The organism is Streptomyces sp. cf386 (assembly GCF_900103585.1).
Taxonomy (GTDB): Bacteria; Actinomycetota; Actinomycetes; order Streptomycetales; family Streptomycetaceae; genus Streptomyces.
Window position 1 is genome coordinate 1 of record NZ_FNHV01000018.1, and the last position, 114,898, is coordinate 114,898.

The following is a 114,898-nucleotide window of genomic DNA, read 5'->3' on the forward strand; positions in this document are numbered from 1 at the left end:
TGATGTCCCGGAAGTCGTGCTCCTCGAAGAGCGACGCCTCCCACAGGGCCGACTCGACCAGGGCCTCGGGCGTCGCCTTGCCGTACTTCTGCAGCAGACGCCGGTCCAGCGAACCCGCGTTGACGCCGATCCGGATCGGCGTGCCGTGGTCCTTGGCCGCCCGCGCGATCTCCTTGACCTTGTCGTCGAACTGCTTGATGTTGCCGGGGTTCACACGGACCGCCGCACAGCCCGCCTCGATCGCCGCGAAGACGTACTTCGGCTGGAAGTGGATGTCCGCGATCACCGGGATCTGCGACTTGCGGGCGATCGTCGAGAGCGCGTCCGCGTCGTCCTGCGTCGGACAGGCCACCCGCACGATCTGGCAGCCGGACGCCGTGAGCTCGGCGATCTGCTGGAGAGTGGCACCGATGTCCGACGTACGCGTCGTCGTCATCGACTGGACCGACACCGGGGCCCCGCCCCCGACCGCCACCGGACCGACCTGGATCTGCCGCGACACACGCCGCTCGGCGATCGGCCGGACCGGTACCTCGGGGACGCCCAAGGAGATGGCGGTCATGCTGTCACTCCCGGTTCCCGGAGACCGTCTCGCGCATGGCGCGCAGCGACTCCTTGAGCGAGCCCATGGTGGCGAGGACGGCGGTCGGCTCGTAGCCGCAGTGCGCCATGCAGTTGGCGCAGCGCGGGTCCTTGCCGCGGCCGTACTTGTCCCAGTCGGTCTCCTCGATCAGCTCCCGGTAGGTGGGGACGTACCCGTCGCTCATCAGGTAGCAGGGGCGCTGCCAGCCGAACAGCGAGTAGTTCGGGATCGCCCACGCGGTGCACGGGAAGTCGACCTTGCCCTCCAGGAAGTCCAGGAAGAGCGGGGAGTGGTTGAGCCGCCACTTGCGCCGGTTGCCACCCGCGAAGGCCTTCTTGAACAGTTCGCGGGTCTGCTCGACGCCGAGGAAGTGCTCCTGGTCCGGGGCCTTCTCGTAGGCGTAGGCGGGCGAGATCATCATCTCGTCGACCTTGAGGTCGTCGTTGAGGTAGTTGAGGACCTCGATGATCGTCTGCGGGGTGTCGGTGTTGAAGAAGGTGGAGTTGGTGGTGACCCGGAAGCCGCGGCTCTTGGCCTCCTTGATGGCCTCCACCGCCTCGTCGAACACGCCCTCCTTCGCCACGGACTCGTCGTGGCGCTCGCGCAGGCCGTCGATGTGCACGGCGAACGCGAAGTACGGCGAGGGCGTGAACTTGTCCATCTTCTTGCGCAGCAGCATGGCGTTGGTGCACAGGAAGACGTATTTCCGCTTGGCCACCAACTGCCGCACGATCTCGTCGATCTGAGGGTGCATCAGGGGCTCGCCGCCGGCGATGGACACCATCGGCGCACCGGATTCGAGCACCGCCCCCACGGCCTGCGCGACGGGCATGCGCTGCTTCAGCACTCCGGCCGGGTGCTGGATCTTGCCGCAGCCCTCACACTTGAGGTTGCAGGCGAAGAGCGGTTCCAGCTCTACGATGAGCGGAAACTTGTCCCGCCTGCGGAGCTTCTGTTCGGCCAAGTAAGTAGCGACCTTGATGGACTGACGCAGCGGCATGGCCATCTGGCTCACCTCCTGGGGAGCAGCAAAGAACGGTGCCATTCGAAGAAAGCGGGCAGGACGGAACGAAGGACGCGGAAAGCAGATATTCCACCGCGCAACGTGCCGATCCGGACGAGTTCATGTTCTGGAGCGTCCACGACCACCCGGACGGCCGCAACCGGGCGCTCGCCCGTGCGTACGGCGCTCAGGAGCGTGGCCGCCGACTCCATGTCGACCGCGATTGCGCCGGTCGAGAGCAGGTCGGACCGTTCCTGACCGCGGATGACGTGATCGGAGCCGGTGAGTGGTCCGGTGTGGACGGTGCGGCCGGGGACGGCGCGCACCAGCTCTTTGACGAGTAGGTCGGTCCCCACGCACGGAATGGTTCCCGCCGGATCCCGGGTTTCCTCGGCGACGACCAGATCGCCGGGGTGCATCCCGGGAGCGAGCCCCGCACAGAAGCCCGTGGCGAGCACGGCGGCCCCGCTGAGGGCCGGATCGGCCAGCATTCGGGTGACGGAGCGTTCGGCCGCCCGGGGCCCCATGCCCGTACGGAGCACGGTGACCGGCCCGCCCGCCCCGCCGCGCTCGCCCGTGCGCAGGGCGAACTGCTCGATGCCGAGCGCGCAGGCGATCAGCAGCGGGGCCGGGGCGGACTGCGGGCTCATCAGCTCCCCTTGGCCTCGGCGAGCGGTTTCCCGGCCGCGGTGGGCTTCCCGGGCCGGTCGGCGAAGGGCTCTCCGTGGACGTACCGGCCGAGCGCGGTGAGCGGGAAGACCTGCCGGTAGAGGTGGTAGTTGATCGAGAAGTCCCAGGGGAACCCGGTGCCGGTGAAGTACGGCTCGTCCCAGGAGCCGTCCTCCAGCTGGGTGGCCGCGAGCCACTCGATGCCGCGCTCGACGGCCTTGGCGTCCTGCTCCCCCGCCGCCAGCAGGGCCATCAGCGCCCACGCGGTCTGCGAGGCGGTCGAGGCGCCCTTGCCGCTCCACTCCTTGACGTACTTGTAGGAGCGCAGGTCCTCGCCCCAGCCGCCGTCGTCGTTCTGGACGGACTCCAGCCAGGTCACGGCGCGGCGGATCGCCGGGTGCGAGCCCGGGAAGCCGGCGGCCACCAGGGCCGGTACGACCGATCCGGTGCCGTAGACGTAGTTCACTCCCCAGCGCCCGAACCATGAGCCATCCGGCTCCTGCTCGGCGAGCAGCCACTGGATGCCGCGCCGGGTGCGCGGGTCGTGGGCGAGGCCCTCGACGGCGAGCATCTCTACGACGTGCGCGGTGACGTCCGCCGACGGCGGGTCGATCACCTCACCGAAGTCGCAGAACGGCAGCCGGTTGGGGAACGGGCTGGTGTTGTCGACGTCGAACGCGCCCCACGCCCCGTTTCTCGACTGCATCCCAAGGTTCCAGCGCACCCCGCGGCCGATCGCCCGCTCCGCCCGCTCCGGGTCGTGGTGCCTGACCCGGCGCAGCGCGAGGACCACCTCGGCGGTGTCGTCGATGTCCGGGTAGTTGTCGTTGTGGAACTCGAACGCCCAGCCGCCGGGGGGCAGTTGGGGACGCTTCACGGCCCAGTCCCCGGGGCGGACGATCTCCTCGCCCAGCATCCAGTCCGCGGCCTTGACGAGCTGCGGATGGTCGGCCGGCACGCCCGCGTCGACGAGCGCGATGGTCGCCAGGCAGGTGTCCCAGACCGGCGACTGGCAGGCCTCGATCATCCGCGCCCCGTCCGCGCGCCAGACGGCGAAGCGGTCCAGCGACGCCAACCCCTCACGCATCACGGGGTGTTCGAGGTCGTAGCCGAGCAGGCGCAGGGCGATGATCGAGTACACCGCCGGCGGCTGGATGCCGCCCCAGCAGCCGTCGTTCTCCTGCCGCTCGATGATCCAGCGGGCGGCGCTGTTCATGGCGGCTCTGCGCAGCCTGCGCGGGGCGACCTTGCGCAGCTGGTGCAGCGCCTTGTCGAGCCGCTGGAAGGCTCCGTCCCAACTGGCCGCCGGAGCGAGGGGCTTGGCCGGGTCGGGGTTCGCCGGGTCCGTGTGGAGTTCGTCGAGCGGGAAGGGCGCGGGGCGTACCGGGCGCTTCGCGGAGACGATCGTCAGCGGGACGATGGTCTGCCGGGCCCAGCAGCCGAAGTCGTAGATGTTGAGCGGGAACCACTTGGGGAAGTAGATGAGCTCCGGCGGGAGTTCGGGCAGGTCCTCCCACTTCCACCAGCCGAACAGGGCCAGCCAGATCCGGGTGAAGACCCGGGAGGCGGCGATGCCGCCCTGCTCACGGATCCAGGCGGAGGCCCGGGCCATGTGCGGGGCGTCCGGCGGGTCGCCGGCCAGGCGGAGGGCGACGTACGCCTCGATGGTCGTGGAGAGTTCGCCGGGCGCGCCGTAGAAGGTGCCCCAGGTGCCGTCCTCGCGCTGCTCGCCGCGGATGAAGAGCGCGGCGGCCTGCGTGGTCTTCTCGTCGCGGATGCCCAGGAACTGACGGAGCAGCAGATCCTCGGCGTCCATCGTGACGTTCGTCTCGAGGTCGCCCTTCCACCAGCCCTGGGCGTCCTGCTTCGCCAGCAGGAAGTCGGTGGCGCGCTGGACCGCGTGTACGGCGGCTTCGTGCACCCCGGCCGCCACGGGGTTCTCGGTGTCGGTGTCGCTGGCCGCGGCTGCCCGGGGTGGCAGTGCCCCGGTGCTTCCGTCGGTCGTCGCTGTCATGGCTTCCCCTTCGTGCAGTGCTCCTGGTAGTGCGTCTGCTGCGGGTCCGCCGTCGGCCGGTGCGCTTGTTCCAGCGACACCGGCCGGCGACTACGCGAGGGCTATTCGACCGATACTGATCATCTCTTTTCGCCCGGTGGTGATCATCTCTTTCGTACGACGACGAAGTCGGCGAGTGCCGTGAACCGCGCCCGCACCTGCTCGGGCATGTCGACGGCGTCGAGGGCCCCGACGGCGATGGTGTGCTGACGGCGTGCCTCGTCGGCGGTCCACTCGCGGCCGCCGGCCTCCTCGATGAGGGCGGCGCGGGCGGCGAACTCCTCCTCGGAGAAGTTCTCGAAGTCGCTGCTCTTGGCGTCGGCGGCGAGGATCTCGCCGAGCCGCTCGGAGGCGGGGCCGCCCGCGGCGAGCGCGGCCACGACCGGCAGGGACTTCTTACGCTGGCGCAGGTCGCTCCAGGTCTGCTTGCCGGTGGAGACCGGGTCGCCCCAGATGCCGAGGAGGTCGTCGACGGCCTGGAAGGCGAGGCCCAGGTGGTAGCCGTACTTCTCCAGGGTGTCGGCGGTGCGGTCGTCGGCGCCGCCGAGCACCGCGCCGATGGAGCTGGCGCAGGCGAGCAGGGCGCCGGTCTTGTTGCCCTCCATCTCCAGGCACTCCTCGACGCTGACGCGATCGCGGTGCTCGTAGGAGATGTCCTGCGCCTGACCGTCGATCAGGGCACGGGTGGCGGTGGTCAGGCGGCGGGTGGCGCGGCCGGCCTCGACGGTGCCGAGCTCCAGCAGGACCTCGTTGGCCAGGGCGAACAGGGCGTCACCGACGAGGATGGCCTGGGCGGGGCCGTGCACCTTCCAGACGGTGTCACGGTGGCGGCGCTGTTCGTCGCCGTCCATCAGGTCGTCGTGCAGGAGCGAGAAGTTGTGGACCAGCTCGACGGCGACCGCGCCGGGGATGCCGACCTCGGGCGCGGCGCCGGTGACCTCGGCGGAGAGCACCGCGAGGGCGGGGCGCACGGCCTTGCCGCCGTCGCCGGCCGTGGGGTTGCCGTCGGCGTCGATCCAGCCGAAGTGGTAGGCGGAAACGGTGTCCATGGGAGCGGCCAGGCGGTCGATCGCCGCCCGCAGTACCGGTGTGGCCAGGGTCCGACCGCGCTCCAGGAGCGCGGTCACGTCCACCGCGGTCTCTGAAACGGCCTTCGAGGCCGGGGGCACAGTGGGCACAGTCTCTCCTCTTGTTGCGGTACCGGGGGTGCGGGGGCCTGCCGCCGTGTGCCGGTTGAGCATCACGCCGCCTCCTCGACGTCGAAGAGATGGCTGGGGCGGGGCCGGCCCAGGGCACTCAGCGCGGCGTCGGCCGCACTCACGCCACTGCGGACCGCACTCTCCATGGTCGCGGGCCACCCTGTGGCGGTCCACGCACCGGCCAAGTAGAGGCCGGGGACTTTGGTACGGGCGCCGGGCCGCAGCCGTCCGACGCCGGGGGTGGGAGCGAACGTCGCTGTGCGCTCCCTGGTCACGAAGAAGTCCTTCACTTCCGCGCCGCGCGCCCTGGGCAACAGCCGCTCCAGCTCGGGCAGATACCGTTCGCGCAGCTCGGCGACGGGTTCGTCGATCTCGTCCCGCGCGGCCGACTGGGACAGGGCGAGGTACTGGCCGTCCCGCAGCCCGGAGGCGTCGGTCCGGTCGAAGACCCACTGCACGGGGGTGCCGAGGGCCGCGAAGAACGGCCTGCTGAGCACCTTGCGGTCGTAGACGACATGGACGTTGAGGATCGGCGCGGTACCGATCTCGAGGAGCTGCTCCGGGGCGTCCAGGGCGCCGTCGGGCAGCAGGTCGTACGCCTCGCGCTGGGCGACGGCGAGCACGACCGTGTCCGCCGGGAGCGTCTCGCCGGGAACCTGAACGCGTAGGCGTCCGTTCTCGTCATTAGAGATGGAGGTGACGCGTGTACGGACCTCGATACGAACGCCCGCCGAGTCGAGCGCCTTGCGGGCCAGCCGGTCATGCAGATCGCCCAGCGGGACGTGCGCCCAGCCGATGTCGGCCGCGCCCGGGTCGGACAGCAGACCGGTCTTGAACACCATCGCGGCGAGCCCCAGCGAGGCGTCGCCCGCGACCGCGTTGAGAGTGGCGACCCCGACCAGGTCCCACAGGGCCTCGACGGCACGCGCCGACTGACCGTGCGCGGCCAGCCAACTGCCGAAGTCCTGCGTGTCCAGGGTCGGATCGGCGAGGTCGAGCCCCTTGAGCGCGAGCGCGGCCCGCCCTACGCCCGCGCGTTCGGCGAGGGAAAGGTGCGGATACGTCGCCAGGCTCCGGCCCAGGTGCAGGGGTACGGGCAGGGCGTCGCGCCGCAGCCTGCCGAGCCGCCGCCCCTCGGGCCGCGCGACGTCGAGTACGGGCACGTCGAGACGATCCTGCAGCGGCGCCAGCGCCGTCCCCTCGATGCGGTCGAGGAACCAGCGGTAGGCGGTGCAGCAGCGCAGGTACACGTGCTGTCCGTTGTCGATGGTGAGGTCGCCGCGCTGGAAGGAGAAGGCCAGGCCACCGAGCCTCGGCCTGCCCTCGATCAGGGTGACGCGCACTCCGGCGTCGGCGAGCGCGAGCGCGGCGGTGATGCCGGCGAGCCCGCCGCCGATCACGACGGCGTCCCTCCCGGAGCGTCCGGAGATGTCCGCGAGCGCCCCTTCGGGCCGCATGCCGTCGGTCATCGTGCACCCTCCCCTGCGCGACCACCGTGCTGGTGCTTGAACGGTGCACGGCCGGTCGTCTCAGTCAGGGACGCGACACGGCAGCGGAGGGTTGCCCACCACTTTTCTCCGGCGGCATCACCTTGGACCGGAATGTCCATCAGGCGCGCCTCCTGACGGTACGACGGCTCACATACCGGGTGTCCAGACCGCTCAGGCCACGCACGGCGACGTACGCCTTCTCACGTCCGGGCAGGGAGACCCGGCCGCGCAGCACGGCCTCCGGGTGGCGCTCGATGCGGTCCAGGAGGCGGCGGTAGATGCCGGCCATGGCGGCGACACAGGCGCCGCTGCGCCGGTCGAGCATGGGGAGCAGCCGGTAGCCCTCGGCGAAAAGGGCGCGGGCCCTACGCACTTCGAAGTGCACGAGGCCCGCGAAGTCGGAGCCCTCCGGTGGTGTCGGCCCGCTGAAGCCGGCCGAGCAGCCGAATTTGGCGAGGTCGTCGGAGGGCAGATAGGTGCGCCCGCCCTCGGCGTCCTCACGGACGTCCCGCAGGATGTTGGTGAGTTGCAGCGCGAGCCCGAGCGTGTCGGCATACTCGGGCGCGCGCTCGGCGCCGCGCGCCCCCGGTTCCGTGCCGAACACACCGAGCGAGAGGCGCCCGATGGCACCCGCGACACAACGGCAGTAGACCTTCAGGTCGTCCCAGGTCTCGTAGGTCTCGCCGCGCACGTCCATCAGGACACCGTCGATGAGCTCGTCCAGTCCGCCGAGCGGGATCGGGAAGGTGTCGGCGGCGTGGGCGAGAGCCACGGCCACGGGGTCGATGTCGTCCTCGTCGACCGCCCGGTCGCGGACCCGGGTCAGCAGCTCCCGGGTGTCCTCGAGCCTGGCGGCCTTGACCTCGCCGGTCAGCGCGCCGTCGCCGATGTCGTCGACGCGGCGCGAGAACGCGTACAGCGCCGACATCGCGCGACGCTTGGACGTGGGCAGCAGTCGGATGCCGTAGGCGAAGTTTCGGGCCTGCTGTCCGGTGACGGCCTCGCAGTAGCTGTAGGCGGCGAGTACCGGTGCGGACACGTGTGGTGCAGACTCCACGGTCCGAATCACCCCTCTCCTCGCAGAGTCACGCCCACCTCACGCAGCAACTGGAGCTTGCTGGCCTTGGGCGGGCCGGGAAGTACGTCGTATTCGGCGGCGGCGATCGCGTGGATTGCCGCCCTTCCCCCCGCCACGAAACCCGCGAGCAGCAGCTTGAGCCTGCCGTGGACGCTACCCACCAGAGGGGTGCCTTCATTCAGGAGGTTCTGGGCACGTTCGGCTTCGTATGCAACCAGCGCGCGCACCGATGCGCCCGCGGTTCTCACCGCCAGGTCGGTTTCCTGGACGTGAAAGTGCTTCATGTCCGCGGCGGGCAGATAGATCCGGTCACGGCCGAGGTCCTCGGCGACGTCCTGAAGGTGCTCGACGATCTGGAGCGCCGTGCACACGGCGTCGGAGCGGCGGATCCGCTCGGGCGTCTCCGTGCCCGTGACGGCGAGGACGAGACGGCCGACGGGATTGGCGGACAGTTCGCAGTAGGCAAGGAGGTCGTCGTAGGTCTCGTAGCGCCCCACGAGCTGGTCCTGGCGGTTGGCGGCGATCAGACCGAGGAAGGGCTCGGGGATCAGCGAGCGACGGCGGACGGTCGACTGGAGGCGACAGAGCAGCGGGTGACGCGGGGTGCCGTCGAAGACGCGGCGCAGATCGGCCTCGAAGGCGTCGAGGAGGACCAGGCGGTCCTCGGCGTCCGCGGCCGACACACCGAGCAGCCGGGCGTCGGCGCCGCCGGGGGCGAGATCGCCGTCACCGATGTCGTCGACGAGGCGGGCGAAGCCGTAGACGGCCATGAGGTCGGCGCGCCAGGCCCTGGGCAGGAAGAACGGCGCCACGGGGAAGTTCTCCGTGGCGGCCTTGTCGAGCGTGCCGCGCTCCGGATCACCCGCGCGCCCGCCTGGTCCCGTCACCGTTGACTGCCTGGGGCGGGGACGGCACAGACAGCTGCGTTGACCTGGGGAGTTTCCGTAGCCATTGCCGTCACATCTCCCGTTCTACACCGCTGACCCAATGCATACTATTTCGGACACGCCGCCCGGCTGTCCGCACCGTGGCCCTGCGGGAGGGTGTCGTTCCTTATCGCCCCACTTGCCGCGTTTCGGTACCGGTACAGCTTACGTTGTACAACGGGGCCGGGCCTGTGGGGGTGTCCTGCACATCACAACAACGCACCGATTGGCGCCAAGATTCCTAAGGCCAGCCGGAGTTGACGTTTCCTTTGCAGACGCGGGGCCCCGCCGGGGCAGTTCCGGCGGGGCCCGGTCAAGCGAGCTGGGCCGTACGGCCCATGTCCGGGTGGACTACTTGCCCGTGAACTTCTCGTACTCCTTGAGGACCTCGTCCGTCGGTCCGTCCATCCGCAGCTCGCCGCGTTCCAGCCACAGGACGCGGTTGCAGGTGTCGCGGATCGACTTGTTGTTGTGACTGACGAGAAACACGGTGCCGGCTTCCTTGCGCAGCTCGCGGATGCGTTCCTCGGAGCGCTTCTGGAACTTGCGGTCGCCGGTGGCCAGCGCCTCGTCGATCATCAGGACGTCGTGGTCCTTGGCCGCGGCGATGGAGAAGCGCAGCCTGGCCGCCATACCGGACGAGTAGGTGCGCATCGGCAGCGTGATGAAGTCGCCCTTCTCGTTGATGCCGGAGAAGTCGACGATCTGCTGGTACCGCTCCTTGATCTCCTCGCGGGACATGCCCATGGCGAGCCCGCCCAATATGACGTTGCGCTCGCCGGTCAGGTCGTTCATCAGCGCCGCGTTCACGCCGAGCAGCGAGGGCTGGCCGTCGGTGTAGACCCTGCCCTTCTCCGCCGGGAGCAGGCCGGCGATGGCGCGCAGCAAGGTGGACTTGCCGGAGCCGTTGGAGCCGATCAGGCCGATGGCCTCGCCGCGGTAGGCGACGAAGGAGACGCCGCGGACGGCGTGCACCTTGCGTACGCCCCGCGCCGCATCGTCGGAGCCGCGCTTCAGGATGCGGCTGAGGGCGGCGGTGGCGCTGCCCTTGCCGGCCTTGGCGCCGTTGACGCGGTAGACGATGTGCAGTTCGTCCGCGATGACGGTGGGGATGTGCGCGTCGTTGTTCTGGTCAGCCACGGCCGTACCTCTCCTCCGCCTTCCAGAAGTACACGAAGCCGCCCACGGCGAACAGCACGGCCCAGCCGAGCGCGGCCGCCCAGACGTGGTCGGGCAGGTTCGAGGAGCCGTAGCCGTCGATGAGGGCGAAGCGCATCAGATCCATGTAGATCGCGGCCGGGTTCCACTGCAGGACGGTGGAGATCCACTCCGGCTTGCCCTCCAGCATGATCGGGATGGAGAACATCACGCCGGACGCGTACATCCACGTACGCATCACGAACGGCATCAGCTGCGCCAGGTCCGGGGTCGCGGCGCCGGCGCGGGCCATGATCAGCGCCAGGCCGGTGTTGAACAGGAACTGGAGCGCCAGTACCGGGAGGATCAGCAGCCAGCTCAGCTTCGGGAAGCTGCCGAAGCCGATCGCGACGGCGAACAGCACGATCATCGAGAACAGCAGCTGCTGGAGCTGCTGGAGCGCGAAGGAGATGGGCAGCGAGGCGCGCGGGAAGTGCAGGGCCCGCACCAGGCCGAGGTTGCCGGAGACCGCGCGTACGCCCGCCATCACCGAGCTCTGGGTGAAGGTGAAGACGAAGACGCCCGTGACCAGGAACGGGATGTACACCTCGCGGGCCATGCCGCGGTCGGCCTGGAGGATCAGGCCGAAGATGAAGAAGTACACGGCCGCGTTGAGCAGCGGGGTGGCCACCTGCCAGAGCTGGCCGAGCTTCGCCTGGCTGTACTGGGCGGTCAGCTTCGCCCGCGAGAACGCGAGGATGAAGTGCCGCCGGGCCCGGAGCTGGCGGATGTACTCGAACAGCGAGGGGCGGGCGCCGCTCACGGACAGCCCGTACTTGGCGGCGAGCTGGGCCGCCGTGAGTCCCTCGTCGGGCGACGGAGGTGCGCTCACCGCAACACCGCCGTCGTGCGTTGTCTCACTCACCAGTTGAAACTTTCGTCTTCGAGATGCGCAGCCTGTGCGGGCATGGCATGAACCAGGGGCCGGTGGGCCCGGTCGCTCTCAGGGTCGAGCTTGTCAGATGACGGGAGGTCGGCCCAGTCGAGTCAGCCGCCACACCGTACGCCACTTCATGGGAGTGCGGGGACCGCACGGAGTGGTCCAGCCTTCCCTGAATCCGCCGAACCATGCCCGCAGCGCGGGGCGGGAGGGGCGGCGGAGGAGGGTGAGCAGCAGCCAGACGCCCAGATAGACCGGGACGAGGGGGGCGGGGAGGTTGCGGCGGGCCAGCCAGACGCGGTTGCGGGCGACCATGCGGTGGTAGACCGCGTGCCGCGAGGGCGCGGTCGTCGGGTGGAACAGCACCATGTCGGACCGGTAGTCGATCATCCAGCCCGCGTCGAGGGCCCGCCATGCCAGGTCGGTTTCCTCATGGGCGTAGAAGAACTCGTCCGGCAGAGCGCCGACTTCGGCGAAGACCTGGGTACGGACGGCGTTGGCGCCGCCGAGGAAGGTGGTGACCCGGGAGGAGCGCATCGGGTCGGAGGCCCGCAGCCGCGGGACGTGCCGGCGCTGGGTGACGCCGGTGTCCGGGTCGGCGATGCGGAAGCTGACGATGCCGAGCTTCTGGTCGGCCGCGAAGGCCTCGCGGCACAGCTCGGCGGTGTCCTGGTGGGCGAGGAGGCCGTCGTCGTCGAGGAAGAGCATTATGTCGACCTCGCGGCCACTGGGGCCGAAGGCCTCGATGCCGACGTTGCGGCCACCGGGGATGCCGAGGTTCTCGGGCAGCTCGATGGTGCGGACGCCTTCGGGGACGTCCGGGACCGGGGAGCCGTTGCCGACCACGACGACCTCGACCGGGTCGCCGTCCTGCTTGGCGACCGAGTCGAGGAGGGCGCGCAGCTCGTCGGGGCGGTTGCCCATGGTGATGATGACCGCGCCGACCTTCATGCCGCTCACTTCAGCCTGCTCGAAGCGAGGATGGACACGAGGTGCAGCACGGTCTGGAGCAGCGCGATGCCGGCCAGCACCGCGACGCCGAGCCGGGAGAAGAACAGGTCACCGCGGACCTGGTCGACGATCGCCAGGACCAGGATCAGCAGGGACGCCTCGATGCCGAGGATCAGCCGGTGGAACTTGAGCGCGGCCGCGGCACGACGGGCCAGCGCCATCCCGGAGGAACGCATCTCGGACGCGGCCTCCTTGACCGGCGCCAGGCCCTGCTGATGGCGGGCGACACCGACGAGGTCGGTCTCGGCCTTGATCAGGATCGCGCCGAGCGCGGCCAGGGTACCGAGGAACGCCCACAGCCAGTCGATACGGCCGCTGCCCCACAGGTCGGCGGCGCGCAGGCCGAAGCCGACGAGCACGGCGGCGTCGGTGAGGTAGGCACCGACGCGGTCCAGGTAGACGCCGCCCAGCGAGTACTGCTTCCGCCAGCGTGCGATCTCGCCGTCGACGCAGTCCAGCAGCAGGTACAGCTGGACCATGACCACGCCGAGCACCGCCCCCGGGATCCCCGGCACCAGGAGTGCCGGGGCCGCGAGGACACCACATACGGTCATCAGGTACGTGAGCTGGTTGGGCGTGACCCTGGTGTTCACCAGGTAGCGGTCGACCCGCAGGGACACCTCTCGCATGTAGAGGCGTCCCATCCAGTGCTCACCGCTGCGCCGGTCCTTCACCCCCGCGGGGTGAACGACGGGGCGGAGTTCAGCTACCGATGGCCTTGACATAGTCGGCGTAGATGTCCTTGATCTGGTCGGTTGTCAGGTCGAGGTGTTCGAGGATCGTGTAACGGCCGGGCCGGGTCTGCGGAGCGAACTCGACGACGCGGACGAACTCGTCGTCCGTGAAGCCGATCTCCTCCGGCAGCACCGGCAGCCCGTGCCGGCGCAGCACCTCGGCCATGTAGGCCGACTCCTCGTGGGCTCCGCGCAGGTACATCGCGAAGGCCGCACCCAGTCCGCACTGCTCGCCGTGGGCGGCGGCACGCTTGGGGAACAGCAGGTCGAAGGCGTGGTTGATCTCGTGGCACGCGCCGGAGGAGGGGCGGGAGTCGCCCGACACCGACATGGCGATACCGCTGAGCACCAGCGCCTCGGCCAGCACCTGGAGGAAGTCGGTGTCGCCGATGCCGCCCGGGTGCCGCAGCACCGCCTCGCCGGCCTGCCGGGCGATGGCCGCGGCGAGGCCGTCGATCTTCTCGCCCTTGACGCGGTTGGCCAGCTCCCAGTCGGCGATGGCGGAGATGTTGGAGACGGCGTCGCCGATGCCCGCGCGCACGAACCGCACCGGGGCGTCGCGGATGACGTCCAGGTCGATGACGACCGCGATCGGGTTCGGCACGCCGTACGACCCACGCCCGGCGTCGTTGTCGAGGGTGGCGACCGGCGAGCACAGTCCGTCGTGCGCGAGGTTCGTCGGTACGGCGACCAGGGGGAGGCCGACGCGTGCCGCAGCGAACTTGGCGCAGTCGATGATCTTGCCGCCGCCCAGCCCGACCACGGCGTCGTAGTGGCCGGCCTTTATGTCACTGGCCAGCTGCACCGCGTCGTCGAGGGTGCCGCCGGCGACCTCGTACCAGCTGGCGCCGGGCAGCGCCGGAGCGAGCCGCTCCTTCAGCCGGGCACCGGAACCGCCGCTGACCGCGACGGCCAGCTTGCCGGAGTGCGAGATGCGCTCGTCGGCGAGCACACAGGCCAGGTCGTCGAGGGCACCCGGGCGGATGTCGACGACGACCGGCGAGGGGATCAGCCGGGTCAGTACTGGCATGCGATCTCCCGTCCACGGGCGAGATCGTCGTGGTTGTCGATCTCCACCCACTTGACGTCGCCGATCGGCGCCACGTCGATACGGAAGCCGCGGTTCACGAGCTCCTGGTAGCCGTGCTCGTAGAACTGCTGCGGGTCGGTCTCCCACACGGTCTTGAGCGCGTCCGCCAGCTCGGGTGCCGCGTCCCCCTCGATGAGGGTGACACCGATGTACTCGCCGGTGGCCTCGGCGGGGTCCATCAGCTTGGTGATCTTCGTCATGCCCTTCTCGGGGTCGACGACGACCTTCATCTCCTCGTCGGCCAGGTCCTTGACCGTGTCCAGGGCGAGGATGATCTTCTTGCCGTCGCCGCGGGCGGCGAGCAGCGTCTTCTCGACGGAGACCGGGTGCACGGTGTCGCCGTTGGCGAGGATCACGCCGTCCTTGAGGGCGTCACGGCCGCACCACAGGGAGTAGGCGTTGTTCCACTCCTCGGCCTTGTCGTTGTCGATGAGGGTGAGCTTGAGGCCGTACTTCTGCTCAAGGGCTTCCTTGCGCGCGTACACGGCTTCCTTGCGGTAGCCGACGATGATCGCGACCTCGGTCAGGCCGATCTCGGCGAAGTTGCCGAGGGTCAGGTCGAGAACCGTGGGTTCGCCCTCTATGCCCGCGGGCCCCACCGGCACCAGAGCCTTGGGAAGGCTGTCGGTGTAGGGGCGCAGACGCCGTCCGGCGCCGGCCGCCAGCACGAGGCCGATCATGCGGGTTCTCCTTCATCGTGTACGGCGGGTGCCCCTGCGGACACCCAGAAGCGGATGCTCTCGACGAGCACCACCAGGGCCACGGCCACGGCGAGGACCGTGAGCGCGACCGTGAACTGCGATGCGGTGAGCGCGGCGGCCAGGACGGCGACGAGCAGCGTCCGCCCTTCGTGCCCCCCGATGGCCCGCACCAGCCAGGCCGGGGACGCGCCGGCGTTGCCGCGGATGCGGTACACCGTGTCGTAGTGATGGTAGGCGACCGCGGCCACCAGCCCGAAAGCCGCAGGAAGGGCTCCGTTCACGTCGGCTTTGGCTGCCAGGACCAGGACGGTGCAGTACTCGGCGGCGCGGAAGAACGGGGGGATCAACCAGTCGAGGGCGCCCTTGAGGGGGTGCGAGACGGCTTCGGCGGACAGTAGGACGTAGAGCCCCGCTACCAGGACGACCTGCCAGGCTGGACCCCAGAGCCAGGCCGCCAGCACCACGGCGACCGCGCCGGCGGCGGCGCTGAGGGGTGCCGTCCTGCGGACCGGGCCCGGCAGGAAGCGCACGATCAGTTCGGTCAGCGGCCCGCTGTCCGCCAGGTCCGCCAGCGCCTGCGCGGCCCTGTCCGTCCGCTTGGCCTTGCGGGTCAGCGACCGCAGCACACGGCCCGCCGTGGTGTACGTCGCCGCGAAGGCGCAGCCGATAAGCAGCGCGTAGAAGGTGATCCGAGGAGTCGTGGCCGCCGTGAGGACGGCGATCATCGCCCAGCGCTCGCCGATCGGCAGCACGATCATCCGGCGGATCCACACCGTCCAGCCGACGCTGTCGAGCCTGCCGGAAAGCGCGGCCGTGGGGCTGGTGTTGGCGGTGGCGTCGTGGTTCGCCTCGTTGAAGGAGAAGTCGACGACGTGCCGACAGGTCTGCAGGATCATCGCGCCGAGCGCCAGCGCCCATACGTCGTCACCGCCACGGGCGGCTCCCAGGGCGAGGCCCGCGTAGTAGGCGTACTCCTTGGCCCGGTCGAAGGTGGCGTCGAGCCAGGCGCCGAGCGTGGAGTACTGCAGGGAGTAGCGGGCGATCTGGCCGTCGACGCAGTCCAGGACGAAGGACGCGATCAGCAGGACGCCCGCCGCGACGAAACCGCCGCGGGTGCCGGTGGCAGCGCAGCCCGCCGCGATCAGTGCGGTGAGCAGGGAGGCGGTGGTGACCTGGTTCGGGGTCAGGCCCCGGCGGGCGCACCAGCGGGCGATGTAGCGGGAGTAGGGGCTGATGAAGTGCGTCGTGAAGAAGCCGTCACGGGACTTCACGGCCGACTTCAGGCGTACGGCCTCGTCGTCGACGGCGGCCACGGCCTGCCGTGCCTCGTTGCGGGCCTGCGGGTCGGCCGGGACGGCGGCGACCAGGCTGCCGAGTTCGACGCGGTGGATGTCGGTGCCGTCGTCGGCGAGGGCGGTGACGATACGGTCGGCGAGGCTGTCGACGGCGAGCGCCGTACCGCCGCCCGCGGAGTTCTCGCGGGCCATCGCACGGGTCAGGGCCTGGCGACCGGCCGACTGTGCCGTCACGGCGCCCGGGATGGCGGCGATCGGGAAGCGGGGGTCGGTGAGACCGAGGCGCAGCGCGTGCAGGTGGCCGACGAAGCGGGCGTCGACGAGTGCGACGCGCTGGTCGCTGGGAACCTGGGCGAGGAGCGTCTCGGCGTCGGACGGGTCGGCGGCGACCCGCACGTCGTAGCCGAGGGACCGCAGATCGCCCTCGATCGACGATCCGGGGACCGGCTGACCGGTGAGGATGGCGGTCGACAACCGAACTCACTCCCTGGGTGCCGGCGTGTCCGCGCCGGTCGTGTACATGGGTGGCGGCGCCCGTTGGCGGTGGCGGCCGGGCGGCGTGTCGGCGAAGGCTATCGGATGATTGGAAGCCACCGTTCACCGGCCGTTTGGCGGAGCGATCAACGTGGTTTGCCCAGAGCTTTGCCGCGATCATCATCGGGGATTCCCGGTCCCGCCCACAAACTCGCGCCGACAGACCGGGGCATCGGGGACATTGCAAACGCCGCAGATGCCTCGGCATAGGGTGGGCAACCATGACATGGCTGATCACAGGCGGAGCCGGCTACATCGGGGCACATGTGGCGCGGGCCATGACCGACGCCGGGGAGCGGGTCCTCGTACTGGACGATCTCTCGGCCGGGTTTCCCGCGCGGCTGCCGGCGGACGTCCCGCTCGTCGAGGGCTCGGCGCTCGACGGTGACCTGCTGAAGCGGGTGTTCGCCGAGCACGCGGTGACCGGTGTGGTGCATCTCGCCGCGCGCAAGCAGGTGGGTGAGTCGGTGGCGCAGCCGACGCGCTACTACCGGGAGAACGTGGGCGGGCTCGCCACGCTCCTGGAGGCGGTCGCCGAGGCCGGGATCAAGCGGTTCCTGTTCTCGTCGTCCGCCGCCGTCTACGGCAACCCGGATGTGGATCTCATCACGGAGGACACTCCGTGCGCGCCGGTGAACCCGTACGGCGAGACCAAGCTCACCGGGGAGTGGCTGGTGCGGGCGGCGGGCCGGGCGCACGGCATTTCGACCGTGTGCCTGCGCTACTTCAATGTGGCGGGCGCCGCCGCGCCCGAGCTGGCGGACACGGGCGTCTTCAACATCGTGCCCATGGTCTTCGACCGGCTCACCCGCGACGAGGCCCCGCGGATCTTCGGCGACGACTATCCGACATCGGACGGCACCTGCATCCGCGACTACATCCATGTCGCGGACCTGGCGGAGGCGCACCTGGCGGCGGCGCGGCGACTGAACGCGGAGGACGCGAGCGGCGATCTGACGGTCAACATCGGTCGGGGCGAGGGCGTCTCCGTCCGGGAGCTGATCACGGTCATCGGTGAGATCACCGGCGACCGGCGCCCCGCCGTCGTAGAGGCCCGACGTCCCGGGGACGCCCCGCGCGCGGTCGCCTCGGCCGCGCTGGCCGCCGAGGCGCTCGGCTGGACGGCTCGGCGCGGGGTGCGCGAGATGGTCGAGTCGGCGTGGCAAGGGTGGCTGCTGCACCACGGCGGCCGATCGAGCGGCTGATCACACGACCGGCGTCGACTTCTGTGCAACGCCCTGACCTGCGTATCGTTTCCGCAGGTCAGGGCACATGACAACGGTGTTCAGTGCCGCGTTGCCCGATACCCCCCACCCGTAGTTCACTGTGATCCCGGACGGAAATTCCGATCGTCGGACGGACCGCGGAAGGGTGGCTTTTCTCATGGGGGCTGGGCACGATCACGGGCACACGCACTCGCACGCGCCGACGAGCGGTACGGCGGCTGCCGCGTACCGCGGGAGACTGCGCGTGGCGCTGTCGATCACGCTCGGCGTCATGGTCGTCGAGATCGTCGGCGGTGTGATGGCGGACTCGCTCGCCCTGATCGCGGACGCCGCGCACATGGCGACGGACGCGCTGGGCCTGGGCATGGCGCTGCTCGCCATCCACTTCGCGAACCGCCCGCCGAGCACCAAGCGCACCTTCGGATTCGCCCGCGCGGAGATCCTCGCCGCGCTCGCCAACTGTCTGCTCCTGCTCGGCGTCGGCGGCTATGTCCTGTACGAGGCGATCCAGCGGTTCTTCACGCCGGCGGACACCGAGGGCGGCCTGATGATCGTGTTCGGCGCGATCGGCCTGGTCGCGAACATGATCTCGCTGTCGCTGCTGATGCGCGGCCAGAAGGAGAGCCTGAACGTGCGCGGCGCCTTCCTGGAGGTGGCCGCGGACGCGCTGGGGTCGCTCGCGGTGCTGATCTCGGCGGCGGTGATCCTGGCCACCGGCTGGCAGGCCGCCGACCCGATCGCCTCGCTGGTCATCGGCCTGATGATCGTGCCGCGCACCTTCAAGCTGCTGCGCGAGACCCTCGACGTGCTGCTGGAGTCGGCTCCCAAGGACGTCGACATGGCGGAGGTGCGGTCCCACATCCTCGCCCTGGACGGTGTCGAGGACGTCCACGACCTGCATGCCTGGACGATCACGTCCGGTATGCCGGTGCTGTCGGCCCATGTGGTGGTGCGCTCCGACGTCCTGAACGCGATCGGCCACGAGAAGATGCTGCACGAGCTCCAGGGATGCCTGGGCCACCACTTCGACGTGGAGCACTGCACCTTCCAACTGGAGCCGGTCGGGCACGCCCAGCACGAGGCACGGCTCTGTCACTGAAACAACCGTACGACCCGCGCTGAAACAACCGTACGGTCCGATAAAACGCCAGTACGGGCGGAATGCAGCGATCCGGTGGTCGGTTGCGTCCTCATGCTCACAGCGCCCCCGCCGACGGTTCCGTTCCCGCCGCGCCGGGCACGATCAACTGCCGGGAGTGCCGGATTCGTACGGCACACTTGGGGCGCGAAGACCGAAGCGAAGGATGGGTATGCCGATCACACCTGCGACCGCGACGCACAGTCCGTCGAACGGCGCCGCAGACGCGATTTTGCTGGAACTGGTCGACGAGAACGGTGTGACGATCGGCACCGCGGAGAAGCTCGCCGCCCATCAACCGCCGGGGCAACTGCACCGCGCCTTCTCCGTCTTCCTCTTCGACGAGCACGGTCGGCTGCTGCTCCAGCAGCGGGCGCTGGGCAAGTACCACTCCCCCGGTGTGTGGTCCAACACCTGCTGCGGTCACCCCTACCCCGGCGAGGCACCCTTCGCGGCGGCGGCCCGGCGGACGTACGAGGAGCTCGGCGTCTCCCCGTCGCTGCTCGCCGAGGCGGGCACCGTCCGCTACAACCACCCGGACCCGGAGTCGGGCCTGGTGGAGCAGGAGTACAACCACCTCTTCGTCGGCATGGTGCAGTCCCCGCTGCGGCCGGACCCGGAGGAGGTCGGCGAGACGGCCTTCGTGACGTCGGCCGAGCTGACGGAACGCCACGCGAAGGACACCTTCTCGTCCTGGTTCATGACGGTGCTCGACGCGGCCCGCCCCGCGATCAGGGAACTGACGGGTCCGTCGGCCGGCTGGTGACGCGCGGAGGTCCGTTCCGCCGGACCCGCCCTAGGGCACGTGCACGGGCTTGAGCGGTACGGCGGCCCAGATCACCTTGCCCCCGCTCGCCGTGTGCTCGACGTCGCACACACCGCCCGCCTCCCGTGTGACCTCGCGCACGAGAAGCAGACCACGGCCTCCGGTCTGGCCGTGGTCCGCCTCCAGGGCAGTCGGTCGGTAGGGGTGGTTGTCCTCCACGGACACCCGTAGCCACTCGGCGCCGACGGCGACCTCCACGGCGAGCATCGGCGACAGCAGCGCCGCGTGCCGGACGGCGTTCGTGACCAGTTCCGACACGATCAGTAGCAGCCCCTGGACCAGGTCGTCGGAGACCGGCACGCCCTGCCGGTACAGCAGGTCCCGCACGGCGTGCCGCGCCTGCGGGACCGAGGCCTCGACGGCGGGGGCGGTGAACCGCCAGACGCCTTCGTACGGCAGTGGATTCGGCGGCTGCTGACCGAGGGACTCGTCCGCGCCGCCTGCTGGGCGTGGACAGGACCCGCGCCCGAGGTTCTCCATTGTCCGGTCGCCACCCTCGCGCTCGATTGTCACCACACGTCGAGTGTTGGTAACGCGCAGGTCCGGACCGTAGAACTGAACAGAAGTCAGCAGGTATCGAGCGATTCTGACCGTTGGCGTATGACACGGTCAGTTGTGGGACCGGTCCTGTCGCGGTCGTGCCGACTTGGCGAACTATTCGGGTTGTACGGGTTTGGCGGCGTCCTTCGCCGCGACCATGCCGACGATCCGGCGACCACCGTAGCCGGTGGCGATCAGGCCGAGCCCGTCGAAGAGCAGGGCAAGGGAGAAGAGCGTACCGATGACGTACCTGCTGCTGGGCCAGGAGCTGAGCACCAGGATGCCGAGGAACAGGTCGAACGCGCCCTGCAGCAGGGTCCAGCCGAACTGCGGACCGCGCACCACCCAGACTGCCGACCAGCCGGAACAGCCCGCCGGTGAGGAACAGCAGGGCGGCGAACATGGCCAGCGCCTCGGCCGCCGCCTCCGGTCTGCGGATCACCACCACACCCGCCGCGATGTTCAGTGCGGCGACGACCACACCGAGCCAGAAGAAGTTGGTGCCGCGCGCCTGGACCGCGTGCAGCAGGCCGACGACGCCGCCGATCAGCAGCAGCCAGCCGAACAGCAGCATCGAGGTCAGCGTGGCGAAGGCGGTGTAGAGCAGGCCGATCACTCCCCCGACGACCAGCAGCACACCGAGGGCGGCGAGCCAGCTGAAGCCGCGCTGGAGTTTCGCCGCCTCACCCGTGGGTTTGCCGGACCTGGCCATCAGCGTCTCCTCGACCGATACCCACCTTTACCCTTTACCCTTTATCCCACTTTGCGCCTTCTGCCGTGATCATCGGCCGGGCCCTTCTTGATCGGCCGTTCGGCGCAAGCGGATAGCATCCGCCGCATGGAGCCCCAGCTGCTGCACGGCGTCACCGACTCGGTCGCCACCGTCGTCATCCACCATCCGGCCAAGCGCAACGCCATGACGGCCGCGATGTGGCGGGCACTGCCCCCGCTGCTCAGCACGCTGGCCGCCGATCCGGCCGTACGGACGCTGGTGCTGACCGGTGAGGGCGGGACGTTCTGCGCGGGCGCCGACATCTCCACGCTCCAGGGGTCCGCCAAGGAGGCGCAGGACCTCGCCGTGGCGGCGGAGGAGGCGCTGGCCGCCTTCCCGAAGCCCACGCTGGCGGCGGTCCGGGGTCACTGTGTCGGCGGCGGGTCGCAGCTCGCGGCGGCGTGTGATCTGCGGTTCGCCGAGGCGGGGTCGCTGTTCGGGGTGACGCCGGCGAAGCTCGGGATCGTGTACCCGGCTTCCTCCACCCGGCGGTTGGTGTCGGTGGTGGGACCGGCCACGGCCAAGTACCTGTTGTTCTCGGGCGAGTTGATCGGCGCCGAGCGGGCGTTGCGCACGGGCCTGGTGGACGAGGTCCTGCCCGAGGGCGAACTCGGCAAGCGGGTCGCGGAGTTCACCCGGATCCTGGTGTCACGCTCCCAGCTGACCCAGGCCGCGGCGAAGGAGTTCGCGAACGGGCGCACCGACCGCGACGGGCACTGGGCGGAGCAGGCACGCGGAAGCGGCGACACCGCGGAGGGCGTCGCCGCGTTCCTGGAGCGCAGGCAGCCGCGCTTCACCTGGAACGTTCCTACGTCAGACTGAAGCGGCTGTTCGTGCGGAACTCCTCGACGAGGTGCGCGGGCGCCTTCTGCGGGGAGCCCGCGTCGTAGGGCGGCTGCGGGTCGTATTCGATCAACAGCTGTACGGCCTGGGCGTGTTCGTCTCCGGCGATCTTCCCGACCAGGGTCAGGCCCATGTCGATGCCGGCGGAGACGCCGGCCGCGGTGATGTACTTCCCGTCGGGCACCACTCGCTCGCCCGTGGGCTCGGCGCCGTACTGCGGCAGGAAGTCCAGGGTGAGCCAGTGGGAGGTGGCCCGGCGGCCCTCCAGGAGCCCCGCGGCGGCGAGGAGCAGCGAGCCGCTGCAGACGGAGGTCGTCCAGGTGCTGGTGGCGTCGGCGGTCCTGAGCCACTCGAGGAAGGTCTCGTTCTCGATCTCGGCGGGGGTGCCGGACCCGCCGGGCACCACCACGACGTCCGGGTGCGGCACATCGGCCAGCGCCTTGTCCGCCGTGAGGGCGACGAATCCCGTGTCGGTACGCACGGGGCCTGCCTGCGCGGCGACGAAGTCGACGCGCGCGTCCGGGATACGGCTCAAGGCCTCGTAAGGCCCCACGATGTCGAGGGCTGTGAAGCGGTCGTACAGGACCATCGCGATCTGCATGGACTGTCCCTTTCTGCTGGGGATCTGCTGGGTTCCGCTGGGGTTCCGCCCGGTTTTTGCCGGGCTCACCGGACTGCGCTCGTCGGGCTCACTGGACGGCCACGGGGCGGAACCGGCGGCGGTACTCGACCGGGGCCGTCCCGAGGCTCTTGACGAAGGCGCGGCGCATGGCCTCGGGGGTTCCGTAGCCGCAGGCGCGGGAGATCTCCTCTACGCCGTCGCCCGTGTCCTCCAGGAGGCGGCGGGCGTGTTCGAGGCGGACCCGGTCGACGTACCGGCCGGGGGTCATACCGGTCTCGTTCTGGAAGGCGCGGGCGAAGTGCCGAGGGGAGAGGCTCGCGCGGGCGGCCAGCGCCTGGACCGTCAGGTCGGCGTCGGGGTGCTCGGTGATCCAACGCTGGACGTCCCTCAGGGGCTCTCGCTGGGCGGTCTGGGCGGCGAGCTGGGCGCTGAACTGGGCCTGGTTTCCGGGGCGGCGCAGGAAGACGACCAGGTGGCGGGCGATTCCGAGGGCGACGTCCCGGCCCAGGTCCTCCTCGACCAGGGCGAGGGCGAGGTCGATGCCCGAGGTCACGCCGGCGGAGGTGGCGACATACCCGTCGCGTACGTAGATCGGGTCCGGGTCGACCTCGACGGCCGGGTGGTCGCGGGCGAGCTTGTCGCAGTACGCCCAGTGGGTCGTGGCGCGGCGGCCGTCCAGCAGGCCAGCCGCGGCGAGCAGGATGGCGCCGGTGCAGACGGAGACCAGGCGCTCTGCGCGGGGGCCGTGGTCGCGCAGCCAGTCGGTCAGGTCGGGTTGCGGGCGGCGGGTGCCCTTGCCTCCCGGGACGACCAGGGTGTGCGGGTCGGGGGCGTCGGCGAGGGCATGGTCCGGTTCGACGGTCAGGCCGCCGGACGTGCGGACGGGAGCGCCGTCCAGGGAGGCCGTGCGGATGCGGTACGTGCCCGGCATGTGCGTCTCGGCCCCCGCGAAGACCTCCAACGGCCCGGTGACATCGAGGCTCTGCACGTCGTCGAAGAGTACGAAGAGAACGGTTCGCTGCGCCATGGCACCGATTCTTCGCGGGCCGTTCCAGTGGCCGCAATGACGAGTCCCCCACCTTTTCTGCCACGCTCACGCGCATGTGTCAGGGGCGTGCGCCGGGGCGTGCCGGACGTACCAAGCGGTTGGTAAGGTCCGGGCCATGACTACTGCCGCCCTCGAACCCCGTGCCGGCCGACGCTGCCACAACGTGCTGAACACCCTGCACGCGACGTCCTACTTCGCCCCGGAGCTGGGTACGGAACTCGCCGCTCTCGGTATCACGCACCCCAGGGCCGTCAACTTCGCGGTGCGGGCTGCCGCGCTGGGGCCGGTCGGGGCGGGTGCCGTGACGGCGACGTTCTACAACTACAAGCACGACCTGGTCGCCCGGCACATCCCCGCGGTCTGGGCGATCGCCTCGCCCGAGGACGTGCTGGCGGCACGCGCGCGTGCCGTCGACGCGACGCTGCGGCGGCTGCTCGGCGAGGAGGCGTTGGCCTCCCCGGAGATGGCGGAGGCGGCACGGCTCGCGCTCCGGGCCGCCGAGGCCTGTTCCCGCAGCGCCCGGCCCCTGTACTCGGCACACGCGGATCTGCCGGTCCCCGAGGTGGCGCACCTGGCCTACTTCCACGCCACCACGCTGCTGCGTGAGCACCGGGGTGACGGTCATCTCGCCGTGCTGATGTCGGCGGGGCTCGACGGTCTGGAGGCGGTGGTGACCCATACCGCGACCGGTAAGGGCATGACGCCGAAGTGGGTGTGCGGGACGCGTGGGTGGACGCGGGAGGACTGGGACGCGGCGTGTGGGCGGCTGCGTGAGCGGGGGATTCTGGACGGTGCGGGCGAGTTGACGCCGGAGGGGGTCGCCCTGCGCGAGGAGATCGAGTCCGAGACGGATCGGTTGGACCGGGCGCCGTATGAGCACCTCGGGGTGGAGGGGGTCGGGCGGCTGACGGAGCTCGGTGCGGGGTTCGCGCGGGCGGCGGCGGGGGCGGGGGCGTTTCCGGGGGATCTGATCGGTAAGGGGTGAGGTCGGCGGGGGCGCTCGGCGGTGTGTGCCGGGGGTGGCGCCCTTGCTTTTCTCGCCCCCGCCGCCCCTACCCGTCCCATCCTCCAGGGGCTCTGCCCCTTCGACCCCGGGCGCCCCTGCTGGGGGCTCCGCCCCCAGACCCCCGTTTCGGCCCTGAAGGGGCCTCGTCCTCAAACGCCGGACGGGCTGAGAGGCACGGGCCGGCGCCTAGAAGTGACGGGTGCCCGCGGGTGAGTGGGGGTTGAGGGCGGAACCCCCACGGGTGGGTGGGGGATCGGGACGGTAGGACCTCGTCGTCACACGCCGGACCCACTGAAATGCGCGAGGCGGCACCGAAAAGTGACGGCTGCTCGCGGGTGGGGAACCCCGACCCTGATACCTCGCCCTCACAGCCGGACGCGCTGGCATGCCGGGACCTGCGTTCGAGGGCTTCTGCCCTCCGCGACCTGCCGGGTTGGCGCCCTGATCCACGGTTGTCGGTGTCACCTGCCACAATTGCCGCGCAACCTCAGTGAGAAAGCGGGACGGGATCGTGACGACACCCCTCGTAGGGTCCATCGAAGGCAGGATCGCCGCGGAGCTCGGCGTACGGGAGCGGCAGGTGAAGGCTGCCGTGGAGCTGCTCGACGGCGGTTCGACGGTGCCCTTCATCGCCCGCTACCGCAAGGAAGCGACCGAGATGCTCGACGACGCGCAGCTGCGCACGGTCGAGGAGCGGCTGCGCTATCTGCGGGAGTTGGAGGAACGGCGGACGGCGATCCTCGACTCGGTGCGCGAGCAGGGCAAGCTGACCGAGGAGCTGGAGGCGCAGATCCGCGGAGCCGAGACCAAGGCTCGGCTGGAGGACATCTATCTGCCGTACAAGCCCAAGCGCAGGACCAAGGCGCAGATCGCCCGGGAGGCCGGCCTTGAGCCGCTCGCCGAGGGGCTGCTCGGTGACCCGAACGTCGAGCCCCTGGCGGCTGCCTCCGCGTTCGTCGACGCCGACAAGGGCGTGGCCGACCCGCAGGCCGCCCTCGACGGCGCCCGGGCGATCCTCACCGAGCGGTTCTCGGAGGACGCCGACCTGATCGGCGAGGTGCGCGAGCGGATGTGGGTGCGCGGTCGGCTGGCCGCCAAGGTGCGGGACGGCAAGGAGGAGGCGGGCGCGAAGTTCGCCGACTACTTCGACTTCGCCGAGCCGTTCACCGAGCTGCCCTCGCACCGGATCCTCGCGATGCTCCGCGGCGAGAAGGAAGAGGTTCTGGACCTGGTTCTGGAGCCCGAAGAGGCCACCGAGGGGCCCTCGTCGTACGAGGGGATCGTCGCCCACAAGTTCGGGATCGCCGACCGTGGCCGACCCGCCGACAAGTGGCTGACGGACACCGTCCGCTGGGCCTGGCGCACCCGCATCCTCGTCCACCTCGGCATCGACCTGCGGCTGCGCCTGCGCACGGCTGCCGAGGACGAGGCCGTGGGCGTCTTCGCGGCCAACCTCCGCGACCTGCTGCTCGCCGCCCCGGCCGGCACGCGCTCGACGCTGGGCCTGGACCCCGGTTTCCGTACGGGCGTGAAGGTCGCCGTCGTCGACGCGACCGGCAAGGTGGTCGCCACCGACGTGATCTACCCGCACGTCCCGGCCAACAAGTGGGACGAGGCCATCGCCAAGCTCGCCCGGCTGGCCAAGGAGCACTCGGTCGAGCTGGTCGCCATCGGCAACGGCACGGCGTCCCGCGAGACCGACAAGCTCGCCGGCGAACTGATCGGCAAGCACCCCGAGTTGAAGCTCACCAAGGTGATGGTGTCCGAGGCGGGCGCCTCCGTGTACTCGGCCTCCGCGTTCGCCTCGCAGGAGCTGCCCGACATGGACGTGTCGCTGCGCGGCGCCGTCTCCATCGCGCGTCGGCTCCAGGACCCGCTCGCCGAGCTCGTGAAGATCGACCCGAAGTCGATCGGCGTCGGTCAGTACCAGCACGACCTGTCCGAGGTGAAGCTCTCGCGCTCGCTGGACACGGTGGTCGAGGACTGTGTGAACGGCGTCGGCGTCGACGTCAACACCGCCTCCGCGCCGCTGCTCGCGCGCGTCTCCGGCATCACCTCCGGTCTCGCCGAGAACATCGTGTCCCATCGGGACGCCAACGGGCCGTTCACGTCCCGCTCGCAGCTGAAGAACGTCGCTCGGCTCGGCCCGAAGGCGTACGAGCAGTGCGCGGGCTTCCTGCGCATCCGCGGCGGCGACGACCCGCTGGACGCCTCCAGCGTGCACCCGGAGGCGTACCCGGTCGTCCGGCGGATGGTGAAGACGGCCGGCCAGGAGGTCGCCGCCCTCATCGGCAACACGGGCGTGCTGCGGTCCCTGAAGGCGAACGACTACGTGGACGAGACGTTCGGTCTGCCGACCGTGACGGACATCCTCAAGGAGCTGGAGAAGCCCGGGCGCGACCCGCGTCCCGCCTTCAAGACGGCCACCTTCAAGGAGGGCGTCGAGAAGATCTCCGACCTGGCGTCCGGGATGGTCCTGGAGGGCGTGGTGACGAACGTGGCGGCTTTCGGGGCGTTCATCGACGTCGGCGTCCACCAGGACGGTCTGGCACACGTCTCCGCGCTGTCGAAGACGTTCGTCAAGGACCCGCGGGACGTGGTGAAGCCCGGAGACATCGTCAAGGTGAAGGTCCTCGACGTCGACATTCCGCGCAAGCGGATCTCCCTGACCCTGCGGCTCGACGACGAGGCGGCTCCGCAGGGACAGCAGGGACAGCAGGGACAGCAGGGCGGTGGCGGCGAGCGTCGGCAGCGGGGCGGGCGACCGCCGCAGCAGCGGCAGGGCCGTGGTGGCAGCGGTGGCGGTGGCGGCGGTGGCTCGCGGCAGGCGCCGCCTCCGGCCAACAGCGCGATGGCCGACGCACTGCGCCGCGCCGGTCTGCTCGACCCGAAGAAGGGCAAGCGCTGAGCCGGCCGTTTGCAGGGCAGTCGCTGAATACGCAGGACAGGCGCTGACGCGACACGCGGGCCCGGACTCTCCCGTACGACTCGGAGGGTCCGGGCCCGTTCGCTCGTAGGGTGACTACATGGCGACGTCACGGGTCATCACCTGGGAAGTGTCGGAGAGCAAGGGCATCGAGACCGCGTGGACCGAGCTCGGCGCCGACGCCCTGCGGGCCCGTGGCCGGGCGGTGGGGACGACGCCACAGCCGTACTGGATCTCGTACGAACTCGACACCGGCGACGGCTTCGTGACACGCCGACTGCAGGTGACCGTCGAGTCCGCGGACGGCGTGCGCACGCTCGATCTACGGCACGACGGGGCGGGCCGGTGGACGGCGAACGGTGAGCGTCTGCCCGACGTCGACGGCGCCCTCGACTGCGACCTCGGCCGGTGTCCGCTCACCAACACGATGCCGGTGCTGCGGCACGGGCTTCATCTGGCGCCCGGGGAGCGGGAGTTCCTGATGGCGTGGGTGTCGGTGCCGGACCTGGCGGTCGTCCCCTCGCGTCAGACCTACGTGCACCTGGGGCAGGGGCTGATTCGCTTCGTGTCCGGCGACTTCAGCAGCGACATCGCCTTCGATGGCGACGGCTTCGTCGTGGACTACCCGGGGTTGGCGACGCGGTTCGGCCGGTCCTGAGGACGCGCGGCCCGTTGGGCCAGGTGCAGTAGCGGGAGCGGCTGCCCCGGTCCGGGCGGGAATGGCTGGACGGACCGGACCGCGTGTGTGTCCACCGCCGCCCAGGGAGAGCCGATGCCTACCCCCACGCCGCTTCGCCGCCGTTCCCCACTCGGCTCACGTATCGGGTCGGTGTCGCTCATCACCGTCTGTCTGATCCTGCTGTCCTCGGTCGGTGCGGGAGCCGCCCGGACCGCATCCCTACGACGCACTTGAGCTGCGGACCCTGCAGGCCGACCCCCGGCACCGCTTCGACTCCCGCCGGCTGCTCGGCTACGTCGCCGACCGGCCGCTGCCGTACGGTCACCACGTCGTAGGGGAGCAGATGCGCTGGATCCCCGGGGCGGCGTCCGAGCCCGCCGGACCGGGGCGCAATGACGGGGGCTCGGCATCTTCCGGTACACGACCCGATGCGGTGTGGTGCTGGGGCACACCGGCAACACGCTCGGCTACACGCAGTTGATCGCCGCCACGCCGGATGGGCGCCGGTCGCTGACCTTCTCCGTCACCACCCAGATCAAAGAGGCCTTGAAGCCAGATCTGTGCGCTACTGCGCGACCGGGGCCGACGGACACGCCCTAGCGTTCCGTCACCTTGCCGTCGGCGACCTCCAGGCGGCGGGTGACGTGGACCGCGTCGAGCATGCGGCGGTCGTGGGTGACCAGGAGCAGCGTGCCCTCGTAGGAGTCCAGGGCCGATTCGAGTTGCTCGATGGCCGGCAGGTCCAGGTGGTTGGTGGGCTCGTCCAGGACCAGGAGGTTGACGCCCCTGCCCTGGAGGAGGGCGAGGGCGGCGCGGGTCCGTTCGCCCGGGGAGAGGGTGGCGGCGGAGCGCAGGACGTGGTCCGACTTGAGGCCGAACTTGGCCAGGAGGGTGCGTACTTCACCCGGTTCCGTGTCCGGGACGGCCGCGCAGAAGGCGTCCAGCAGGGACTCCTCGCCGTGGAACAGCTTGCGGGCCTGGTCGACCTCGCCGATCAGGACGCCGGAGCCGAGGGTCGCCTGGCCTGCGGTCAGCGGGACGCGGCCCAGCAGGGCGGCCAGCAGGGTCGACTTGCCCGCGCCGTTGGCGCCGGTGACGGCCACCCGGTCCGCCCAGTCGATCTGGAGGGACACCGGGCCCAGGGTGAAGTCGCCGCGGCGCAGCTCTGCGTCCCGTAGGGTCGCGACCACCGAGCCCGAGCGGGGCGCCGAGGCGATCTCCATGCGCAGTTCCCACTCCTTGCGCGGCTCCTCCACGACCTCCAGGCGTTCGATCATGCGCTGGGTCTGGCGGGCCTTCGCGGCCTGCTTCTCGCTGGCCTCGCTGCGGAACTTGCGGCCGATCTTGTCGTTGTCGTTGCTCGCCTTGCGCCGGGCGTTCTTCACGCCCTTGTCCATCCAGGAGCGCTGGGTATGCGCCCGGTCCTGGAGGGCGGCCTTCTTGTCGGCGTACTCCTCGTAGTCGTCGCGGGCGTGGCGGCGGGCCACGTCGCGCTCCTCCAGGTAGGCCTCGTAGCCGCCGCCGTAGAGATTGATCTGCCCCTGGGCGAGGTCGAGTTCGAGGACCTTCGTGACCGTGCGGGTGAGGAACTCGCGGTCATGGCTGACGACCACCGTGCCGGCGCGCAGGCCGGCGACGAAGCGTTCGAGGCGCTCCAGGCCGTCGAGGTCGAGGTCGTTCGTCGGCTCGTCGAGCAGGAAGACGTCGTAGCGCGACAGGAGCAGCGAGGCGAGTCCGGCGCGCGCCGCCTGGCCGCCCGACAGGGACGTCATCGGCTGGTCCAGGTCCACGGCCAGGCCAAGCGAGTCGGCGATCTCCTCCGCCCGCTCGTCCAGGTCGGCGCCGCCCAGGTCGAGCCAGCGCTCTAGGCTCGTCGCGTACGCGTCATCCGCGCCGGGCGCCCCGTCGACGAGGGCCTGCGTCGCCTCGTCCATGGTGCGCTGGGCCTCGGCGACTCCGGTACGGCGGGCCAGGAACTGCCGTACGGTCTCGCCGGGGCGCCGCTCCGGCTCCTGCGGGAGGTGACCGACGGTCGCCGTGGGCGGGGACAGCCGCAGCTCCCCCTCCTCCGGCGCGGTCAGCCCGGCCAGCAGGCGGAGCAGCGTCGACTTGCCCGCACCGTTGGCCCCGACCAGGCCGATCACGTCTCCGGGCGCGACGACGAGGTCGAGCCCGTTGAACAGGGAGCGGTCGCCGTGCCCGGCGGCGAGGTTCTTGGCGACGAGGGTGGCAGTCACAGAGGGCGATCCTAGTGGCCGCGCCGGGGCGCGAGCACCTTCGTTACGGCGGGCCGCGCACTCAGCGGGCCCGCCGGCTTCGGCGCGACGACGCCTCCCCCGGCACCGCCGTGGTGTTCCCCGCGCCGAAGCCGCCACCGCACCTGCGTTCTGACCGCACCGCGACCGCCACCGACCCGTTCGTTGTCACCGCGCCGAAGCCGCCCCCCCCCTCACCCACATCACGCCACAGCCGCCACCGGCTAGGCCAACGTTCCGCCCGCACCGCGACCACCATCAACCCCACCGTGGTGCCCCCGCCGCAGCCACTCCCTCCGTCCTCACCGCGCCATCGCCTCCACCAGCACACTCCCCGAGGTCCGCGCCACCACGAACGACTCCCCCTTCACCGCCTTCGCGTCCAGCGCGATGCGGTGGCGGCCCGGTTCCAGGATGTCGTCGAAGACCTCGTAGGTGTGGGTGCGGTACAGGCGGTCGAGGCGGTAGGCGGTGAGGCGGACGCGGCAGGGGGAGGTGACCTCCAGGCCCGCTTCGCCGTCGGCTGCCACCAGGCGGGTCAGGCGGCGTTGTTCGACCGGGCTGCGGTCCAGGGCGTGTTCGATCTGGGCGACCAGCAACGGGACGATCGGCGCGAGTCCGTCGACGTAGGCCACGTCGACTCCCGCGTCCGTGAAGGCGCGGCGTACGGCGGTGCGCTGGTCCTGGGCGACCGCGCGGCCGAAGGCGACGGCGCCGTAGGCTCGCAGTTCGTCGGCGGGGACGCCGCCCAGGTCATGGGTGATGTCGGCGCCGATGCCGATGGTGCGCAGGGCGGCGGCGAGCTTGGCGAGGAGGGCGACGCGGGCGCCGATGAGGAGCACTCGGCGGCGTGGGGCGTCGGTGTCGTGGTCGAGCAGGGAGCCGAGTGCCGCGCGGTACTCGGCGCCTTGGAAGCGGAAGGGACCGATGCCGTGGTAGCCGTTGAGCTCCAGGTCGGCGTGTTCGTCGGTCTGCCAGGCGAAGTCCCCCCAGATGTAGTCGTCGCCGTCTTTGTCGATGACCGCGGTGACGGCACCGCAGGCGAGGTCGGCGCACTCGGGGCAGCCGTATATGACGTACCGGCTGCCCGGAAGCGGGGCTTCCGCCTCCAGGAGCAGGCTGCGGACCTGTGCGGTGAAGATGGCGGGTGGGACGTCGGAGGCGAGCGGGGAGACGGCGTCGAGGTCGGAGAGCTGGAACAGCAGCGGGCGTCCGTCGACGATGAAGTCCACGAAGTCCCGGTGCACTTGGTAGTCACCGTTGGCCAGGACGCCACCGGCACGCATCGCCGGTGCCAGGCCGAAGGTCGCGTACTCGGCAGACATGCTGTGAGTATCCCCAGGGCGGGACCGATATGAGCGCGGCATGACATATTCCGCTACGTCCCGCCCTGGGAAGCGAACAGGTGGGCGAGGCCGGCCGTGTGCCGGTCAGGCGTGGTCGTGGCCCAGCGGGTCGCCCTCCGCTCCGGTTCCGGGGCCCGGGCCGACCTTGATCTCGAACTCGCCGTCGTACCGCTTGTGGCCCTCGATCACGGCGAGTTCGACGGCCTCGGTACCCATCTCGGTGCGCACGATGACCGGATCCCGGCGCAGATCGCGCATGAGGGCGACGCACATGCCGACCATCACGAGAACGAAGGGCGCCGCCGCCAGGATCGTGAGGTTCTGCAGACCGGTGAGCGCGTCGCCCTGGCCGCTGCCGACGAGCAGCATGATGGCGGCGACGGCTCCGGTCACCACACCCCAGAACACCACGACGAAGCGGCCGGGTTCCAGGGCGCCCTTCTGGGAGAGCGTGCCCATCACGATGGAGGCGGCGTCGGCTCCGGAGACGAAGAAGATGCCGACCAGGATCATCACGAGCAGGCTGGTGGCGGTCGCGATGGGGAACTCCTGGAGGAGACCGAAGAGTTGGCCCTCGGGGGTCTCCTCACCGCCGAGCCCGCCGCCCTCCTTCACCTTCATCGCCGTACCGCCGAAGATCGCGAACCAGATGAGGCTGACCGTGCTGGGCACGAGGATGACGCCGCCGACGAACTGCCGGATGGTGCGGCCCCGGCTGATGCGGGCGATGAACATGCCGACGAAGGGTGTCCAGGAGATCCACCAGGCCCAGTAGAAGACGGTCCAGCTGCCGAGCCAGTCCGCTACTCCCTCGCCTCCGCTGGCTTCCGTGCGGCCCGCGAGCTGGGGCAGGTCGCCGAGGTAGGCGAAGATCGACGTGGGCAGCAGGTCGAGGACGATGATCGTCGGACCCGCGATGAACACGAAGAGGGCGAGGATCAGGGCGAGCACCATGTTGGTGTTGGACAGCCACTGGATGCCCCGCTCGATGCCGGAGACGGCCGAGGCGACGAAGGCCAGGGTCAGCACGGCGATGATCGCGACGAGCAGCCCGGTGCTCGCCTCGTCCATCCACTCCAGCTCCTCGAACCCGGAGCCGATCTGGAGCGCGCCGAGGCCCAGGGAGGCCGCGGAGCCGAAGACCGTGGCGATGATCGCGAGGATGTCGATCACCCGGCCGGCGGTGCCGTTGGCGTGCTTCTCCCCGATCAGCGGGGTGAAGACCGCGCTGATGGTCTGGCGCCGGCGTTTACGGAAGGTGCTGTAGGCGATGCCGAGTCCGACCACCGCGTAGATCGCCCAGGGGTGCAGCGTCCAGTGGAAGAGGGTGGTGGCCATCGCCGTCTCCATGCGTTCGGCGGAGTCGGCGGGGTCGGTGCCCGGTGGTGGGGTGTTGTAGTGCGCGAGCGGCTCACTGACGCCGTAGAACATCAGGCCGATTCCCATGCCGGCGCTGAACATCATCGCGACCCAGGAGACGGTCTTGAACTCGGGCTCCTCGCCCTCGGCGCCGAGGTGGATACGGCCGTAGCGGCTGATCGCGAGCCACAGCGCGAACACCACGAAGCCCGAGGCGGCCAGTATGAAGGCCCAGCCGCCGTTGTGGATCAGGCCGTTCAGCATCTTCGTGGACACGCTCTCCAGCGAGTCCGTGGCCGCCCAGCCCCAGATCACGAAGGCCACAGTTATGGCGGCGGTGACGCCGAACACCACTCGGTCCGTGCTGCGGTGGTCGGGAGCGTCCGGAGGACCCTCCCGACCACCTCTCTTCTTCAGGTCGTCGGTCATCAGCGGCACCTTCCCCGGTTAACGGTGGATACGCCGGTTCCACGTCGTCTTCCAGGACGTACCACAAATCCCGTCGATCTCAGCCGTTTCAGCAGTCGGTGTCGGGCTCACCCGCCGTCAGGTGGTACGGGGCCCGCTCGTCGAGGAGCAGCGGGACGAGGGCGCGCAGCGGCTGGCGGAGCGGGACGTAGGTGCCGTGGGTCCTCACTCCGTGCAGGGCGAGCTCGTCCTTCACCTGGGTGTACTGGTCGGTGGTGAGCCGGTAGCCGCAGGGCGGGTCCTGGATCACGTCGGCCGGTTCGGCCGGGTCGTTGTCGGCGCCGCCGACGTACACGGGTCCGGTGTCGGCGTAGCCCGCGAGCCGGGCCAGACCGGTCGCCGCCTCGACCTGACCGCGACGGGCGTCCGTGAAGTCGAACAGACCCACCAGAGCGCCCAGTTGGGAGTGCACCCGGCGCCGGTTGTTGAGGGCCTCGTCCGCCTTCTCCGCGTCCGTGAGCGGATCGACCCGGCTCTCGATCAGCAGGCCGACCGAGTGCTTGACGCCGGACATGTTCCGCAGGATGCGTTCCTGGCCGTCACCGGCGACCTGCTTGATCGGTTCGCCGGTCTCGGGGTCGGTCCAGATGCCGTAGGTGCCGGTCGAGTAGCCGGCGCTCGTGGCGGCGGGGCGTACGTACGACTCGGACAGTGCCTGGGCCTCGTCGTGGACGTGTGCGTCCGTGTTGAGGTTGCGCGGCCACAGGTCGAACAGGTCCTTGTCGTAGTACTGGGGTGTGGCGCCGTACTCGTGCAGGTCGTAGACCACGTCGGGGCGCTGGTCACGGAGGACGGCGGCCATGGCCCGGCCCTCGGCGGTCTGGAGCGCGAGGTGGTCGCGGTTGATGTCCACGCCGTCGCTGTTGCCGCGCGTGTCGGCGACGCGGCCGTCGGGGTTGGCGGTGGGCACGACCAGCAGGGTGGTGCGTTCCAGGAAGCGCCTGGTCTGCCGGTCCTTCGCGTAGGCCAGGTCGCGGATCGTGGACAGACAGGCCTCGCGGCCGGAGGGCTCGTCGCCGTGCTGGCTGCAGACGAGGAGCACCTTGTTGGCGGCGGGGCGCGTCCCGATCCGCACCAGCTGGAGCGGGCGGTCCTGCTTCGTCGTACCGATGCGGGCCACGGAGACCCGGTCGCTCGCTCTGTCGACGGCCGCGAGGAAGTCCTGCTCCTCGGATTCCCCGGTCCAGTTGGCGCCGTTCGACTGCTCGAAGCCCGTGCGGGGCGGGGTGTCGGCGGCCTGGGCGGGGACGGCGACGACGGATGCGGCGAGGGCCGCCGCGATGACGGTGACGGCTCGGATGCGGGTCACCGGCCTCCCTCCGGGATGCGGTGGGTGGTGCGGGGCGGGGTCACACCGTCGAGGGGCGTGGCCTGGGGAGTCGCGGAGCCGGAGCCCGCCGTGGCGCGGGCGAAGGCGTGGGCGCCGCCGACGAGCGGGACGCGGGCCTTGGTGCGGGAGAGGTCGAGGGTCAGGGTCGGCTTGGTCGACGGCGGGTCGATCAGGTCCTTGTCCGTGCCCGCGACGATCAGGGCGAGGCGGTGGCCGGCCGGGACCACGTGGTCGGTGGCTGCCAGATCGAGGGTCATGGTGTACGCCTTGCCCGGGGTGAGCGGTGCGCCCTGCAGGTCGGAGGCGTGATTGCCCAGGTCGGCCCAACCCCGACTGACGACCGTGTAGTCGACGTCGGCGGTCTTGGCCGCGGTCTCCTTGAAGCAGGCGCTGTCGCCGGTGGTGCCGGCGCCCCAGCAGGTGCGGTCGGTGAGCGTGGTGATGCCCTCGCCGCCGGCCGCGTAGTCGCGGATGGTGTCGGGGCCGAGGTCCACGAGGACGGCGGAGAGGTGGGCCGTCGTGGTGGTCGGGGTCGCGGTGACGGTGACCTCGGAGGAGCCGGACAGGCGCAGGTCACGGGTGAGCGGCTTGGTGACGAAGCCCGCCTTGTCGGGGGTGGCCTGGTCTATGTGGGCTGCCCAGTCGGTCTCGCTGTGCTGCGGGTCGTCGGTGAAGGTCTCGGTGCCCTTGCCCTTGCTCAGGCCGAGGGTGCCGACGCCCGCCTGGGTGCCCTTGGCCGGGCGCAGGGTGGTGGTGTCGGTGCCGCGCGGGGGCCAGACCTTGGAGGTGACCCACTGGTCGGGGTGGCGTTCGATGTCGGCCATGGGCTCACGGTCGATGCCGTTGTCGTAGCCGAGGAGTTCGTGGTCGAACCAGCGGTGCAGCGTGTCGACCCATTCGGCGCGGCGGAAGTCGAAGGGGTCGACGTGGCCGGTCTGGGAGAGCCAGATCTTGCGCTCGACGCCGTTCTTCGCCAGGGCGTCCCACCACTGGCCGACGTGCTTCATACGGACGTTGAGGTCCTGCATGCCGTGGATCAGGAAGACGCTCGCCTTGACCTTGCGCGTGTCCTTCACGTAGTCGCGCTCGGTCCACAGGGGCGTCCAGTCGCCGGTGCGCGGGGCGCCGTCGACGAGCGTCTGCTGGACGGCGCCGCACTTGGCGCGGGCGTCGGGGCTTTCGACGTAGTCGGAGAGCCAGTCGGGGCCGGAGTCGTAGAGCGGGGCGCCCTGCTGGAAGTAGTAGTCGTACCAGGAGGAGATGGCGCTGATCGGGACGATGGTCTTCAGGCCCTCGACGCCGGTCGCGGCGACGCCGTTGGCGATGGTGCCGTCCCAGCTCTTGCCTATCATTCCGGTGCGGCCGTTGGTCCAAGTGGCCTTGGCCTTGGTGGTGCCGGTGCGGGTCGTGTACGCCTTCGCGCGGCCGTTCAGCCAGTCGACCACGGCCTTCGCGGAGAGGATGTCGGAGCGGCCACCGACGTCCACGCAGCCGTCGGAGCGGTTGGTGCCGGCGAGGTCGACGCCGACGAAGGCGTAGCCGCGGGGCACGAAGTAGTTGTCGTAGAACAGCGGCATCTGGACGACGTCGCCGTCGGCGTCGTACGTCTTCTTCTGGCTCTCGTTGCCGCGCCCGCAGCAGGAGTAGTACGGGCTGGCGTCCATGATGACGGGCACCTTGCGGCCCTGTCGGTCCGCCTCGCGGGGCCGGACGATATCGACGGCGACGCGGTCGTGCTTGCCGTCGCGGTCGAGGTCCAGTCCGGTGTCCACCCATACGGCCTCGCGGATGGCGTTCTCGTACGAGTAGACGGGCCTGCTCTCCCGCGGGGCGGCGTGTGCCGTCGCGGGTGACAGGAACGCGGCCATCAGGGCGGCTGTGGCCGCCGTCGCGAGCAATCTCCAGATCGTGAAGCGCATGCGGTTCGGCATGCGCGGACGGTACATCGATCAACTCCTGTGCAGAAGAGGGCTGCTGATGACATATGAGGTCCTGGGTGGCCGATAAACGCCCCTGGGGCGGGTCACCTCGTGTCGGCCGAATGGCGATCGTGTGACAGCGGTGGTCATGGACACACAGGTGTCACAGGGGGTGAATAGGCTCCGGACAGACTTCGGGCCCCTACGACTTGGAGCTTTTGTGCACCGCAGAATCATGGCGCCGGGCGCGCTCGCAGCCGCCTCTTTGATGCTGGTGATCCCGGCGTCGGCCGCGAGCAACACCGCCGGCGCTCCGGGCATCGGCGATCCCTACTACCCGGCGTACGGCAACGGCGGATACGACGTCTCCCACTACGACCTCCGGCTGAAGTACCAGCCGGCCACGGACGAGTTGGAGGGCACGGCGACCCTGCTGGCCAAGACCACTCAGGACCTGTCCCGCTTCAATCTGGACTTTCTGCTGGACGTCAGCGAGGTCCGGGTGAATGGCGCGAAGGCGTCGTTCGCGACGTCCGGCGAGCACGAGCTGGAGATCACGCCGAAGAAGCCGCTGGCCAAGGGTACGGACGTCACCGTCGTCGTGCGCTACCGCGGGGTGCCGTCCTCGAAGAAGGCGTACGGCTTCACCAGCTGGCACCGTACGCCGGACGGCGGTGTCGGGGCGAACGAGCCCGAGGCCGCCTGGTGGTGGTTCCCCAGCAACGACCACCCGCTCGACAAGGCCACGTACGACGTCTCCGTGCTGGTCCCGGACGGCACCCAGGCGATCTCCAACGGCACACTGCAGTCGACGAGTTCGCGGGTGGGCTGGACCCGCTACAACTGGCGTTCGGACAAGCCGCAGGCGACCTATCTCGCCACGCTCGCGGTCGGCAAGTTCGACGTGACCACCGGGACCAGCGAGAGCGGCATTCCGGTCATCAACGCCTACAGCAAGGACCTGGGCGCACACTACGGCGCGGCACGGGCGAGCATCGAGCGGACCGGGGAGATCGCCGACTGGCTGACGGAGTACTTCGGGCCGTACCCCTACAACGCGCTCGGCGGCTATGTGCCGAACACCGACACCGGGTACGCGCTGGAGACACAGACCCGGCCGTTCTACAGCCCGTCGAACTTCGCGAACGGGTCGAACACCTCGGTTGTCGTCCATGAGCTGGCCCATCAGTGGTACGGCGATCTGGTGTCCGTGAAGGACTGGAAGGACATCTGGGTCAACGAGGGATTCGCGCGGTACGCGCAGTGGCTGTGGTCGGAGCACGAGGGCGAGGGGACGGCGCAGGAGATCGCCGACTACGTGTACGCCTCGCGTGCGGCCGACAACGCGTTCTGGACGGTCAAGCCCGGTGATCCCGGGCCGGAGAACCAGTTCCACATCGCGGTCTACGACCGGGGCGCACTGACCCTGCAGGCGCTGCGCAACGAGATCGGGGACGAGGCGTTCTTCGCGATCCTCAAGGGCTGGACGAAGAAGTACGCCTACGGCAACGCGTCGGTGACCGACTTCCAGCGGTACGCCGAGGAGGTGTCCGGAAAGCCGCTGGCGGCGCTCTTCGACACGTGGCTGTTCCAGCCGTCGAAGCCGTCGGCGCCCGCGGCACGGGAGGCGTCGATCGCGAGGGCGTCGGTGGCTCCGGTGCAGCCGAAGTCGTGGAAGAAGATCGCGGCGACGAACGGCGTGCACGACCACGGGGCCGAGCGCGGCAAGGCGCACGAGGACGAGCACGCGCACGAGGACTGACGTCTTCTGACGGCTTAGTGGGTGTCGGCCGCCGTCTTCGGCTCGGCCGCACGCGCGAGCAGTTCGTCCCGTCCGATCGCGTCCGTCTCCGTCGACGGCACCGTGCAGGCGTGGGCGCCGGCCACCGCGCCGTACAGGGCGCACCGGCGCGGTGGCTCGCCGGTCAGTCGGCCGAAGAGGAAAGCGGCGGCGAAGGCGTCGCCCGCTCCGTTGGTGTCCACCACCGGGGCGGGCGGCGTTGCCGTCGGTATCCGGGTCAGCTCGCCGTCGGCCAGCAGATACGCGCCCTGCGCGCCCGCGGTCGCGACGACGACCTCGGCGCGGCCCCGTTCGACGATGTGGCGCATGGTGCGCTCGGGGTCCGTCAGGGCGGCGGCGGAGAGGAAGACCACATCCGCGGCGTAGGCGAACGCCTCGTGGTACGGGTTCTCGCCGTCCCAGTCGTGCAGGTCGGTCGAGATGCTCACGCCGGCCTCGCGCAGCACGGGCAGGGCGTGGGCACATGGCTGGGTGATCGACACGTGCGCGTGCCGACTCGACTCGGCCAGGTCCCGGACCGTGGGCTCCGGGAGCCGGTCGTCGGGCTGGGAGCGGCTCGTGTCGTACAGGGACAGGCGCCGGCCGTCGGGACCGACGAGGTTGACGGCGCGCTTGGTGCCGGCGGGCTGCGGTACGGCGGTGAGCGCGATGCCGCGCTCGCTGTGCAGGGCACGGACGAGGTCGCCCTCGGGGTCGTCGCCGAGCATGTCGAGGTGGTGGGTGCGCAGGCCGAGGGCGCTCAGGCCTACGGCTACGAAGTCACCGGTCTGCCCGGCGCGGGTGCGGATGCCCGAGTCGATCATGTAGCTGTCGGCGTACGGGAGCGGCAGCTCGGGGACGTACACGATGGTGTCCACCCCGGCGCCGCCCAGCACGAGCACGTCGATGTCGCGGCTCAACTCCCGCCCTCCCCATGGTCGTAGACGGTGACGGCGATGCCCCGCCGCACCAGCCGATCGGTGACCAGCGGCTCGACGCGGGACCATGTGCCTCCGGCCAGCCCGCAGCCTATCCGGGGCATGTGCACGGTCGCGCCGAGTTCGATGACCTTGTCCGCGAGCCGCTCCAGCGCCGCGTCGATCGCCTCGTAGCGCACGGGCACGCCCTTGCTGCCCGTACGGATGCCCCGCTGCCCGACCATGTTGGCCACCCAGACGTACGGCTCGACCTGGACGAACTGGGCCGCGCCCAGCCCGAAGTCGTTCGAGGCGCGCTCCCGGTGCCACGCGCGATAGGACTTCTCCGGTTCCGGCCAGCGGCGCGATATGGCCAGGACGAAGCCCTTCCCCCATCCCCCGATGTCGTTGCAGACATGGGCGATCACCTTGACGCCCTTCACCGACGGAACGGTGGCGTCACCCCGGATGTAAGTGATCTCCGACATGACGCCACCGTAGAGGCCGCCACTGACAACGGCCTCGGAATTGCTTTCGTGAGCTCGGGACTACTTCGTGAGCTCGGTCAGCTCCTGGTCCTCCGCCTTCGCGACCCGGCGCCGGATCGCGTACCAGCCGCCGACGAGCATCGCCGCGATCACCGGGATCAGCAGGAGGGTCTTGCGGCCGACCTCGGGGTCGTTCCACATCATGCCCAGGCAGGCCAGCAGGAAGGCGATCGTGGCGATCTCCGTGACGGGGCTGCCGGGGAGGCGGAAGGAGGGCCGGGCCAGCAGGCCCGCCTTGGCGCGGCGGACGAAGACCAGGTGGCAGATCATGATGATCACCCAGGTGGAGATGATGCCGAGAGAGGCGACGTTCAGCACGATCTCGAAGGCCTGGCTGGGCATGAGGTAGTTCAGGCCGACGCCGAGGACGCACACCGCGCAGGTGAGCAGAATGCCGCCGTAGGGGACCTGGCTGCGGTTCATACGGGCCGTGAACTTCGGGGCCGAGCCCGCCATCGCCATCGAGCGCAGGATACGGCCCGTGGAGTACAGGCCGGAGTTGAGGGAGGACATCGCCGCCGTGAGGACCACGAGGTTCATCACGTCGCCCGCCGCCGGGACGCCGATCTTCGACAGGACCGTGACGAAGGGGCTCTGATCGGCCGAGTAGACCGAGCCGGGGAGGAGCAGGGCCAGGAGGACCACCGAGCCGACGTAGAAGAGGCCGACCCGCCACATGATCGAGTTCACCGCGCGCGGGACGATCTTCTCCGGCTCGGCGGTCTCGCCCGCGGCGACGCCGACCAGCTCCAGCGCGGCGTACGCGAAGATCACGCCCTGCATGACGAGGACGACGGGCATCATGCCGTGCGGGAAGACGCCGCCGTTGTCGGTGATCACGCTCAGGCCGGGGGTCTGGCCGCCGACCTCGTGCTGGGTGGCGAGGAGGAAGATGCCCACGAACATGAAGGCGACGAGCGTGGCGACCTTGATGATCGCGAACCAGAACTCCATCTCGCCGAAGATCTTCACCGAGATCAGGTTCACCGCCAGGACCACCGCCAGGGCGATCAGGGCGAGCACCCACTGCGGGATTTCGGTGAACAGGCTCCAGTAGTGCGTGTAGAGCGCGATCGCGGTGATGTCGGCGATGCCGGTCGTCGACCAGTTCAGGAAGTACATCCAGCCCGCGACGTACGCGCCCTTCTCGCCGAGGAACTCGCGCGCGTACGACACGAAGGAACCGGAGGACGGGCGGTACAGGACGAGCTCGCCCAGCGCCCGGACCACGAAGAAGGCGAAGATGCCGCAGACCAGGTAGGCGATCGCGAGCGCCGGGCCCGCGTTGTGGAGGCGGCCGCCGGCGCCGAGGAAGAGGCCGGTGCCGATGGCCCCGCCGATGGCGATCATGTTGACGTGGCGGGCCTTGAGGTCCTTGCTGTAACCGGCGTCGCCCGCGTCCGCGGGCACTTGGGCCGCGTCGGTACGGGGTGCGGCCACGGCCGTGTTCACGGCGTCCTTGCTCACGGGTGGTACCACTCTCTGGTGCGCCCGAGCGGGTCGCGCTCGGGTGTCCGGACGTACGTATGGCCTGCGCCTTCCGTAAAGGCACAGACCAAGGGGCCACCTTCCCCGGAATTCCACCGTCACGCGGTGGTACAGGTCACAGAGCGGGACATCTCACATGGTCATCCAGGGTGTGACAGAGGTTTCACACCATTGGTGAGACAGCGATACTGCTGCACATGACGATCGAACCCACCGACGTCGGGGAGCCGACCCTCACGATCGACGAGCTGGCCGCACGGGCGGGTGTCACGGTCCGCACGGTCCGGTTCTACGGCACCAAGGGGCTGCTGCCGCCGCCGGAGATCGGTCCCCGGCGGGTGGGGCACTACGGGCAGGAGCACCTGGCCCGGCTCGCGCTCATCGAGGAACTGCAGCAGCAGGGGATGACGCTCGCCGCCATCGAGCGGTACGTGCAGCAGCTGCCGACGGACCTGAGCGTGCGCGACCTCGCCATCCACCGGGCCGTCGTCGCCTCCTGGGCGCCGGACACCGTGGAGACGGTGACGCGCCAGGAGCTGGAGCGGCGGGCGGGGCGGGCTCTGGGTGACGACGACATCGAGCGGCTGGGCGCGATGAACGTCGTACGGCACGAGGACGGCTCGTACCGTGTCGACCTCGGGCTGCTCAGGCTCGGCGTCCGGCTTCTCGACGTGCCGCTGTCCCAGGACGCGATCCTCTCCGCACGGAAGGTCCTGATCGAGCACTCGCGCGCGGCGGCGCACGAGCTGTCGCAGCTGTTCAGGGGCGAGGTGTCGGAACGCGCCGCGCAGGACGTGAAGTCCCTGTCCGCCCATATGCAACCCATCGTCATGCAGGCCCTGCTGACGACCTTTCAGCGGTCGCTGAAGGAGGAACTGCACGAATGGCTGACGGACTCAGAGGAAGGCGGATCCGCCTGACACGTTGAGGGTCTGCCCGGTCAGGAAGCCGCTGCCCTCGTCGACCACGTACAGCAGGGTCGACACCAGGTCGGACGGCTCCTGGGTCCTGCGCACGGCCTGCCGGTCACGGACGTGCGCGAAGCCGCCGTCCGCGCCCACCGTGCGCTCGGCGGTGGCGGTGCGGACCATGCTGGGCGCGATCGCGTTCACGGTGATGTCGTACGGCGCGAGGGCGGCGGCGAGCGAGCGGGTGAAGCCGATCAGGCCCATCTTCGAGGCGACGTACGGGACCATCGTGGGCGGTGCGGTGAGCACGGCCGCCGAGGCGATGTTGACGATCCGGCCCCACCCGGCCGCCTTCAGATACGGCAGCGCGGCCTTGGCCACCAGGAACGGTGCCTCCAGGTTGACGCGCATGATGCGGCGCCACTCCTCGACCGACGTGTCCTCGAAGGGCTTCGCCGGGTAGACGCCCGCGTTGTTGACGACGACGTGCAGAGTGCCGAACCGGTCGATGACGCGCTCCAGTTGCCGGCACACCTGGCTCTCGTCGGTGACGTCTGCGGTCAACTCCATGTAGTCGAGGATCTTTCCGGCGGTCTGCGGCTGTGGCGCGAGGTCGAGGCCGGCGACCCGGTAGCCGCGCCCGGCGAGCGCGACGGCGAACTCCTGTCCGAGGCCCTGTGCCGCTCCGGTCACCAGGGCGGTACGCGTCTCCATGGGGCGAGTGTGATGACCCGTCAGCCGCTGGGCAAGGGCGCATTCCACTCGCTGAAACGCCTGTGTTGCCGCCCGGCCCCGCGGGGCCGACGCTGCGGGTCGACACCCCCGGCGCCGCACCGGCGCAGGCCGTACGTACGGGAGCCGTGCCCGATGACCGAGACCGAGCGTGCCGTGGACGACGCCTCGCGCACCCCCGAGAAGGGCAGGACCCGGCGGTCGATGCCGCGTCGGCTGGTGCGGGACGAGCTCGGGGTGCTGCTCGTGCTGGGGCTGCTGATCGCCACGATCGGGATTCCGTACCCGGACTTCCTCGACACCGACAACCTGCTGTCCACCGCGCACAACTCGGTCTACATCTCCCTGATGGCGTGCGGCATGGTGTTCGCGCTGGCCATGCGCGAGGTCGACCTGTCGGTGGGCGGCACCTACGCGATGTGCCTGGTCGTCGGGGCCCTGCTGGTGCGCGAGGGCATGCCGCCCTGGCCGGCGGTGCCGGTGGTGCTGCTCACGGGCATCGTGCTGGGCGTCTTCAACGCGCTGGTGACGACGCTGCTGGCGCTGCCGTCGTTCATCGTCACGCTGGGCACGCTGATGCTGTACCGGGGTGTCGGGCTGGCGCTCGCCGACGGCAAGCAGATCACGGATCTGCCGCTGGACGACTCGTTCTTCACGTTCGCGGGCGGGGATCCAGGCGGGGTCCCGTTCGCGCTGTGGGTCCTGCTCACGGTCGTCGCCGTGTTGGCCGTGGTGCTGGCCCGCACCCGGTTCGGGGCGCGGGTGCGGGCGATCGGGTCCAACCCCGACGCCGCCGCGTTCAGCGGCATCCCGGTCGTCCGCACCCGGATCCAGGCCCTGGCGCTGTCCGGGTTCACCACGGCCTGCGCCGCCACGCTCGCGCTGGCCTTCTACGGCGCCGGTGACCCGACACTGGGCCAGGGCTACGAGTTGCAGGCCATCGCCGCCTGCATCATCGGCGGCACCCCACTGGCCGGCGGACGTGGCTCGGTGGTCGGTGCGGTGGCCGGGGCGATGATCCTGTCGGTCGTGGCCGCCGGGCTGGTGTTCTTCGAAGTCCCCATCAACTGGACGTCGTTCGCGACCGGCGGGGTGATCCTCCTCGCGGTCGCGGCGGACAGCGCGCTGCGCCGGACCGGACGCCGCCGTGAATGAGCGTTCTGTGCCGTGAAACAGCGTTCCTGCGCCGTGTATGAGCGTTCCTGTGAACCCCGTAGGCCGCCGCCGAACCGCCCCTGTGAGCCGCCCCCTTGGAGGACCTGATGCACTCCCGATCCCGTACGGTGGCCGCCGCACTCGGCGTCCTGGTCCTGCTGGGTGCCGCCGGGTGCGGCGAGAGCGACGGCGCCGGCGGCGAGGGCGGCAAGCTGGAGATGGGCATCGCGGTGGCCAACATCTCGCTGAACTTCGCCCACGAGATGGTGCTCGGCGCCGAGAGCGCCGCGTCGCACGCCAAGAACGTCGACTTCCAGGCGGTCGGCCCGCCCAACACCGACGGACCTGCCGAGGTGCAGCTCTTCCAGAACCTCACCACCACCGCCAAGGACGGCATCGTCCTGGAGAACCTCGACCCGCCGATCTTCACCCGCCCCGCCGCCCGGGCCGTGGACAAGGGCATCCCGATCGTCGCCCTGGACACCTCCCCCACCGACGGCAGCAAGGTGAACTTCTATGTCGGCAACGACAATTACGCGCTGGGCGAGCTGATGGCCAAGGAGGCGTTGGAGCGGCTGGGCGACGACCCGAAGGGCGAGGTCGCCATCGGCGTGCCCAACCCGGGGACGCCTGTGCTGGACAGCCGGGCGCAGGGCATCGCCGACACCTTCAAGAAGGAGGCCCCGAAGGTGAAGATCGTCGGCCCCTTCCAGACGTACAGCGATCCCGGCCAGAACTACAGCTCCTGGTCCTCGCAGGTCAACGCGCACCCGAACGCGCTCGCCTTCCTCGGCGTCGGCGACGCCGACAGCTACAACCTCGCCAAGATCAAGAAACAGAAGAACGGCACGTGGCTGACGGCCGGCTTCGACGTCGACCCGAAGACCCTCGACGCGGTCAAGGACGGCTCCAACTTCGTCGCCATCGACCCGCAGCACTTCCTCAAGGGCTACCTCTCCACGGCGATCCTGATCGAGTCGGTGCGCGACAACGACGGCAAGCTGCCCGACGGCTGGTTCCTGTCCCCCGGCGGGGTCGTCGACTCCTCCAACATCGACGAGATCATCACCCGGCAGAAGTCCCCGGAGGCGGCGTACGACTGGTACAAGCCGACCATCGACAAGCTGCTCGGCGACCAGGAGAGGAACATGCGCCCCTTGAAGGACGCACGCTGAGATGACGTACGGCGACATCCTGGTGGCGCAGGGCCTGGTCAAGTCGTACGGCGGCGTCCGCGCCCTGGACGGGGCGGGGATACGGCTGCGGGGCGGCGAGGTGCACGCGCTGGTCGGCGAGAACGGTGCGGGCAAGTCGACGCTGGTGCGGATCCTGTCGGGTGCGCTGACGGCGGACGAGGGGGTGGTGCGGTCGGCCGCGGACACCCGGATCGCCACCGTCTCCCAGGAGCTGAGCCTGTTCCCCGACCTCACCGTCCGGGAGAACCTCTTCCCGAACCGTCCCCCGCGCCGCCTCGGCCTGCTCGACCGGGGCGCGATGGACCGGGCGGCCCGACCGGTCCTGGCCGAGTTGGGGCTGGACGCGGATCTCGGCACGGAGGTCGGTGAACTCCCGCTCGCCGACCAGCAGTTGACCGAGATCGCGCGAGCCCTGCTCCGCACCCCGAGGCTCCTGATCCTCGACGAGCCGACGTCCGCTCTGCCGGCCGCCGCCGTCGACCGCCTCGAACGGGTCCTGCGCACCCTCACCGGGCGCGGTATCGCCGTCCTCTACGTCACCCACTTCCTGGAGGAGGTGATGCGCTTCGCGGAGCGGGTGACGGTGCTGCGCGACGGGCGGGTCGCGCTGCCCGGGGTGCGCCGGGCGGAGGTCGACGTGCCCGAGCTGGTGACGGCGATGCTGGGCGGCCGCCCGGAGCAGCCGGTGCGCCGGACGCGGGCCGTGGTGGACCTGCCGCCGCCGGTGGTGCTGTCCGGGGTGAGCGTGCCCGGCCGGTTGGCGGACGTGACGTTCACGGTGCGGTCGGGCGAGGTGGTGGGGGTCGCGGGGCTTCAAGGCGCCGGGCATCTCAACGCGTTGGAGGTGGTGTGCGGCCGTACGGCGATCTCGGCGGGCCGCGTGGACGTCGGCGGGCGCGGGCTGCCGCGCTCCCTGCGCGACGCGATCCGCGCGGGCGTCGCCTTCGTGCCGAGCGACCGCAAGCGGTACGGGCTGATGACGGACCGCACGGTGTGGGAGAACACGACGGCGGTGAGCTGGCTGGGGCTGGGGCGGGGTGGCTTCGCACCGTCGCGTGCCGAACTGGTGTGCAGGGCGACCGATCTGACGGAACGTCTGCGCTTGCGCGGCGGCCCGTACGACGTGGTGGCCCGGTTGTCCGGCGGCAACCAGCAGAAGGTCGTCTTCGCCAAGTGGCTGGCGACCGAGCCGAGGATCGTCGTGCTGGACGATCCGACCCGGGGTGTCGACGTCGGCGTACGGGCCGAAATGCACCGCATCGTCGGCGAGTTGGCGGCGGGCGGGGCGGCGGTGCTGATCGCGTCCACGGATCTCGCCGAACTGACGGAGGTGTGCGACCGGGTGCTGGTGTTCGTGCGCGGCCGGATCACCGGGGAGGTGAGCGGGGGGCGGCTGACGGAGCGGGTGTTGGCGGTGGCGATGCAGCGGGGGGTGTCGAACCCGCCCTCAGGCTGACCCACCCTCAGCTGACCCACCTTCAGGCTGAACCAGCCCTCACGCCGACAGCGTCCGCGTCAGTGCCCGTGCTGCCGCGCACACCCGGGCGCCCAGGCGGTCCACGTCGAGGCGTCGGGTGCCGCCGGTGACGGAGATCGCGGCGACCGGGCGGGATTGGGGGCCGTGTGCGTAGACGGGCGCGGCGACGGCTGAGACGCCGACCTCGGCCTCCTCCAGGTTGACGCCGTAGCCGCGGGCCCGGGTCAGGGCGAGGTCGCGGGCGAGCTGGCCGGGCAGGACGAGGGTGCGCGGGGTGAGGCGGGGCAGCGTGCGGTGCGGTGGGCGCGGGTTCTGGGTGAGCGCGAGGAACACCTTGCCGGTGGCGGTGCAGTGGGCGGGCAGGCGGCCCCCCGTGTGGGAGACGATCGGGGTGGCGCGGCGACCGGTGACCTTCTCCAGGAACAGGGTGTCGGTGCCGTCCGGGACGGCCAGGTGCACGTTCTCCTGCGTGGCGTCGTGCAGATCGCCCAGATACGGCAGCGCGGCGTCACACAGTTCGCGCACGGACGGCGCCGACTGGCCGAGGACGAAGAGGCCCAGCCCGATGCGATAGGCACCCTCGGGCGTGCGCTCGACCAGGCCGAGCCGGACCAACTCGCCGATGAGCCGGTGCGCGGTGGGTTTGGGCAGTCCGGTGCGCAGGGCGAGTTCGGCAAGGGTCAGGGCGGTATCGCAGTCACCACAGGCACGCAGCAGCGCCGCGCCGCGCGCGAGCACCGACTTGGGCAGCGGGCCGTCCGTCATGGACCGATGGTGGGGGCTGGTGGGTGCGGTGACAAGGTGCGGGTCGCTGTGAGTCGGCGGCGTGGGGGTGTGGGTGGCTTTGGCGGCTGGGGTGAGTTGGACTCGCGGGCGCGGAGGTTGGCGTGGCGGGCGCCGGAGGTGGTGTCGCTGGCGCCGGAGGTGGTGTCGCTGGCACAGGGACCGCCGTTGCGGGCACGGGGGTCGGCTTCACGAACGCGCGGACGACCGTCACAGGTGTGGGGACGACCGTCGCGGGCACGCGGGTCGGCTTCACGGACACGCGGACAACCGTCACAGGCGCCGGGACGACCGTCACAGGCACGGCAACCTCCGTCGCAGGCACGGGAGTCGGCTTCACGAACGCGCGGACAACCGTCACGGGCGCGGGGGTTCGGTGCAGGGCACCGCGCGAGTCGGCGTCGCAGACGCGGGGGTCGTTGTCACGGACACGTGGGTCGGCGCCACGGACGTACAGGCCGGCGTCACAGCGATGTGAGTCAGTCTCACGAACGCGGCGGTCGGCGCCACAGCCGCGAGCATCGGTGTCACGAACGCGCGGGTCGGCGCCACAGACACAGGGGCCGGCGCCACAGAAGTACGCGTCGGGGCCTCAGACACAAGAGCCGGCGCCAGAAGTGCGCGTCAGCGCCGCAGACACGGGGCCGGCGCCACAGGCACGCGCTTCGTCACCCCAGACACCCGAGTCCTCCGTCACGAGCGCAGCGGCACATCGACGAGGAGCGGGCGGGTCAACGCCCCCGCGTGGGCGACCAGTTCGCGTAAGTGGGTGGCGCTCTCCGCTCGGGTCGCGTCGACGCCGAAGAAGCCCGCGGCCTGGGCGAAGTCCAGGGGGCCCAGTTCCGTGCCGGGGCAGATGCCCTGCCCGCCCATCGCGTCGTAGGTGTCCTGGAGGGTGCGGTAGGCGCCGTTGTTCATCACCACGTACAGGACCGGCGCGGCCTGGCGGGCGGCGCTCCACAACCCCTGCAGGCCGAACATCGTGCAACCGTCGCCCAGGACCGCGACCACCGGCCGCCCGGGTTCGGCGAGCGCGCGGCCGACGGCGGCGCCGATGCCCCAGCCGAGGCCGCCGCCGACCGTGTGGGTGTAGCTGCCGGGGCGGTCCAGGCGGACGAGACGGCGTAGCAGCAGGCCGACGGTGATGGCCTCTTCGACGACCACGGCGTCGGGCGGCAGCCCACGGGCCACGGCGTGGGCGGCGGCCCAGGGGGCGAGCGGGGCCTTGGAGTACGCGGCGCGGGCCGCGGACTCGGCGCGGTCGCGGTCGGCGGCGTGCCGTTCGCCCGCGCGCAGGATGCGGGCCTTGGCGGTGTGGTCGGTGACGCGGTCGCGGAGCAGTGCGGCGAGACGGTGCAGGGAGGGCGCGAGGGCGCCGACGAGTCCGGTGTCGACGGGGAAGTTGCGGCCGATCTCGTCCGGGTCGGAGTCGAGTTGTACGACGGTGAGGCCGGGCGGCAGCGCGGGGCCGGGGGTGTAGTGGTGCGGGGTGAAGGCGTGCGCGCCGGCGATCAGCACGGTGTCGTGGGCGGCGAGCGCGGTGCGGATGGCGTCGTGGCGCGGGGCCAGCATCCCGGCGTACAGGGGGTGCGTGGTCGGGAAGTTCAGGCAGTCGGCCATCGGTTGGAGGTGGACCGTCGCGCCGCATGCCTCCGCCGTGCGCACGAGCGCGCCGAGGGCGTCCTCGCGGCCCACGCCGTCGCCGGCGACGATCGCGGGGCGGGCGGCGTCGCCGAGCAGGAGGGCGGCGCGTTCGAGGCCCGGGGCCGGTCCCGGTGCGGGAGCGGGGGTGCGGGCCGGGACCTCGGTCTCGGTGGCCTCGCCGAGCAGGTCCATGGGGACGGAGAGGAACACCGGCCCGGCGGGCGGCCGTACGGCCAGCGCGAAGGCGCGGCGCAGGGCGAGTGGGAGGTCACGGGCGTGCTGGATGTCGTACGTCGCCTTCACCGCGGGGGCGGCCAGGGCGGTCAGGTCGCCGGAGAGCATCGGGTCCTGCTGGAGGTGCCGACGGTCCTGCTGGCCCGCCATGACCACGAGGGGGGTGCGGGAGCGGCGGGCGTTGAGCAGGCCGATCAGGCCATTGGCGAGGCCGGCCGCGATGTGCAGGCTCACGAACGCGGGGCGGCCGGTGCCGCGTGCGTAGCCGTCGGCCATGGAGACCACGGATCCCTCGTGGACGCCGAGGACGTACTCGGGGGCGTCCTCGGTCTCCGACAGCGCGGCCAGGAAGGGCAGTTCGGTGGTGCCGGGGTTGCCGAACACGCGGTCCACGCCCTCGCCGCGCAGGATGTCCAGCAGGGCGAGGGCGGGGCGGGATCCCATGGGGGCTCCTCGTGGGGACGGGGACCGTGCGACGGGTGTTCCCGTCAGCGTCGGTGGCCCCGCCCCGCGAGGGCAAGAACCGCGTGTCGCTCAGCGATACGTCAACGGCCGTCCGTGAACGTCTCGCCCTTCTCCGCCTTCTCCACCAGCAGCGAGGGCGGCGTGAACCGCTCCCCGTAACGCTCGGCCAGCTCACGCGCGCGTGCCACGAAACCGGGCAGCCCACCCTCGTAGCCGTTGATGTACTGGAGGATGCCGCCAGTCCACCCGGGGAAGCCGATGCCGAAGATGGAGCCGATGTTGGCGTCGGCGACGGAGGTCAGGACGCCTTCCTCCACCAGCTTGACCGTGTCGAGCGCCTCCGAGAACAGCATGCGCTCCTGCATGTCCTCGAACGGGATCTCGTGCCCCGGCTTGGTGAAGTGCTCCCGCAGGCCCGGCCACAGCCCGGCCCGCTTGCCGTCCTCGCCGTACTCGTAGAAGCCCGCCCCGCCGCTGCGGCCGGTCCGGCCGAACTCGTCCACCATGCGGTCGATGACGCCCTCGGCGGGGTGCGACGTCCAGGTGCCGCCCGCCTCTTCCACGGCCCGCTTGGACTCGTTACGGATCTTGCGCGGCAGGGTGAGCGTCAGCTCGTCCATCAGGGAGAGGACCTTGGCGGGGTAGCCCGCCTGCGCCGCCGCCTGTTCGACGGACGCGGGCTCGACGCCCTCGCCGACCATCGCCACGCCCTCGTTGATGAAGTGGCCGATGACCCGGGAGGTGAAGAAGCCGCGGGAGTCGTTCACGACGATCGGCGTCTTGTTGATCTGCCGGACCAGGTCGAAGGCGCGGGCCAGCGCCTCCTCCCCCGTCTGCTCGCCCTTGATGATCTCGACGAGCGGCATCTTGTCGACGGGCGAGAAGAAGTGCAGCCCGATGAAGTCGGCCTGGCGCTCCACGCCTTCGGCGAGGGCGGTGATCGGGAGCGTCGAGGTGTTGGAGCACAGCAGCGCGTCCGGCTCGACGATGTCCTGGATCTCCTGGAACACCTTGTGCTTGAGCTCGGGGTTCTCGAAGACGGCCTCGATCACCGCGTCGCAGCCGGCCACGTCCTGCGGGTCGGCCGTCGGCGTGATGCGGGCCAGCAGCGCGTCGGCCTTCTCCTGCGTCGTACGGCCCCGGGAGACCGCCTTGGCGCACAGCTTCTCGGAGTAGCCCTTGCCCTTGACGGCGGCTTCCAGCGCGACGTCCTTCAGGACGACCTCGATGCCGGCGCGGGCGCACGAGTAGGCGATGCCCGCGCCCATCATCCCGGCGCCGAGGACGGCGACCTTGCGGACCTTGCGCGGCTCGATGCCCTTGGGGCGGTTGGCGCCCGAGTTGACGGCCTGGAGGTCGAAGAAGAACGCCTGGATCATGTTCTTGGACGTCTGGCCCGCCGCCAGCTCCACGAAGTAGCGGGCCTCGATGGCCTGCGCGGTCTCGAAGTCGACCTGGGAGCCCTCGACGGCGGCCGCGAGGATGTTGCGCGGGGCCGGGTAGGGGGCGCCGTTCGTCTGCTTGCGCAGGTTGGCCGGGAAGGCGGGCAGGTTCGCCGCGAACTTGGGGTTGGCGGGGGTGCCGCCGGGGATCCGGTAGCCCGGCTTGTCCCAGGGCTGCTGCGACTCGGGGTTGGCCTCGATGAAGGCGCGGGCCTTGGCGAGCAGCTCCTCCTGGGTGGCGGCCACGTCATCGACCAGGCCGTTCTGCAGGGCTCGCTGCGGGTTGTACTGGGTGCCCTGGAGCAGGACCTTCAGCAGCGCGTCGGCGATGCCGAGCAGGCGGACGGTGCGGACGACACCGCCGCCGCCGGGCAGCAGGCCGAGGGTGACCTCAGGGCAGCCGATCTTGGAGCCGGGCGCGTCGAGGGCGATGCGGTGATGGCAGGCGAGCGCGATCTCGTAACCGCCGCCGAGGGCCGCGCCGTTCAGCGCGGCGACGACCGGCTTGCCGAGGATCTCGATACGGCGCAGGTTGCGCTTGATGGCCATGCCGCCGTCGAACAGGTCCTGCGCGGTCTCGGGGGTGACGCGGATCAGGTCGCGCAGGTCACCGCCGGCGAAGAAGGTCTTCTTGGCGGAGGTGATGATGACACCGCGGATGGTGTCTTTCTCCGCCTCCAGGCGGTCGACGACCACGGCGAGGGAGTCGCGGAACGCCTGGTTCATGGTGTTCGCGGACTGGTTGGGGTCGTCCAGGACGAGGGTGACGACGCCCGAACGGTCCTGCTCCCAGCGGATGGTGGTGGACTCAGTGCTCATGTGGAGATGCTCCGTGTGATCCGTCGGGAGGGGGTCAGATGCGCTCGACGATGGTGGCGATGCCCATGCCGCCGCCCACGCACAGCGTGGCGAGGCCGTACCGCTTGTCCTGGCGCTCCAGTTCGTCGACGAGCGAGCCGAGGATCATCGCGCCGGTCGCGCCGAGCGGGTGACCGAGGGCGATCGCGCCGCCGTTGACGTTGACCTTGTCCAGGGACAGGCCCATGTCCCGCACGAAGCGCAGGACGACCGCCGCGAACGCCTCGTTGATCTCGACGAGGTCGATGTCGTCGATGGTCAGCCCGGCCTTGGCGAGTGCCTTGCGGGTGGCGGGGGCGGGGCCGGTGAGCATGATCGTGGGCTCGGAGCCGGAGACGGCCGCGGAGATGATCCGCGCGCGCGGGGTGAGTCCGTGGCGCTCGCCGATCTCCTTGTTGCCGATCGCGACCAGCGAGGCGCCGTCGACGATGCCGGAGGAGTTGCCCGCGTGGTGGACGTGGTCGATCTTCTCGACCCAGTGGTACTTCTGGAGCGCGACGGCGTCGAAGCCGCCCAGGTCGCCGATGTCCGCGAAGGACGGCTTCAGCTTGGCCAGGGAGTCGGCGCTGGTGCCGGGGCGCATGTGCTCGTCGTGGTCGAGGACGACAAGGCCTGAGCGGTCCTTCACCGGGACTACGGAGCGATCGAAGCGGCCCTCCTTCCAGGCCGTCGCCGCCCGCTCCTGCGAGAGCGCCGCGTACTCGTCGACGTCGCGGCGCGAGAAGCCCTCGATCGTGGCGATCAGGTCGGCGCCGATGCCCTGCGGCACGAAGTTGACGGAGAGGTTGGTCATCGGGTCGTTGAACCAGGCGCCGCCGTCCGAGGCCATCGGGACGCGGGACATGGACTCGACACCGCCCGCGAGGACGAGGTCCTCGAAGCCCGAACGGACCTTGGCGGCGGCCATGTTCACGGCCTCCAGGCCCGACGCGCAGAAGCGGTTCTCCTGCACGCCCGCGACCGTGTCCGGCAGTCCGGCGGCGATGGCGGCGATGCGCGCGATGTCGGAGCCCTGGTCGCCGACCGGTCCGACGACGCCGAGGACGATGTCGTCGATGGCGGCCGGGTCGAGGTTCGGGAAGCGGCCCTGGATCTCGTGGATGAGTCCGACGACCAGGTCGATGGGCTTGGTGCCGTGCAGGGCGCCGTTCGCCTTGCCGCGGCCACGCGGGGTGCGGATCGCGTCGTACACGTACGCTTCGGTGCTCACAAGCAAGCCTTTCAGTGAGGGTTAGCCCAGCAGGGAACGGCCGATGATCTCCTTCATGATCTCGGTCGTCCCGCCGTAGATGGTCTGGATGCGGCCGTCGGTGAAGGCACGGGCGACCGGGTATTCGCTCATGTAGCCGTAGCCGCCGTGCAGCTGCAGACAGCGGTCGGCGACCCGCTTCTGGAGCTCGGTCGCCCACCACTTGGCCATCGACGCGTGGACGGCGTCCAGCTCCCCGTTCGCGTGATCCGCTATGCAGCGGTCGAGGAACGTGCGGGTGACGGCGCACTCGGTGGCCATCTCGGCCACTTCGAAGCGGATGTGCTGCTTGGTCGCCAGCGGCCGGCCGAAGGCCTCGCGCTCCTTGACGTACTCGGTGGTGATCTCCAGCAGGTGTTCGGCGGCGGCGATCGCGGAGACGGCGATGCTCAGGCGCTCCTGCGCGAGGTTCGTCATCAGGTGCACGAAGGCGCCGTTGAGCGTGCCCAGGAGGTTCTCCTTGGGCACGCGTACGTCGTGGAAGAACAACTCGGCCGTGTCCTGCGCCTTCTGGCCGATCTTGTCGAGGTTGCGGCCCCGCTCGAAGCCGTCCATGCCGCGCTCGACGACGAGCAGGGACAGGCCGTGGGCGCCGCCCTCGGGGGTCGTCTTCGCGACGACGATCACCAGGTCGGCGAGGATGCCGTTGGAGATGAACGTCTTGGAGCCGTTCAGCACCCAGTGGTCGCCGCGGTCCTCCGCGTGGGTGCGGATGCCCTGGAGGTCGGAGCCCGCGCCGGGCTCGGTCATGGCGATGGCCGTGATCAGGGTGCCGTCGCAGAAGCCGGGCAGCCAGCGGCGCTTCTGCTCGTCGGTGGCGAGGCCGGTCAGATACGGGCCGATGATGTCGTTGTGCAGGCCGAGGGCGAGTCCGGGCGCGCCCGCGCGCGTGAACTCCTCGGCGAGGACGGCGCTGTAGCGGAAGTCGACGGTGCCGCCGCCTCCGTACTCCTCGGGCGCGGCGAAGCCGAGCAGGCCCTGCCTGCCTGCCGCGCGCCAGGCGTCGCGGGAGACGATGCCGTCCTTCTCCCACTGCTCGTAGTACGGCAGCACCTCCTTGGCCAGGAAGCTGCGCACGGTCTCGCGGAACGCGTCGTGCTCGGGGGCGAAGATCTGGCGCTTCATGGGAGGTCCTTCGTTGCGGGGCCGTTCGTTTCAGGGCCGTTCGCTTCAGGGCCCTTCATTGCCGGGCCGTCCGAGTCGGTGCCCTTCAGGAGGTCGGGTACGTCCCAGTCGCGGGCCACCTCCGCCGTGTCGGCGCCCGGTTGCGCGGGGCCGGTGCGTACGGCGGTGGGGGTGGCCGAGAAGCGGGGCGCGGGGGCGGGCTGGGTGATGCCGCCGTGGTCGGTGAAGGTGCCGCGGGCGGCGAGGTGCGGGTGGTGCGGGGCCTCGCGCAGGGACAGGACGGGGGCCACACAGGCGTCGGTGCCCTCGAAGACGGCCGTCCACTCGTCCCGCGTACGGGACTTGAAGCGGGCGGCGACGGCCTCGCGCAGCTCGCCCCAGCGGGACCAGTCCTTGCGGGCGGAGGCGAACTCCGTGATGCCGAGGAGCCCCAGGAACTCGTCGTAGAACTGCGGCTCCAGCGCACCTACCGCCATGTACTTCCCGTCGGCCGTCTCATAGGTGCCGTAGTACGGGCAGCCGCCGTCCAGCAGGTTGGCGCCGCGCCGGTCCTGCCAGCCGCCGGCGGCGAGCATGCCGTGGATCATCGCGGCGAGGTGGGAGGTGCCGTCGACGATGGCGGCGTCGACGACCTGGCCGGTGCCGGTCGCGCGCGCGTGGTGGAGCGCGGCGAGGACGCCGACGACGAGGTAGAGGGAGCCGCCCGCGTAGTCGCCGACGAGGTTGGCGGGGACGGCCGGTGGCTCGTCGGGGCTGCCGATCATGCCGAGGGTGCCGGTGAGCGCGATGTACGCGATGTCGTGACCGGCGCGGTCGGCGAGCGGCCCCTCCTGGCCCCAGCCGGTCATCCGGCCGTAGACCAGCCCGGGGTTGCGGGCGTGGCAGGCCTCCGGGCCGACGCCGAGGCGCTCGGCGACGCCGGGGCGGTTGCCCTCGATGAGGATGTCGGCGTGAGCGGCCAGGTCGAGGACGCGGGCCGCGCCGTCGGGAGACTTCAGGTCGATGATCACCGAGCGCTTGTTGCGGTTGGTGATGTCGTACGCGGTGTTGATCGCGAGCCCCGTGCCGCCGGGCCGGTCCACGCGCACGACGTCGGCCCCCAGGTCGGCGAGGAGCATGGCCGCGAACGGGCCGGGCCCGATCCCGGCCAGTTCGACCACGCGCACGCCGGTGAGCGGGCCGTGCCCGGGCGTCGTTGCCGTTGTCATCCAGCCCCCATTGGCGTGACACAACTGATGTAACACCAGTGATGCTATGAACGTGCCCCGACAGGCACAAGGCCTGAGCGAGCAAGCGCTTAGCCAATTTACCGACCGGTCAGCGTCCGTCCAGCTCCGCCGTCAGTCGCTTCGGCGCTATCACCCGGTGGCTCTCCTCCACCCAGTCGCACAGCAGCTCCGCCGCCGGGGCGCCCTTCTGCTCCAGCGGGATGCTCACCCAGCCCGACTTGCCCAGGCCGTATCCGGCGGGCTCGGCGCCCGGGCAGGTCAGGGCGTGGGCGTGCGCCGACTCGTCCTTGAGCTTCACGGTGATGCCCAGCGGATAGCTGCCGTCGTCCACGCCGAGGAAGACGAACACCTTCTTGTTGACCTTCGCGACCGTCTCGCCCCACGGGCTGTATCGATATGCGGCTCCGCCGCGCGGCCTCGGTGGCACCCGGCAGCCCGAGCGCGAACTCGCGCACTTTCTCCCACTTCTTCAGGGCATTCCTGGGCACGGCCACCGCACTACCTCCGGGCTCGTCGTCGGGCTCCGCACACCTCACGCTAGCCTCGGCCACCGACAACGGCGCGTGGTGCGGAACCGAGGGGTGTCATGAGCAGGCTGAGCAGGACGGATCGTCCGTACGACATCGTGCTCTTCGGAGCCACGGGCTTCGTCGGAGCGCTCACCGCGGAGTACCTCGCCGCGCACGCGCCCGAGGGGCTGCGCTGGGCGATCGCCGGGCGCAGCGGCCAGAAGCTGGAGTTGCTGCGCGCGTCGCTGCCCGGCGGCGGTGAGGGGATCGGGTTGCTGGAGGCTGACGTCGCCGATCCGGCCTCGATGCGTCGTCTCGCCGAGCACGCGCGCGTGGTGGCCACGACGGTGGGCCCCTATGTGAAGTACGGCGAGGATCTCGTCGCCGCCTGCGCGGACACCGGTGCCGACTATCTCGACCTGTCCGGTGAGCCGGAGTTCGTGGACCGGACGTACGTCCTGCACGACGCACGCGCGCGTGAGACGGGCGCACGGCTGGTGCACGCCTGCGGCTTCGACTCCGTCCCGCACGACCTGGGTGCGTACTTCACGGTCCAGCAGCTGCCGGAGGACGTCCCGCTCACGGTGGACGGGTTCGTGACCGCAGACGCCACCTTCTCGGGCGGTACCTTCGCGTCGGCGCTCAACCAGTTCTCGCGTGGGCGGCAGATGCTGGCCGCCGCACGTGACCGGGCCCGGCACGAGCCCCGGTTGATGGGGCGCCGGGCGCTGGCGCCGACGGGCACGCCCCGGTTCGCCAAGGAGGTCGGCGCCTGGGCGGTGCCGCTGCCGACGATCGACCCGCAGATCGTCAAGCGCTCCGCGAGGGCCCTGGAGCGCTACGGCCCCGACTTCCGCTACCGCCACTACGCCGCCGTACGGCATCTGCCCGTCGCGGTCGGCGGGGTCGCGGCGATGGGCGCGCTCTTCACGGCCGCTCAACTGCCGCCCGCCCGGCACTGGTTGTCCGACCGGCTCAAGCCCGGCGAGGGGCCGGGCCCCGAGAAGCGCGCGAAGAGCTGGTTCTCGGTCCGCTTCGTCGGCGAGGGCGGTGGACGGCGGGTGTTCACCGAGGTCGCGGGCGGTGACCCCGGCTACGGCGAGACGGCGAAGATGTTCGCCGAGTCGGCACTGTCCCTCGCCTTCGACGACCTGCCCCCTACGGCCGGGCAGGTCACGACGGCGGTCGCGATGGGAGACGCGCTGATCGAGCGACTGCGCCGAGCGGGGCTCACCTTCCGGGTGGCCGCGACCCGCTGAACCGATCCTGCGGAGCCCCGCTCCGGCCGCTGCCGGAGCGGCCGCCGCGCCCCGTCCGCTGCTAGAGCGGCCACCCGGCGATGGTGTAGATCATCCCGACGATCCAGCCCAGCCCGGCCAGGGTGGCCAGAACGAGCGCGGCCGTCACGGCGCGCTCGATGGGGCGGTCGGGGTCGGCGAGGGGCTTCGGGGAGCGGTGCGTCGTCATGCGGCCCAGCCTGCCGGGCAGCGTGACGTACTCACATCCGTACGGGTACTCAGTCCGGGTACTCAGATCACGCACGCCTCAACGAGCCGCCTCACGGAGCCGCTTCCCGCAGCGCACTCCGGCACAGCGCGTCCGCCCTGCGCGTGGTCTCCGGAAGCCGGTACTCGGGGCTCAGCGCGAGCGTGTGCGCGCAGGCGTTGTCGAGGGTCACCCGGTGACCGACCGAGACGAAGACCGGCTTGACCGCGTCCCGGGTCCGCAGGGCGCGGCCGACCTCCTCGTCGTCCGCCAGCAGCGGGGCGGAGGAGCCGCGCGGTGCGTCCGGGTCGTCGTAGGTGAAGGTGAACGGGTTCTTGGCGACGCCGATCGTGGGCAGGCCGGTGAGGACGCCGAGGTGGCTCGCGAGGCCGAAGCGGCGGGGGTGGGCGAGGCCGTAGCCGTCGCACACGACCAGTCCGGGCGGGCAGGGCAGGGCGTCGAGCGCGGCCAGGACCGTGGGGATCTCCCGGAAGGCGAGCAGGCCGGGGACGTACCGGAAGGAGACCGGGCCGACCGCCGTGGCCTCGGCGACGACGTCCAGGGTCGCCGCGTCGAGGACGACCGCCGCGGCGGCGACGACATCGCGCTCGTCATCGTAGGCCACGTCCACTCCGGTCACGTGACCGGTTCCGGGCGGTGGCCCCGGCTCGTCGAGCACCACCCGTTCCCGCAGCTCGTCCTGAACGGCGCGGGCCTCTTCCTCGGTCGCGGGCCAGCCCGCGGGAATCTGTACGGTCGTCATGGTGGGCACGAGCGTACGGGGACAAAGCCGGCCGCCGGGGGGCCAGGGGTAGGCTGGTGATCATGTTCGTGCTGGAGCTGACCTACACCGCCCCGATCGAGGCCGTCGACGCCGTACTGGAGGCGCATGTGGCGTGGCTCGACGAGCAGTACGAGCAGGGGGTGTTCCTCGCGTCCGGGCGCAAGAACCCCCGTGACGGCGGAGTGATCATCGCCGTCGCGGAGACCCGGGCCCGGATCGAGGAGATCGCCGCGACCGATCCGTTCGTCGGCGCCGGCGTTTGCGCGTACCGCATCACCGAGTTCGCCGCCACGAAGACGGCGCCGGAGCTCACGCGGCACCGCGAGACACCTGCCTGACCGTCACTTGCCGCCCAGCGCCTGCTTGAGCTGGGTCTTGTTCATGTCCGAACGCCCGTGGATGTTGCGCCGCTTGGCCTCCTCGTACAGCTGGTCGTACGTGGGGCCCTGGGATCCCTTGCCCGACCGCTGACCGCCGCGCTTGCCGGACGACATGTCCTGGGTGGACGTACGGCTCGCGGTCTTCGACTCACCGGAGCGGGCGCGCTCCTTGTTGACCGTCCGCGCGGCGATCTCCTCGGCCCGCTCGGCGCTCTCGCCCCGGTCCTGGGCGCTCTCCTTGATGTGCTCGTACTGGCGTTCCCGCTTGGGGCTCGAACCGCGTGGCATGGGGGGTCACTCCTCTCGGCCGGCGCCCGAGTACCCACATTCGGCTCAGCGCTCCAGCCGCGCGACCCGGCCCTTCTCCCCCGCGGCCCAGCAGCCCAGGTCCGGCGTGCAGTCCACGGTGTCGTACGAGCCGGTGTCGACGGTCCGCCAGGTGCGGCCGGCGTCGGTCGTGAGGTCGGTGCCGGTGGGGCCGACCGCGAGGGCGGCGGTGCGGCTGTGCGGGAGCCAGGCGACTCCGGAGCGGTAGGCGGTCACCGGTGTCGCGGCGGGCTGCCAGGTGGTGCCCGCCTCGCCGGTACGGGCGGCTGCCTGCGGTGAGGCCTGGTCGGGGCGGTAGTCGCCGCCGACCGCGAGGCCGTGTGTGCGGTCGCGGAAGGCGAGGGCGAAGACGCCCCGGGCCGGGTCGCCGGCCGGGATCGGCGTGTCGGCCACGGTCCACGTCAGCCCTCGGTCGGCAGAGTGCAGCACGCGCGCGCGTGCCGCTCCGCCGGTGGCCAGCCAGACGTCCTTCGGCCCGGAGCGGACCAGGCACTGCCCGCTGGCCGCGAAGCCTGCCTCGCCCTCCAGCGCGGCGGGCATCCCGTCGCTGGGCAGCACCTTCCAAGAGCGGCCGCCGTCGCTCGTCGACAGGATGCGGAACCTGCCGTCGACCGGGTCGCTCATCGCCAGTCCGTGCCGTCGGTCGAAGAACGTCATGCAGTCGTAGAAGGCCCGCGCGTCGGTGTTGCGGAAGGACTCGGTCCAGGTCGCGCCGCCGTCGTCCGTGCGGTACACCCGGGACGCCTCGCCCTCCCCGATGGCCAGCACCACGGCACGCCGCGCGTCGAACGCCTCGACGTCCCGGAACTGCAGCTCGGCGGCGCCGGGCGGTGAGACGTTGCGCCAGGTCGCCCCGCCGTCGGTGGTGCGCAGGACCGTGCCCGCGGTTCCGGCCAGCCAGGCGGTGTTCCGGCTGACCGCGGAGAGCCCCCGGAACCGCACCTCGGGCGTGCCGCTGTCCTTGAGCTCCCAGTGCGGCGCCCGGCGCTCCGCCTCGTGCGCCTGCGCGGGTACGGCCGTCAGCGCGGCCAGCGCCGCCCCGCACGCCACCCCCGCGGCCACTGTCCGAAACGTATACCCCGACCGTCGCGTGCTCCCCGAACGCCTCATGGCGGGCGAAGCTAGCCCACCGCCGCGGTGCCGTCCAGACGGCCACGACGACCACAGGAAAAACAGGAGGAGACAGGAGGAGACTGGGGGAGCCAGGCGACCGCATGCGACTTTCCGGTCGCGGGAGGGCGAACGCCCCACTCCCGTGCATGAAGGCGGTGACGGAGGTCACTCGCCATTCGTGTGCACGGATTGGCTGATTCCGTCGTCTCTACCAGTGCCCGGTCTCATCCGCCCGGACGTTCGTCCAGCCGTCACAAGGGAGCAAGGCGTTGTCCACCGTCATCGAGCAGCCCGTAGAGGCCCGCCTGGTCGCCGCCGCGCCGCGGATGCCGAGCATTCCCGCGACCCTTCACTACGACCGGCGCGACCCGTTCGCCGTCCGCATGACCTTCCCGGCCCCCGCCACCCTGGAAGGCGTGGAGGTGTGCTGGACCTTCAGCCGCGAGCTGCTCCTGGCCGGCCTGGAGGAGCCCCAGGGGCACGGCGACGTCCGGGTGCGGCCGTACGGCTTCGACCGTACGGTCCTGGAGTTCCACGCCCCCGAGGGCACCGCGGTCGTGCACATCCGCACCGGCGAGGCCCGCCGCTTCCTGCAGTCCACGAGCGAGCTGGTGCCCCTCGGCCTGGAGCACCTCCAGCTCGACCTGGACCGCGACCTGGCGGAGCTGATGCGGGACGCCTGCTGAGGCATTCCGCCGGGCCCCCTTTAATTACGTTGACACCCTCATAGCCCCCTCCTACCGTGTAACACGGTCCTGTTGCCGTCGATTGGAGAAGGACGTTGCTCGTCTGAGGTCCTGAGACACCGCGTCACACACCTGAGGTGTGTGCGCAGCGTGCGACCTCGGCGTTCGAGCCGTCCTCCGGACACAGGGCTTTTCTCATGCCCTCCCGAGGCCTCCCCGTGGTCGCCGGTGTCTCGAAACGCGTTTGCCCTTGATCGCTTCGAGCATCCGCGGAGGCCCGTATGTCTACTTCCATCACCTGTACGTCCCTCTCCTTCACCTGGCCCGACGGCTCCCCCGTCTTCGAGGGCCTCGACGTCGCGTTCGGTCCCGGCAGGACCGGCCTCGTCGGCGTCAACGGGTCGGGAAAGTCAACCCTGTTGAAGCTCATCGCCGGTGAGCTCACCCCGGCCGACGGCACCGCACGCGTCGTCGGCGAGGTCGGCTATCTCCCGCAGAACGTCACGCTCGACACCGGCCTGAAGGTCGACGAGGCCCTCGGCATCGCCGCACAGCGGGCCGCGCTGCACGCCATCGAGGCGGGCGACGTGGCCGAGGAGCACTTCGAGACCGTCGGCGACGACTGGGACGTGGAGGAGCGAGCCCTCGCCACCCTCGGCGAACTGGGGCTCGGCCACGTCGAGTTGGACCGGACGATCGGCGAGGTCTCCGGCGGCGAGTCGGTGCTGCTACGGCTGGCCGCCCTGCTGCTGCGCAGGCCCGACGTCCTCCTGCTGGACGAGCCCACCAACAACCTCGACCTGTACGCACGCCGGCGGCTGTACGCGGCCGTCGAGTCCTGGCCGGGGGTGATGGTCGTGGTCAGCCACGACCGTGAACTCCTCGACCTGGTCGACCAGATCGCCGATCTGCGCTCCGGGGAGATCACCTGGTACGGCGGCAACTACTCGGCGTACGAGGAGGTGCTCGCCACCGAGCAGGAGGCGGCCGAGCGCATGGTCCGCGTCGCCGAGGCCGACCTGAAGAAGCAGAAGCGGGAACTGGTCGACGCCCAGGTCAAGTTGGCCCGCCGCAAACGCTACGGCCAGAAGATGTGGGACCAGAAACGCGAGCCGAAGATCGTCATGGGTGCGCGCAAGCGCGCGGCACAGGAGTCCGCGGGCAAGCACCGGATCATGCACGAGGAGAAGCTCGCCGAGGCCAAGGACCGGCTCGACGACGCGGTGGAGGCCGTACGGGACGACGACGAGATCCGCGTCGACCTGCCGTACACGGCCGTACCGCCGGGCCGGAGCGTGCTCACACTGCGCGAGCTGGAGCTGGCGTACGGCGCGCGCGTGGCCGGTGGCTTCGATCTGCACGGTCCGGAGCGGATCGCGCTGATCGGGCGTAACGGCTCGGGCAAGACGACGCTGCTGCGGACGATCGCCGGCGAGCTGGCGCCGGTGGCGGGCGAGGTGACGGCGCATGTGCCGCTCCGCTTCCTGCCGCAGCGGCTGGACGTCCTCGACGGCGAGCTGTCGGTCGCCGAGAACGTGGCCCGGTTCGCGCCGGACGCCACCAACAACCGGATCCGGGCGCGGCTGGCCCGCTTCCTGTTCCGGGGCGCCCGTGCCGACCAGAGGGCGGAGACGCTGTCGGGCGGCGAACGCTTCCGGGCGGCGCTGGCCGCACTCATGCTGGCGGAGCCCGCACCCCAGTTGCTGATGCTGGACGAACCGACGAACAACCTGGACATGGCGAGCGTGCGGCAGCTCACCTCGGCCCTGGAGTCGTACGAGGGGGCGCTGATCGTGGCCAGCCACGACCTGCCGTTCCTGGAGTCGATCGGCATCACACGCTGGCTGATGATGGAGGACGGAGAATTGAAGGAAATCACGCCAGAAGCTGTCGGGTATCCCGCCTAGCTTCGGGTTCATGCCCGATTTCACACCCGAGTTCATCACCATCACCGGAGCCAGGGAGAACAACCTCAAGGACGTCACGCTCCGCATCCCGAAAGGCCGGCTGACCGTGTTCACCGGCGTTTCGGGATCGGGGAAGTCGTCGATCGTCTTCGACACGATCGCAGTGGAGTCGCAGCGCCAGCTGAACGAGACCTTCACCTGGTTCGTGCGCAACCGGCTGCCCAAGTACGAGCGCCCGCACGCGGAGGAACTGCAGGACCTCTCCCCCGCGATCGTCGTCGACCAGCGGCCGATCGGGGGCCACTCCCGGTCCACGGTCGGCACGATGACCGACATCTACTCGGTGATCCGGGTGCTGTTCTCCCGGCACGGCACCCCGAGCGCCGGACCGGCGACCGCGTACTCGTTCAACGACCCCTCGGGCATGTGCCCCGAGTGCGACGGCCTGGGCCGGACGGTACGGCCGGACTGGGACCGCATCCTCGACCCCGACCGCTCCCTGGCCGACGGGGCGGTCCGCTTCCCGCCGTTCGCCGCCGGCACCTGGCAGGGGCAGGCGTACACCAACAGCACCGACCTCGACCCGCACAAGCCCGTCGGGCGCTTCACCGCCGCCGAGCGGGAGTTCCTGATGCACGGCCGCCCCGGCAGCAAGGTCACCGTCAACGGCACGGGCGGCACCTGGACGACCGAGTACGAGGGGCTGGCGGATCGTTTCGAGCGGCTCTATCTCAAGCGGGATCTGTCGGCGATGAGCCAGAAGACCCGCGACCTGGTGCGGGAGTTCCTGGCACAGGGCACCTGCCCGGACTGCGACGGAGCCCGCCTCAACGCGGCGGCACTCGCGACCCGCGTCAACGGCCTGACCATCGCCGACTGTACGCACATGCAGGTCACGGACCTGATCTCCGTACTGAAAGACATCGCCGACCCCGTCGCCGGACCGATCGCCCGCGCCGCCGCCACCGCCCTCGAACGCATCGACGCCATCGGCCTCGGCTACCTCAGCCTCGACCGCGAGACGTCCACGCTCTCCGGCGGCGAGGGGCAGCGCCTGAAGACGGTCCGCCATCTGGGCTCCAGCCTCACCGGTATGACGTACATCTTCGACGAGCCCAGTGTCGGCCTGCACCCGCGCGACGTCGGCCGCCTCGGCGATCTGCTGTTGCGGCTGCGCGACAAGGGCAACACCGTGCTGGTGGTCGAGCACGACCAGGACGTCATCGCGCTCGCCGATCACGTCGTCGACATGGGACCGGCGGCCGGTGCGGACGGCGGGCGGGTCGTGTTCGAGGGGACGCCGGGCGAGCTGGCCGGGTCGGGCACGGTGACCGGGCGGTGCCTGGGGCGCCGTACGGCGATCAAGGAGGACGTACGCACGGCGGGCGGCGGGCTCTGGGTGAAGGGAGCCGACCGGCACAATCTGCGCGACGTGACGGTCGAGTTCCCCACCGGGGTACTCACCGTGGTGACCGGGGTCGCCGGATCCGGAAAGAGCACGCTGGTCGCGGAGTTCACCGCCGCTCACGCCGACGCCGTGGTCGTGGACCAGTCGTCGATCGGGATCTCGGCGCGGTCGACCCCGGCGACCTATCTGGGGATCATGGACACGGTACGGAAGATCTTCGCGCGCGAGACGGGCGCCGAGCCGGGGTTGTTCAGCTTCAACTCCTCCGGCGCGTGCGGCACTTGCGAGGGCCGCGGGATCATCTACACCGACCTCGCCTTCATGGACCCGGTGACGACGACCTGCCACGGCTGCGAGGGGCGGCGCTTCAAGGACGAGGTGCTGCGGCTGACCGTCGGCGGCGACTCCGTGGCGGACGTGCTGGAGATGACGGCCGACCAGGCGCTGGAGTTCTTCCAGGAAGCGGGCGTACGACGACGCCTGCGCGCCCTGCGGGACGTGGGACTGACGTACCTCACGCTCGGCCAGCCGCTCTCCACCCTCTCCGGCGGTGAACGTCAGCGCATCAAGCTGGCGACGCGGCTGCACCGCACCGGGGCGGTGTACGTCCTCGACGAACCGACGACCGGACTGCACATGTCGGACGTCGACGGGCTGCTCGGCCTGCTGGACCGGCTGGTCGACGGGGGCAACACGGTCGTCGTCGTCGAGCACAACCTGGACGTGGTGGCGCACGCCGACTGGATCATCGACCTGGGGCCGGATGGAGGCCGGGACGGAGGTCAGGTGATCTTCGAGGGGCCCCCACGGCAGCTCCTCAAAACCTCCGGCTCCTTCACCGCGGAGCATCTCAGGAGGGCCACAGCCTGACCCCGAGGGTTTTGTACGGGCGGGTAGGCCCTGCATGATGGCGGACCGGTGCCCCATACATCAGGGGGCACCGAAGCCTGCCACTGATCCGGAGATCCCGTCGTGCCCAGCAAGAAGGCCCTCGTCCGCCGCCCGAGCCCGCGCCTCGCCGAAGGGCTGGTGACGCACATCGAGCGGGAGAAGGTCGATGCCGATCTCGCGGTCGAGCAGTGGGAGACGTACGTGGAGGCACTGCGCAAGCACGGCTGGGAGACCGTCGAGGTGGACCCGGCCGACGACTGCCCCGACTCGGTGTTCGTCGAGGACACGGTCGTCATGTACCGGAACGTCGCGCTGATCGCCCGGTCCGGTGCCGAGTCCCGGCGGGACGAGACCATCGGCGTCGAGGAGGCCGTGGCCTCGCTCGGCTGCTCGGTCAACTGGATCTGGGAGCCGGGCACGCTGGACGGCGGCGACGTCCTGAAGGTCGGCGACACGATCTACGTCGGGCGGGGCGGCCGCACCAACGCGGCCGGCGTCCAGCAGCTGCGGGCCGCCTTCGAGCCGCTGGGGGCGCGGGTCGTCGCCGTGCCCGTGAGCAAGGTGCTGCACCTGAAGTCGGCGATCACCGCGCTGCCCGACGGAACGATTCTGGGCCGCATCCCGCAGCTGGACGCCCCGTCGCTGTTCCCGCGCTTCCTGCCGGTGCCGGAGGAGTCCGGTGCGCATGTGGTGCTGCTCGGCGGCGACAAGCTGCTCATGGCGGCGAGCGCGCCGAAGACGGCGGAGCTGCTCGCCGACCTCGGCCACGAGCCCGTCCTGGTCGACATCAGCGAGTTCGAGAAGCTCGAAGGGTGTGTGACATGCCTCTCGGTGCGGATGCGGGAGCTGTATGCCTGACCGGGCCGAACGGATCTCTCTCAGCCCCGGGACCTGCGGGTCGTGGGGCGTTTCGCATGCCCGTGAAATCCCGACGGAACGGCTGCTGATCAGCGGTGTTTACGCCGCCCTTAACCTACGGCTTCGTAACCTACGGTTTCGTAGCCTACGATTCCGTAGGTTCCGGCAACCGCTCGCCGGTCATCTTCCTTGTGTCGTGCGTCCCCAGGAGTTCCCGTGACGATCGCTTCCCCTCACCTCGGCAGCCCCGCCGTCTGGACCGACGCCAAACTGCTGTACGCGCTGGAGGAAGTGGTCGAGAAGGAACTCAACCGGCATCTGAAGGTCACCAAGGACTGGATGCCGCACGAGTACGTGCCGTGGAGCGACGCCCGTAACTTCCCCGGCTTCTTCGAGGACGGCGAGGCCTGGGACAAGGAGCAGTCCAAGGTCACCGAGATCGGCCGCATCGCGCTCGTGGTGAACCTCCTGACCGAGGACAACCTCCCCAGCTACCACCACGAGATCGCCACTCTCTTCGGCCGTGACGGCGCCTGGGGCACCTGGGTGCACCGCTGGACCGCCGAGGAGGGCCGCCACGGCATCGTGATGCGCGACTACCTGCTCGCCTCGCGCGCGGTGGACCCGGACAAGCTCGAGCAGTTCCGGATGGCCCACATGAGCGAGGGCTTCGAGTCGGACAACCGCCACTCGATGCTGCACTCGATCGCCTACGTCGCCTTCCAGGAGCTCGCGACCCGTATCTCGCACCGCAACACCGGCCACCAGTCCGGTGACCCGGTCTGCGACCGCATGCTGGCGCGCATCGCGACCGACGAGAACCTCCACATGGTCTTCTACCGCAACCTGCTGAAGGCCGCGTTCGAGCTCGCCCCCGACCTCACCATGCAGGCGGTGCGTGACGTCGTGGTCAACTTCCGCATGCCCGGCCACGGCATGCCCGGCTTCGAGCGCGCCGCCGCGCAGATGGCCATCGGCGAGGTCTACAACATGCGCATCCACCACGACGACGTCCTGCAGCCCGTCCTGCGCTTCCTGAAGATCATGGAGATCGACGGCCTCGGCCCGGAGGGGCAGAAGGCACAGGAGGAGCTGGGCCTGTACATGGGCGGCCTGGACTCGGAGGCCTCGAAGTTCGACGAGAGGCTGGCGGCCCGCAAGGCCCGGATGGCGGCTCGGGCGGCGAGCTGATCGACGCGGTCCTGCCGGGGCTCGGCGGGGAGGCTGACGGGTAGGTCGGCGGCTTCGGCGGCGGACTGACCGGCAGGTTCACGGCCGAGGGCTCGGGCGGGGAGGCCAGCGGGTAGGTCGGCGACCGGCTGCTTCGGCGGCGGACTGACCGGCAGGTTCACGGCCAGGAGACTCGGGCGGCGGAGGCCGGCGGGCAGGCCTGCGGGCAGGCCTGCGGCCGACGCTCGACTCGGGTCGGGTCGAGCCGGAAGGTGACGGGCATTTGGTCGGGCTGCGACACGAGCGGAAGCTCACCCGCACTCCCCTGGCCGACGAAACGAGCGAGGGCGGACGGGCGCTTCCTCCGGCCGACGGCTCGGGCGGGAGCCGACCGGACGATGGAAGGCGGCGAGTTCCTCCTCGCCGATGACGGTTCGGCCCCGTCGCCCATCGTCCCCGCCCATGTCCCGGCCGTGCCGTGCCGTAAGTCCGAGTGGCCCCGGGCCGGATTCGAACCGGCCTCTCCGGCCTGACGAGGCGGCGATTCCGCCTCTGTTTTGCAAGGCCCGCGGACACACCCCGAGAGTCGGATTCGAACCGCTGTCGGTCACCTGGGCGAGGCGAGTGGGCCTGCCTCCGTGCCGACCCGGATCCCAACCACAGCCCTGACAGCAGCCGGGCCGGGCGTTCAGCGGGACGTGCGTCGGAGTTCCAGGCGTTCCTTCTCCGAGAGGCCGCCCCAGACTCCGAAGCGTTCGTCGTTGTCCAGTGCGTACTCCAGGCAGGTGGAGCGGATCGGGCACAGGCCGCAGATCCGCTTCGCCTCCCGTACCGAGCTGCCCGGCTCGGGGAAGAAGAAGTCCGCCCCGGTCTGTGCGCACAACGCCTCCTGCTGCCAGTCCAGGTCGGGCGAGGTGATCGTTGTGATCGTGTCGATGTGCATGCGCAGGATCGTGCCGGTCGGCGAAAAACGTTCGATCAACGCGGGATCAACGCCGCGCCGGAAGGCCTCCGCCCGACCCGATGGTCCCCTCCCCCGCACCACGGCGCACGGCGGCGCGCGCGGAAACCGGTGAAAACACGGAGACTGCGACCGGTCACCGAGGGTGACCCCATCCGTCACCGCCATCGGGGTCACGGTTCCGGCGGCGATTGTCAGTGGGCGGTGCAAGACTCGGCAGAGCAGACAACGGGACCCTTCCGAGGAGGGCGATGATGCTCACCACCCGTTACGTCACCGGCGCGCCGAACTGGATCGACCTCAGCACCCCGGACATCGAGGGCGCCGGCGCCTTCTACCGCGACCTGTTCGGCTGGCGGTTCCAGCCGGGCGGGCCCGAGACCGGCGGCTACGGCTTCTTCCAGCTCGATGGCAGGACGGTGGCCGGCGGTATGCAGACCACCGAGGAGCAGGGTCCGCCCTTCTGGACGGTGTACTTCCAGACCCCGGACGCGGACGCCACCGCGAAGACGGCCGAGCAGGCGCACGGCTCGGTGCTGATTCAGCCCATGGACGTGCTGGACCTGGGCCGCATGGCCATCCTCGCCGACAAGGCGGGCGTGCTCTTCGGCCTGTGGCAGCCCGGCACCAACAAGGGCCTCGACGTCGTCCAGGAGCCCGGCTCGCTGTGCTGGCTGGAGCTGTACACCACGGACGTACCGGCCGCCGCGGGGTTCTACAACGCGACGCTGGGCATGGAGACCTTCGCCCTCGACTTCTACGGCGGCACCTACACGACGTTCAGCCCTGCCGGCGCCGGGGAGGACGCCATGTTCGGCGGCGTCGTCGACAAGTCCGACGACCCGGCGGAGGCGGAGGGCCCCGCGTACTGGCTGCCGTACTTCGAGGTCAGCGACACGGACGCCACGGTCGCCAAGGCGCGGGAACGGGGCGGCACGGTCCGCATGCCGCCCACGGACCTGCCGGACGTCGGCCGCATCGCCAAGCTCGCCGACCCCTACGGCGCACGCTTCGCGGTGATCAAGAGCGCGCCGGCTCCGAACTGAGCGACCCACGACTAGAGACGAGACGTTCCGTTCTGTTACAGTGAGCGCGTGACTTTCTACTTCTTCCTCTGAGTCCGGGCACGGCCGACGCCGCCGTTTCCGCCGCCCGTAGACCCTTCACCCCCTCAGGGAAAGTCACATGCGCGAACGCGCCCACGCCTCCATGCCCGCTGCCGTGGCGCAGCTGTCCGTCAAGGGCGTCACCAAGTCCTACGGCACCCGGCTCGTCCTCGACCAGGTCTCCTTCACCGTCCGCCCGGGTGAGAAGGCCACCGTCATCGGCGAGAACGGCTCCGGCAAGTCCACCCTGCTCCGGCTGCTCGCCGCCATCGAGGCGCCGGACACCGGGGAGCTCACCGTCGGCTTCCCCGGCGGCACCGGCCACCTCGCCCAGACCCTCGACCTCGACCCGGACCGCACCGTACGGGACGCGATCGACCTCGCCCTCGCCGACCTGCGGGACATGGAGCGCCGGCTGCGCGCGGCCGAGGAGCGCCTCGGGGAGGCGTCGGAAGACGAACTCGCCGCGTACGGCGAGCTGTTGATCGTGTACGAGGAACGCGGCGGTTACGAGGCGGACGTCCGCGTGGACGCCGCGATGCACGGGCTCGGGCTCGCCGGGATCACCCGCGACCGCGTGCTCGGCTCGCTCTCCGGCGGCGAGCAGTCGCGGCTCGCCCTCGCCTGTGTCCTGGCCGCCGCTCCCGAGCTGCTGCTCCTCGACGAGCCGACGAACCACCTCGACGCGGCGGCCGTGCGCTGGCTGGAGGAGCATCTGCGCACGCACCGCGGCACCGTCGTCGCGGTCACGCACGACCGCGGCTTCCTGGAGCGCATCGCCACCACGATCCTCGAGGTCGACCGCGACGCGCGCACCGTGCACCGGTACGGCGACGGCTGGGCCGGCTACCGCGCCGCGAAAGTCGCCGCCCGACGCCGCGCGGAGCAGGAACACGCGGACTGGGTTGAGGAAGTCGCCCGTACCGAGGAGCTGCTCGACGCCGCCGGGAAGCGGCTGGCCACCACTGGCAAGGACCCGCGGCAGGGCTTCGGCAAGCACCGCCGCTCGCACGAGGCGAAGCTCGGCGGGCAGGTGCGCGCGGTCCGCGAGCGGCTGGCCCAGCTGCGGCGCAATCCCGTGGCAGCCCCACCACAGCCCCTTCGGTTCACCGCGGCACCGCCGACATCGGACGGCGGGCATCCCGTGGACCGCCCGCTCGCCGAACTCGACGGCGTGGCGGTCGGCGAGCGGCTGCGGCTGGACGGGCTGCTGTCCGTCACGCCCGGGCAGCGGCTGCTGGTCACGGGAGATAACGGGGCAGGCAAGACGACGCTGCTGCGCGTCCTGGCCGGCGACCTGCAGCCGGACGCGGGCGCGGTGCGCCGTCCCGCCCGGATCGGGTATCTGCCACAGGAACTGCCCGCACGCTCCACCCGGCTCCCGCTGCTCGCCGCCTTCGCGGCCGGACGGCCCGGGCTGCCGGACGAGTACGCCGAACAGCTCCTGGCGCTGGGCCTGTTCCGTGAGGAGGACCTGCACGTCCCGGTCGCCGCGATGTCCGCCGGCCAGCAGCGGCGGCTGCAGATCGCGAACCTCGTGACCCGGCCCGCCGACCTCCTCGTACTCGACGAGCCGACCAACCACGTCGCCCTCGACCTGGTCGAGGACCTGGAGTCGGCGCTCGCGGCGTACCCGGGCGCAGTGGTCGCGGTCTCGCACGACCGCGGCTTCCGCGAACGGTTCCCGGGGGACCGGCTCGCACTGCACGACGGCCGGACGGCTGCGGGGCCCTTGCGCGCGTCCGCGCCCTGATCCCTGGTCGGACGACCCGCACGAACGACGTCCGCGCCCGGGGCTCCCGGTGGCACGGCCTACGCGGACAACGCCGTGCCCGCGGAGCCCCGGTCGGACGACCCATGCGGACAACGCCCGTGTCCGGGAAGCCCGGCCGTACTACCTACGCGGCCAACGCCCGTGTCCACGGGCCCCGGTCCGGCGACCCACGCGGACAACGCCCGTGCCCGGGAAGCCCAAGACTGACGACCCCACGCGGACACGGTCTGTGCCCGGCAAGCCCCAGCCGAACCACCCACACGGAAAATCCCCGTGCCCGGCAAGCCCGGCCCTACGCCCTACGCCGACGCCCGCCGCACCAGCGTCGTAGGCAGCACCACACTGGACGGCGCAGCGCCGACGCCCTGGTCGGCTGCGTGACGGTCGAGCCCCCGCAACAGCAGGCGAGTCATCAACCGGCCCATTTCCTCGATGTCCTGACGGACCGTCGTGAGCGGTGGGTCGGTCTGTTCCGCCACCGGCAGCATGTCGTCGAACCCGACCACGGCGACGTCGTCCGGCACCCGCCGCCCCGACTCGCGCAGCACCCGCAACGCCCCCGCCGCGGTGAGATCGTTGGCGGCGAACACCGCGTCCAGGTCCGGGCAGCGGGCGAGCAGCTCTCGCATCGCCCGTTCGCCGCCGGCCGGCGTGAAGTCGCCCTCGACGATGAGCTGCGGATCGGCGTCGACCATGACGTCCCTGTATCCGTCGAGCCGGTCCACGGCCGACGTCTGGTCGAGGGCCCCGGCGATGTGCGCGATGCGGCTGCGGCCGAGGCCGATGAGATGCCGTACGGCGTCACGCGCGCCGCCCCGGTTGTCGGTGTCGACGTAGACCACGCCCCGCCGGTCGCCGCTCCAGCCGGGCCGTCCGCCGAACACGGTGGGCACTCCGGCGCGCTGGATCAGTCCGGGCAGCGGGTCGTCGAGGTGCAGCGAGAACACGAGCGCCCCGTCGACATGCCCGCCGGCGAGGTAGCGGGCGACGCGGGCGTGATCGTCGCGGCCCTCGGTCAGCAGCAGCACCAGCTGGTTGTCGTGGGCCGTCAACTCCTTGCTGATGCCTCGGAGTTGCAGCGCGAAGAAGGGATCGGCGAAGACGCGGGTCTCCGGTTCGGCGACGACGACCGCGATGGCGTCGTGCCGCCGGGTCACCAGGCTGCGGGCGGCCTGGTTGGGTACGTACCCGAGCTCCTCCACCGCCGCGCGCACCCGCTCGACGAGGGGTTCCCGCACCCCGTCCCCGCCATTGACCACCCGCGACACGGTGGCCCGCGAGACCCCGGCGCGTGCGGCCACGGCTTCCAGTGTGGGACGCGGGGCGGTCTCGGTCACTGCGCGGCTCCTCCTCGGTGGGTGCGGATCAGGATAGCCCCGAGGTGGGTGGACTGGTGAGAGCGCTCTCGCATGGGCGGGGCCACACCCGTACCGAACATCTTCAGAGCGATACAGAGCGGTACAGAGCGGTCCGAGTCACTCCAGTAGATCCACCCGCCGCCCGACGCCCTCCCGCTCCGCCGCCCGATACGCCAGCCGGCTCAGGGCCAAGTCCTGCCACGGCAGCCCGACCGGCGCGTAGACCGTACGGCTTTCGGCGCTCACGCGCCCCGGATGCTCACCCCGCAGCACCTCCCCGAGCGTGGCGTCGGCGGCGGACGCCGAAAGGCCCGCCGCCGCCAACGCCCCCATGCTCGCGGCGAGTTCCCGGTCGTCCACGACCAGCAGCGCGGCTCGCAGCAGGTCGGCCGCCAGCTCCTGCTTGCCGGGCTCGTCCACACCCAGGCTCGTGAAGTGCTGGCCATCCCGTGTGTCCGGCAGCCGCAGCAACGGGGTTCGGGCCCAGGTCGCCAGCAGTACGGTGTCGGCCGCCGCCGCGACCTCCTGCGGCGAGCCCACGGCCCGGCCGTCGTGCCGTTCGGCGAACGCGGAGGCCCGCTCGGGGTCCGTGTCATGGACGACGAGTGCACGATGCGGCCGCAGCACCGCCAGCCCCCGCACCATCAGCTCGGCCTGCGCCCCCGCGCCGATCACCCCGAGGACCTCTCCGTCGCCGGCCAGCACATGCGTGCCCAACGCCGCCGCCAGCCCCGTACGCCATGCCGTGACCGTCGACGAGTCCAGCAGCGCCAGCAGTTCGCCGTCCCGTCCGCTGTGCAGGCAGATCACCCCGCGCAGGGCGGGCCGCGCGCCCGGGAACTTGGCGTTGACCTTGACCGTGTACGCCTCGACGCCCGGCAGGAGTCCGGGCAGCAGGGCGGTCGCCGTGCCGGGGAACGGCAGATCGGTCCGCACCCGCTGCCCCGCGACCGGTACGGCGTCCGCGCACCGAAATCCCTCGGCCAGCGCGGCGAGGCACGCCTCCGGCTCCAGTACGGCTTCCAGGTCACCGCGTGTCAGAACAAGCGTCACCCGGACATGATCCCTCAGTGTTCGTGCGCGGCCCCCGAGCTCGACTCATGACCGTGCTCGTGCGGGTCGTACCCCGGAATCGTCCCGTCCGCCTTCTTCACCAGGAACAGCCCCACCATCCCCATGTCCGAATGGCTCTGCACATGGCAGTGGTACATCCACGCCCCCGCGCCGACCCCCTCCCCCGCGATCACCTGGAACCCGAACGAGTCCGCCGGGCCGACGATCTTGTTGTCGATGACCGGACTCGGGTCGTCGGGGCCGGTGAGCATACCCGTGCGGTTGTCCGCCCAGCGATGGCCGTGCATATGGAAGGTGTGGTAGTACTCGCCGTGCGTGATCATCACGAACTCGACGCGATCGCCCACCGTGGCCTCGAAGTTGGGGCCGGTGTGCGCGGGCTTGTTGTTGATCAGCATGTCGTTGAAGACGACGGTGTGGGTCGCGTCCGGGAGGATGTCGCCCTTGCGCCGCACGATCACCGGCCCGTACAGGCCCTTTCGGATGCCGCCGGTGCCGTGCTCCGTACCGACGACGTGGTCGTGGTAGTGCCAGTAACCGGCGCTCCCCGCCCGCCAGGTGCCGTCCTTGCGGCGACCGGGGGCGTGGGTGCGCCAGGTGTAGGTGCGGGTGCCGCCGGGCTCGACGTCGCTCTTGTTCAGCTTCGTGCCGTCGCTGGTGATCTCGTAGTCGAGGCCGTGGACGTGCAGGCTCACCGGCACGTCCATCGTGTTCTCGAACTCGATGTGCGCGGTGTCGCCCTCGTTGAGCTCGATCAGCGGGCCGGGGATCGTCGCCTTGCCCTTCTCGAAGCCGTAGCCCATCTGACCGTCGGCGAGCTTCTCGGCGTACAGCTTGAGGTGCCGGACCTCGCCGCCGGCCGGCGCGGTCTTCGGTGGTGTGTCGGCGCCCATGGCCTCGGGTGCCGATGCCAGCGACAACGATGTCGCGGCGGTCGCGCCACCCAGCAGTACACCTCTGTTGAAGGTACGCCTGTTGAAGCTGCGTCTGTCCATGCCGAACTCCCCACGGCGGTACGGAATTTACGGGGATGAACCGCTGAGACGGTACCGGCCGTTCCCTCGTTTATCCACACTCAGGACAAAGTTGGTCCCAGTGCGGTCATAGGTATTGGCGAGTCGTTCAAAGGGGTCTAGCTTCCTTGTCGCTGTTGCTGTGACCGTGGAGGTGCCCATGCGCTTACGAGGTTTAAGCACGAGAAGACAGACCTGGGTGGCCACCGTGACCGCCGGGATCGTCGCGGCCGGGCTGATGTCGGCCCCGGCCGCTGACGCGCGCCCGGCCCCGGAGCCACCCCTGACAACGATGTCCGTCAAGTCGCCGCCGGGCGGCGCCCATGTGCGTGTGCTGGTCTTCTACGGATCCGCGGCCGCAGGCGAGGAGTCGCCCCTGGTGAACGCCGGCATCGAGGCGATCGAGAAGATCGGCCTGTCCGGCGCGACCGACCAGCGCTTCAAGACCGAGGCCACGAACGACGCCTCGGTCTTCACCGATGAGACCAAGTTGGGCCGCTTCAACGCGATCGTGTTCCTGACGGGCGGCGGCGACGTCCTCGACCCCGAGCAGGAGGCGGGCCTGGAGGCCTACATGGAGGCGGGCGGCGGTTTCGTCGGCATCCATGACGCGGCGCGCGCCGAGCCGTACTCCGACTGGTTCACCGGCCTCGTCGGCGCCCGCCCGGCCGCCGCCAGCCCAACGGCCGTACAGCGTGCGGTGGTCGAGGTCGGCGACCGGCGGCATCCGGCCACCAAGGACCTGCCGGTGCAGTGGAAACGTCCCGACCAGTGGTTCAACTGGACGAAGAACCCGTCGGGCGAGGTGCACACCGTGGCCCGGGTGCGCGAGTCGACGTACCAACCGGGTGACAGCAAGAACGGCTGGGACCACCCGGTGAGTTGGTGCCGTGACTACGACGGCGGTCGCTCCTTCTACACCGGCATGGGCGGCACGGTGTCGTCGTACGACGAGACCGACTTCCGTACGCATCTGCGCGGCGCCCTGCTGTGGACGACCCGGCTGGTCCAGGCCGACTGCAAGGCCACCATCACCGGCAACTACAAGGCCGAGCGCCTCACCCGGGCCAACCAGCCCGGCCAGAACGACCAGATCGGCGAACCGCACGGCCTGGTCACCGCCCCCGACGGCCGGGTCCTCTACATCGGCCGGGGCGGCGCCGACTCCTCCCAGCCGGTGGTCACCGACTGGAACAACCCGGACATCGGCAAGGGCAAGGGCGAGATCCACGTCTACGACCCGAAGACCAAGCAGGTCACCCTGGCCGGGGCGTTGACCGTCTTCGGCAACAAGGGCGGCGGCGACGAGCTGATCAAGGTCGAGGAAGGGCTTCTCGGTATCGAGCTGGACCCGCGGTTCGAGGAGAACGGCTGGGTGTATCTGCACTACACCCCGCACTCTCAGCTCAACCGTGACACCCGGATGGCCGACCGGCGCGTCTCCCGCTTCACGCTCGACCTGGCCACGAACAAGCTGGACCTGAGCAGCGAGAAGGTGCTGCTCAAGTGGCCGGTGCAGGTGCACAGTTGCTGCCACTCGGGCGGCGGGATGGCCTGGGACTCCAAGGGCAACCTGTACATCGCGACCGGCGACAACAACTCCAGCCGCTTCAGCGACGGTTACTCGGGCAACAACCCCGAGCCCAACTACAAGGGCGTCTCCTTCGCCGACGCGCGCCGCACCGCCGGCAACACCAACAACCTCAACGGCAAGATCCTGCGCATCCACCCGGAGCCGGACGGCACGTACACCCTGCCGGAGGGCAACCTCTTCACGGGCAAGGAGACCGACGAGGGCGGCGGCAAGACACGCGGCGAGATCTATGTGATGGGCGTCAGAAACCCCGCTCGCATCTCCGTCGACAAGCAGACCGACATTCTCTACGCGGGCTGGGTGGGCCCGGACGCCTCGGCGCCCTCGACCACATGGGGCCCGGCGAAGTACGACACCTTCGCCGTCATCACCAAGGCGAGCAACCGGGGCTGGCCGTACTGCATGGGCAACAAGCAGCCCTACCGGGACCGCAATCTGCCGGATCCGAGCAAGCCGCTGGGCTGGTACGACTGCGACCACCCGAAGAACGAGTCGCCGAACAACGACGGTCTCGTCAACCTCCCGCCGGTCACCGGCAACAACATCTGGTACTCGCCCCAGGGCGGCGCCCCGGACTTCCCGCGCGACGCGAACGGCGTGCCGTCGTACAAGCAGGAGGAGTCCACCTATCAGCTGCCGTGGCTCAAGGGCGGCGGGCAGGCCGCGATGAACGGGCCGGTCTACCGGTACGACACGGCGAGCACCAGCGGGACCAAGTGGCCGGCCTACTGGGACGGCAAGTGGTTCGTCGGCGACTTCTACGACGCCGACCAGCCGCGCAACGCGGTGATCACCGACCCGAAGACGCACGGTGACGGCGGTCTGCCGGTGCACTCGGAGTCACTGAAGAAGATCGTGCCGATCGGAAACGACGGCATCAAGAACCTCATGGACTGGAAGTTCGGTCCGGACGGCGCGCTGTACGTGCTCGACTACGGCCGGGGCTTCTTCACCTCGGACGCCAAGTCGGCGCTGTGGCGGGTCACTTACACGGGCGGCGGCGCGACTCCGGCAGCCGACCAGCTGGCGAGAGGAGGAGCCCAGTGATCCGCAGACGACGTCAACGAAGAGTCTGGACGGCCCTGGTGGCCGTGCTGCTCGTGATGCTGGGGCTGCAGTCCGCGCCCGTCGCCGCCGGACAGCCCGACGCACCGACCGTGTCCGCCGCGCAGGTGCTCAACTGGACCGCGGGCGACGACATCACCAAGTACACGACAGCGCCCGTGACGGCCGTCGCCGGGCAGACGACGATCGTCTTCGAGAACAGCACGGCGACCGGCAACACCACCGGAATGCCGCACACGTTGACGTTCGACACATCCGACCCCGAGTTCAACAACGACGTCCAGCTCAACATCCTCGCCAACCCGAACGACGACCAGGGCGGCAAGCACACGGCCGAGGTCACGCTCACCCCCGGCCGCTACCGCTACTACTGCACGATCCCCGGCCACGGGCAGATGCAGGGCATCCTGGTGGTGACCGAGGGCAGCGGCGAGGACACGACGGCGCCCGAGGCCTCGGCGCACGTCAGCGGTACGCAGAACTCGCAGGGCCAGTACGTCGGTTCGGCGAGCGTGGCGATCCACGCCACCGACAACGAGGGCGGCTCCGGGGTCGACCGCGTCGAGTACGCGATCGGCGACACGGGCGCCTGGCAGCCGTACACCACCCCGGTCGTCGTCGACCAGGTCGGTGACCACAAGATCCGTTACCGGGCCCTCGACAAGGCGGGGAACGTCTCGGCGGAGAAGAACGTCACGTTCACGGTGGTCCCGCCGCCGACCGACGACACGACGGCGCCGGAGACCTCGGCGGCCGTCAGCGGCGAGCAGAACCCCGACGGCACGTACATCGACATGGCGACCGTCACCGCCTCCGCCTCCGACACCGGTTCCGGCGTCAACACCATCGAGTACGCGATCGGCGACGGCGCCTGGCAGCCGTACACCGCTCCGGTGATGGTGCACCAGGTCGGGGCCCACACGGTGCGCTACCGGGCCACCGACAAGGCGGGGAACGTCGCGGCCGAGAAGAACGTGCAGTTCACGGTGGTCGCGGCGCCCCAGCCGGACACGACCGCGCCGGTGACCGGTGTGACCGTCGAGGGCACGAAGAACTCGTCCGGGGCGTACGTCGGCAACGCCAAGGTCACCGTCACGGCGACCGACGAGCACCACGGCTCAGGAGTCGACCGGATCGAGTACTCGATCGACGGCGGACCGTACCTCGCGTACGGCGCCCCGGTGGTCGTCGACCGGGCGGGCACCCACACCCTCGCCTACCGGGCGACGGACAAGGCGGGCAACACCTCGGCGGCCCGCACGGTCACCTTCACCGTCGTGTCCGGTCAGGTCCCCGCGCCCAACTGCCCGGAGTTCGACGAACGGTTGACGGTGATCGTCGGCACGGTCGACTCAGGTGTCCCGAACCGGCTCACCAACAGCCGGTGCCGGATCAACGAGTTGATCGAGGACGAGAAGGAGTGGACGTCCCACGCGCTGTTCCTCAAGCATGTGACGACGGTCCTGGACAAGCTCCTCAAGGACGGGGTCGTCGACGAGCGCGAGTACAACGCCATCCGGAAGGCGGCCCGGCAGTCCGGGATCGGCAAGCCCGGCCAGACCGAGGGCTATCGCACGATCCTCGACGGCAGCGCGGCGTCGTTCGCCAAGTGGCAGCAGGTGGGCGGCGGTTCGTTCGCACCGAACGGCGACGGCTCGATCACCAGCGGCACGAGCAAGCCCGGCCTCGGCATGCTGTGGTTCCCGGAGCGCAAGTACGGCGACTTCTCGCTCAAGCTCCAGTGGCGTGACGACGCCCCGGGCACCGGGAACGCCAACTCGGGCGTCTTCGTAAGGTTCCCGTGGGTGCACGACCACCCCGAGGAGTCACGGCCCGAGTGGGTCGCCATCAAGTACGGGCACGAGGTGCAGGTGCTCGACCGTCCCGACGGCGACATGTACAAGACCGGCTCGGTCTACGGCTTCGACCGGGTGGGGCTCGCCGGTGCCGGCGTCACCCAGAAGGGCACGTGGAACGACTACGAGATCCGTGTGGTCGACCAGCACTACTCGGTCTACCGCAACGGCGTGCTGATCAACGAGTTCGACAACACCGGCGGCCAGGACTTCGTCCCGCCCCGCTCGGACGACCCGGGCACGGACGGGCGCAGGTTCGCCTCCGGTTACATCGGGCTCCAGGTGCACGGCACGACGGACGTGGTCTCGTACCGGGACATCCGGATCAAGGAGTTGTAGGTCCCTCTTTGCGGGCCCTGCTCGGCTGTACCCGCTTGGGTTCTCCCGGCATCTTCGGATACTCGGGCGGGTACGGCAGATCACCGAGCCCGTGGTCGCGCTCGTCCTTGTTGGCCAGCTCCAGCAGCGCGTCGAGCGAGAAGCGATGGTCGTCCATGTCCGCGTGCACGTCGCCCAGTTCGGCGAAGCGCGCGGGCATGGTCGCGATGTCGAAGTCCTGGGGGTGGGCCACGCCGACCTCGTCCCAGCGCAGGGGCGCGGAGACCGGGGCGTGCGGGCGGGGCCGTACGGAATAGGCCGAGGCGATGGTCCGGTCCCGGGCGGTCTGGTTGTAGTCGACGAAGATGCGCTCGCCCCGCTCCTCCTTCCACCACTTGATCGTCACCTGCTCCGGCATCCGGCGTTCCAGCTCCCGGCCGACCGCGATGGCGGCCCGCCGGACCTGGGTGAAGGTCCAGCGCGGCTCGATGGGCACGAACACGTGCAGGCCCCGGCCGCCGGAGGTCTTGGGCCAGCCGCGCAGGCCGCCGAACTCGTCGAGGACGGCGCGCAGTTCATGGGCGGCGCGGACGGCGTCGTCGAAGTCGGTGCCGGGCTGCGGATCGAGGTCGATGCGGAGTTCGTCGGGGCGGTCGACGTCGTCGCGGCGGACGGGCCAGGGGTGGAAGGTGAGCGTGCCGTACTGGGCGGCCCACAGGACGGCGGCCTCCTCGGTGGGGCACATCTCGTCGGCACTGCGGCCGCTGGGGAAGGTGATGTGGGCGGTGGGGATCCAGTCGGGCATGTTCTTGGGCGCCCGCTTCTGGAAGAAGTTCTCGCCGGTCACGCCGTCCGGGTAGCGCTCCAGGGTGGTGGGGCGGTCCCGCAGGGCGCGCAGGATGCCGGGGCCGACGGCGATGTAGTACTGGGCGAGGTCCAGCTTGGTGAAGCCCCGCTCCGGGAAGAAGACCTTGCCGGGACTGGACAGGCGCACCTTCCGGCCGCCCGCCTCCAGCTCCACCGCTTCACCCATGCGAGCCACGGTAGGCCCACCGCCCACCCCTCGCACACTGGGCGGCGGCTGCATTGTGCGCGCAGAATCGGACCATGGACCTTCCGGTGATGCCGCCCGTGAAGCCGATGCTCGCCAAGTCGGTGGCGAAGATCCCGCCGGGCATGCAGTACGAGGCGAAGTGGGACGGGTTCCGGGCGATCGTGTTCCGTGACGGGGACGAGGTCGAGCTGGGGAGCCGTACCACCAAGTCGCTGACCAGGTACTTTCCCGAGCTGGCGGCGGGGTTGAAGGCGCGGTTGCCGCAGCGGTGTGTGGTGGACGGGGAGATCGTGATCGCGCGGGAGGGGCGGCTGGACTTCGACGCGCTCACCGAGCGCATCCACCCGGCCGACTCCCGGGTGCGGATGCTGGCCGAGCGGACGCCTGCGTCGTTCGTGGCCTTCGACCTGCTGGCGCTGGCGGACCAGTCGTTGCTGGAGACCCCGCTGGCGGATCGGCGGGCGCTGCTCACCATGGCGTTGTCCGGGGTGACGGAGCCGGTGCATGTGGCACCGGCGACGACCGACATCGAGACGGCGCAGGGGTGGTTCGAGCAGTACGAGGGAGCCGGGCTGGACGGGGTGATCGCCAAGCCGCTGACCCTGCGCTATCTCCCGGACGAGCGCGCCATGTTCAAGATCAAGCACGAGCGGACGGCGGACGTGGTCGTCGCGGGCTACCGCCTGCACAAGAGCGGACCGGTCGTGGGTTCCCTGTTGCTCGGCCTGCACGACGAGCAGGGCACCCTCCAGCATGTGGGCGTGTCGGCCGCGTTCTCGATGAAGCGGCGCGCGGAGCTGATCGAGGAGCTGGAGCCGCTGCGCATGGCGGATGCCGAGGGCCATCCCTGGGCGGCCTGGGCCGAGGAGGCGGCGCACGAGTCGGCCCGGCTGCCGGGCGCGCCGAGCCGCTGGTCGGGCAAGAAGGACCTGTCCTGGGTGCCGCTGAGACCGGAACGGGTGGCCGAGGTGGCGTACGACCACATGGAGAACGGCGTGCGCTTCCGGCACACGGCCCGCTTCCGCCGCTGGCGCCCGGACCGCACCCCCGAGAGCTGCAGCTACGCGCAGTTGGAGGAGCCGGTGCGCTACGACCTGGCGGAGATCTTCGCGCCGCAGGCCTGACGAGACAGGTCTGACGAGACAGGTCTGACGAGACAGGTCTGACGAGACGAAGCAGGCGTCAGGGCTTCATCAGCACCTTGATCGCGCCCTCCTGCTTGCGCTGGAACATCTCGTACGCGTGTGGGGCATCGCTCAGCGGCACGCGGTGCGTGGCGAAGTCGTCGACGCCGAGGGGGTCCTCGTCCGTCAGGTACGGCAGGATGTCGTCGCTCCAGCGGCGCACGTTGGCCTGGCCCATCCGGATCTGGAGCTGCTTGTCGAAGAGGGTGACCATCGGCAGCGGGTCCGCGGTGCCGCCGTACACGCCGGACAGGGAGATCGTGCCGCCGCGCCGGACCAGGTGGATGGCCGTGTTGAGCGCGGCGAGCCGGTCGACGCCGAAGCGTTCGGCGAGCGGGCCGCCCAGCTTCCGCGGCAGCATCGCGGAGGCCTGCTGCGCCAGCCGGGCGGCGGCGCTGCCGTGCGCCTCGGTGCCGACCGCGTCGATCACGGCGTCGGGGCCGCGGCCGTCGGTCTCGTCGCGGATCGCGGCAACGAGTTCCTTCTCGTCGTGGAAGCTCCTCAGGTCGTACGTCTCGACACCCCGCTCCCGCGCCCGCCGCAGCCGCTCGGGCACCAGGTCCACGCCGAACACGCGCCCGGCGCCCCGCACCTGGGCGACCCGGCAGGCCATGTCGCCGATGGGGCCGAGTCCGAGCACGGCGATGCTGCCGCCCTCCGGGACCTCGGCGTAGCTGACCGCCTGCCAGGCGGTGGGCAGGACGTCGGAGAGGTAGACGAAGCGGTCGTCCGGCGGCCCTTGCGGGATCTTGATCGGACCGAACTGCGCCTGCGGGACCCGCAGGTACTCCGCCTGGGCGCCCGGCACCGAGCCGTACAGGCGGGTGTAGCCGAAGAGGGCGGCGCCCATCCCCTCGCCGGTGACCTGGGTGGTCTCGCACTGGGTCGGCAGCCCGGTCAGGCACATCCAGCAGTTGCCGCAGGCGATCTGGAACGGCACGACGACCCGGTCGCCCGCCTGCAGGTCCGGCACCCCGGCACCGACCTCCTCGACGATGCCGATCGGCTCGTGGCCGAGGATGTCGCCCGGGGTCATGAACGGGGTGAGCACCTCGTAAAGATGCAGGTCGGAGCCGCACAGCCCGCTGGACGTGATGCGGATGACCGCGTCCGTCGGCTCCTGGATCCGCGGATCCGGCACGTCCTCCACGCGCACCTCGCGCTTTCCCTGCCAGGTCACAGCCTTCATCGCCGCGCGCTCCCTCCGTCACTCGTGCGCGTCCGCACTTGTGGTGGCCGCCGGGTACCCCGGCGGTCCACGCCGCATACACCAACCGGCCGAATCCACCGACCGGCCACCCGAACCAGGGTCGACCGACGGAGTGAACAAGGCGGTCGAAAGCAATCGAATGTGGGCACCAATAAACCGATAAGCACACAATTGACGAGACGGACTGGGCGGGTGGTGGCGGGTGACCATGAGGGTCGGGCAACGAGCGACACGCACAAGACGCGCCAGGACGACGGCGCTGCTGGCCGCCGTACTGGCCGCTTCCCTGGCGGCCGGCTGCACGACGTCCGACGACCCACGCGACGACGGGCGCGGCCAGGGGCAGTCACCGGCGCCGAGCGGGAGCGGAAGCCGGCAGGCCCATGGGTCGGTGCTCGCCGTGAAGATCGACAACGTCCGCGCCGCGCGACCCCACACGGGCCTGAACGAGGCGGACATCGTGTACGTCGAGCAGGTCGAGGCCGGGCTGAGCCGGCTGATGGCGGTGTACGCGCAGAAGCTGCCGAAGGTCATCGGGCCGGTGCGCAGCGCCCGCGAGACCGACCTTGAGCTGCTGGGTCAGTTCGACCGGCCGACACTCGCCTTCTCCGGGGCGCAGGGCAAGCTCCTGCCACTGATCGACAAGGCACCGCTGCAGGCGGAGCCGCCCGGCAAGGCCTCCGACGCCTACTTCCGCAGCCCGTACAAACGCTCGCCGCACAACCTCTACCTGCGGCCCGCCCGGCTGATGCCGTCGGCGCCGGGCACAGACGTCCTGACGACCGGCTTCCGCTTCGGCGCCGCCCCCGAGGGCGGCAAGCCCGAGACCTCCCGGACGGTGCGCTTCGAGGCGGCCCAGTACACGTTCACCTGGTCCAGGAGCCAGGACCGCTGGCTGGTCGCCATGGACGGCAAGGCCGCCGCGACGTCGGACGGGAAGCCGATGACGGCCGGGACGGTGATCGTCCAGTACGTGAAGGTGCACAAGTCCGAGTTCCACGACTCCCTCGGCAACCACACGCCGTACACCGAGACGGTGGGCTCAGGGACGGCGTCGGTGCTGCGCGACGGACGCGCCTACGACGACGTGCGGTGGGAGCGCCCGACGGCCACGGACGGCACGACGTTCACGACCCGCGACGGCAAGCCGATGAACTTCCAGCACGGACAGGTGTGGGTGGTGTTCGCGACGGCGCCCTGACCGGCCCGAGGGTCAGGGCTGTGCGACGAGGGGTTCCGCCGGATTGCGGAGTCCCTCGGCCGCGTCCGCGACCCGACGGATCAGGTCGAAGAACAGGGCCTGCTCCTCGCCGGAGAGCGGGGCCAGGAACACCTGGTTCATCCGGGCCGTGCGAACGGTCAGCTTCTTGTGCGTGCGCAGCCCCTCGTCCGTGAGCCGCAGCAGGAAACGGCGGCCGTCCTGGGGGTCGCGCACCTTGTCGAGGAGCCCGCGGCGGCCGAGCCGGCTGATCACCTCGGCGATGGTGGACCGGTCGAGCCCCACCCGCTCCCCTACGGTCCGCTGGTCCAGGCCCGGCTCGGCGACGAGCGTGTTGAGCACGGCGAACTGGGGCGAGGTGATCTCCTCGGAGACCATCGTGTTCCACAGCAGGTAGTGCGCCTGCTGGAGCCGCCGGGCCAGATGCCCGGGGTGGGTGGTGAGGTCCACGGCGGCCATGCGCGCTCCCCTGGTCGGATTCGTCGGTGCACTGAACAATACCTGGCCGTGGCGCGACTGTCTGCGCTGCACGCGCTCTGCTGATACTGCATTTACCGAGGTCTTGACGGACTTCCCGCTCCAGTGGCAGCGTGAAGGAGAACCTCGAAGAAATAATCAGTGCCCTGACTAATCCGGGTGCTGGGAGCTCGGAAGAGATGGGGCTTCTCGGATGGACAAGGTGGTCGCCACGGCGCTGGAGGCGGTGGCCGATGTGGGTGACGGTGCGTCGCTGGCGGTGGGTGGTTTCGGGCTGAGTGGTGTGCCGAATGTGTTGATCCAGGCGTTGTTCGAGCGCGGGGTCTCGGGGCTGTCGGTGGTGTCCAACAACTGCGGGGCGATGGAGTCCGGGCTGGCGGTGTTGCTGGCGGCGGGGCGGATCGTCCGGGTGACGGGTTCCTATATCGGGGGGAACAAGGAGTTCGCCCGTCAGTATCTGGCGGGTGAGCTGGAGGTGGAGATGATCCCGCAGGGCACGCTGGCGGAGCGGTTGCGGGCCGGTGGTGCGGGTATTCCCGCGTTCTTCACGCCGGCCGGGGTGGGTACGCAGGTCGCCGACGGCGGGCTGCCCTGGCGTTACGACGGGGAGGGTGGGGTGGCGCTGGCCTCGCCGCCGAAGGAGGTGCGGGAGTTCGACGGGGCCGAGTATGTGCTGGAGCGGGGTATCCGTACGGATTTCGCGCTGGTGCGAGCGGCGAAAGGGGACCGGCACGGGAACCTGGTGTTCAACAAGTCGTCGCGGAACTTCAATCCGCTGGCCGCGATGGCCGGGCGGATCACGATCGCCGAGGTGGAGGAGCTCGTCGAGCCCGGCGAGATCGAACCGGACGCGGTGCATCTGCCGGGGATCTTCGTGCAGCGCGTGGTCGCCCTCACCGCGGATCAGGCCGGGGACAAGCGGATCGAGAAGCGGACGGTGAGCAACTGATGGCCTGGACACGCGAGGAAATGGCCGCCCGCGCCGCGCGCGAGCTCCAGGACGGCCAGTACGTGAATCTCGGCATCGGTCTGCCGACCCTGATCCCCAACTATCTTCCGCCCGGCGTCGAGGTGATCCTGGAGTCGGAGAACGGCATCCTGGGCACCGGCCCCTACCCTGGCGAGGATGAGGTCGATCCGGATCTGATCAATGCCGGCAAGGAGACCGTGACGGTGCTGCCGGGGGCGTCCTTCTTCGACTCGGCGTTGTCGTTCTCGATGATTCGGGGCGGGCACATCGATGTCGCCGTGCTCGGCGCCATGCAGGTGTCCGAGAGCGGTGATCTGGCCAACTGGGCGATCCCCGGGAAGATGATCACCGGGATCGGTGGGGCGATGGACCTGGTGCACGGGGCCCGCACGGTCATCGTGGTGATGACGCACACCGCGAAGGACGGTTCGGCGAAGATCCTCGCGGAGTGTGCGCTGCCGCTGACCGGCAAGGCGTGTGTGAACCGGATCATCACCGACCTCGGCGTCCTCGACGTCACCGACGACGGGCTCGTCCTCGTCGAGACCGCGCCCGGCGTCGCCGTCGACGAGATCATCGGCAAGACCGACGCCAAGCTGACCGTCGCGGAGGCACTGCTGTGAACACCGTCTACCTTGTCGATGCGGTCCGCACGCCGGTCGGCCGCTACAACGGCGCCCTCGCCTCCGTCCGCCCGGACGATCTGGCCGCGCACGCCATCCGTGAACTCCTCGCCCGCACCCCCGACTTGGATCCGTCGCGGATCGAGGACGTGTACGTCGGCAACGCCAACGGCGCGGGTGAGGAGAACCGCAACGTGGCCCGGATGGCCGCGCTGCTGGCCGGCCTGCCCACCAGCGTGCCGGGCGTGAGTGTCAACCGGCTGTGCGCGTCGGGGCTGGAGGCGGTCATCCAGGCGGCCCGTGCCATCGCGGTCGGTGACGCCTCCATCGCCGTGGCCGGCGGGGTGGAGTCGATGACCCGCGCCCCATACGTGCTGCCCAAGTCGGACAAGCCGTTCCCGGCCGGACACGCCGACCTGTACTCCACCACCCTGGGCTGGCGCATGGTCAACCCGAAGATGGACCCGCAGTGGACCATCCCGCTCGGCGAGTCGGCCGAACTCATCGCCGACAAACACAAGATCAGCCGTGAGCAGCAGGACGAGTTCGCTCTCGCCAGTCACCAGAAGGCCGCGCGCGCCCAACAGGCCGGTCTGTTCGACGCCGAGCTGGCGCCGGTGAGCATCCCGCAGCGCAAGGGCGACCCGGTCGTCTTCGGCGCCGACGAATCCGTACGGCCCGATGCGTCGCTGGAGGCGATGGCCAGGCTCAAGCCCTCGTTCCGCACGGAGAACGGCACCGTCACCGCGGGCAACGCCTCCCCCCTCAACGACGGCGCCGCCGCCCTGCTCCTCACCGACGAGGAGGGCCTGAAGGCCACCGGCCGCGAGCCCCTCGCCCGGATCTCCGCCACCGGCGTCTCCGCGCTCGACCCGCACTACTTCGGCCTCGCCCCCGTCGAAGCGGTCACGCGTGCCCTGGCCAAGGCAGGCAAACAGTTCGGCGACCTGTCCGTCCTGGAGCTGAACGAGGCCTTCGCCGCCCAGGTGCTGGGCTGCGTCGCCGAGTGGCCCGAGTTCGACCCGGCCATCCTCAACCCGCAGGGCGGCGCCATCGCCCTCGGCCACCCGCTGGGCGCCTCCGGTGCCCGCCTCGCCGGCACCGTCGCCCACCAACTCGCCCGCAAGGGCAGCGGCATCGGCGTCGCCACCCTCTGCATCGGCGTCGGCCAAGGACTCGCCCTCGTCCTCGAACGCTGACTCCTCGAACGCCAAGAACCCCCGAGGAAACCCCAATGACTCTCACGCAACACGACATCGACCAGGAAATCGCCGCTGAACACGCCGCCTATGAGAAGCGTGTCGCCGACGGCGCCCCCGTCGAGCACCAGCCGCGCCGCGACTACGCCCCGTACCGTTCCTCGGTCCTGCGTCACCCCAAGCAGCCGCCGATCTCGATCGACGTCACCAAAGACCCGGAGCTGGTGGAGCTGTCCGCCCCCGCGTTCGGGGAGCGGGACATCACCGAGATCGACAACGACCTCACCCGGCAGCACAACGGTGAGCCGATCGGTGAGCGGATCACTGTCGAGGGCCGGCTCCTCGATCGCGACGGGCGCCCGATCCGTGGGCAGCTCGTCGAGATCTGGCAGGCGAACTCGGCGGGCCGCTACGCGCACCAGCGTGAGCAGCACGACGCCCCGCTGGACCCGCACTTCACGGGCGTCGGCCGGACGCTGACGGACGACAGCGGCTTCTACCGCTTCACCACCGTCCAGCCGGGCCCGTACCCGTGGCGCCAGCACGTCAACGCCTGGCGGCCGGCCCACATCCACTTCTCGCTCTTCGGTTCGGCGTTCACGCAGCGGCTGGTGACACAGATGTACTTCCCGAGCGATCCGCTGTTCCCGTACGACCCGATCATCCAGTCGGTAACGGACGACGCGGCCCGGCAGCGGCTGGTCGCCACGTATGACCACAGCCTGTCGGTGCCGGAGTTCTCCATGGGCTACCACTGGGACATCGTGCTCGACGGCCCGCATGCCACCTGGATCGAAGAAGGGCGCTGACCTGCGATGACGAAGATCGACACGAGCCGTCCGGAGACGGTGCTCCCCACTCCGTCGCACACCGTCGGCCCCTTCTACGGCCACGCCCTGCCCTTCCCCGGCGGCGGCGACATCGCGCCCGTCGGCCACCCTGACACGATCGCGCTCCAGGGGTACATCCTCGACGGCGAGGGCAATCCGCTCCCGGACGCCTTCGTGGAGCTGTGGGGCGCCGACCCGGACGGCCATGTCCCGCAGGTCGACGGCTCGATGCGGCGCGACCCGGCGAGCGGCGGCTTCCTGGGCCGCAACGGCGTGGAGTTCACCGGCTGGGGGCGGATCCAGACGGACGCCAACGGCCATTGGACCGCACGGACGTTGCGGCCGGGGGCGCGCGGGCAGAGTGCGCCGTACATCAGTGTGTGCGTGTTCGCGCGCGGGCTGCTGGTGCACCTGTTCACCCGGATCTATCTGCCGGGCGACGACGCGGTGCTGGCCGCCGACCCGCTGCTCGCCCGGCTGGACGGGGCGCGCCGCGACACGCTGATCGCCGAGGACCGGGGCGATGGCACCTACCGTTTCGACATCCGCCTTCAGGGCGAAGGCGAGACGGTCTTCCTGGAGTTCCGGTGACTCCCCCACCCTCCGGGCGGGAGGTGCCCCCAGTCGATTCCGACGACACCGGCCTGCTCGCCCCCGGGTGGGCAGGCTCCCCCGCCGCTCACGCGACCGGCGACACGGCCTACCTCCAGGCCCTGCTCGACGCGGAGGCCGCGCTCACCCGGGCCCAGGCCGCCCTGGACCTCGCCCCGGCCGAGGCGGCGTCGGCGGTGACGGAGGCGGCGGACGCCGGCCGATTCGACGTACGCTCCCTCGCCGAGCGGGCCCGTGCCGGCGGCAACCCGGTCATCCCCCTGGTCGCGGATCTGACGAAGGCGGTCGGTGACGCGTACGGCTCCTACGTCCACCGTGGCGCGACCAGCCAGGACATCATGGACACGGCGACGATGCTGGTCGCCGTGCGCACGCTCGGCCTGGTCCTCGGCGATCTCGACCGCACGCAGGGGGCGCTGGCCCGGCTGGCCGCCGAGCACCGCGACACCGCGATGCCGGGGCGGACGCTCACCCAGCACGCCGTACCGACGACGTTCGGGCTGAAGGCGGCCGGCTGGCGGTCGCTGGTGCTCGACGCGCGGGACCGGGTGACGGGCGTACGGGACTCGCTGCCCGCCCAACTCGGGGGTGCGGCAGGGACGTTGGCGGCCTTCGGGGCGTACGGCGCGAGCGATCCGACCGCACTGCCGACGGCGTACGCCCGCGAGCTCGGCCTTCGGGCGCCCGATCTGCCCTGGCACACCCTGCGGACGCCCGTCGCCGATCTCGCCGGGTGCCTCGCACTCACGGCGGGCGCGCTCGGCAAGATCGCCGTGGACGTCCTCACCTTGTCCCGCACCGAGATCGCCGAGGTCGCGGAGGGCAGTGGCGGGGGTTCGTCGGCCATGCCGCACAAGTCCAATCCCGTATGGTCCACCCTCATCGCGTCCGCCGCCCGGCGGGCGCCGCAGCTCGCGGCCACGCTGTACGGGTCGCTGGCCGCGGAGGACGAGCGGCCGGCCGGGGCATGGCACGCCGAGTGGGAGCCGCTGCGGGAGCTGCTGCGGCTGGTCGGCGGGGCCGCGCGGGACGCGGTGGAGCTGGCCGAGGGGCTGCGGGTGAGGGCCGACGTGATGCGTGAACATCTGGATCTCACCCACGGGTTGATCGTCTCCGAGCGGCTGTCCGCCGAGCTGGCCCCGGTGCTGGGCCGGGCCCGCGCCAAGGAGCTGCTCACCCGGCTCGCGTCCACTGGGCGCCCGCTCGCCGAGGTACCCGACCTGGCGGACGTCGATCTCGATCCCACCCACTACACCGGTTCCGCCGGTTCCCTCACCGACCGTGCTCTGGAGCGACGTTGACCCACACACACCTCAACCACCGGACCGAAGGGCCCGCTTCCGCTCCCCCGCTGCTGCTCGGCCCCTCGCTCGGCACGTCGTACGCCCTCTGGGACAAGGTCGCACCGGAGCTGTCGATCACCCATCGGGTGGTGCGCTGGGACCTGCCGGGGCACGGCGGATCCGCCGCCGATCTGATCAGGGCGGGCGCCACCGTCGGTGACCTCGCCGCTCTGGTGCTCGCGCTCGCCGACTCGCTCGGCATCGAGCGGTTCGCGTACGCGGGTGTCTCGCTCGGCGGTGCGGTGGGGCTGCATCTCGCCGTGCACCACCCGGAGCGGGTCGCGTCCCTGGCCGTGATCTGTTCGTCGGCGCACTTCAACGGTGCGAAGCCGTGGGAGGAGCGGGCCGCGCTGGTGCGGCGCGAGGGGCTGTCGGGGCTCGCCGAGGGTGCGGACGCCCGCTGGTTCACGCCCGGGTTCACCGTGCCGGAGCTGGTCCAGGACCACCGGGACGCCGATCCGGCCGCGTACGCCGCCTGCTGTGACGCGCTCGCCGCCTTCGACCTGCGGGAGCGGCTGCCGGAGATCTCCTCGCCCACCCTGCTGATCGCCGGACGCGAGGACCCCGCGACCCCGCCCGCGCATCTGCGGGAGATCGCGGACGCCGTGCCGGGTGCCGCGCTCGTCGAGATCCCGGGGGCCTCGCATCTGGCGCCGGCACAGTGTCCGGAGGCCGTGCTGACCGCCCTGCGGGCACACCTCGGGGGTGGAGCCGGGCGGGGCATGGAGGTACGGCGCGAGGTGCTCGGCGACGCGCACGTCGACCGGGCGCAGGCCCGGCAGACCCCCTTCACCGCACGCTTCCAGGACTTCATCTCGCGCTACGCCTGGGGCGAGATCTGGACCGACCCGACGCTGACCCGCCGCGAGCGCAGCATGATCACCCTGACGGCGCTGGTCGCGCACGGTCACTACGACGAGCTGGCCATGCACGTGCGCGCGGCACGGCGCAACGGACTGACACCGGAGGAGATCGGCGCCGTACTGCTGCAGACGGCCGTGTACTGCGGGGTTCCGGCGGCGAACTCGGCGTTCGCGGCGGCGCAGCGCGTCCTCGCCGAAGAGGAAGGGTGACTCTGCTGGTCGTAGCCTCAGCAGCACCTCGCACATGTCTCCGCGACGTGCCTACCGTGGAGGCATGTCCACGATTCTCATCACTGGTGCGACCTCCGGTCTCGGCCGGTACGTAGCCTTCGAGCTGGTCCGCTCCGGGCACGTCGTCCTCGCACACGGACGCGACCCGGGCCGTACGGAGCAGCTGGTCGAGGAGCTGCGCACCGAGGGTGACGCCGAGGGGTTCGTCGCCGATCTGGCCTCGCTGACGCAGGTGCGCGAGCTGGGCGCGCATGTCGCCGACGCGCATCCCGACCTGGACGTGCTGATCAACAACGCGGGCGCGGGAGCGGGCACCCCCGGCGCGGGGCGCGAACTGAGCGCCGACGGACACGAACTGCGGCTCGCCGTCAACTACTTGGCTCCCGTGGTACTGACCCGTGCCCTGCTCCCGGTGCTGCGCGCGAACACGCCCGCCCGGATCGTCAACGTCGGCTCGGCCGGCCAGGAACCCCTCGACTTCGACGACGTGGAGTTCCGACGCGGCTACGACGGCTTCGCGGCGTACCGACGGGCCAAGTTCGCCCTGGCGGCCCATACCTTTGCCCTGGCCGAGGAGTTGGCGGGCACCGGTGTCGCCGTGAACGTGCTCCACCCGGCGACCTTCATGGACACGGCGATGGTGCGCGAAGGCGGCGTCACCCCCTGGAGCACGGTCGCCGACGGCGCCCCGGGCGTCCTGGCTCTGGCGACCCGGGACCTGGGCACGGGCACGTACTTCGACGGTACGAGCCCGTCCCGGGCACACGAGGCGACGTACGACCCCGAGGTACGCAAGCGGCTGGCCGCGGTCACCGACCAGCTGCTCGCTCTCTGACCCGCCTCAGACCACGCCCGCGGCCAGTGCCGCCTCCGCCTGCAGCACCAGCCCGTCCGCACCGCACGACCGCGCCAGGGTCAGTCCCCGCTGGAGTTCCGTGGACGAGCGGGCGGCGAGGCCGTACTCGACGCGGGCGGCGGCGTGTTCGTACTGGCAGGGCGAGGACTCCAGATAGGTGACCGCCTGTTCGGCGAGGCGGACCGCGCGCTGCCCGGTCTCCAGGGCGGCGGCGCAGCGCAGGGCCTCGCCGATGGCGGTGTCGGTGCCGAAGCGCTCGGCGTGCCGGCGGACGTCGGTGGCGAGGCGGGCTGCGCGGGCCGGGTCCTCGCCGGCGAGGGCGCGTGTCAGGTCGACGGCCCAGGGCACCAGCACCGGGTTGTGGTGGCCGCGCACGGCAGCCGCCTTCTCCGCCGCCTCCAGTTCGTTGATGCCGTCCTTGGTGCGGCCGACCGCGAGGAGCAGACGGCCACGGACCGAGCGCGGGTCGGGCAGGACGATGGTGGACGGGTAGGGCGGGGCGAAGCCGTGCTCCTCGGCGACCTCCCAGGCCTGGTCGACATGGCCGCGGGCGAGCAGGGTGTCGACGAGGTTGCAGGTCGCGGACCAGTGCAGGGGCAGTCGGCGGCCGACGCGCTCGGCGAGCGCCAGCGACTTGCGCAGGGACGCCTCGGCCTCGCGGAGCCGACCGCGCCTGCGGTGGCCTACGCCGACGTAGGCGTGGGCCAGGGCGAGGTGGCCGCCGCTCCAGCCGGCGGACTCGTAGGCGCGCAGGGCCTCGTTGTAGAGGGCCTCGGCCCGGTCGAGGCGGTCGCTGAAGGCGTAGGCGTTGGCCAGCATCATCAGCAGCTCGATGCCCCACTCCGGGTCGGTCCAGCCGAGTCCCGGGGCGAGGCGGCCGTTGACAAGGGCGCGGTCGCACAGTTAGGCGACCTCCTCGGCGTTCTCGCCGCGGGCCATGGCGTCGAAGCCGCGCAGGATGAGCAGGGCGCGCTCGGAGTTGTCCCGTCCGGAGCAGGTCTTGGCGAGGTCGGCGAGGCGGGTGGAGCGGCCGGGTGAGGTCGCCTCGCCCGCGTAGATGCCCTCCCACATGAACTGCACCGCCTGGAGCCGCAGTTTGGCGGGTCCGGCCTGGTGCTTGGCGGCCTCCGCCTCGACGGTGCGGACGGCCTCCTCCAGCTGGTCGTTGTGGAGCAGCGCCTGGGAGAGGCGGTAGACGGCGTCGACGCGTTCGTCGCCGTCGAGGCCGGGCATGGCGAGGGCGGTCTGGAGGTGGTCGATGGTGGTGGCGGGCGCGGTGAGGAGGGTGGCGCAGCCCAGTTCGTGGAGCACGCGCGCGTGGACCTCGGGCAGGGGCGGCTCCAGCAGGGCTCGCTCCAGACAGCGGCGGGCCGCGTCGGGGGCGCCGACGGCGAGGTGTTCGCTCGCGGCCTCGCGGAGCTGCTCGACGAGTTCCTCGTCGTTGTCCGGGTGGACTTCCAGGAGGTGGCGGGCGGCGACCGCGGCTCCGCGGCCGTTGTCGGTGACGACGCGCGCGGCGATGCCGTGCATGGCGGTGCGCAGGGCGTCGGGGATGGAGTTGTAGACGGCGGTGGCGATCAGCGGGTGGACGAACTGCAGCTCGCCGTCGTCCGGTTGGGCGCCGGCCGGGTCGGGCTCGGTGAGGATGCGGGCGGTGCGCAGGAGGTCGGCGCATCGCTCGGCGTCGTCCACGCTCATGGTGGCGAGTTCGGCGACCAGGTCGACCGAGATGCCGGTGCCGAGGATGGCGGCCGCCCAGGCGAACCGGGTGGCGTCGATCCCGAGCGTCTCCAGGCGGGCGACGAGGCCGCCGCCGCGTGCCGCGCGGTTCAGGGCGCGCAGTTCGCCGGCCGCTGACTCGGTCGGCTCGAACTCGCTGTCCTGCACCTTGGCGAGGAGTTCGACGGTCTCGTAGGGGTTGCCGCCGGTGACGGCCCACACCTCGCGGCAGAACGGGGCGTCGGCGTGCTCGCCCAGCGTGGCGCGGGTGAGGCCGGCGGTGGCGTCCGGGGTGAGGGCGCTCAGGTTGGCGACCGAGGAGCCCGCGGCGGCGATGGTGTCGAGGTGGCGGGCGCTGTCGCCGCTGACCCCGCCGGGGCGGCGGGCCATCACGACCATGACGCTCTGTTCGCCGAGGCGTTCGGCGAACGCGGCGAGCCAGCGCAGGGTCTCCTGGTCGGCCCAGTGGGCGTCGTCGATCAGCAGCACCAGCGGCCAGTCGCGCCGGGCGAGCCGGCGTACGACCGCCACCAGGCCGTCGCACACGCCCTGCGGGTCGGCCTGGCGCTCGCCGGGGTCCGCTATGCCGAGGGCGGGTCCGGCGATGTCGTACCAGTCGCCGAGGTACTCGCGCGCCTCTTCCGGCATCAGCGACAGCAGCGCCGGCTGCAGCAGCTGCCGTACCACGTTGAAGGGGACGGAACTCAGGGTCTCGCTGCCGCGCGCGGACCACACCATGCAGCCGCGGGCCTCGGCGATGCGGCGGGTCTCGGCCAGCAGTGCCGTCTTGCCGAGTCCCGCTTCGGCCCGCAGCACCAGAAGGCTGCCCGAGGAGGACTTGTCCGCGGACAGATTGTCGAGGGCCCGCTCGACTGCGGCGAGTTCCTCGTCGCGCTCCCAGAGGGAAGCCGAGGCGGCCGCTGTGGGCCGTACCTCCGTCATCCCGCTACCTCCCCAAGTCGCCCGAACGACGTACAGACCTTGAGCGTAGCCGTCCGATTGCCTAAGTGGAGCCCGGTCCGGGCAGCTGTTGCCGTGATGGGTGAAAGCGGGTGCGCACGGGCGACGCGCATGGCCCGCGACCTGCCCCGCTGAAACTTACCGACAGTCAAGAACCGCCAGTCAAAGGGCAGTCCGACCGACAGTCAGAAGGCTCGGGAATGACACTGACGCAGCATGACCGCAGCACGGTCCGCTCCCGCAAGGCGCTGGTCGCGGGATCGGTGGGCAACTTCATCGAGTGGTACGAATTCGGTGTCTACGGCTACTTCGCGACGATCATCGCGGCGCGCTTTTTCACGCCGGAGGGCGGCAGCGAGGCCGAGGCGCTGGTGAAGACGTACGCCTCGTTCGCGCTGGCGTTCTTCTTCCGGCCCGTCGGAGCGGCCCTGTTCGGCCGCCTCGGCGACCGGATCGGCCGACGACCGGTGCTGATCCTGGTGATCACCCTGATGACGGGGGCGACCACGCTGATCGGAGTGCTGCCGACGTACGCCACGGTCGGCGCCCTCGCGCCCTGGCTGCTGACGTTTCTGAGGGTGCTGCAAGGGCTCTCCGCCGGCGGGGAGTTCGGTGGCGCGGTCTCGGTGATGACCGAGTTCGCGCCACCGGGTCGGCGCGGGCTGTACGGGTCGTGGCAGTCGTTCACCGTGGCGCTGGGGCTGCTGGGCGGCGCGGGTGCGGCGGCGCTGCTTGCCACCGTGCTGACGGAGGATCAACTGGGCGACTGGGGCTGGCGGCTGCCGTTCCTGCTGACGCTGCCCCTCGGGCTCGGCGCTCTGTGGCTGCGGCTGAGGCTGGACGAGACGCCGGCGTTCCGGGAGGAGAGGGAGGACGAGCGGCCGCCGGTGCGGGAGATCACGGGGGCGATCGCGCTGGGCGCCGGGCGGATCATGGGCTGGGCAGCGGCCGGCTACACCTTCCTGGTGGTGCTGCCGTCGTATCTGCAGTCCACGCTGGACGCGACCTTCCAGCAGGCGCTGATCGCCACGGTGCTGGCCAACCTCGGTTTCGCGCTGACGATCGTGCCGGCGGGGTGGCTCAGCGACCGGTTCGGGCGGCGGCCGGTGATGCTGACGGGGGCGGTGCTCGTGGTGATCCTCGCGGTGCCGTTGCTCAACCTTCTCCAGGACCCCGGCGTTTCCCTCACCGTGAAGGGAGTGGCGGTGTGCGGCGCGGGTGCCGTCGTGGGGCTGATGGCGGGACCCGGTCCGGCGATGCTCGCCGAGCTGTTCCCGACGAACGTGCGCTACACGGGGCTGGGACTCGCCTACGCCCTGTCCAATGCGGTGTTCTCGGGCTGCGCCGGGCTCATCATCACGGAGACGATCGAACGGACCGGGAGCGTGGACATCCCCGCGTACTACGCTGCCGCGACCTGCGCGGTGAGCGTTCTCGCGCTGTCCTGGAACCCGAAGGCCCCGGTCAAGGCACCGAAGGCGCGGGGCAGGGCACCGAAAGGGAAGGCGAGGTGAGCGGATGCGGGTGATCGGCCTGATGTCGGGCACGTCGTACGACGCCATCGACGCAGCTGCCGCCGACCTGGGCCTCGTCGGGGACAGCCTCGTCCTCAAGCCGCTGGGGCTGGTGAGCGAGGCGTACGACGAAGCGCTGCGCGAGGCGCTGGCGGCGGCGCTGCCGCCGGGGACGACCTCGATGGCCGAGGTGTGCCGGCTGGACACGCGGATCGGGCAGGCCTTCGCGTCGGCGGCCGTCCGGGCGGACCGTGAACTGTGCGACGGGCGAGCCGAGTTGGTCGCCTCGCACGGGCAGACGGTGTACCACTGGGCCGAGGACGGACAGGTGCACGGCACGCTGCAGCTCGGGCAGCCCGCGTGGATCGCCGAGGCGACCGGGCTGCCCGTGGTCGCCGATTTCCGGCCACGGGACATCACCGCCGGCGGCCAGGGCGCACCGCTGGTCAGCCTGGTCGACCTGCTGTGGCTGCGCGGCCGGCCGGGCTCACCCGTCGCCCTCAACCTCGGCGGCATCGCCAACCTCACCGCACCCGACGGCACCGCCTTCGACACCGGGCCGGGCTGCGCGCTGATCGACGCGGCGGCCCGGGGGTTCAGCGGCGGGCGGCTGGCGTACGACGTGGACGGGGCGCTGGCCGGTCGCGGCACCGTCCATGAGCCGCTGCTGCGCAGGCTGCTGGAGGAGCCGTACTACGCGCTCCCCGCGCCCAAGACGACCGGAAAGGAGCTGTTCCATCTCGGTCATCTGCGGGACGCGCTGGCCGGGGTCGGGACGCTCCCCGCCGAGGACGTCGTCGCCACCCTGACCATGCTCACCGCCCGGACGGTGGCCGACGCCGTGCGCGCGGTGGGCGCGACCGAGGTGATCGCCTCGGGCGGTGGGACGTGCAACCCCGTGCTGATGAGGATGCTCGGGCAGCGGCTGCCCGGGGTGGCGCTGCGCGCCTCCGACGAGCTGGGGCTGCCGGCGGCGGCGAAGGAGGCGTACGCCTTCGCCGTGCTGGGGTTTCTGACCGCGCACGGGCTGCCCGGCACCGTGCCGGCGGCCACCGGCGCCCGGCACGCGCGTGTGCTCGGTTCCCTCACCCCCGGCCAGGACGGACTGCGGCTGCCGGCGCCCGCTCGGGAGCGGCCGGTACGGCTCGTCCTGGAGTGACCTGAATCCAAGTCCGGCGTGTCGGGGCCGGATCCTCTCATCACACTTTCACCGAGGCCTCATACGGTGGACCCATGACGCAGGTGACTCCTCCCGGCTGGTACCCCGACCCCGGCCGGAAAAGTGACGGTCCGCCCACCGAGCGCTGGTGGGACGGCAAGGCATGGACGGACCAGGTCCGACCCGCGGGGTCGGCCGCCGAATGGGCGCCTCCAGGGCAGGCGCCGACCGACGGGGCGCCTTCGGGGGAGCCTGCGGCCGGCGGTTCTCCTGCGGGGCCGCCGACTGCCGACGATTCTCCGTCGGGGCAGCCCGCGACCGACGGCGCTCATCCGGCGTATCCGGCGCAGCCACCGGCCGACGGGGCTCTTCCGGCGTATCCGGGACAGCCGTCGGCCGACGCGGCCCATCTCCCGTACCCGGTGCACCCGGGGTACCCCGGCGAGCGCCCGTCGAGCGGACGGCGCGGGCTGCGCACCGGGATAGCGGTGGGGGTGGCCGCGGTCGTCCTCGCGAGCATCGGTGTCGGCGTGTACGCGCTGACCGCCGACGGCGGCTCGGGCAGCGCCGGCTCCCAGCAGGGTTCGGGCGGTCAGGGCGGGCCCGGCGGCGGTCAGGGCGGCCCCTTCGGTGACTCCGGCGGCGGCAACGGGGGTTCCGGCGGTGGCAACGGGGGTTCCGGCGGGCAGTCGCCCTCCCCCGACCAGTCCGAGGCGCCGAAGATAGACAGCGGTTCGGTGACCGACCCGGTGAGCGGGATCAGCATCCCGATTCCGGACGGCTGGTACGGCCAGCAGCTCAACTTCGGCGCGCACGTGGCGTCGGACGACACCTACAAGTGCCCCTCCGAGACCTCCCAGACCTGCCAGAAGGGCGGCGCCTACTCGGCCCCGGCGATCGCGCACGGCACCAAGGGCGAGACGGCAGAAGAGGTCGCCAAGGCGGACATCGAGGCGAACGCCGAGGAGTCCTACGGCAAGGGGTACGGAGAGATCACCTCGCACGAGGTGCTGGCGTCGAAGGCGGTGACGGTGGCCGGGCAGAAGGGCTACCTGGTCCGCTGGAAGGCGATCACCAGCAAGGGCACCGACGGCTATGTCGAGTCGCTCGCCTTCCCCTCGCCCGCCATCGACCAGCAGATGGTCGTGGTCCGTCTCGGCGTCGACACCACGGAGAAGCAGTCGATCCTCGACGAGATCGCCAAGGGCATCAAGGTGTCCACCGGCGGTGGCAACGGCCAGGACGTCTGAACCGCTCTTCCGTGCGTTTCGCCTGATGCGCACCGGACATGATGCGGCCGGGTGGGGCGCCCCTCCGCTCCAGAGGAACCCCACCCGGCCGGGGGTGCGCGCCGTCCCCGTCCCCACGGGCGGCGCGGAACAGGTCACCGTCCAGTCATCCCGTGGACGGCGGCCTGAGTCTCAGGTCAGGCCCAGTGTCGGCAGCACGGCGGCCTCCACGAACCGGACGATGTAGTCGGGGTCGGCGTCCTCGCCCTCCAGGACGGGGCGCGCCCGCAGTACGCCGAAGATCTGTGCCGGGATGTACTCCAGCGCCGGATGGTCGGCGGCCACCTCTCCCCGGTCGACCCCGCGCTGCAGGATCTCCTTCAGCGCATCGAGCTCCGGGTCGATGAGCGCCTCGCGCAGCGCCCGCTGGAGTTCCGGGTCCTGCATGACGGCGTGACCGAGCGCCTGGAACAACCGGGTGTCCTTGCCCGACCACGCCCCCGCCGCCCGGGCGGCCTCCTTCAGGTCCCCCGCGAGGGTGCCGGTGTCGATGCCCTCGAAACGGGTCCGCCGGCTGGCGCGCAGGGCCGCCGCCACGAACTGCGGCTTCGTCTTCCACTGTCGGTAGAGCGTGGACTTGCTGCAGCGCGTGCTGGCGGCGACGCCCTCCATGGTGACGGAGTCGTAGCCGCACGCGCGGATCTGTTCGAGCACGGCGTCGAAGAACTCCTGCTCACGCTCGGGCGTGATCTTGGAGCGGCGCGAGGCGGTGACCGTGTCCGGTCCGTCCGCGGCCTGCGACGTCATCTGCTCGTCTCCTCGCTCGGGTGCGACGCCCCGCGGTGTGAAGGGGGCCGCGTTTCCAGTGTGGCGTACGTCTATCGATACGCCACTGTACCGGAACGCTGCCGTATCGGTACAGTGGCGTATCGGTACAGAGGCGTTTCGGTACGTCGACGTATCGATGACCCACCGTTCGGCGAAAGGGCCGGGGGAAATGAATGGCCGCACCGAGCCTGCAGAAGCGGAGACCGACGCGATAGCGCGGCCTCCGCTGGTCCGTGAGCTCCTGCTCGTCGCAGGGCTCTTCCTCGTCTACAAGCTCGGTCGGCAACTGGCCACGGGCCACACCGGCGAGGCCTTCCGCAACGCCGACCGTGTGTGGAATTTCGAACGAGCCGTGCATCTCCCGGGCGAGGGTTCGGTGCAGAACCTCCTCCTGCACGACGACACGCTCATACACATCGCGAACACCTACTACGCGACCGTCCACTTCCCGGCCACCGCGGCCTTCCTGGTCTGGCTCTACCTGCGGCGCCCCGCGCACTACGTCTGGGCACGCCGTGTCCTCGCAGCCGTCACCGCCGCCGCCCTGGTGGTGCATCTGACGTTCCCGCTGGCCCCGCCGCGCATGCTGGCCGCGGCCGGCCTCGTCGACACCGGGCAGATGTACGGCCCCTCCGTCTACGGCTCCCCCGAGACCGACCACCTGTCCAACCAGTTCGCGGCGATGCCCTCGCTGCACTTCGGTTGGGCCCTGATGGTGGCGATCGGCCTGATCGCGGCGACCCGGTCGCGTTGGCGATGGCTCTGGCTGCTGCATCCGCTGCTGACGCTGCTGGTCATCGTCGGCACGGCCAACCACTACTGGCTCGACGCGATCGTGGCGACGGCCATGCTGGGCCTCGCCCTCGTGGCGATCAGCCTGCCGCAGCGCACGGCGACGACGGCCGGACGCGGTGCCGACCAGCGCGTGCCGGCGGCCCGGGACGAGAAGAGCGCCCTCGTGGGAGCGGGAGCAGGCCGATGAACGCCACCCTCCTCGCCGTAGTCCTGTCCCTGTTCTCCGCCGTCGCCTACGCCACCGCGGCCGTCGCCCAGGAGCGGCTGGCCTCCCGCGCGCAGGGTTCGGGTCTGCTCCGGCTGCTGGGTTCCGGCGCCTGGTGGGGGGCCGTCCTGCTCAACGGCTCCGGCGCGCTGCTGCACGTGGTGGCTCTCAAGTACGGTCCGCTGACGGTGGTGCAGCCGCTCGGTGCGCTCACCCTGGTGGCGGCGGTGCCGCTGGGCGCGCGCATCGCGGGCCGACGGGTCAGCGCGGTCGAGTGGCGCGGTACGGCGCTGACGCTGGTCGGCCTGGCCGCGATCCTCGTCACGGCGTCCGGGCACGCGCCCGACGAGGTACTGAGCACGTCCGAGGCGCTGGCGGTCGCGGCGGCGACCGTGGCACTGATCGGCATGCTGTCGCGGCCGGGCGCCCGGCCGGGGCTGCGGCACGCGGCGGCGTCCGGCTTCGCCTCCGGGGTGGCCTCGGCACTCACCCAGACCGTGACGGTGGCCTTGACGGACCACTCCGCCCCGCTGCTCAGCCTCCAGGTGTCCGGGGTGGCACTGCTCATCGCGGCCCTCGCGGCGAGCGGACTGCTGCTGTCGCAGACCGCCTACCAGGGTGGCCTGGGCGCCCCGCTCGCGATGGTGACGCTGGCGAACCCGATGGCCGCCGCGGTGATCGGGCTCGTCCTGCTCGGCGAGCGGTTGCAGGGCGGCGCGGCAGGCGTCCTGCTGGCACTGGCCGGCGCGGGGCTGGCGTCCTGGGGCGTGGTGCTGCTCAGCCGGGCGGCACCGGAGTCCGCCTCGGACGAGAATCACGTCGATCCCGTGTCGGTCGACGAGCACCCCGTGGCCGCCGTCCTGGCCCTGGAGCCCGAATCGGCGAAGCCGGAGCCTGCGTTGGTGCCCCGGCAACCGGAGCCGGGGCACCTCACAGCACTCTGATCCGGGCTACTCGGTGATGATCGCCGGGTCGCTCACACCCGGCCGCCCGTTCTCGACGCGCCCGGCGAACCGCCGCAGGAACGCCGGGTCGGCCTCGGAGGTGACGGTCAGGTCGTACCAGCGCCGGCTCGCCACCAGGTCGACCGTGCGGCACACGGTCGCGCCGGGCCGCACCGTCACCGTCGTGGCGCGACCGTCGTAGCCGCCCGCGATCTTCAGGCGGACGCTCGCCGTTCCCTGGTTGGTGAGCGTCAGCTCGATGTCGTCGCCCTTGTGCCGGGCGGTGACCTCGGGGCCGGCCGCCTTGTTCGAGCCCTTGAAGTAGCGCACGAAGCCGGCCGGGCCGTGCACGGTCAGGTCGTACGAGCCGCCCGAGTACGCCGAGTTCCAGGTGTCGGCGATGCTCTTGCCGGCCTCCGTGGTGTACATCCACGGGCCGTCGGTGCGGTTGCCCGACGTGACATGGAAGGCGGCACCGGCCTTGGCGCCGGAGGCGAAGGACAGCGTGAACTTGCCGGCCGCCGCGTCGACGGAACCGTCCACGTGCGGGGCGTACTTGAGCGGCCGGGAGGGACGCAGACCGCGCTCCTGCTTGGGCATGTCCGGGTCGGCCGGCGGCGTCGGCTTGTAGTCCGGGTGACGCTCGCGGTCCTGCGGCTCGTACTCGTCCGTCTCCGGCAGCGGGGCAGGCCGGCTGTCCTTGCGGGAGAAGTCGAAGGCCGAGGTCAGGTCGCCGCAGATGGCCCGGCGCCAGGGCGAGATGTTGGTCTCCTTGACGCCGAAGCGGCGTTCCATGAACCGCAGGATCGAGGTGTGGTCGAGGGTCTCGGAGCAGACGTAACCGCCCCTGCTCCACGGCGAGACGACCAGCATCGGCACGCGCGGGCCGAGGCCGTAGGGACCGGCCGGGCGGTTGCTGTCGCCCTTGTAGAGGTCGAGCGAGACGTCGACGGTGGACTTGCCCCGGGAGGCGTCCTTCGGCGGCAGCGGCGGCACCACGTGGTCGAAGAAGCCGTCGTTCTCGTCGAACGTGATGAACAGAGCCGTCTTCGACCAGACCTCCGGGTTGGCGGTGAGGGCGTCCAGGACCTGGGCGATGTACCAGGCACCGTAGTTCGAGGGCCAGTTGGAGTGCTCGGAGAAGGCCTCGGGGGCGGCGATCCAGGAGATCTTCGGCAGCTGGCCGGCCTTGACGTCGGCCTTCAGCCGGTCGAAGTAGCCGTCGCCGTTCTTGACGTCGGTGCCGGTGCGGGCCTTGTCGAACCAGGGCTCACCGGCCTTGGCGTTCCGGTACTTGTTGAAGTACAGCAGCGAGTTGTCGCCGTAGTTGCCCCGGTAGGCGTCCTCGATCCAGCCCCAGGAGCCGGCCGCGTCCAGGCCGTCGCCGATGTCCTGGTAGATCTTCCAGGAGATGCCGGCCTGCTCCAGGCGCTCGGGGTAGGTCGTCCAGCCGTAGCCGAGTTCGTCGTTGCCGAGGACCGGGCCGCCGCCGGTGCCGTCGTTGCCCGTGTAGCCCGTCCACATGTAGTAGCGGTTCGGGTCGGTGGAGCCGATGAACGAGCAGTGGTAGGCGTCGCAGACGGTGAAGGCGTCGGCGAGGGCGTAGTGGAAGGGGATGTCCTCACGGGTCAGGTACGCCATCGCCGTGGTGCCCTTGGCGGGGATCCACTTGTCGTACTTGCCGCCGTTGTAGGCCTGCTGGCCGTCGGTCCAGCCGTGCGGGAGGCCCTCCAGGAACTGCATGCCGAGGTCGTCGGCGTCGGGGTGGAACGGCAGGATGTCCTTGCTGCCGTTCGACTGGTGCCAGTTCGACTTGCCGTTGTCCAGCTTCACCGGGCGCGGGTCGCCGAAGCCGCGCACACCGCGCAGCTTGCCGAAGTAGTGGTCGAAGGAACGGTTCTCCTGCATCAGGACGACGATGTGCTCGACATCCTCGATCGACCCCGTGCGGTGGTTCGCCGGGATGGCGGCAGCCCGCTGGATGCTGCTCGACAGAGCCGTGAACGCCGTGGTCGCGCCCGCGAGTTGAAGGAAGCTGCGGCGATTGACTTCGGGCATGAGTGAGGGACCTCTTCCCATTGAGGGTGATTTGACCGGACGGCATGTGACGGAATGCGCGCGGAAGGAGTGTTCCAGGAGCACCAAACGTCAGGGAAGGGTCCGGTGGCGCTCGTGTGAAAGTCGCGGGTACGTGAGGTGTGCCGGGGCCGGGGTGGGGGGATGGTCGCGATCATGACAGAGACGACACAGAAGGATCCCTCACCTTCCCCGCCGACGAAACGGCCCGTACGGCAGCTCCTCGCCGCCTCAGTGGGCAACGCTGTGGAGTGGTACGACTGGTACGCCTACACCTTCCTCGCCACCTACATCGCGGCCGAGGTCTTCCCCAAGAGCGCGGACAACTCCCTTGTCCCGCTGCTGTCGACGTTCGCGGTCTTCGCGGTGGGCTTCTTCATGCGGCCGGTGGGCGGTCTGCTCATGGGCGCCATCGCGGACCGACAGGGGCGGCGTGCCGCGCTGACCGTCACGATTCTGCTGATGGGCGGCAGCAGTCTGCTGGTCGGCCTGACCCCGACGTACGAAGCGGTCGGCGTCCTCGCCCCGGTGATCCTGGTCCTCGCCCGGCTCCTCCAAGGCCTGTCCGTGGGCGGCGAGTTCGCGGCGTCGACGACCTTCCTGGTGGAGTCGGCGGGGCCGGGGCGGCGCGGGCTGTTCTCCAGCTTCCAGTACGTGTCGACGACCATCGGGCAGCTGGTGGCGTCCGGCATCGCGACGCTGCTGGTGGACACCTTGAGCGACGGGCAGATGAACGGCTGGGGCTGGCGGGTGCCGTTCGTGCTCGGCGCCGTACTCAGCCTGGTCGGCTTCTGGATCCGGCAGGGCGCGGAGGAGACCAGGAGCGCCGAGCACCAACAGGCCCCGCGCCCCGGCCTGTTGGAGGCGCTGCGCCGCCATCCCCGCCAGTCCCTGCTGATCTGCGGCATCACCGCGGGCGGCACGATCGCGTACTACACCTGGACGTCGTATCTGCCGACGTACGCCGAACTCAACGCGGGCATCGAGAAGTCGGACGCGCTGCTCGCGGGCACGATCTCGCTGGCCTTCTTCGCCCTGCTCCAGCCCCTCGGCGGCCTCCTGTCGGACCGCTTCGGCCGCCGCCCCCTGCTCCTCTTCTTCGGCCTGGGCTTCGCCCTGCTCACCGTCCCGCTGCTGCACGCCCTGCGCGACTCGTTCGCGGTGCTGCTGCTCGTACAGTGCGCGGGCATGGTGCTGCTGACCGGGTTCACGTCGATCAGCGCGGCCGTGAACGCCGAGGTGTTTCCGCCGCGGGTGCGGGCGGCGGGCATCGGGTTCCCGTACTCGCTGACGGTCGCGATGTTCGGGGGAACGGCGCCGTACGTGGGCACGCTGTTCAAGGAGCTGGGTCACGCGGACCTGTTCCCCTGGTACGTCGCCGCACTCTGCCTCGGCTCGTCGCTGGTGTACCTGCGCCTTCCCGAGACGGCGCACAAGGCGCTCGCACGATGACCTCGCGGCGCCGGACCCGCAGCGCTCCGGTTCAGCGCGGCTCGGCGATGGTCCCGCGCACGACGAGCTGCGGGGTGAGGACCACCTCTCGGGGCTCGGTGCGGTCCTGGTCCAGGCGCTCCACCGCGGCGGCGACCGCGTACCGGGCCTGTTCCCTGGCCTCCTGGCTGACCGTGGTCAGGTTGAAGCAGCTCAGCCGGGACAGCGTGTCGTCGTCGTAGCCGGCCACGGACACCTCGCCGGGGACGGCCACCCCGGCGCGCTGGAGGGCGGCCAGGACGCCGATGGCGCACTGGTCGTTGTAGGCGACCACCGCGGTGGGGAGGTCGCCGGAGTCGAGGAGCTGGCGGGCGGCCCGCTCGCCGGCCTCCTCCGTGTGGTCGCCGCGCAGCACCCGGATGTGCGCGTCGAGGCCGTGCCGGCGCATGGCCGTGCGGTACCCGCGGCGCCGGTCCGTGGCGATGACGCCCTTGCCGCCGTCGACATGGGCGATCGCCCGGTGGCCGAGGCCCACCATGTGGTCGACGACCTGGCCGACCCCTTCATCGTCCGCGCTGCGCACGACGTCCAGCTCGCCCTCGGCGATCCGTCGGCCGACGACGATGACGGGGGATTTCTGGTCCAGGGAGGCGAGGGTGTCGGCGGGGGCGGTCGGGCCGAGCAGGATCAGGGCCTCGCTGCGGAAGGCGAGCAGGGTCTCGACGGCGGTGTGCTCGTCGCGGGTGCGGGTCTGGGTGCTCAGGACGAGGTCGTAGCCGACCTCCTCGGCGGCCGTGTGCAGATGCTCGACCAGTTCCGCGTGGAAGGGGCTGTGCACGTCGACCATCACGCCGAGTAGCCGGGTGCGCCTGGAGGCGAGCATGCTGGCGGTGCGGTCCACCTGGTAGCCGAGGTCGGCGGCGGCCTTCAGGACCCGCTGGCGGGTACGTTCGCTGGGGCCGGGTACTCCGCGCAGCACGAGCGACACGGACGCGGTGGACACGCCCACGCGTGCTGCCACGTCCTCCAGCCTGGGACGCCTGCTCGCGCCGTTGCGCCGACCCTCGGCCTCGACATCGCCCACTGCAAACCTCCCGGCGGCAATCTCCTCGCGCAACACCCTTGACACGCTCTGGAAACGAGCCGATAGTACCAGCACTTAAAGCGCTTTAAATTGTCCTGTTGTTCCAACGAAGAAAGCCCGAGAGTCAGGTCGATCGGGGTCGGCGTCATCAGCGTCGGTGACGCCCACAAGGTGCTCACCCGCGACACGGCCACCCCCGCGGCTCCCCGTATGCCGATGCCGACGACGGCATCGTCGTCCCGACCCCCTTCATGACATCGCGGGCGTGCCCGATCCCGGCCCACCAGCAGCCCGGATCCCACCCCGAATTCCCCGCTCCGTCGCACAGTGAGGTGCACGCACCATGAACCGTACGTTCCGCCCCCGCTCCCGCAGACTCGCCTCCGCCGTGGCCGTGGCCGCCGCGGCCGCGCTGGTCCTCGCCGGCTGTTCCAGCAGCTCAGGCGGCAAGGAGGCCGAGGACGCCGACAGCGGCGTGTCCGCGGGCAAGGCGACCACACCCCGTATGACCATCGCGATGGTCACCCACGCGCCCTCCGGCGACACCTTCTGGGACACCATCCGCAAGGGCGCCGAGGTCGCGGCGGCCAAGGACAACGTCAAGCTGATCTACTCCAACGACGAGACCGCCGCCGACCAGGCGAACCTGGTCCAGAACGCGATCGACCAGAAGGTCGACGGCATCGCCGTCACCCTCGCCAAGCCCGACGCCATGAAGGACGTGGTCGCCAAGGCGGTCAAGGCCGGGATCCCGGTCGTCGGCTTCAACGCCGGGATGTCCGACTGGCAGAAGCAGGGCCTGCTGTCCTTCTTCGGCCAGGACGAGGCCATCTCCGGCGAGGCGCTCGGCACCAAGCTCAACGACACCGGCGCCAAGCACGCCCTGTGTGTCGTCCAGGTCCAGGGCGCGGTCAACCTGGAGCAGCGCTGCGCCGGTGTGGAGAAGGGCTTCAAGGGCAAGACCGACAAGCTCTACGTCAACGGCGCGGACATGCCGTCCGTGAAGTCGACGATCACCGCCAAACTCAAGCAGGACTCCTCCATCGACCAGGTGGTCACGCTCGGCGCCCCGATCGCGCTGACGGCCGCGCAGTCGGTCGACGAGACGGGCAGCAAGGCGAAGATCGCGACCTTCGACCTGAACAAGGAGCTCATCGCGGCCATCAAGGACGGCTCCATCGAGTTCGCCGTCGACCAGCAGCCCTACCTGCAGGGCTACCTGGCGGTCGACTCCCTGTGGCTCTACAAGAACAACGGCAACTACAGCGGCGGCGGCGAGGCGCCGATCCTGACCGGTCCGGCCTTCGTGGACAAGTCCAACGTCGAGGCCATCGGCTCGTTCGCCGCGAAGGGCACCCGGTGATGAGCATGACCCAACAGGCTGCGCCGGCGGTGACCACACCGCCGGCCTCCGGCCCCGGCAAGGAAACCGACGGGCGGACCCGGCAACGGCCTCTGGCGCTGCGGCTGCTCGCCCGTCCCGAGGTGGGAGTCTTCCTCGGCGCCGTCGCCGTCTTCGTGTTCTTCCTCGTCGCGGCGCCGCCGGTGCGCGACGGCAGCTCGATGGCCAACATCCTGTACCAGTCGTCGACGATCGGGATCATGGCACTGCCGGTCGCGCTACTGATGATCGGCGGCGAGTTCGATCTCTCGGCCGGTGTAGCGGTGATCACCTCGGCGCTCACCGCGAGCATGACCGCCTACCAGCTGAGCATGAACGTGTGGGTCGGCGTGATCGTCGCCCTCGCCGTGTCCCTCGCGGTCGGGCTGTTCAACGGCTGGATGCTGGTCAAGACCGGGCTGCCGAGCTTCCTGATCACCCTCGGCACCTTCCTGATCCTCCAGGGCGTGAACCTGGCGGTGACCAAGCTGGTCACCAGCAATGTCGCCACCGACGACATCAGCGACATGGACGGCTTCGAGCAGGCCAAGGCGATCTTCGCCTCGTCCTTCGACGTCGGCGGGGTCAACGTGAAGATCACGGTGGTGTGGTGGCTGGTGTTCGCGGCCATCGCCACCTGGATGCTGCTGCGCACCAAGTACGGCAACTGGATCTTCGCCGTCGGCGGCAACCAGCAGTCCGCCCGCGCGGTCGGTGTGCCGGTCACCTTCACCAAGATCTCGCTGTTCATGCTGGTCGGCTTCGGCGCCTGGTTCGTCGGTATGCACCAGCTGTTCTCGTTCAACACCGTGCAGTCGGGCGAGGGCGTCGGCCAGGAGCTGATCTACATCGCCGCGGCGGTCATCGGCGGCTGTCTGCTCACCGGCGGCTACGGCTCCGCCATCGGCCCGGTCTTCGGCGCCTTCATGTTCGGCATGGTGCAGCAGGGCATCGTCTACGCCGGCTGGAACCCGGACTGGTTCAAGGCGTTCCTCGGCGTGATGCTCCTCGGCGCCACGCTGATCAATCTGTGGGTCAGCCGCACGGCGACCAGGAGGTGACCGACATGACGACCACCCAAGGAACCGGCACCCACGGCGCCGTTCTCCAGGACACCGCGTCCCAGGACGGCAGCACCGTCGTCGAACTGCGCAACGCGGGCAAGGCGTACGGCAACATCCGCGCCCTGCACGGCGTGAGCCTCGCCGTCCATCCCGGCAAGGTGACCTGCGTGCTCGGCGACAACGGCGCCGGCAAGTCGACGTTGATCAAAATCATTTCGGGGTTGCACCAGCACACCGAGGGCGAGTTCCTCGTCGACGGCCTGCCTGTTCGCTTCTCCACCCCGCGTGAGGCGCTCGACGCCGGTATCGCCACCGTCTACCAGGACCTGGCGACCGTGCCGCTGATGCCGGTGTGGCGGAACTTCTTCCTCGGCTCCGAGATGACCAAGGGCCCCTGGCCCATCCGCCGTCTCGACATCGAGAAGATGAAGAAGACCGCCGACCAGGAACTGCGCAACATGGGCATCGTCCTCGATGACATGGAGCAGCCGATCGGCACGCTGTCGGGCGGCCAGCGCCAGTGCGTGGCGATCGCCCGCGCCGTCTACTTCGGCGCCCGCGTCCTCATCCTCGACGAGCCCACAGCCGCACTCGGCGTCAAGCAGTCCGGCGTGGTGCTGAAGTACATCGCCGCCGCCCGCGAGAAGGGCCTCGGCGTCATCTTCATCACCCACAACCCCCACCACGCCTACATGGTCGGCGACCACTTCAGCGTCCTACGGCTCGGCACCCTCGAACTCTCCGCCGCCCGCAGCGAGGTCAGCCTCGAGGAACTCACCAACCACATGGCCGGCGGCACCGAACTCGCAGCCCTCAAACACGAGTTGGCTCAAGTGCGCGGCGTGGACGTCGAGGAACTCCCGGAAGAGGAAGACCTCACCGCCCCCGTCGCGAAAGCGCCCGACGGCTCGGCCTGACACCAGCCCACGATCCACCCTCTCCTACTGACCCGAAGGCATTCCCTCATGAAGATCGCCCTCGACCCGTACATGATCCGCAACGTGCCGTTGCTCGAACTCCCGGCCGTGGTGGCCGAGTTGGGCTACGAGTGGATCGAGCTCTCCCCCCGGGAGGACTTCATCCCCTTCTTCCGGCACCCGCGCGTCGACGACGCCACCGTACGGAAGTTCCGCAAGGCCCTGGACTCGGCCGGTGTCGGCATCTCCTCCCTGCTGCCGCTGTTCCGCTGGTCCGGCCCGGACGAGGACGCCCGCCAGGCCGCCGTCCGCTACTGGAAGCGGTCCATCCAGATCGCGGCCGACCTCGGCGTGGACAGCATGATCTCCGAGTTCAACGGCCGCCCCGAGGACGCGGAACGCAGCGAGGCGCAGTTCTGGAAGTCGCTGGACGAGCTGCTCCCGGTCTTCGAGCGCGAGGGCATCAAGCTCACGCTGGAGCCCCACCCGGACGACTTCATCGAGAACGGGTACGACGCGATCAACCTGATCCGGGGCATCAACCACCCCAACGTCACCTTCCTCTACTGCGCGCCGCACACCTTCCACATCGGCAACGACGCCCCCGGCATCATCAAGTACGCGGGCGACCTCCTCACCCACGTGCACCTCGCGGACGCCTTCGACCACACCGCGTCGTCCGGCCTGCGGTACATCCTCAACCCGCCCGGCACGACGGCGAGGGTCCACCAGCACCTGGACATCGGCCAGGGCGAGGTCGACTTCGACGAGCTCTTCCGCGAACTGCGCGCGAACGGCTTCGACGGGACCCTCACCGCCTGCGTCTTCGCCTGGGAGGAGCGGGCCAAGGAGTCGTCCCTCTTCATGCGCGAGAAGATCGCCGAGCACCTGGCCAAGTAAGGCCAAGCAATCCGGACAACCTATTGACATGACATTTAAGCGCAAGGCATCGTACCAACGAGCTTTTAAAGCGCTTTAAGTCACGAAGGGAAACCAGTCAGATGCCGTTCGAAGTGCTGACCATCGGCCGTGTGGGAGTGGACGTGTATCCGCTCCAGACCGGCGTCGGGCTGGCCGAGGTCACCTCGTTCGGCAAGTACCTGGGCGGCAGCCCGACGAACGTCGCCGTCGCTGCCGCCCGGTACGGGCACTCCGCCGCCGTGATCACCAAGACGGGCCGCGATCCGTTCGGGGACTTCGTCCGCACGGCCCTGGAGGGCTACGGCGTCGACCCTCGCTTCGTCGGTACGTCGGACATCGCGCCGACGCCGGTGACGTTCTGCGAGATCTTCCCGCCGGACGACTTCCCGCTGTACTTCTACCGGCTGCCGAAGGCTCCCGACCTGGACATCCGGGCGGAGGAGCTGGACCTGGGCGCGGTGCGCGGCGCGTCGATCTTCTGGGTGACCGGCACGGGCCTGAGCGAGGAGCCGAGCCGTTCGGCCACCCTCGCGGCGCTGGCCCACCGGGCGAAGGCGAGCCCGACGGTCTTCGACCTGGACTGGCGGCCGATGTTCTGGACCGACCCGTCCGAGGCGCGTGCCTACTACGCCGAGGCCCTGCGGCACACCACCGTGGCGGTCGGCAACCTCGACGAGTGCGAGGTCGCCACCGGTGAGCGCGAGCCGTACGCCGCCGCGAAGGCGCTGCTCGCGGCCGGAGTGGAGCTGGCGGTGGTGAAGCAGGGCCCGAAGGGTGTCTTGGCCATGGACAGGGACGGCTCGGCCGCCGAGATTCCGCCGGTTCCGGTGGACGTCGTGAACGGGCTCGGTGCCGGTGACGCCTTCGGCGGGGCGCTGTGCCACGGGCTGCTGTCCGGCTGGGACACCCGCCGCACGGTGTCCTTCGCGAACGCCGCCGGGGCCATCGTCGCGGGCCGGCTGTCGTGCTCCGACGCGATGCCGACCGAGATCGAGGTCGACGCCAAGCTCCGCGAGGCAGGCGCCTCCTCCCCCGCCGCAGTCTCCACCGATCGAAAGGCGTGACGACGTGCCCTCCACCAATGTGAGCCGGATCGTGGACGCCCGGGTCAACGACCCCGGCGCGATCGCGGCCGCCGCCACACGGCGCGTCCAGGCCGGCTCGCTGCTCGGCGAGCACGGCAAGGCGATGATCATCGCCGCCGACCACCCCGCGCGCGGCGCGAACGGCGTGGGCGCCGACCCCAACGCCATGGCCGACCGCTTCGAGCTGCTGGACCGTCTGTGCATCGCGCTGGAGCGGCCGGGGGTGACGGGTGTGCTGGGCACGGCGGACATCCTGGAGGACCTGCTGCTGCTCGGTGTCCTGGACGGCAAGAGTGTCTTCGGCTCCATGAACCGGGCGGGTCTTGCCGGTTCGGTCTTCGAGATCGACGACCGGTTCACCGGCTACGACGCCGCCACGATCGCCGCGATGGGCTTCGACGGCGGCAAGATGCTCACCCGTATCGCCCTGGGCGACCCGGCGACGCCGTCCGTGCTGGAGAACACCGCCCACGCCGTGGACGAGCTGAATGACCGTCAACTCATCGCGATGGTCGAGCCGTTCCTCTCCGCGTGGCAGGACGGCAAGATCCGCAACGACCTGTCCACCGACGCCGTCATCAAGTCCATCACCATCGCCTCCGGGCTGGGCCGACGCACCGCCTACACCTGGCTCAAGCTCCCGGTCGTCGATGACATGGAGCGCGTCCTGGCCTCCTCCACACTGCCCGCGCTGCTGCTGGGCGGCGAGGTCAAGGACGCCGACGCGGCCTTCGCGTCCTGGGGCAAGGCACTCAAGCAGCCCACCGCGCAGGGCCTGGTCGTCGGCCGGTCGCTGCTCTACCCCTCCAGCGGCGACGTCGCCGGTGCCGTGGACCGGGCGGTGAGCCTGCTGTGAACGAGACCAGCAAGTACCACCTCCCCGCGGGGAGTACGGCCGATGGCCCCTACGACCTCCTGGTCACGCCCGAGTCGGCGGGCTGGGGATACTCCGGGCTCAGGATCCTGACCCTGCAGCCCGGTGAGGCGCACGCCCTGTCCACCGGAGATTCCGAGTTCCTGGTCCTGCCGCTGACGGGCTCCTGCACCGTCACCACGGACGGCAGGGCCTTCGAACTCGCCGGCCGGACAGGCGTGTTCGCCTCGACCACCGACTTCGCGTACCTCCCCCGCGAGTCGGAAGCACTGATCAGCAGCGCATCCGGTGGGAGGTTCGCGCTGCCCTCCGCCCGTGCCGAGCAGGGAGGTCAACCGGCTCGGTACGGGCGCAAGGAGGATGTCCCCGTCGAGCTGCGCGGGGCGGGGGCGTGCTCCCGGCAGGTCAACAACTACTGCCTGCCAGGGACGTTCAAGGCCGAACAGCTGCTGGTGTGCGAGGTGTTGACGCCGGGCGGCAACTGGTCGTCGTATCCGCCGCACAAGCACGACGAGGCCCGCACCGACGAGAACGGCAACCCGGTCGAGTCCGAGCTGGAGGAGATCTACTACTTCGAGGTCTCCGGCGGCGAGAACGCCTTCGGCTACCAGCGGGTCTACGGCACGGAAGACCGGCCGATCGACGTGCTCGCCGAGATCCGCTCCGGCGACACCGTTCTCATCCCGCACGGCTGGCACGGCCCCTCCATCGCCGCGCCCGGCTACGACCTGTACTACCTCAACGTCATGGCGGGCCCGGGCCAGGACCGCGCCTGGCTGATCTGCGACGACCCCGCCCACGGCTGGGTCCGCGCCACCTGGGACGCCCAGGACGTCGACGACCGGCTTCCCTTCGAAGGACATGACCAGCGATGAACACCGTCCGACTGACCACCGCTCAGGCCCTGGTGCGCTTCCTGGCCAACCAGTACAGCGAGCGCGACGGCCAGGAGCAGCGACTGATCCCCGGTGTCTGGGGCATCTTCGGGCACGGCAACGTGGCCGGGATCGGGCAGGCGCTGCTGCAGGCGGCGATCACGCGCGAGGCCGATCTGCCGTACTACCTCGCCCGCAACGAGCAGGGCATGGTGCACGCCTCGGTGGCGTACGCGAAGATGCGGGACCGGCTGGCCACCTTCGCCTGCACCGCCTCCACCGGCCCCGGCTCCACCAACATGATCACCGGCGCGGCGCTGGCGACCACCAACCGCATCCCGGTGCTGCTCCTGCCGTCCGACATGTTCGCCACCCGCGCTGCCGACCCGGTGCTGCAGCAACTGGAGGACACCCGGGGCGGGGACGTCACCGTCAACGACGCCTTCCGCGCCGTATCCAAGTACTTCGACCGCATCCAGCGGCCCGAGCAGCTGATCCCGGCCGCGCTGGCGGCGATGCGGGTGCTCACCGACCCGGTCGAGACCGGCGCCGTCACCCTCGCACTCCCCCAGGACGTGCAGGCCGAGGCCTACGACTGGCCGGTCGACTTCTTCCGGCGCCGGGTCTGGCATGTGGGCCGCCCGGTGCCGGAACCGGCCGCTGTGGAGCGGGCCGCCGCACTGCTGCGGAACGCGAAGAAGCCGCTGATCGTGGCCGGTGGCGGGGTCGTGTACTCCGGTGCCGAGACCGCGCTGCGCGCGTTCGCCGAGGCCACCGGCATCCCGGTCGCGGACACCCACGCCGGCAAGGGCGCGGTGCCGTGGGACCACCCCTACGCGGTCGGCGGCATCGGTTCGACGGGGGCGTACGCGGCCAACGAGCTGGCCCGCGAGGCCGACCTCGTCCTCGGCATCGGCACCCGGTACTCCGACTTCACCACCGCCAGCCACACCGTGTTCGGCAACCCGGACGTCACCTTCGTCAACCTCAACGTCGCCCGCCTGGACGCCGTCAAGCACTCCGCCGAGCCGCTGGTCGCCGACGCACGACTCGGCATCCAAGCCCTCGCGGGCGCGCTGTCGGAGTGGGAGGTCGCGCCCGAATATCGCTCGCACACCCGCCACCTCATCGCCCGCACACGGGAAATCGAGCAGGAGTGCTTCGCCCCGGACCGCAACACCGGCGACCTCCCCGCCCAGACCCAGGTCCTCGGCGCCCTCAACGACGTCCTCGACGACCGTGCCGTCGTCATCAACGCCGCCGGATCCATGCCCGGTGACCTGCAGCAACTGTGGCGGGCGCGGGATCCGAAGGCCTACCACGTCGAGTACGCCTACTCCTGCATGGGCTACGAGGTCGCCGCCGGCGTCGGCGCCAAGATGGCCGACCCCTCCCGCGAGGTCGTCGTCCTCGTCGGCGACGGCTCGTACCTGATGATGGCCCAGGAGATCGTGACCATGGTCTCCGAGGGCCTGAAGGTCATCATCGTCCTCGTCCAGAACCACGGATTCGCGTCGATCGGCGCGCTGTCGGAGTCCCTCGGCTCGCAGCGC

Annotated in this window: 95 protein-coding genes, 1 tRNA gene and 4 pseudogenes (1 of these 100 cut by a window edge); 48 read left to right on the forward strand and 52 right to left on the reverse strand. The window is 70.7% G+C overall.

Annotated elements, in window-relative coordinates:
* The 16 genes from BLU79_RS35845 to BLU79_RS35915 form a co-directional block, all read right to left on the reverse strand.
* On the reverse strand, nt 1–562 hold a 562-nt coding region (locus BLU79_RS35845), incomplete at its 3' end, for a flavodoxin-dependent (E)-4-hydroxy-3-methylbut-2-enyl-diphosphate synthase (RefSeq protein ID WP_177001311.1).
* 4 nt (nt 563–566) lie between these two features.
* On the reverse strand, nt 567–1,589 hold the full coding sequence (hpnH, locus tag BLU79_RS35850; protein WP_093910174.1) for an adenosyl-hopene transferase HpnH: 1,023 nt from the start codon (nt 1,587–1,589) through the stop codon (nt 567–569).
* A gap of 5 nt (nt 1,590–1,594) precedes the next feature.
* Entirely contained in the window at nt 1,595–2,236 is a 642-nt protein-coding gene (locus tag BLU79_RS35855) for a 5'-methylthioadenosine/S-adenosylhomocysteine nucleosidase family protein (RefSeq protein ID WP_093910175.1), read from the reverse strand.
* Nucleotides 2,236–4,269 (reverse strand): squalene--hopene cyclase, encoded by a 2,034-nt coding sequence (shc, locus tag BLU79_RS35860; RefSeq protein ID WP_093910176.1) that lies wholly within the window; start codon nt 4,267–4,269, stop codon nt 2,236–2,238. Before shc ends, BLU79_RS35855 begins: the two co-directional genes overlap by 1 nt.
* A gap of 143 nt (nt 4,270–4,412) precedes the next feature.
* Nucleotides 4,413–5,549: a polyprenyl synthetase family protein gene (locus tag BLU79_RS35865; protein ID WP_093910177.1), complete on the reverse strand. Its 1,137-nt coding sequence runs from the start codon at nt 5,547–5,549 to the stop codon at nt 4,413–4,415.
* On the reverse strand, nt 5,549–6,976 hold the full coding sequence (gene hpnE, locus BLU79_RS35870) for a hydroxysqualene dehydroxylase HpnE (protein ID WP_093910178.1): 1,428 nt from the start codon (nt 6,974–6,976) through the stop codon (nt 5,549–5,551). Before hpnE ends, BLU79_RS35865 begins: the two co-directional genes overlap by 1 nt.
* The gene (locus tag BLU79_RS49410) at nt 6,973–7,116 is read right to left on the reverse strand and encodes a DUF6380 family protein (RefSeq protein ID WP_256333586.1); all 144 of its coding nucleotides are present in this window, start codon (nt 7,114–7,116) and stop codon (nt 6,973–6,975) included. The genes hpnE and BLU79_RS49410 overlap by 4 nt, the downstream gene beginning before the upstream one ends.
* Nucleotides 7,116–8,066 (reverse strand): presqualene diphosphate synthase HpnD, encoded by a 951-nt coding sequence (hpnD, locus tag BLU79_RS35875; protein WP_093910179.1) that lies wholly within the window; start codon nt 8,064–8,066, stop codon nt 7,116–7,118. Before hpnD ends, BLU79_RS49410 begins: the two co-directional genes overlap by 1 nt.
* Nucleotides 8,063–8,962 carry a squalene synthase HpnC gene (gene hpnC, locus BLU79_RS35880; RefSeq protein ID WP_093910180.1) on the reverse strand — a complete coding sequence of 300 codons (900 nt, stop codon included), beginning with the start codon at nt 8,960–8,962 and terminating at the stop codon, nt 8,063–8,065. The genes hpnD and hpnC overlap by 4 nt, the downstream gene beginning before the upstream one ends.
* A 390-nt stretch (nt 8,963–9,352) precedes the next feature.
* Complete coding sequence (locus BLU79_RS35885) at nt 9,353–10,141, reverse strand: ABC transporter ATP-binding protein (RefSeq protein ID WP_177001312.1); 789 nt, start codon at nt 10,139–10,141, stop codon at nt 9,353–9,355.
* Nucleotides 10,134–11,063: an ABC transporter permease gene (locus BLU79_RS35890; protein ID WP_093910181.1), complete on the reverse strand. Its 930-nt coding sequence runs from the start codon at nt 11,061–11,063 to the stop codon at nt 10,134–10,136. The genes BLU79_RS35885 and BLU79_RS35890 overlap by 8 nt, the downstream gene beginning before the upstream one ends.
* 93 nt (nt 11,064–11,156) lie before the next feature.
* Complete coding sequence (locus BLU79_RS35895) at nt 11,157–12,029, reverse strand: glycosyltransferase family 2 protein (RefSeq protein WP_093910182.1); 873 nt, start codon at nt 12,027–12,029, stop codon at nt 11,157–11,159.
* A gap of 5 nt (nt 12,030–12,034) precedes the next feature.
* Complete coding sequence (locus tag BLU79_RS35900) at nt 12,035–12,814, reverse strand: CDP-alcohol phosphatidyltransferase family protein (protein ID WP_093910183.1); 780 nt, start codon at nt 12,812–12,814, stop codon at nt 12,035–12,037.
* Entirely contained in the window at nt 12,792–13,853 is a 1,062-nt protein-coding gene (locus BLU79_RS35905) for an iron-containing alcohol dehydrogenase family protein (protein WP_093910184.1), read from the reverse strand. Before BLU79_RS35905 ends, BLU79_RS35900 begins: the two co-directional genes overlap by 23 nt.
* On the reverse strand, nt 13,841–14,593 hold the full coding sequence (locus BLU79_RS35910; protein ID WP_093910185.1) for a phosphocholine cytidylyltransferase family protein: 753 nt from the start codon (nt 14,591–14,593) through the stop codon (nt 13,841–13,843). Before BLU79_RS35910 ends, BLU79_RS35905 begins: the two co-directional genes overlap by 13 nt.
* A complete protein-coding gene (locus BLU79_RS35915) occupies nt 14,590–16,383 on the reverse strand; it encodes a DUF5941 domain-containing protein (protein ID WP_093910186.1) in 1,794 nt (597 codons plus the stop codon). The genes BLU79_RS35910 and BLU79_RS35915 overlap by 4 nt, the downstream gene beginning before the upstream one ends.
* 281 nt (nt 16,384–16,664) lie before the next feature.
* Between BLU79_RS35915 and galE the strand changes: the two genes are divergently transcribed.
* The 3 genes from galE (at nt 16,665) to idi (ending at nt 19,573) form a co-directional block, all read left to right on the forward strand.
* Nucleotides 16,665–17,648, forward strand: a complete 984-nt coding sequence (gene galE, locus BLU79_RS35920; protein WP_093910187.1) for a UDP-glucose 4-epimerase GalE — start codon at nt 16,665–16,667, stop codon at nt 17,646–17,648.
* Nucleotides 17,649–17,826: 178 nt separating this feature from the next.
* On the forward strand, nt 17,827–18,768 hold the full coding sequence (locus BLU79_RS35925) for a cation diffusion facilitator family transporter (protein ID WP_093910188.1): 942 nt from the start codon (nt 17,827–17,829) through the stop codon (nt 18,766–18,768).
* 211 nt (nt 18,769–18,979) lie between these two features.
* The gene (gene idi / locus BLU79_RS35930; RefSeq protein ID WP_093910189.1) at nt 18,980–19,573 is read left to right on the forward strand and encodes an isopentenyl-diphosphate Delta-isomerase; all 594 of its coding nucleotides are present in this window, start codon (nt 18,980–18,982) and stop codon (nt 19,571–19,573) included.
* A 30-nt stretch (nt 19,574–19,603) separates the two neighbouring features.
* Here idi and BLU79_RS35935 read toward each other — a convergent pair whose 3' ends face one another.
* Together BLU79_RS35935 and BLU79_RS35940 are read right to left on the reverse strand one after the other, a co-directional pair.
* Nucleotides 19,604–20,113 carry an ATP-binding protein gene (locus BLU79_RS35935; protein WP_093910190.1) on the reverse strand — a complete coding sequence of 170 codons (510 nt, stop codon included), beginning with the start codon at nt 20,111–20,113 and terminating at the stop codon, nt 19,604–19,606.
* Nucleotides 20,114–20,287: 174 nt separating this feature from the next.
* Nucleotides 20,288–20,885 (reverse strand): annotated as a pseudogene (locus BLU79_RS35940) (HdeD family acid-resistance protein).
* A gap of 126 nt (nt 20,886–21,011) precedes the next feature.
* Here BLU79_RS35940 and BLU79_RS35945 point away from each other — a divergent pair.
* A complete protein-coding gene (locus BLU79_RS35945) occupies nt 21,012–21,767 on the forward strand; it encodes an enoyl-CoA hydratase/isomerase family protein (RefSeq protein WP_093910191.1) in 756 nt (251 codons plus the stop codon).
* On the opposite strand, the gene BLU79_RS35950 is transcribed toward BLU79_RS35945, so the two are convergent.
* Nucleotides 21,754–22,389: a DJ-1/PfpI family protein gene (locus BLU79_RS35950; RefSeq protein WP_093910192.1), complete on the reverse strand. Its 636-nt coding sequence runs from the start codon at nt 22,387–22,389 to the stop codon at nt 21,754–21,756. The two genes, BLU79_RS35945 and BLU79_RS35950, sit on opposite strands and share 14 nt — an antisense overlap.
* Before the next feature lie 88 nt (nt 22,390–22,477).
* Complete coding sequence (locus tag BLU79_RS35955) at nt 22,478–23,437, reverse strand: GlxA family transcriptional regulator (protein ID WP_093910193.1); 960 nt, start codon at nt 23,435–23,437, stop codon at nt 22,478–22,480.
* 136 nt (nt 23,438–23,573) lie between these two features.
* Between BLU79_RS35955 and BLU79_RS35960 the strand changes: the two genes are divergently transcribed.
* The 4 genes and pseudogenes from BLU79_RS35960 to BLU79_RS49415 form a co-directional block, all read left to right on the forward strand.
* Nucleotides 23,574–24,443, forward strand: coding sequence for an SCO6745 family protein (locus tag BLU79_RS35960; RefSeq protein WP_093910194.1), 870 nt, complete (start codon nt 23,574–23,576; stop codon nt 24,441–24,443).
* A 532-nt stretch (nt 24,444–24,975) separates the two neighbouring features.
* A complete protein-coding gene (locus tag BLU79_RS35965) occupies nt 24,976–27,372 on the forward strand; it encodes a Tex family protein (RefSeq protein ID WP_093910195.1) in 2,397 nt (798 codons plus the stop codon).
* Nucleotides 27,373–27,490: 118 nt separating this feature from the next.
* Entirely contained in the window at nt 27,491–28,048 is a 558-nt protein-coding gene (locus BLU79_RS35970) for a putative glycolipid-binding domain-containing protein (protein WP_093910196.1), read from the forward strand.
* Between the two features lie 358 nt (nt 28,049–28,406).
* A pseudogene (locus BLU79_RS49415) lies at nt 28,407–28,669 on the forward strand (peptidase S12); the annotation flags it as partial.
* Here the strand turns inward: BLU79_RS49415 and abc-f (BLU79_RS35980) are convergent.
* The 5 genes from abc-f (BLU79_RS35980) to BLU79_RS36000 all read right to left on the reverse strand — a co-directional run bounded on the left by abc-f (BLU79_RS35980) (nt 28,666) and on the right by BLU79_RS36000 (nt 36,758).
* Nucleotides 28,666–30,306 carry a ribosomal protection-like ABC-F family protein gene (gene abc-f, locus BLU79_RS35980; protein WP_093910197.1) on the reverse strand — a complete coding sequence of 547 codons (1,641 nt, stop codon included), beginning with the start codon at nt 30,304–30,306 and terminating at the stop codon, nt 28,666–28,668. The pseudogene BLU79_RS49415 and the gene abc-f (BLU79_RS35980) sit on opposite strands and share 4 nt — an antisense overlap.
* A 320-nt stretch (nt 30,307–30,626) precedes the next feature.
* Complete coding sequence (locus BLU79_RS35985) at nt 30,627–31,649, reverse strand: oxidoreductase (RefSeq protein ID WP_093910198.1); 1,023 nt, start codon at nt 31,647–31,649, stop codon at nt 30,627–30,629.
* A 105-nt stretch (nt 31,650–31,754) separates the two neighbouring features.
* A complete protein-coding gene (locus BLU79_RS35990; RefSeq protein WP_093910199.1) occupies nt 31,755–33,458 on the reverse strand; it encodes a BCCT family transporter in 1,704 nt (567 codons plus the stop codon).
* An 88-nt stretch (nt 33,459–33,546) separates the two neighbouring features.
* The gene (locus BLU79_RS35995; RefSeq protein WP_093910200.1) at nt 33,547–34,806 is read right to left on the reverse strand and encodes a M14 family metallopeptidase; all 1,260 of its coding nucleotides are present in this window, start codon (nt 34,804–34,806) and stop codon (nt 33,547–33,549) included.
* A complete protein-coding gene (locus BLU79_RS36000) occupies nt 34,803–36,758 on the reverse strand; it encodes a Xaa-Pro dipeptidyl-peptidase (protein ID WP_093910317.1) in 1,956 nt (651 codons plus the stop codon). Before BLU79_RS36000 ends, BLU79_RS35995 begins: the two co-directional genes overlap by 4 nt.
* A 208-nt stretch (nt 36,759–36,966) precedes the next feature.
* Between BLU79_RS36000 and BLU79_RS36005 the strand changes: the two genes are divergently transcribed.
* Nucleotides 36,967–38,508 (forward strand): M1 family metallopeptidase, encoded by a 1,542-nt coding sequence (locus tag BLU79_RS36005; protein ID WP_177001313.1) that lies wholly within the window; start codon nt 36,967–36,969, stop codon nt 38,506–38,508.
* Between the two features lie 14 nt (nt 38,509–38,522).
* On the opposite strand, the gene BLU79_RS36010 is transcribed toward BLU79_RS36005, so the two are convergent.
* From BLU79_RS36010 to BLU79_RS36020, 3 genes are read right to left on the reverse strand one after another with little or no spacing between them, the layout of a single operon-like run.
* Nucleotides 38,523–39,446: a PfkB family carbohydrate kinase gene (locus BLU79_RS36010; protein WP_177001314.1), complete on the reverse strand. Its 924-nt coding sequence runs from the start codon at nt 39,444–39,446 to the stop codon at nt 38,523–38,525.
* Complete coding sequence (locus BLU79_RS36015) at nt 39,443–39,931, reverse strand: macro domain-containing protein (RefSeq protein ID WP_093910203.1); 489 nt, start codon at nt 39,929–39,931, stop codon at nt 39,443–39,445. The genes BLU79_RS36010 and BLU79_RS36015 overlap by 4 nt, the downstream gene beginning before the upstream one ends.
* 60 nt (nt 39,932–39,991) lie before the next feature.
* The gene (locus BLU79_RS36020) at nt 39,992–41,458 is read right to left on the reverse strand and encodes an amino acid permease (RefSeq protein ID WP_093910204.1); all 1,467 of its coding nucleotides are present in this window, start codon (nt 41,456–41,458) and stop codon (nt 39,992–39,994) included.
* 218 nt (nt 41,459–41,676) lie between these two features.
* On the opposite strand from BLU79_RS36020, the gene BLU79_RS36025 reads away from it, so the two are divergent.
* Entirely contained in the window at nt 41,677–42,399 is a 723-nt protein-coding gene (locus BLU79_RS36025) for a MerR family transcriptional regulator (protein WP_093910205.1), read from the forward strand.
* On the opposite strand, the gene BLU79_RS36030 is transcribed toward BLU79_RS36025, so the two are convergent.
* Complete coding sequence (locus BLU79_RS36030) at nt 42,376–43,101, reverse strand: SDR family NAD(P)-dependent oxidoreductase (RefSeq protein WP_093910206.1); 726 nt, start codon at nt 43,099–43,101, stop codon at nt 42,376–42,378. The two genes, BLU79_RS36025 and BLU79_RS36030, sit on opposite strands and share 24 nt — an antisense overlap.
* A gap of 153 nt (nt 43,102–43,254) precedes the next feature.
* On the opposite strand from BLU79_RS36030, the gene BLU79_RS36035 reads away from it, so the two are divergent.
* The 3 genes from BLU79_RS36035 to BLU79_RS36045 all read left to right on the forward strand — a co-directional run bounded on the left by BLU79_RS36035 (nt 43,255) and on the right by BLU79_RS36045 (nt 46,926).
* Nucleotides 43,255–44,274 carry an ABC transporter permease gene (locus tag BLU79_RS36035; protein WP_093910207.1) on the forward strand — a complete coding sequence of 340 codons (1,020 nt, stop codon included), beginning with the start codon at nt 43,255–43,257 and terminating at the stop codon, nt 44,272–44,274.
* 107 nt (nt 44,275–44,381) lie between these two features.
* Nucleotides 44,382–45,449: a sugar ABC transporter substrate-binding protein gene (locus BLU79_RS36040; protein ID WP_093910318.1), complete on the forward strand. Its 1,068-nt coding sequence runs from the start codon at nt 44,382–44,384 to the stop codon at nt 45,447–45,449.
* A 1-nt stretch (nt 45,450) separates the two neighbouring features.
* Complete coding sequence (locus tag BLU79_RS36045; protein WP_093910208.1) at nt 45,451–46,926, forward strand: sugar ABC transporter ATP-binding protein; 1,476 nt, start codon at nt 45,451–45,453, stop codon at nt 46,924–46,926.
* Nucleotides 46,927–46,965: 39 nt separating this feature from the next.
* Here BLU79_RS36045 and BLU79_RS36050 read toward each other — a convergent pair whose 3' ends face one another.
* The 7 genes and pseudogenes from BLU79_RS36050 to BLU79_RS36080 all read right to left on the reverse strand — a co-directional run bounded on the left by BLU79_RS36050 (nt 46,966) and on the right by BLU79_RS36080 (nt 56,470).
* Nucleotides 46,966–47,712 (reverse strand): IclR family transcriptional regulator, encoded by a 747-nt coding sequence (locus BLU79_RS36050; RefSeq protein ID WP_093910209.1) that lies wholly within the window; start codon nt 47,710–47,712, stop codon nt 46,966–46,968.
* A 711-nt stretch (nt 47,713–48,423) separates the two neighbouring features.
* On the reverse strand, nt 48,424–50,052 hold the full coding sequence (locus BLU79_RS36055; protein WP_093910210.1) for a thiamine pyrophosphate-binding protein: 1,629 nt from the start codon (nt 50,050–50,052) through the stop codon (nt 48,424–48,426).
* Nucleotides 50,053–50,153: 101 nt separating this feature from the next.
* Nucleotides 50,154–52,334, reverse strand: a complete 2,181-nt coding sequence (locus BLU79_RS36060; RefSeq protein WP_093910211.1) for a 3-hydroxyacyl-CoA dehydrogenase NAD-binding domain-containing protein — start codon at nt 52,332–52,334, stop codon at nt 50,154–50,156.
* 34 nt (nt 52,335–52,368) lie between these two features.
* Nucleotides 52,369–53,583, reverse strand: a complete 1,215-nt coding sequence (locus BLU79_RS36065) for an acetyl-CoA C-acetyltransferase (protein ID WP_093910212.1) — start codon at nt 53,581–53,583, stop codon at nt 52,369–52,371.
* Between the two features lie 21 nt (nt 53,584–53,604).
* Complete coding sequence (locus BLU79_RS36070; protein WP_093910213.1) at nt 53,605–54,747, reverse strand: acyl-CoA dehydrogenase family protein; 1,143 nt, start codon at nt 54,745–54,747, stop codon at nt 53,605–53,607.
* Entirely contained in the window at nt 54,744–55,955 is a 1,212-nt protein-coding gene (locus tag BLU79_RS36075) for a CaiB/BaiF CoA transferase family protein (RefSeq protein WP_256333587.1), read from the reverse strand. Before BLU79_RS36075 ends, BLU79_RS36070 begins: the two co-directional genes overlap by 4 nt.
* 109 nt (nt 55,956–56,064) lie before the next feature.
* Nucleotides 56,065–56,470, reverse strand: a pseudogene (locus BLU79_RS36080) (MmcQ/YjbR family DNA-binding protein).
* A gap of 92 nt (nt 56,471–56,562) precedes the next feature.
* Between BLU79_RS36080 and BLU79_RS36085 the strand changes: the two are divergent.
* Complete coding sequence (locus BLU79_RS36085) at nt 56,563–57,744, forward strand: saccharopine dehydrogenase family protein (protein ID WP_093910214.1); 1,182 nt, start codon at nt 56,563–56,565, stop codon at nt 57,742–57,744.
* A 61-nt stretch (nt 57,745–57,805) separates the two neighbouring features.
* On the opposite strand, the gene mmpA is transcribed toward BLU79_RS36085, so the two are convergent.
* Both mmpA and BLU79_RS36095 read right to left on the reverse strand, forming a co-directional pair.
* Nucleotides 57,806–57,952 (reverse strand): morphogenic membrane protein MmpA, encoded by a 147-nt coding sequence (mmpA, locus tag BLU79_RS36090; RefSeq protein WP_177001315.1) that lies wholly within the window; start codon nt 57,950–57,952, stop codon nt 57,806–57,808.
* 91 nt (nt 57,953–58,043) lie between these two features.
* Complete coding sequence (locus BLU79_RS36095) at nt 58,044–58,733, reverse strand: endonuclease V (protein ID WP_093910215.1); 690 nt, start codon at nt 58,731–58,733, stop codon at nt 58,044–58,046.
* 62 nt (nt 58,734–58,795) lie between these two features.
* On the opposite strand from BLU79_RS36095, the gene BLU79_RS36100 reads away from it, so the two are divergent.
* The gene (locus BLU79_RS36100) at nt 58,796–59,092 is read left to right on the forward strand and encodes a YciI family protein (protein WP_093910320.1); all 297 of its coding nucleotides are present in this window, start codon (nt 58,796–58,798) and stop codon (nt 59,090–59,092) included.
* A gap of 3 nt (nt 59,093–59,095) precedes the next feature.
* Here BLU79_RS36100 and BLU79_RS36105 read toward each other — a convergent pair whose 3' ends face one another.
* Nucleotides 59,096–59,422: a plasmid stabilization protein gene (locus tag BLU79_RS36105; RefSeq protein WP_093910216.1), complete on the reverse strand. Its 327-nt coding sequence runs from the start codon at nt 59,420–59,422 to the stop codon at nt 59,096–59,098.
* Between the two features lie 45 nt (nt 59,423–59,467).
* On the reverse strand, nt 59,468–60,571 hold the full coding sequence (locus BLU79_RS36110; RefSeq protein WP_093910217.1) for a WD40/YVTN/BNR-like repeat-containing protein: 1,104 nt from the start codon (nt 60,569–60,571) through the stop codon (nt 59,468–59,470).
* A 272-nt stretch (nt 60,572–60,843) separates the two neighbouring features.
* On the opposite strand from BLU79_RS36110, the gene BLU79_RS36115 reads away from it, so the two are divergent.
* The 5 genes from BLU79_RS36115 to BLU79_RS36135 all read left to right on the forward strand — a co-directional run bounded on the left by BLU79_RS36115 (nt 60,844) and on the right by BLU79_RS36135 (nt 67,515).
* Nucleotides 60,844–61,260, forward strand: a complete 417-nt coding sequence (locus BLU79_RS36115) for a spore wall synthesis regulator SsgD (protein ID WP_093910218.1) — start codon at nt 60,844–60,846, stop codon at nt 61,258–61,260.
* A 281-nt stretch (nt 61,261–61,541) separates the two neighbouring features.
* Nucleotides 61,542–63,167, forward strand: a complete 1,626-nt coding sequence (locus tag BLU79_RS36120; protein WP_093910219.1) for an ABC-F family ATP-binding cassette domain-containing protein — start codon at nt 61,542–61,544, stop codon at nt 63,165–63,167.
* Nucleotides 63,168–63,177: 10 nt separating this feature from the next.
* A complete protein-coding gene (locus BLU79_RS36125; protein ID WP_093910220.1) occupies nt 63,178–65,445 on the forward strand; it encodes an ATP-binding cassette domain-containing protein in 2,268 nt (755 codons plus the stop codon).
* A gap of 102 nt (nt 65,446–65,547) precedes the next feature.
* Nucleotides 65,548–66,324, forward strand: a complete 777-nt coding sequence (gene ddaH / locus BLU79_RS36130; protein WP_093910221.1) for a dimethylargininase — start codon at nt 65,548–65,550, stop codon at nt 66,322–66,324.
* 216 nt (nt 66,325–66,540) lie between these two features.
* Nucleotides 66,541–67,515, forward strand: a complete 975-nt coding sequence (locus BLU79_RS36135; RefSeq protein ID WP_093910222.1) for an acyl-ACP desaturase — start codon at nt 66,541–66,543, stop codon at nt 67,513–67,515.
* 473 nt (nt 67,516–67,988) lie between these two features.
* Here the strand turns inward: BLU79_RS36135 and BLU79_RS48420 are convergent.
* Nucleotides 67,989–68,061 (reverse strand) — tRNA-Thr (locus BLU79_RS48420).
* Nucleotides 68,062–68,182: 121 nt separating this feature from the next.
* Nucleotides 68,183–68,437, reverse strand: a complete 255-nt coding sequence (locus BLU79_RS36140) for a WhiB family transcriptional regulator (RefSeq protein WP_177001316.1) — start codon at nt 68,435–68,437, stop codon at nt 68,183–68,185.
* A gap of 272 nt (nt 68,438–68,709) precedes the next feature.
* Between BLU79_RS36140 and BLU79_RS36145 the strand changes: the two genes are divergently transcribed.
* Nucleotides 68,710–69,501, forward strand: coding sequence for a VOC family protein (locus BLU79_RS36145; RefSeq protein WP_093910321.1), 792 nt, complete (start codon nt 68,710–68,712; stop codon nt 69,499–69,501).
* A gap of 139 nt (nt 69,502–69,640) precedes the next feature.
* Entirely contained in the window at nt 69,641–71,314 is a 1,674-nt protein-coding gene (gene abc-f, locus BLU79_RS36150; RefSeq protein ID WP_093910224.1) for a ribosomal protection-like ABC-F family protein, read from the forward strand.
* 320 nt (nt 71,315–71,634) lie between these two features.
* Here abc-f (BLU79_RS36150) and BLU79_RS36155 read toward each other — a convergent pair whose 3' ends face one another.
* The 3 genes from BLU79_RS36155 to BLU79_RS36165 form a co-directional block, all read right to left on the reverse strand.
* Nucleotides 71,635–72,672 (reverse strand): LacI family DNA-binding transcriptional regulator, encoded by a 1,038-nt coding sequence (locus tag BLU79_RS36155; RefSeq protein WP_093910225.1) that lies wholly within the window; start codon nt 72,670–72,672, stop codon nt 71,635–71,637.
* A gap of 138 nt (nt 72,673–72,810) precedes the next feature.
* Nucleotides 72,811–73,746, reverse strand: coding sequence for an ornithine cyclodeaminase family protein (locus BLU79_RS36160; RefSeq protein ID WP_093910226.1), 936 nt, complete (start codon nt 73,744–73,746; stop codon nt 72,811–72,813).
* 14 nt (nt 73,747–73,760) lie between these two features.
* Nucleotides 73,761–74,762: a multicopper oxidase domain-containing protein gene (locus BLU79_RS36165; RefSeq protein ID WP_093910227.1), complete on the reverse strand. Its 1,002-nt coding sequence runs from the start codon at nt 74,760–74,762 to the stop codon at nt 73,761–73,763.
* 178 nt (nt 74,763–74,940) lie between these two features.
* On the opposite strand from BLU79_RS36165, the gene BLU79_RS36170 reads away from it, so the two are divergent.
* Together BLU79_RS36170 and BLU79_RS36175 are read left to right on the forward strand one after the other, a co-directional pair.
* Nucleotides 74,941–77,421 (forward strand): ThuA domain-containing protein, encoded by a 2,481-nt coding sequence (locus tag BLU79_RS36170; protein ID WP_177001317.1) that lies wholly within the window; start codon nt 74,941–74,943, stop codon nt 77,419–77,421.
* A gap of 56 nt (nt 77,422–77,477) precedes the next feature.
* Entirely contained in the window at nt 77,478–79,634 is a 2,157-nt protein-coding gene (locus tag BLU79_RS36175; RefSeq protein ID WP_093910323.1) for an OmpL47-type beta-barrel domain-containing protein, read from the forward strand.
* Here BLU79_RS36175 and ligD read toward each other — a convergent pair.
* Nucleotides 79,621–80,646: a non-homologous end-joining DNA ligase gene (gene ligD / locus BLU79_RS36180; RefSeq protein WP_093910228.1), complete on the reverse strand. Its 1,026-nt coding sequence runs from the start codon at nt 80,644–80,646 to the stop codon at nt 79,621–79,623. The two genes, BLU79_RS36175 and ligD, sit on opposite strands and share 14 nt — an antisense overlap.
* Nucleotides 80,647–80,720: 74 nt before the next feature.
* Here ligD and BLU79_RS36185 point away from each other — a divergent pair, with 74 nt between their 5' ends.
* Nucleotides 80,721–81,791: an ATP-dependent DNA ligase gene (locus BLU79_RS36185; protein ID WP_093910229.1), complete on the forward strand. Its 1,071-nt coding sequence runs from the start codon at nt 80,721–80,723 to the stop codon at nt 81,789–81,791.
* Between the two features lie 58 nt (nt 81,792–81,849).
* Here BLU79_RS36185 and BLU79_RS36190 read toward each other — a convergent pair whose 3' ends face one another.
* Nucleotides 81,850–83,040: a zinc-dependent alcohol dehydrogenase gene (locus BLU79_RS36190; RefSeq protein ID WP_093910230.1), complete on the reverse strand. Its 1,191-nt coding sequence runs from the start codon at nt 83,038–83,040 to the stop codon at nt 81,850–81,852.
* Between the two features lie 229 nt (nt 83,041–83,269).
* Between BLU79_RS36190 and BLU79_RS36195 the strand changes: the two genes are divergently transcribed.
* On the forward strand, nt 83,270–84,262 hold the full coding sequence (locus tag BLU79_RS36195) for a DUF3048 domain-containing protein (RefSeq protein ID WP_093910324.1): 993 nt from the start codon (nt 83,270–83,272) through the stop codon (nt 84,260–84,262).
* 12 nt (nt 84,263–84,274) lie between these two features.
* On the opposite strand, the gene BLU79_RS36200 is transcribed toward BLU79_RS36195, so the two are convergent.
* Nucleotides 84,275–84,739, reverse strand: coding sequence for a MarR family winged helix-turn-helix transcriptional regulator (locus BLU79_RS36200; protein ID WP_093910231.1), 465 nt, complete (start codon nt 84,737–84,739; stop codon nt 84,275–84,277).
* A 211-nt stretch (nt 84,740–84,950) separates the two neighbouring features.
* Between BLU79_RS36200 and BLU79_RS36205 the strand changes: the two genes are divergently transcribed.
* The 8 genes from BLU79_RS36205 to BLU79_RS36240 all read left to right on the forward strand — a co-directional run bounded on the left by BLU79_RS36205 (nt 84,951) and on the right by BLU79_RS36240 (nt 92,263).
* On the forward strand, nt 84,951–85,706 hold the full coding sequence (locus BLU79_RS36205; RefSeq protein ID WP_093910232.1) for a CoA transferase subunit A: 756 nt from the start codon (nt 84,951–84,953) through the stop codon (nt 85,704–85,706).
* Nucleotides 85,706–86,350, forward strand: a complete 645-nt coding sequence (locus tag BLU79_RS36210) for a CoA transferase subunit B (RefSeq protein ID WP_093910233.1) — start codon at nt 85,706–85,708, stop codon at nt 86,348–86,350. Before BLU79_RS36205 ends, BLU79_RS36210 begins: the two co-directional genes overlap by 1 nt.
* Entirely contained in the window at nt 86,347–87,549 is a 1,203-nt protein-coding gene (locus tag BLU79_RS36215) for a thiolase family protein (protein ID WP_093910234.1), read from the forward strand. The genes BLU79_RS36210 and BLU79_RS36215 overlap by 4 nt, the downstream gene beginning before the upstream one ends.
* A gap of 35 nt (nt 87,550–87,584) precedes the next feature.
* Nucleotides 87,585–88,358 (forward strand): protocatechuate 3,4-dioxygenase subunit beta, encoded by a 774-nt coding sequence (gene pcaH, locus BLU79_RS36220; RefSeq protein WP_093910235.1) that lies wholly within the window; start codon nt 87,585–87,587, stop codon nt 88,356–88,358.
* Nucleotides 88,359–88,364: 6 nt separating this feature from the next.
* Nucleotides 88,365–88,970, forward strand: coding sequence for a protocatechuate 3,4-dioxygenase subunit alpha (gene pcaG, locus BLU79_RS36225; protein ID WP_093910236.1), 606 nt, complete (start codon nt 88,365–88,367; stop codon nt 88,968–88,970).
* Nucleotides 88,967–90,292, forward strand: a complete 1,326-nt coding sequence (gene pcaB, locus BLU79_RS36230) for a 3-carboxy-cis,cis-muconate cycloisomerase (protein ID WP_093910237.1) — start codon at nt 88,967–88,969, stop codon at nt 90,290–90,292. The genes pcaG and pcaB overlap by 4 nt, the downstream gene beginning before the upstream one ends.
* The gene (gene pcaD, locus BLU79_RS36235) at nt 90,289–91,407 is read left to right on the forward strand and encodes a bifunctional 3-oxoadipate enol-lactonase/4-carboxymuconolactone decarboxylase PcaDC (RefSeq protein WP_093910238.1); all 1,119 of its coding nucleotides are present in this window, start codon (nt 90,289–90,291) and stop codon (nt 91,405–91,407) included. Before pcaB ends, pcaD begins: the two co-directional genes overlap by 4 nt.
* Before the next feature lie 64 nt (nt 91,408–91,471).
* Nucleotides 91,472–92,263 carry an SDR family NAD(P)-dependent oxidoreductase gene (locus BLU79_RS36240; RefSeq protein WP_093910239.1) on the forward strand — a complete coding sequence of 264 codons (792 nt, stop codon included), beginning with the start codon at nt 91,472–91,474 and terminating at the stop codon, nt 92,261–92,263.
* A 6-nt stretch (nt 92,264–92,269) separates the two neighbouring features.
* Here the strand turns inward: BLU79_RS36240 and BLU79_RS36245 are convergent.
* Nucleotides 92,270–94,945 (reverse strand): annotated as a pseudogene (locus BLU79_RS36245) (AAA family ATPase).
* 218 nt (nt 94,946–95,163) lie between these two features.
* Here BLU79_RS36245 and BLU79_RS36250 point away from each other — a divergent pair.
* The 3 genes from BLU79_RS36250 to BLU79_RS36260 all read left to right on the forward strand — a co-directional run bounded on the left by BLU79_RS36250 (nt 95,164) and on the right by BLU79_RS36260 (nt 98,886).
* Nucleotides 95,164–96,477, forward strand: coding sequence for an MFS transporter (locus BLU79_RS36250; protein ID WP_093910240.1), 1,314 nt, complete (start codon nt 95,164–95,166; stop codon nt 96,475–96,477).
* Between the two features lie 4 nt (nt 96,478–96,481).
* Nucleotides 96,482–97,636, forward strand: coding sequence for an anhydro-N-acetylmuramic acid kinase (locus tag BLU79_RS36255; protein ID WP_093910241.1), 1,155 nt, complete (start codon nt 96,482–96,484; stop codon nt 97,634–97,636).
* Nucleotides 97,637–97,710: 74 nt separating this feature from the next.
* Nucleotides 97,711–98,886 (forward strand): DUF2510 domain-containing protein, encoded by a 1,176-nt coding sequence (locus BLU79_RS36260; protein ID WP_093910242.1) that lies wholly within the window; start codon nt 97,711–97,713, stop codon nt 98,884–98,886.
* Between the two features lie 171 nt (nt 98,887–99,057).
* On the opposite strand, the gene BLU79_RS36265 is transcribed toward BLU79_RS36260, so the two are convergent.
* Nucleotides 99,058–99,672: a TetR/AcrR family transcriptional regulator gene (locus BLU79_RS36265; RefSeq protein ID WP_093910243.1), complete on the reverse strand. Its 615-nt coding sequence runs from the start codon at nt 99,670–99,672 to the stop codon at nt 99,058–99,060.
* A gap of 190 nt (nt 99,673–99,862) precedes the next feature.
* Between BLU79_RS36265 and BLU79_RS36270 the strand changes: the two genes are divergently transcribed.
* Nucleotides 99,863–100,675, forward strand: coding sequence for a phosphatase PAP2 family protein (locus BLU79_RS36270; RefSeq protein ID WP_093910244.1), 813 nt, complete (start codon nt 99,863–99,865; stop codon nt 100,673–100,675).
* Nucleotides 100,672–101,637, forward strand: a complete 966-nt coding sequence (locus BLU79_RS36275; protein ID WP_093910245.1) for a DMT family protein — start codon at nt 100,672–100,674, stop codon at nt 101,635–101,637. The genes BLU79_RS36270 and BLU79_RS36275 overlap by 4 nt, the downstream gene beginning before the upstream one ends.
* Nucleotides 101,638–101,643: 6 nt before the next feature.
* On the opposite strand, the gene BLU79_RS36280 is transcribed toward BLU79_RS36275, so the two are convergent.
* Entirely contained in the window at nt 101,644–103,695 is a 2,052-nt protein-coding gene (locus BLU79_RS36280; protein ID WP_093910246.1) for a phosphocholine-specific phospholipase C, read from the reverse strand.
* Between the two features lie 162 nt (nt 103,696–103,857).
* Between BLU79_RS36280 and BLU79_RS36285 the strand changes: the two genes are divergently transcribed.
* Complete coding sequence (locus BLU79_RS36285; protein ID WP_093910247.1) at nt 103,858–105,165, forward strand: MFS transporter; 1,308 nt, start codon at nt 103,858–103,860, stop codon at nt 105,163–105,165.
* Between the two features lie 31 nt (nt 105,166–105,196).
* On the opposite strand, the gene BLU79_RS36290 is transcribed toward BLU79_RS36285, so the two are convergent.
* A complete protein-coding gene (locus tag BLU79_RS36290; protein ID WP_256333588.1) occupies nt 105,197–106,165 on the reverse strand; it encodes a LacI family DNA-binding transcriptional regulator in 969 nt (322 codons plus the stop codon).
* Nucleotides 106,166–106,571: 406 nt separating this feature from the next.
* Between BLU79_RS36290 and BLU79_RS36295 the strand changes: the two genes are divergently transcribed.
* The 8 genes from BLU79_RS36295 to iolD form a co-directional block, all read left to right on the forward strand.
* Nucleotides 106,572–107,591, forward strand: coding sequence for a sugar ABC transporter substrate-binding protein (locus tag BLU79_RS36295; protein WP_093910249.1), 1,020 nt, complete (start codon nt 106,572–106,574; stop codon nt 107,589–107,591).
* Entirely contained in the window at nt 107,591–108,670 is a 1,080-nt protein-coding gene (locus tag BLU79_RS36300; RefSeq protein ID WP_093910250.1) for an ABC transporter permease, read from the forward strand. The genes BLU79_RS36295 and BLU79_RS36300 overlap by 1 nt, the downstream gene beginning before the upstream one ends.
* 5 nt (nt 108,671–108,675) lie before the next feature.
* Nucleotides 108,676–109,590 carry an ATP-binding cassette domain-containing protein gene (locus BLU79_RS36305; RefSeq protein ID WP_093910325.1) on the forward strand — a complete coding sequence of 305 codons (915 nt, stop codon included), beginning with the start codon at nt 108,676–108,678 and terminating at the stop codon, nt 109,588–109,590.
* A gap of 48 nt (nt 109,591–109,638) precedes the next feature.
* The gene (locus tag BLU79_RS36310; protein WP_093910251.1) at nt 109,639–110,490 is read left to right on the forward strand and encodes a sugar phosphate isomerase/epimerase family protein; all 852 of its coding nucleotides are present in this window, start codon (nt 109,639–109,641) and stop codon (nt 110,488–110,490) included.
* Between the two features lie 101 nt (nt 110,491–110,591).
* On the forward strand, nt 110,592–111,575 hold the full coding sequence (gene iolC / locus BLU79_RS36315) for a 5-dehydro-2-deoxygluconokinase (RefSeq protein WP_093910252.1): 984 nt from the start codon (nt 110,592–110,594) through the stop codon (nt 111,573–111,575).
* A gap of 4 nt (nt 111,576–111,579) precedes the next feature.
* A complete protein-coding gene (locus BLU79_RS36320) occupies nt 111,580–112,452 on the forward strand; it encodes a Cgl0159 family (beta/alpha)8-fold protein (RefSeq protein ID WP_093910253.1) in 873 nt (290 codons plus the stop codon).
* The gene (gene iolB, locus BLU79_RS36325; RefSeq protein ID WP_093910254.1) at nt 112,449–113,345 is read left to right on the forward strand and encodes a 5-deoxy-glucuronate isomerase; all 897 of its coding nucleotides are present in this window, start codon (nt 112,449–112,451) and stop codon (nt 113,343–113,345) included. The genes BLU79_RS36320 and iolB overlap by 4 nt, the downstream gene beginning before the upstream one ends.
* Nucleotides 113,342–114,898: the 5' portion of a 3D-(3,5/4)-trihydroxycyclohexane-1,2-dione acylhydrolase (decyclizing) gene (iolD, locus tag BLU79_RS36330; RefSeq protein WP_093910255.1), read on the forward strand. The gene runs 327 nt beyond the window's last position; 1,557 of the gene's 1,884 nt are visible here — the first part of the coding sequence; it begins with the start codon at nt 113,342–113,344; its stop codon lies beyond the right edge, outside the window. The genes iolB and iolD overlap by 4 nt, the downstream gene beginning before the upstream one ends.

Excerpts from the sequence above, each read along its gene's own strand:
- BLU79_RS35910 (WP_093910185.1), bottom strand. The coding sequence starts at position 14,593 with ATGATCGGCCTCGTGCTGGCGGCCGGCGCCGGACGGCGTCTGCGCCCC.
- BLU79_RS36045 (WP_093910208.1), top strand. The coding sequence starts at position 45,451 with ATGACGTACGGCGACATCCTGGTGGCGCAGGGCCTGGTCAAGTCGTAC.
- BLU79_RS36125 (WP_093910220.1), top strand. The coding sequence starts at position 63,178 with ATGCCCGATTTCACACCCGAGTTCATCACCATCACCGGAGCCAGGGAG.
- BLU79_RS36280 (WP_093910246.1), bottom strand. The coding sequence starts at position 103,695 with ATGCCCGAAGTCAATCGCCGCAGCTTCCTTCAACTCGCGGGCGCGACC.
- BLU79_RS36060 (WP_093910211.1), bottom strand. The coding sequence starts at position 52,334 with ATGAGCACTGAGTCCACCACCATCCGCTGGGAGCAGGACCGTTCGGGC.
- BLU79_RS36210 (WP_093910233.1), top strand. The coding sequence starts at position 85,706 with ATGGCCTGGACACGCGAGGAAATGGCCGCCCGCGCCGCGCGCGAGCTC.
- BLU79_RS36260 (WP_093910242.1), top strand. The coding sequence starts at position 97,711 with ATGACGCAGGTGACTCCTCCCGGCTGGTACCCCGACCCCGGCCGGAAA.
- BLU79_RS36265 (WP_093910243.1), bottom strand. The coding sequence starts at position 99,672 with ATGACGTCGCAGGCCGCGGACGGACCGGACACGGTCACCGCCTCGCGC.
- hpnH (WP_093910174.1), bottom strand. The coding sequence starts at position 1,589 with ATGGCCATGCCGCTGCGTCAGTCCATCAAGGTCGCTACTTACTTGGCC.
- BLU79_RS36275 (WP_093910245.1), top strand. The coding sequence starts at position 100,672 with ATGAACGCCACCCTCCTCGCCGTAGTCCTGTCCCTGTTCTCCGCCGTC.
- BLU79_RS36300 (WP_093910250.1), top strand. The coding sequence starts at position 107,591 with ATGAGCATGACCCAACAGGCTGCGCCGGCGGTGACCACACCGCCGGCC.
- BLU79_RS35990 (WP_093910199.1), bottom strand. The coding sequence starts at position 33,458 with ATGACCGACGACCTGAAGAAGAGAGGTGGTCGGGAGGGTCCTCCGGAC.
- BLU79_RS35955 (WP_093910193.1), bottom strand. The coding sequence starts at position 23,437 with ATGGCGCAGCGAACCGTTCTCTTCGTACTCTTCGACGACGTGCAGAGC.
- BLU79_RS36270 (WP_093910244.1), top strand. The coding sequence starts at position 99,863 with ATGAATGGCCGCACCGAGCCTGCAGAAGCGGAGACCGACGCGATAGCG.
- BLU79_RS36000 (WP_093910317.1), bottom strand. The coding sequence starts at position 36,758 with ATGCCGAACCGCATGCGCTTCACGATCTGGAGATTGCTCGCGACGGCG.
- BLU79_RS36145 (WP_093910321.1), top strand. The coding sequence starts at position 68,710 with ATGCTCACCACCCGTTACGTCACCGGCGCGCCGAACTGGATCGACCTC.
- BLU79_RS35855 (WP_093910175.1), bottom strand. The coding sequence starts at position 2,236 with ATGAGCCCGCAGTCCGCCCCGGCCCCGCTGCTGATCGCCTGCGCGCTC.
- BLU79_RS36205 (WP_093910232.1), top strand. The coding sequence starts at position 84,951 with ATGGACAAGGTGGTCGCCACGGCGCTGGAGGCGGTGGCCGATGTGGGT.
- BLU79_RS35865 (WP_093910177.1), bottom strand. The coding sequence starts at position 5,549 with ATGCTCAACCGGCACACGGCGGCAGGCCCCCGCACCCCCGGTACCGCA.
- BLU79_RS36025 (WP_093910205.1), top strand. The coding sequence starts at position 41,677 with ATGACGATCGAACCCACCGACGTCGGGGAGCCGACCCTCACGATCGAC.
- BLU79_RS36055 (WP_093910210.1), bottom strand. The coding sequence starts at position 50,052 with ATGGGATCCCGCCCCGCCCTCGCCCTGCTGGACATCCTGCGCGGCGAG.
- BLU79_RS35905 (WP_093910184.1), bottom strand. The coding sequence starts at position 13,853 with ATGCCAGTACTGACCCGGCTGATCCCCTCGCCGGTCGTCGTCGACATC.
- BLU79_RS36185 (WP_093910229.1), top strand. The coding sequence starts at position 80,721 with ATGGACCTTCCGGTGATGCCGCCCGTGAAGCCGATGCTCGCCAAGTCG.
- mmpA (WP_177001315.1), bottom strand. The coding sequence starts at position 57,952 with ATGACGACGCACCGCTCCCCGAAGCCCCTCGCCGACCCCGACCGCCCC.
- BLU79_RS36100 (WP_093910320.1), top strand. The coding sequence starts at position 58,796 with ATGTTCGTGCTGGAGCTGACCTACACCGCCCCGATCGAGGCCGTCGAC.
- BLU79_RS35950 (WP_093910192.1), bottom strand. The coding sequence starts at position 22,389 with ATGCAGATCGCGATGGTCCTGTACGACCGCTTCACAGCCCTCGACATC.
- BLU79_RS35970 (WP_093910196.1), top strand. The coding sequence starts at position 27,491 with ATGGCGACGTCACGGGTCATCACCTGGGAAGTGTCGGAGAGCAAGGGC.
- BLU79_RS36050 (WP_093910209.1), bottom strand. The coding sequence starts at position 47,712 with ATGACGGACGGCCCGCTGCCCAAGTCGGTGCTCGCGCGCGGCGCGGCG.
- shc (WP_093910176.1), bottom strand. The coding sequence starts at position 4,269 with ATGACAGCGACGACCGACGGAAGCACCGGGGCACTGCCACCCCGGGCA.
- BLU79_RS36295 (WP_093910249.1), top strand. The coding sequence starts at position 106,572 with ATGAACCGTACGTTCCGCCCCCGCTCCCGCAGACTCGCCTCCGCCGTG.
- BLU79_RS36190 (WP_093910230.1), bottom strand. The coding sequence starts at position 83,040 with ATGAAGGCTGTGACCTGGCAGGGAAAGCGCGAGGTGCGCGTGGAGGAC.
- BLU79_RS36170 (WP_177001317.1), top strand. The coding sequence starts at position 74,941 with ATGCGCTTACGAGGTTTAAGCACGAGAAGACAGACCTGGGTGGCCACC.
- BLU79_RS35935 (WP_093910190.1), bottom strand. The coding sequence starts at position 20,113 with ATGGAGAACCTCGGGCGCGGGTCCTGTCCACGCCCAGCAGGCGGCGCG.
- BLU79_RS35960 (WP_093910194.1), top strand. The coding sequence starts at position 23,574 with ATGACTACTGCCGCCCTCGAACCCCGTGCCGGCCGACGCTGCCACAAC.
- BLU79_RS36305 (WP_093910325.1), top strand. The coding sequence starts at position 108,676 with ATGACGACCACCCAAGGAACCGGCACCCACGGCGCCGTTCTCCAGGAC.
- idi (WP_093910189.1), top strand. The coding sequence starts at position 18,980 with ATGCCGATCACACCTGCGACCGCGACGCACAGTCCGTCGAACGGCGCC.
- BLU79_RS36095 (WP_093910215.1), bottom strand. The coding sequence starts at position 58,733 with ATGACGACCGTACAGATTCCCGCGGGCTGGCCCGCGACCGAGGAAGAG.
- BLU79_RS35945 (WP_093910191.1), top strand. The coding sequence starts at position 21,012 with ATGGAGCCCCAGCTGCTGCACGGCGTCACCGACTCGGTCGCCACCGTC.
- BLU79_RS35895 (WP_093910182.1), bottom strand. The coding sequence starts at position 12,029 with ATGAAGGTCGGCGCGGTCATCATCACCATGGGCAACCGCCCCGACGAG.
- BLU79_RS36255 (WP_093910241.1), top strand. The coding sequence starts at position 96,482 with ATGCGGGTGATCGGCCTGATGTCGGGCACGTCGTACGACGCCATCGAC.
- BLU79_RS49410 (WP_256333586.1), bottom strand. The coding sequence starts at position 7,116 with ATGGACATTCCGGTCCAAGGTGATGCCGCCGGAGAAAAGTGGTGGGCA.
- BLU79_RS36200 (WP_093910231.1), bottom strand. The coding sequence starts at position 84,739 with ATGGCCGCCGTGGACCTCACCACCCACCCCGGGCATCTGGCCCGGCGG.
- BLU79_RS36075 (WP_256333587.1), bottom strand. The coding sequence starts at position 55,955 with ATGACAACGGCAACGACGCCCGGGCACGGCCCGCTCACCGGCGTGCGC.
- galE (WP_093910187.1), top strand. The coding sequence starts at position 16,665 with ATGACATGGCTGATCACAGGCGGAGCCGGCTACATCGGGGCACATGTG.
- BLU79_RS36015 (WP_093910203.1), bottom strand. The coding sequence starts at position 39,931 with ATGTCGGAGATCACTTACATCCGGGGTGACGCCACCGTTCCGTCGGTG.
- BLU79_RS36310 (WP_093910251.1), top strand. The coding sequence starts at position 109,639 with ATGAAGATCGCCCTCGACCCGTACATGATCCGCAACGTGCCGTTGCTC.
- BLU79_RS36070 (WP_093910213.1), bottom strand. The coding sequence starts at position 54,747 with ATGAAGCGCCAGATCTTCGCCCCCGAGCACGACGCGTTCCGCGAGACC.
- BLU79_RS36105 (WP_093910216.1), bottom strand. The coding sequence starts at position 59,422 with ATGCCACGCGGTTCGAGCCCCAAGCGGGAACGCCAGTACGAGCACATC.
- BLU79_RS36030 (WP_093910206.1), bottom strand. The coding sequence starts at position 43,101 with ATGGAGACGCGTACCGCCCTGGTGACCGGAGCGGCACAGGGCCTCGGA.
- BLU79_RS35925 (WP_093910188.1), top strand. The coding sequence starts at position 17,827 with ATGGGGGCTGGGCACGATCACGGGCACACGCACTCGCACGCGCCGACG.
- pcaH (WP_093910235.1), top strand. The coding sequence starts at position 87,585 with ATGACTCTCACGCAACACGACATCGACCAGGAAATCGCCGCTGAACAC.
- ligD (WP_093910228.1), bottom strand. The coding sequence starts at position 80,646 with ATGGGTGAAGCGGTGGAGCTGGAGGCGGGCGGCCGGAAGGTGCGCCTG.
- BLU79_RS36035 (WP_093910207.1), top strand. The coding sequence starts at position 43,255 with ATGACCGAGACCGAGCGTGCCGTGGACGACGCCTCGCGCACCCCCGAG.
- BLU79_RS36140 (WP_177001316.1), bottom strand. The coding sequence starts at position 68,437 with ATGCACATCGACACGATCACAACGATCACCTCGCCCGACCTGGACTGG.
- BLU79_RS36175 (WP_093910323.1), top strand. The coding sequence starts at position 77,478 with ATGCTGGGGCTGCAGTCCGCGCCCGTCGCCGCCGGACAGCCCGACGCA.
- BLU79_RS36240 (WP_093910239.1), top strand. The coding sequence starts at position 91,472 with ATGTCCACGATTCTCATCACTGGTGCGACCTCCGGTCTCGGCCGGTAC.
- BLU79_RS36250 (WP_093910240.1), top strand. The coding sequence starts at position 95,164 with ATGACACTGACGCAGCATGACCGCAGCACGGTCCGCTCCCGCAAGGCG.
- BLU79_RS36040 (WP_093910318.1), top strand. The coding sequence starts at position 44,382 with ATGCACTCCCGATCCCGTACGGTGGCCGCCGCACTCGGCGTCCTGGTC.
- BLU79_RS35985 (WP_093910198.1), bottom strand. The coding sequence starts at position 31,649 with ATGTCTGCCGAGTACGCGACCTTCGGCCTGGCACCGGCGATGCGTGCC.
- hpnE (WP_093910178.1), bottom strand. The coding sequence starts at position 6,976 with ATGACCGACGGCATGCGGCCCGAAGGGGCGCTCGCGGACATCTCCGGA.
- BLU79_RS36085 (WP_093910214.1), top strand. The coding sequence starts at position 56,563 with ATGAGCAGGCTGAGCAGGACGGATCGTCCGTACGACATCGTGCTCTTC.
- BLU79_RS36110 (WP_093910217.1), bottom strand. The coding sequence starts at position 60,571 with ATGAGGCGTTCGGGGAGCACGCGACGGTCGGGGTATACGTTTCGGACA.
- BLU79_RS36165 (WP_093910227.1), bottom strand. The coding sequence starts at position 74,762 with ATGGACAGACGCAGCTTCAACAGGCGTACCTTCAACAGAGGTGTACTG.
- pcaG (WP_093910236.1), top strand. The coding sequence starts at position 88,365 with ATGACGAAGATCGACACGAGCCGTCCGGAGACGGTGCTCCCCACTCCG.
- BLU79_RS36120 (WP_093910219.1), top strand. The coding sequence starts at position 61,542 with ATGTCTACTTCCATCACCTGTACGTCCCTCTCCTTCACCTGGCCCGAC.
- abc-f (WP_093910224.1), top strand. The coding sequence starts at position 69,641 with ATGCGCGAACGCGCCCACGCCTCCATGCCCGCTGCCGTGGCGCAGCTG.
- BLU79_RS36195 (WP_093910324.1), top strand. The coding sequence starts at position 83,270 with ATGAGGGTCGGGCAACGAGCGACACGCACAAGACGCGCCAGGACGACG.
- BLU79_RS35900 (WP_093910183.1), bottom strand. The coding sequence starts at position 12,814 with ATGTCAAGGCCATCGGTAGCTGAACTCCGCCCCGTCGTTCACCCCGCG.
- iolC (WP_093910252.1), top strand. The coding sequence starts at position 110,592 with ATGCCGTTCGAAGTGCTGACCATCGGCCGTGTGGGAGTGGACGTGTAT.
- BLU79_RS36285 (WP_093910247.1), top strand. The coding sequence starts at position 103,858 with ATGGTCGCGATCATGACAGAGACGACACAGAAGGATCCCTCACCTTCC.